General features: G+C 71.4%; 103 protein-coding genes and 2 riboswitches (1 of these 105 running past the window's edge). Of the genes, 47 read left to right on the plus strand and 56 right to left on the minus strand.

Features of this window, described 5'->3' with window-relative positions; all coding sequences use genetic code 11:
• Positions 1–192: 192 nt before the first annotated feature.
• The 3 genes from ACGFNV_RS21580 to ACGFNV_RS21590 are packed head-to-tail and all read left to right on the plus strand — an operon-like array spanning position 193 to position 5,101.
• Complete coding sequence (locus ACGFNV_RS21580) at positions 193–1,230, plus strand: AAA family ATPase (RefSeq protein WP_393624567.1); 1,038 nt, start codon at positions 193–195, stop codon at positions 1,228–1,230.
• Positions 1,230–2,603 (plus strand): DUF58 domain-containing protein, encoded by a 1,374-nt coding sequence (locus ACGFNV_RS21585; RefSeq protein WP_393624568.1) that lies wholly within the window; start codon positions 1,230–1,232, stop codon positions 2,601–2,603. Before ACGFNV_RS21580 ends, ACGFNV_RS21585 begins: the two co-directional genes overlap by 1 nt.
• Positions 2,600–5,101, plus strand: coding sequence for a DUF3488 and DUF4129 domain-containing transglutaminase family protein (locus ACGFNV_RS21590; protein WP_393624569.1), 2,502 nt, complete (start codon positions 2,600–2,602; stop codon positions 5,099–5,101). The genes ACGFNV_RS21585 and ACGFNV_RS21590 overlap by 4 nt, the downstream gene beginning before the upstream one ends.
• Before the next feature lie 214 nt (positions 5,102–5,315).
• Here ACGFNV_RS21590 and ACGFNV_RS21595 read toward each other — a convergent pair whose 3' ends face one another.
• From ACGFNV_RS21595 to ACGFNV_RS21605, 3 genes are all read right to left on the minus strand, one after another.
• Complete coding sequence (locus ACGFNV_RS21595) at positions 5,316–5,705, minus strand: DUF3040 domain-containing protein (protein ID WP_133926912.1); 390 nt, start codon at positions 5,703–5,705, stop codon at positions 5,316–5,318.
• A 277-nt stretch (positions 5,706–5,982) separates the two neighbouring features.
• A complete protein-coding gene (locus ACGFNV_RS21600; RefSeq protein WP_393624570.1) occupies positions 5,983–6,753 on the minus strand; it encodes a methyltransferase in 771 nt (256 codons plus the stop codon).
• A gap of 256 nt (positions 6,754–7,009) precedes the next feature.
• A complete protein-coding gene (locus tag ACGFNV_RS21605) occupies positions 7,010–7,573 on the minus strand; it encodes an SAV_6107 family HEPN domain-containing protein (protein WP_393624571.1) in 564 nt (187 codons plus the stop codon).
• A 171-nt stretch (positions 7,574–7,744) separates the two neighbouring features.
• Between ACGFNV_RS21605 and ACGFNV_RS21610 the strand changes: the two genes are divergently transcribed.
• The 4 genes from ACGFNV_RS21610 (at position 7,745) to ACGFNV_RS21625 (ending at position 13,231) form a co-directional block, all read left to right on the plus strand.
• Complete coding sequence (locus ACGFNV_RS21610) at positions 7,745–8,566, plus strand: ATP-binding cassette domain-containing protein (RefSeq protein ID WP_393624572.1); 822 nt, start codon at positions 7,745–7,747, stop codon at positions 8,564–8,566.
• The gene (locus ACGFNV_RS21615) at positions 8,538–10,622 is read left to right on the plus strand and encodes a YhgE/Pip family protein (RefSeq protein ID WP_393624573.1); all 2,085 of its coding nucleotides are present in this window, start codon (positions 8,538–8,540) and stop codon (positions 10,620–10,622) included. The genes ACGFNV_RS21610 and ACGFNV_RS21615 overlap by 29 nt, the downstream gene beginning before the upstream one ends.
• A gap of 44 nt (positions 10,623–10,666) precedes the next feature.
• Positions 10,667–11,296: a TetR/AcrR family transcriptional regulator gene (locus tag ACGFNV_RS21620; RefSeq protein ID WP_393624574.1), complete on the plus strand. Its 630-nt coding sequence runs from the start codon at positions 10,667–10,669 to the stop codon at positions 11,294–11,296.
• Positions 11,297–11,740: 444 nt separating this feature from the next.
• Positions 11,741–13,231 (plus strand): phytoene desaturase family protein, encoded by a 1,491-nt coding sequence (locus ACGFNV_RS21625; protein WP_393624575.1) that lies wholly within the window; start codon positions 11,741–11,743, stop codon positions 13,229–13,231.
• 66 nt (positions 13,232–13,297) lie between these two features.
• Here the strand turns inward: ACGFNV_RS21625 and ACGFNV_RS21630 are convergent, their stop codons facing one another.
• The 6 genes from ACGFNV_RS21630 to ACGFNV_RS21655 all read right to left on the minus strand — a co-directional run bounded on the left by ACGFNV_RS21630 (position 13,298) and on the right by ACGFNV_RS21655 (position 18,182).
• Positions 13,298–14,257, minus strand: coding sequence for a hypothetical protein (locus ACGFNV_RS21630; RefSeq protein WP_393624576.1), 960 nt, complete (start codon positions 14,255–14,257; stop codon positions 13,298–13,300).
• Positions 14,258–14,313: 56 nt separating this feature from the next.
• On the minus strand, positions 14,314–15,237 hold the full coding sequence (gene metF, locus ACGFNV_RS21635; RefSeq protein WP_393624577.1) for a methylenetetrahydrofolate reductase [NAD(P)H]: 924 nt from the start codon (positions 15,235–15,237) through the stop codon (positions 14,314–14,316).
• A 137-nt stretch (positions 15,238–15,374) separates the two neighbouring features.
• Positions 15,375–16,022, minus strand: coding sequence for a thiamine phosphate synthase (thiE, locus tag ACGFNV_RS21640; protein WP_393624578.1), 648 nt, complete (start codon positions 16,020–16,022; stop codon positions 15,375–15,377).
• 72 nt (positions 16,023–16,094) lie between these two features.
• Positions 16,095–16,460: an Rv2175c family DNA-binding protein gene (locus ACGFNV_RS21645; protein ID WP_393624579.1), complete on the minus strand. Its 366-nt coding sequence runs from the start codon at positions 16,458–16,460 to the stop codon at positions 16,095–16,097.
• A 75-nt stretch (positions 16,461–16,535) separates the two neighbouring features.
• Positions 16,536–17,777 (minus strand): NAD(P)/FAD-dependent oxidoreductase, encoded by a 1,242-nt coding sequence (locus ACGFNV_RS21650; protein ID WP_393624580.1) that lies wholly within the window; start codon positions 17,775–17,777, stop codon positions 16,536–16,538.
• Between the two features lie 54 nt (positions 17,778–17,831).
• The gene (locus tag ACGFNV_RS21655) at positions 17,832–18,182 is read right to left on the minus strand and encodes a hypothetical protein (RefSeq protein ID WP_393624581.1); all 351 of its coding nucleotides are present in this window, start codon (positions 18,180–18,182) and stop codon (positions 17,832–17,834) included.
• A gap of 51 nt (positions 18,183–18,233) precedes the next feature.
• A riboswitch (TPP riboswitch) is annotated at positions 18,234–18,344 on the plus strand.
• On the opposite strand from ACGFNV_RS21655, the gene thiO reads away from it, so the two are divergent.
• The 6 genes from thiO (at position 18,342) to ACGFNV_RS21685 (ending at position 24,043) form a co-directional block, all read left to right on the plus strand.
• A complete protein-coding gene (gene thiO / locus ACGFNV_RS21660; RefSeq protein WP_393624582.1) occupies positions 18,342–19,502 on the plus strand; it encodes a glycine oxidase ThiO in 1,161 nt (386 codons plus the stop codon). (Overlaps the previous riboswitch by 3 nt.)
• A complete protein-coding gene (gene thiS / locus ACGFNV_RS21665) occupies positions 19,499–19,699 on the plus strand; it encodes a sulfur carrier protein ThiS (RefSeq protein ID WP_133926899.1) in 201 nt (66 codons plus the stop codon). Before thiO ends, thiS begins: the two co-directional genes overlap by 4 nt.
• 3 nt (positions 19,700–19,702) lie before the next feature.
• A complete protein-coding gene (locus tag ACGFNV_RS21670) occupies positions 19,703–20,497 on the plus strand; it encodes a thiazole synthase (RefSeq protein ID WP_393624583.1) in 795 nt (264 codons plus the stop codon).
• Positions 20,498–20,607: 110 nt separating this feature from the next.
• Positions 20,608–22,539 (plus strand): Stk1 family PASTA domain-containing Ser/Thr kinase, encoded by a 1,932-nt coding sequence (gene pknB, locus ACGFNV_RS21675; protein WP_393624584.1) that lies wholly within the window; start codon positions 20,608–20,610, stop codon positions 22,537–22,539.
• 56 nt (positions 22,540–22,595) lie between these two features.
• Positions 22,596–23,474 carry a deoxyribonuclease IV gene (locus ACGFNV_RS21680; RefSeq protein WP_393624585.1) on the plus strand — a complete coding sequence of 293 codons (879 nt, stop codon included), beginning with the start codon at positions 22,596–22,598 and terminating at the stop codon, positions 23,472–23,474.
• Between the two features lie 77 nt (positions 23,475–23,551).
• Positions 23,552–24,043: a DUF4396 domain-containing protein gene (locus ACGFNV_RS21685; RefSeq protein WP_393624586.1), complete on the plus strand. Its 492-nt coding sequence runs from the start codon at positions 23,552–23,554 to the stop codon at positions 24,041–24,043.
• Positions 24,044–24,061: 18 nt separating this feature from the next.
• Here ACGFNV_RS21685 and ACGFNV_RS21690 read toward each other — a convergent pair whose 3' ends face one another.
• On the minus strand, positions 24,062–24,694 hold the full coding sequence (locus tag ACGFNV_RS21690; RefSeq protein WP_393624587.1) for a sulfite oxidase-like oxidoreductase: 633 nt from the start codon (positions 24,692–24,694) through the stop codon (positions 24,062–24,064).
• A gap of 180 nt (positions 24,695–24,874) precedes the next feature.
• On the opposite strand from ACGFNV_RS21690, the gene bfr reads away from it, so the two are divergent.
• The gene (bfr, locus tag ACGFNV_RS21695; protein WP_133926893.1) at positions 24,875–25,354 is read left to right on the plus strand and encodes a bacterioferritin; all 480 of its coding nucleotides are present in this window, start codon (positions 24,875–24,877) and stop codon (positions 25,352–25,354) included.
• A gap of 18 nt (positions 25,355–25,372) precedes the next feature.
• On the opposite strand, the gene ACGFNV_RS21700 is transcribed toward bfr, so the two are convergent.
• Positions 25,373–25,618: a bacterioferritin-associated ferredoxin gene (locus ACGFNV_RS21700; RefSeq protein WP_393624588.1), complete on the minus strand. Its 246-nt coding sequence runs from the start codon at positions 25,616–25,618 to the stop codon at positions 25,373–25,375.
• A 134-nt stretch (positions 25,619–25,752) separates the two neighbouring features.
• Positions 25,753–27,105, minus strand: a complete 1,353-nt coding sequence (locus tag ACGFNV_RS21705; protein WP_393624589.1) for a class II 3-deoxy-7-phosphoheptulonate synthase — start codon at positions 27,103–27,105, stop codon at positions 25,753–25,755.
• A gap of 93 nt (positions 27,106–27,198) precedes the next feature.
• Between ACGFNV_RS21705 and ACGFNV_RS21710 the strand changes: the two genes are divergently transcribed.
• Both ACGFNV_RS21710 and ACGFNV_RS21715 read left to right on the plus strand, forming a co-directional pair.
• Positions 27,199–27,264, plus strand: a complete 66-nt coding sequence (locus tag ACGFNV_RS21710) for a trp operon leader peptide (RefSeq protein WP_133927018.1) — start codon at positions 27,199–27,201, stop codon at positions 27,262–27,264.
• A 128-nt stretch (positions 27,265–27,392) separates the two neighbouring features.
• Positions 27,393–29,285 (plus strand): anthranilate synthase family protein, encoded by a 1,893-nt coding sequence (locus ACGFNV_RS21715; RefSeq protein WP_393624590.1) that lies wholly within the window; start codon positions 27,393–27,395, stop codon positions 29,283–29,285.
• 1 nt (position 29,286) lies between these two features.
• Here the strand turns inward: ACGFNV_RS21715 and ACGFNV_RS21720 are convergent, their stop codons facing one another.
• The 4 genes from ACGFNV_RS21720 to ACGFNV_RS21735 form a co-directional block, all read right to left on the minus strand.
• On the minus strand, positions 29,287–30,315 hold the full coding sequence (locus tag ACGFNV_RS21720; protein WP_393624591.1) for a 6-phosphofructokinase: 1,029 nt from the start codon (positions 30,313–30,315) through the stop codon (positions 29,287–29,289).
• 118 nt (positions 30,316–30,433) lie between these two features.
• Positions 30,434–31,111 carry a response regulator gene (locus ACGFNV_RS21725; RefSeq protein ID WP_393624592.1) on the minus strand — a complete coding sequence of 226 codons (678 nt, stop codon included), beginning with the start codon at positions 31,109–31,111 and terminating at the stop codon, positions 30,434–30,436.
• Positions 31,108–32,334: a MacS family sensor histidine kinase gene (macS, locus tag ACGFNV_RS21730; protein WP_393624593.1), complete on the minus strand. Its 1,227-nt coding sequence runs from the start codon at positions 32,332–32,334 to the stop codon at positions 31,108–31,110. Before macS ends, ACGFNV_RS21725 begins: the two co-directional genes overlap by 4 nt.
• A 33-nt stretch (positions 32,335–32,367) precedes the next feature.
• On the minus strand, positions 32,368–33,165 hold the full coding sequence (locus tag ACGFNV_RS21735) for a lysophospholipid acyltransferase family protein (protein ID WP_393624594.1): 798 nt from the start codon (positions 33,163–33,165) through the stop codon (positions 32,368–32,370).
• A 146-nt stretch (positions 33,166–33,311) separates the two neighbouring features.
• On the opposite strand from ACGFNV_RS21735, the gene ACGFNV_RS21740 reads away from it, so the two are divergent.
• Both ACGFNV_RS21740 and ACGFNV_RS21745 read left to right on the plus strand, forming a co-directional pair.
• A complete protein-coding gene (locus tag ACGFNV_RS21740; protein WP_393624595.1) occupies positions 33,312–34,091 on the plus strand; it encodes an alpha/beta hydrolase in 780 nt (259 codons plus the stop codon).
• The gene (locus ACGFNV_RS21745; RefSeq protein ID WP_393624596.1) at positions 34,084–34,710 is read left to right on the plus strand and encodes a hypothetical protein; all 627 of its coding nucleotides are present in this window, start codon (positions 34,084–34,086) and stop codon (positions 34,708–34,710) included. Before ACGFNV_RS21740 ends, ACGFNV_RS21745 begins: the two co-directional genes overlap by 8 nt.
• 6 nt (positions 34,711–34,716) lie before the next feature.
• On the opposite strand, the gene ACGFNV_RS21750 is transcribed toward ACGFNV_RS21745, so the two are convergent.
• From ACGFNV_RS21750 to ACGFNV_RS21775, 6 genes are all read right to left on the minus strand, one after another.
• Positions 34,717–35,463 carry an endonuclease/exonuclease/phosphatase family protein gene (locus ACGFNV_RS21750; RefSeq protein WP_393624597.1) on the minus strand — a complete coding sequence of 249 codons (747 nt, stop codon included), beginning with the start codon at positions 35,461–35,463 and terminating at the stop codon, positions 34,717–34,719.
• 126 nt (positions 35,464–35,589) lie between these two features.
• Entirely contained in the window at positions 35,590–36,543 is a 954-nt protein-coding gene (locus ACGFNV_RS21755; RefSeq protein WP_393624598.1) for an ROK family glucokinase, read from the minus strand.
• A gap of 128 nt (positions 36,544–36,671) precedes the next feature.
• Positions 36,672–37,166 (minus strand): DUF5304 domain-containing protein, encoded by a 495-nt coding sequence (locus ACGFNV_RS21760; RefSeq protein ID WP_393624599.1) that lies wholly within the window; start codon positions 37,164–37,166, stop codon positions 36,672–36,674.
• 57 nt (positions 37,167–37,223) lie between these two features.
• Positions 37,224–38,396, minus strand: a complete 1,173-nt coding sequence (locus ACGFNV_RS21765; RefSeq protein WP_393624600.1) for an ArsA family ATPase — start codon at positions 38,394–38,396, stop codon at positions 37,224–37,226.
• Between the two features lie 159 nt (positions 38,397–38,555).
• Positions 38,556–38,996 carry an SRPBCC family protein gene (locus ACGFNV_RS21770; protein WP_133926878.1) on the minus strand — a complete coding sequence of 147 codons (441 nt, stop codon included), beginning with the start codon at positions 38,994–38,996 and terminating at the stop codon, positions 38,556–38,558.
• Positions 38,997–39,107: 111 nt separating this feature from the next.
• Positions 39,108–39,905, minus strand: a complete 798-nt coding sequence (locus ACGFNV_RS21775) for a metallophosphoesterase (protein WP_393624601.1) — start codon at positions 39,903–39,905, stop codon at positions 39,108–39,110.
• Positions 39,906–40,224: 319 nt separating this feature from the next.
• Here ACGFNV_RS21775 and ACGFNV_RS21780 point away from each other — a divergent pair, with 319 nt between their 5' ends.
• Complete coding sequence (locus ACGFNV_RS21780; protein WP_393624602.1) at positions 40,225–42,021, plus strand: AMP-dependent synthetase/ligase; 1,797 nt, start codon at positions 40,225–40,227, stop codon at positions 42,019–42,021.
• 34 nt (positions 42,022–42,055) lie between these two features.
• Here the strand turns inward: ACGFNV_RS21780 and ACGFNV_RS21785 are convergent, their stop codons facing one another.
• The gene (locus ACGFNV_RS21785; protein WP_393624730.1) at positions 42,056–43,636 is read right to left on the minus strand and encodes a GMC oxidoreductase; all 1,581 of its coding nucleotides are present in this window, start codon (positions 43,634–43,636) and stop codon (positions 42,056–42,058) included.
• A 198-nt stretch (positions 43,637–43,834) separates the two neighbouring features.
• Entirely contained in the window at positions 43,835–44,977 is a 1,143-nt protein-coding gene (locus ACGFNV_RS21790) for a glycosyltransferase family 4 protein (RefSeq protein WP_393624603.1), read from the minus strand.
• Positions 44,978–45,081: 104 nt separating this feature from the next.
• Between ACGFNV_RS21790 and ACGFNV_RS21795 the strand changes: the two genes are divergently transcribed.
• Positions 45,082–46,320 carry a glycosyltransferase 87 family protein gene (locus ACGFNV_RS21795; protein WP_393624604.1) on the plus strand — a complete coding sequence of 413 codons (1,239 nt, stop codon included), beginning with the start codon at positions 45,082–45,084 and terminating at the stop codon, positions 46,318–46,320.
• On the opposite strand, the gene ACGFNV_RS21800 is transcribed toward ACGFNV_RS21795, so the two are convergent.
• A complete protein-coding gene (locus ACGFNV_RS21800; RefSeq protein ID WP_393624605.1) occupies positions 46,281–47,603 on the minus strand; it encodes an MATE family efflux transporter in 1,323 nt (440 codons plus the stop codon). The genes ACGFNV_RS21795 and ACGFNV_RS21800 overlap by 40 nt on opposite strands.
• Positions 47,604–47,687: 84 nt before the next feature.
• Between ACGFNV_RS21800 and ACGFNV_RS21805 the strand changes: the two genes are divergently transcribed.
• The gene (locus tag ACGFNV_RS21805) at positions 47,688–48,218 is read left to right on the plus strand and encodes a PadR family transcriptional regulator (RefSeq protein WP_393624606.1); all 531 of its coding nucleotides are present in this window, start codon (positions 47,688–47,690) and stop codon (positions 48,216–48,218) included.
• Here ACGFNV_RS21805 and ACGFNV_RS21810 read toward each other — a convergent pair.
• From ACGFNV_RS21810 to ACGFNV_RS21830, 5 genes are all read right to left on the minus strand, one after another.
• Positions 48,206–49,396 carry a hypothetical protein gene (locus ACGFNV_RS21810; RefSeq protein ID WP_393624607.1) on the minus strand — a complete coding sequence of 397 codons (1,191 nt, stop codon included), beginning with the start codon at positions 49,394–49,396 and terminating at the stop codon, positions 48,206–48,208. The genes ACGFNV_RS21805 and ACGFNV_RS21810 overlap by 13 nt on opposite strands.
• A gap of 61 nt (positions 49,397–49,457) precedes the next feature.
• Complete coding sequence (locus ACGFNV_RS21815) at positions 49,458–50,471, minus strand: NlpC/P60 family protein (protein ID WP_393624608.1); 1,014 nt, start codon at positions 50,469–50,471, stop codon at positions 49,458–49,460.
• Positions 50,472–50,724: 253 nt separating this feature from the next.
• The gene (locus tag ACGFNV_RS21820) at positions 50,725–51,762 is read right to left on the minus strand and encodes an NlpC/P60 family protein (RefSeq protein ID WP_393624731.1); all 1,038 of its coding nucleotides are present in this window, start codon (positions 51,760–51,762) and stop codon (positions 50,725–50,727) included.
• Positions 51,763–51,986: 224 nt separating this feature from the next.
• On the minus strand, positions 51,987–53,330 hold the full coding sequence (locus ACGFNV_RS21825; protein ID WP_393624609.1) for an NYN domain-containing protein: 1,344 nt from the start codon (positions 53,328–53,330) through the stop codon (positions 51,987–51,989).
• A gap of 37 nt (positions 53,331–53,367) precedes the next feature.
• Entirely contained in the window at positions 53,368–53,607 is a 240-nt protein-coding gene (locus ACGFNV_RS21830; protein ID WP_055541554.1) for a hypothetical protein, read from the minus strand.
• Between the two features lie 188 nt (positions 53,608–53,795).
• Here ACGFNV_RS21830 and ACGFNV_RS21835 point away from each other — a divergent pair, with 188 nt between their 5' ends.
• On the plus strand, positions 53,796–54,548 hold the full coding sequence (locus tag ACGFNV_RS21835) for a rhomboid family intramembrane serine protease (protein ID WP_393624610.1): 753 nt from the start codon (positions 53,796–53,798) through the stop codon (positions 54,546–54,548).
• Positions 54,545–54,826 carry an Lrp/AsnC family transcriptional regulator gene (locus tag ACGFNV_RS21840; RefSeq protein WP_037668979.1) on the plus strand — a complete coding sequence of 94 codons (282 nt, stop codon included), beginning with the start codon at positions 54,545–54,547 and terminating at the stop codon, positions 54,824–54,826. The genes ACGFNV_RS21835 and ACGFNV_RS21840 overlap by 4 nt, the downstream gene beginning before the upstream one ends.
• A gap of 32 nt (positions 54,827–54,858) precedes the next feature.
• On the opposite strand, the gene ACGFNV_RS21845 is transcribed toward ACGFNV_RS21840, so the two are convergent.
• From ACGFNV_RS21845 to ACGFNV_RS21870, 6 genes are all read right to left on the minus strand, one after another.
• A complete protein-coding gene (locus ACGFNV_RS21845; RefSeq protein ID WP_393624611.1) occupies positions 54,859–56,232 on the minus strand; it encodes an aminotransferase class V-fold PLP-dependent enzyme in 1,374 nt (457 codons plus the stop codon).
• A gap of 126 nt (positions 56,233–56,358) precedes the next feature.
• A riboswitch (SAM riboswitch) is annotated at positions 56,359–56,475 on the minus strand.
• Between the two features lie 99 nt (positions 56,476–56,574).
• Complete coding sequence (gene trpD / locus ACGFNV_RS21850; protein WP_393624612.1) at positions 56,575–57,639, minus strand: anthranilate phosphoribosyltransferase; 1,065 nt, start codon at positions 57,637–57,639, stop codon at positions 56,575–56,577.
• Positions 57,640–57,763: 124 nt separating this feature from the next.
• Complete coding sequence (locus tag ACGFNV_RS21855; protein WP_393624613.1) at positions 57,764–59,401, minus strand: cytochrome bc complex cytochrome b subunit; 1,638 nt, start codon at positions 59,399–59,401, stop codon at positions 57,764–57,766.
• The gene (locus ACGFNV_RS21860; protein ID WP_393624614.1) at positions 59,398–60,456 is read right to left on the minus strand and encodes a Rieske 2Fe-2S domain-containing protein; all 1,059 of its coding nucleotides are present in this window, start codon (positions 60,454–60,456) and stop codon (positions 59,398–59,400) included. The genes ACGFNV_RS21855 and ACGFNV_RS21860 overlap by 4 nt, the downstream gene beginning before the upstream one ends.
• Positions 60,453–61,265 (minus strand): c-type cytochrome, encoded by an 813-nt coding sequence (locus ACGFNV_RS21865; protein WP_393624615.1) that lies wholly within the window; start codon positions 61,263–61,265, stop codon positions 60,453–60,455. Before ACGFNV_RS21865 ends, ACGFNV_RS21860 begins: the two co-directional genes overlap by 4 nt.
• A 77-nt stretch (positions 61,266–61,342) precedes the next feature.
• Positions 61,343–61,963 (minus strand): heme-copper oxidase subunit III, encoded by a 621-nt coding sequence (locus ACGFNV_RS21870; RefSeq protein WP_133926864.1) that lies wholly within the window; start codon positions 61,961–61,963, stop codon positions 61,343–61,345.
• A 178-nt stretch (positions 61,964–62,141) separates the two neighbouring features.
• On the opposite strand from ACGFNV_RS21870, the gene ACGFNV_RS21875 reads away from it, so the two are divergent.
• Positions 62,142–62,543, plus strand: coding sequence for a hypothetical protein (locus ACGFNV_RS21875; RefSeq protein WP_393624616.1), 402 nt, complete (start codon positions 62,142–62,144; stop codon positions 62,541–62,543).
• Between the two features lie 68 nt (positions 62,544–62,611).
• On the opposite strand, the gene ACGFNV_RS21880 is transcribed toward ACGFNV_RS21875, so the two are convergent.
• The 4 genes from ACGFNV_RS21880 to coxB form a co-directional block, all read right to left on the minus strand.
• Positions 62,612–63,874 carry an Ig-like domain-containing protein gene (locus tag ACGFNV_RS21880; protein ID WP_393624617.1) on the minus strand — a complete coding sequence of 421 codons (1,263 nt, stop codon included), beginning with the start codon at positions 63,872–63,874 and terminating at the stop codon, positions 62,612–62,614.
• Positions 63,875–64,006: 132 nt separating this feature from the next.
• Positions 64,007–64,405, minus strand: a complete 399-nt coding sequence (locus ACGFNV_RS21885) for a cytochrome c oxidase subunit 4 (protein WP_393624618.1) — start codon at positions 64,403–64,405, stop codon at positions 64,007–64,009.
• The gene (ctaD, locus tag ACGFNV_RS21890) at positions 64,402–66,138 is read right to left on the minus strand and encodes a cytochrome c oxidase subunit I (RefSeq protein ID WP_393624619.1); all 1,737 of its coding nucleotides are present in this window, start codon (positions 66,136–66,138) and stop codon (positions 64,402–64,404) included. The genes ACGFNV_RS21885 and ctaD overlap by 4 nt, the downstream gene beginning before the upstream one ends.
• Positions 66,135–67,094: a cytochrome c oxidase subunit II gene (gene coxB / locus ACGFNV_RS21895; RefSeq protein WP_393624620.1), complete on the minus strand. Its 960-nt coding sequence runs from the start codon at positions 67,092–67,094 to the stop codon at positions 66,135–66,137. Before coxB ends, ctaD begins: the two co-directional genes overlap by 4 nt.
• Before the next feature lie 258 nt (positions 67,095–67,352).
• Here coxB and ACGFNV_RS21900 point away from each other — a divergent pair, with 258 nt between their 5' ends.
• The gene (locus ACGFNV_RS21900; RefSeq protein ID WP_393624621.1) at positions 67,353–68,729 is read left to right on the plus strand and encodes a cysteine desulfurase/sulfurtransferase TusA family protein; all 1,377 of its coding nucleotides are present in this window, start codon (positions 67,353–67,355) and stop codon (positions 68,727–68,729) included.
• On the opposite strand, the gene ACGFNV_RS21905 is transcribed toward ACGFNV_RS21900, so the two are convergent.
• Entirely contained in the window at positions 68,730–69,704 is a 975-nt protein-coding gene (locus ACGFNV_RS21905) for a carbohydrate kinase family protein (RefSeq protein ID WP_393624622.1), read from the minus strand. It lies immediately after the preceding gene.
• 130 nt (positions 69,705–69,834) lie between these two features.
• Here ACGFNV_RS21905 and ACGFNV_RS21910 point away from each other — a divergent pair, with 130 nt between their 5' ends.
• Both ACGFNV_RS21910 and ACGFNV_RS21915 read left to right on the plus strand, forming a co-directional pair.
• A complete protein-coding gene (locus tag ACGFNV_RS21910) occupies positions 69,835–70,044 on the plus strand; it encodes a hypothetical protein (RefSeq protein ID WP_393624623.1) in 210 nt (69 codons plus the stop codon).
• A 126-nt stretch (positions 70,045–70,170) separates the two neighbouring features.
• Positions 70,171–72,354, plus strand: a complete 2,184-nt coding sequence (locus tag ACGFNV_RS21915) for a hypothetical protein (RefSeq protein WP_393624624.1) — start codon at positions 70,171–70,173, stop codon at positions 72,352–72,354.
• Between the two features lie 79 nt (positions 72,355–72,433).
• On the opposite strand, the gene ACGFNV_RS21920 is transcribed toward ACGFNV_RS21915, so the two are convergent.
• Complete coding sequence (locus tag ACGFNV_RS21920) at positions 72,434–72,793, minus strand: iron-sulfur cluster assembly accessory protein (RefSeq protein ID WP_393624625.1); 360 nt, start codon at positions 72,791–72,793, stop codon at positions 72,434–72,436.
• A gap of 241 nt (positions 72,794–73,034) precedes the next feature.
• On the opposite strand from ACGFNV_RS21920, the gene nadA reads away from it, so the two are divergent.
• Positions 73,035–74,219, plus strand: coding sequence for a quinolinate synthase NadA (gene nadA / locus ACGFNV_RS21925; RefSeq protein WP_393624626.1), 1,185 nt, complete (start codon positions 73,035–73,037; stop codon positions 74,217–74,219).
• A 19-nt stretch (positions 74,220–74,238) separates the two neighbouring features.
• On the opposite strand, the gene ACGFNV_RS21930 is transcribed toward nadA, so the two are convergent.
• The 6 genes from ACGFNV_RS21930 to ACGFNV_RS21955 form a co-directional block, all read right to left on the minus strand.
• On the minus strand, positions 74,239–76,458 hold the full coding sequence (locus ACGFNV_RS21930; protein WP_393624627.1) for a serine/threonine-protein kinase: 2,220 nt from the start codon (positions 76,456–76,458) through the stop codon (positions 74,239–74,241).
• A 149-nt stretch (positions 76,459–76,607) separates the two neighbouring features.
• Positions 76,608–79,730, minus strand: coding sequence for an efflux RND transporter permease subunit (locus ACGFNV_RS21935; protein ID WP_393624628.1), 3,123 nt, complete (start codon positions 79,728–79,730; stop codon positions 76,608–76,610).
• A gap of 159 nt (positions 79,731–79,889) precedes the next feature.
• Complete coding sequence (locus ACGFNV_RS21940) at positions 79,890–80,573, minus strand: response regulator (protein WP_393624629.1); 684 nt, start codon at positions 80,571–80,573, stop codon at positions 79,890–79,892.
• Positions 80,570–81,790: a sensor histidine kinase gene (locus ACGFNV_RS21945; protein WP_393624630.1), complete on the minus strand. Its 1,221-nt coding sequence runs from the start codon at positions 81,788–81,790 to the stop codon at positions 80,570–80,572. Before ACGFNV_RS21945 ends, ACGFNV_RS21940 begins: the two co-directional genes overlap by 4 nt.
• A gap of 239 nt (positions 81,791–82,029) precedes the next feature.
• Positions 82,030–82,308 carry a hypothetical protein gene (locus tag ACGFNV_RS21950; RefSeq protein WP_393624631.1) on the minus strand — a complete coding sequence of 93 codons (279 nt, stop codon included), beginning with the start codon at positions 82,306–82,308 and terminating at the stop codon, positions 82,030–82,032.
• 44 nt (positions 82,309–82,352) lie between these two features.
• Complete coding sequence (locus ACGFNV_RS21955; protein ID WP_393624732.1) at positions 82,353–83,123, minus strand: PspA/IM30 family protein; 771 nt, start codon at positions 83,121–83,123, stop codon at positions 82,353–82,355.
• A 335-nt stretch (positions 83,124–83,458) separates the two neighbouring features.
• On the opposite strand from ACGFNV_RS21955, the gene ACGFNV_RS21960 reads away from it, so the two are divergent.
• On the plus strand, positions 83,459–84,055 hold the full coding sequence (locus ACGFNV_RS21960; protein WP_393624632.1) for a DUF3043 domain-containing protein: 597 nt from the start codon (positions 83,459–83,461) through the stop codon (positions 84,053–84,055).
• 80 nt (positions 84,056–84,135) lie between these two features.
• Positions 84,136–84,840 (plus strand): class I SAM-dependent methyltransferase, encoded by a 705-nt coding sequence (locus ACGFNV_RS21965; RefSeq protein ID WP_393624733.1) that lies wholly within the window; start codon positions 84,136–84,138, stop codon positions 84,838–84,840.
• A gap of 87 nt (positions 84,841–84,927) precedes the next feature.
• Here the strand turns inward: ACGFNV_RS21965 and ACGFNV_RS21970 are convergent, their stop codons facing one another.
• A complete protein-coding gene (locus ACGFNV_RS21970; RefSeq protein WP_393624633.1) occupies positions 84,928–85,146 on the minus strand; it encodes a hypothetical protein in 219 nt (72 codons plus the stop codon).
• A gap of 151 nt (positions 85,147–85,297) precedes the next feature.
• Between ACGFNV_RS21970 and ACGFNV_RS21975 the strand changes: the two genes are divergently transcribed.
• Entirely contained in the window at positions 85,298–86,506 is a 1,209-nt protein-coding gene (locus tag ACGFNV_RS21975; RefSeq protein WP_393624634.1) for a bifunctional adenosylcobinamide kinase/adenosylcobinamide-phosphate guanylyltransferase, read from the plus strand.
• Between the two features lie 38 nt (positions 86,507–86,544).
• On the opposite strand, the gene ACGFNV_RS21980 is transcribed toward ACGFNV_RS21975, so the two are convergent.
• On the minus strand, positions 86,545–87,459 hold the full coding sequence (locus ACGFNV_RS21980) for a class I SAM-dependent methyltransferase (protein WP_393624635.1): 915 nt from the start codon (positions 87,457–87,459) through the stop codon (positions 86,545–86,547).
• 144 nt (positions 87,460–87,603) lie between these two features.
• Here ACGFNV_RS21980 and cobT point away from each other — a divergent pair, with 144 nt between their 5' ends.
• The 3 genes from cobT to ACGFNV_RS21995 are packed head-to-tail and all read left to right on the plus strand — an operon-like array spanning position 87,604 to position 91,167.
• Complete coding sequence (gene cobT, locus ACGFNV_RS21985) at positions 87,604–88,725, plus strand: nicotinate-nucleotide--dimethylbenzimidazole phosphoribosyltransferase (protein WP_393624636.1); 1,122 nt, start codon at positions 87,604–87,606, stop codon at positions 88,723–88,725.
• A gap of 55 nt (positions 88,726–88,780) precedes the next feature.
• Positions 88,781–90,430: a phosphatidylglycerol lysyltransferase domain-containing protein gene (locus ACGFNV_RS21990; protein ID WP_393624637.1), complete on the plus strand. Its 1,650-nt coding sequence runs from the start codon at positions 88,781–88,783 to the stop codon at positions 90,428–90,430.
• The gene (locus tag ACGFNV_RS21995; RefSeq protein WP_393624638.1) at positions 90,427–91,167 is read left to right on the plus strand and encodes a hypothetical protein; all 741 of its coding nucleotides are present in this window, start codon (positions 90,427–90,429) and stop codon (positions 91,165–91,167) included. The genes ACGFNV_RS21990 and ACGFNV_RS21995 overlap by 4 nt, the downstream gene beginning before the upstream one ends.
• Here the strand turns inward: ACGFNV_RS21995 and ACGFNV_RS22000 are convergent.
• Positions 91,071–91,832 (minus strand): hypothetical protein, encoded by a 762-nt coding sequence (locus ACGFNV_RS22000; protein ID WP_393624639.1) that lies wholly within the window; start codon positions 91,830–91,832, stop codon positions 91,071–91,073. The two genes, ACGFNV_RS21995 and ACGFNV_RS22000, sit on opposite strands and share 97 nt — an antisense overlap.
• Before the next feature lie 60 nt (positions 91,833–91,892).
• Here ACGFNV_RS22000 and ACGFNV_RS22005 point away from each other — a divergent pair, with 60 nt between their 5' ends.
• The gene (locus tag ACGFNV_RS22005; RefSeq protein ID WP_393624640.1) at positions 91,893–92,687 is read left to right on the plus strand and encodes an adenosylcobinamide-GDP ribazoletransferase; all 795 of its coding nucleotides are present in this window, start codon (positions 91,893–91,895) and stop codon (positions 92,685–92,687) included.
• Between the two features lie 2 nt (positions 92,688–92,689).
• Here ACGFNV_RS22005 and ACGFNV_RS22010 read toward each other — a convergent pair whose 3' ends face one another.
• Positions 92,690–93,514 (minus strand): endo alpha-1,4 polygalactosaminidase, encoded by an 825-nt coding sequence (locus tag ACGFNV_RS22010; protein ID WP_393624641.1) that lies wholly within the window; start codon positions 93,512–93,514, stop codon positions 92,690–92,692.
• Positions 93,515–93,730: 216 nt separating this feature from the next.
• Here ACGFNV_RS22010 and ACGFNV_RS22015 point away from each other — a divergent pair, with 216 nt between their 5' ends.
• The 7 genes from ACGFNV_RS22015 to ACGFNV_RS22045 all read left to right on the plus strand — a co-directional run bounded on the left by ACGFNV_RS22015 (position 93,731) and on the right by ACGFNV_RS22045 (position 104,534).
• Positions 93,731–95,269 carry a leucyl aminopeptidase gene (locus ACGFNV_RS22015; RefSeq protein ID WP_393624642.1) on the plus strand — a complete coding sequence of 513 codons (1,539 nt, stop codon included), beginning with the start codon at positions 93,731–93,733 and terminating at the stop codon, positions 95,267–95,269.
• 372 nt (positions 95,270–95,641) lie between these two features.
• The gene (lpdA, locus tag ACGFNV_RS22020) at positions 95,642–97,030 is read left to right on the plus strand and encodes a dihydrolipoyl dehydrogenase (RefSeq protein ID WP_393624643.1); all 1,389 of its coding nucleotides are present in this window, start codon (positions 95,642–95,644) and stop codon (positions 97,028–97,030) included.
• 75 nt (positions 97,031–97,105) lie between these two features.
• Positions 97,106–98,932 carry a 2-oxoglutarate dehydrogenase, E2 component, dihydrolipoamide succinyltransferase gene (sucB, locus tag ACGFNV_RS22025; protein WP_393624644.1) on the plus strand — a complete coding sequence of 609 codons (1,827 nt, stop codon included), beginning with the start codon at positions 97,106–97,108 and terminating at the stop codon, positions 98,930–98,932.
• 324 nt (positions 98,933–99,256) lie between these two features.
• On the plus strand, positions 99,257–99,880 hold the full coding sequence (locus tag ACGFNV_RS22030) for a GntR family transcriptional regulator (RefSeq protein ID WP_393624645.1): 624 nt from the start codon (positions 99,257–99,259) through the stop codon (positions 99,878–99,880).
• Between the two features lie 299 nt (positions 99,881–100,179).
• On the plus strand, positions 100,180–102,882 hold the full coding sequence (gene aceE / locus ACGFNV_RS22035) for a pyruvate dehydrogenase (acetyl-transferring), homodimeric type (protein WP_393624646.1): 2,703 nt from the start codon (positions 100,180–100,182) through the stop codon (positions 102,880–102,882).
• A gap of 92 nt (positions 102,883–102,974) precedes the next feature.
• Positions 102,975–103,958 (plus strand): helix-turn-helix transcriptional regulator, encoded by a 984-nt coding sequence (locus ACGFNV_RS22040; RefSeq protein ID WP_393624647.1) that lies wholly within the window; start codon positions 102,975–102,977, stop codon positions 103,956–103,958.
• Positions 103,959–104,015: 57 nt separating this feature from the next.
• Positions 104,016–104,534, plus strand: coding sequence for a DUF4240 domain-containing protein (locus ACGFNV_RS22045; protein WP_393624734.1), 519 nt, complete (start codon positions 104,016–104,018; stop codon positions 104,532–104,534).
• 178 nt (positions 104,535–104,712) lie between these two features.
• On the opposite strand, the gene ACGFNV_RS22050 is transcribed toward ACGFNV_RS22045, so the two are convergent.
• Together ACGFNV_RS22050 and ACGFNV_RS22055 are read right to left on the minus strand one after the other, a co-directional pair.
• The gene (locus tag ACGFNV_RS22050; RefSeq protein WP_393624648.1) at positions 104,713–104,955 is read right to left on the minus strand and encodes a hypothetical protein; all 243 of its coding nucleotides are present in this window, start codon (positions 104,953–104,955) and stop codon (positions 104,713–104,715) included.
• A gap of 72 nt (positions 104,956–105,027) precedes the next feature.
• A complete protein-coding gene (locus tag ACGFNV_RS22055; protein WP_393624735.1) occupies positions 105,028–105,786 on the minus strand; it encodes a peptidoglycan recognition protein in 759 nt (252 codons plus the stop codon).
• A 256-nt stretch (positions 105,787–106,042) separates the two neighbouring features.
• Here ACGFNV_RS22055 and ACGFNV_RS22060 point away from each other — a divergent pair, with 256 nt between their 5' ends.
• Complete coding sequence (locus ACGFNV_RS22060) at positions 106,043–107,227, plus strand: MarP family serine protease (RefSeq protein WP_393624649.1); 1,185 nt, start codon at positions 106,043–106,045, stop codon at positions 107,225–107,227.
• 15 nt (positions 107,228–107,242) lie between these two features.
• On the opposite strand, the gene ACGFNV_RS22065 is transcribed toward ACGFNV_RS22060, so the two are convergent.
• Positions 107,243–107,743 carry a GNAT family N-acetyltransferase gene (locus tag ACGFNV_RS22065; protein WP_393624650.1) on the minus strand — a complete coding sequence of 167 codons (501 nt, stop codon included), beginning with the start codon at positions 107,741–107,743 and terminating at the stop codon, positions 107,243–107,245.
• A 75-nt stretch (positions 107,744–107,818) separates the two neighbouring features.
• Here ACGFNV_RS22065 and ACGFNV_RS22070 point away from each other — a divergent pair, with 75 nt between their 5' ends.
• Together ACGFNV_RS22070 and ACGFNV_RS22075 are read left to right on the plus strand one after the other, a co-directional pair.
• The gene (locus ACGFNV_RS22070; RefSeq protein WP_393624651.1) at positions 107,819–108,712 is read left to right on the plus strand and encodes a TIGR01777 family oxidoreductase; all 894 of its coding nucleotides are present in this window, start codon (positions 107,819–107,821) and stop codon (positions 108,710–108,712) included.
• A gap of 161 nt (positions 108,713–108,873) precedes the next feature.
• The gene (locus ACGFNV_RS22075; RefSeq protein WP_393624652.1) at positions 108,874–110,250 is read left to right on the plus strand and encodes an NAD(P)/FAD-dependent oxidoreductase; all 1,377 of its coding nucleotides are present in this window, start codon (positions 108,874–108,876) and stop codon (positions 110,248–110,250) included.
• A gap of 478 nt (positions 110,251–110,728) precedes the next feature.
• Here the strand turns inward: ACGFNV_RS22075 and ACGFNV_RS22080 are convergent, their stop codons facing one another.
• Positions 110,729–112,240: a regulator gene (locus ACGFNV_RS22080; protein WP_393624653.1), complete on the minus strand. Its 1,512-nt coding sequence runs from the start codon at positions 112,238–112,240 to the stop codon at positions 110,729–110,731.
• A gap of 238 nt (positions 112,241–112,478) precedes the next feature.
• Between ACGFNV_RS22080 and lipB the strand changes: the two genes are divergently transcribed.
• Both lipB and lipA read left to right on the plus strand, forming a co-directional pair.
• Positions 112,479–113,297 carry a lipoyl(octanoyl) transferase LipB gene (gene lipB / locus ACGFNV_RS22085; RefSeq protein WP_393624654.1) on the plus strand — a complete coding sequence of 273 codons (819 nt, stop codon included), beginning with the start codon at positions 112,479–112,481 and terminating at the stop codon, positions 113,295–113,297.
• Positions 113,298–113,432: 135 nt separating this feature from the next.
• Positions 113,433–113,588, plus strand: partial view of a lipoyl synthase gene (lipA, locus tag ACGFNV_RS22090; protein WP_393624655.1) — the 5' portion only. 810 nt of this gene lie beyond the right edge of the window; 156 of the gene's 966 nt are visible here — the first part of the coding sequence; the start codon lies at positions 113,433–113,435; its stop codon lies beyond the right edge, outside the window.

Raw genomic sequence — 113,588 nt, forward strand, 5'->3', positions numbered from 1 at the left:
GACCCGCATAAGGCGTTAAGACCGACATATCGCGGGCAGTTGTCCACAGGCGAGTGACACGAATCGGTAACGGCAGCAAGAATGCGGTTGTGGCGCCGCTGAGTCTTTCGCGGGTGGCGTCCGTGATTCGGGGTGGGCCGGTCCGCAGCGCAAGGCATCGGCCCGGAGAAAGTACGGGCCGAGGAGGGCCGGGTGACGACCTATGACGAGCGTGCGAGCCTTACAGATCTGACTGCCACCGTGGAGCGGGTCCGCAGTTCTGTGGAGCAGGTGATCGAGGGCAAGCCCGAGGTCGTACGGCTTTCGCTGACCGTGCTGCTCGCCGAGGGACATCTTCTGATCGAGGATGTCCCCGGCGTGGGCAAGACGATGCTCGCGAAGGCGCTGGCGCGCTCCATCGACTGCTCGGTGCGCCGCATCCAGTTCACGCCCGACCTGCTGCCCTCGGACATCACGGGTGTGTCCATCTGGGACCAGCAGCGTCGGGACTTCGAGTTCAAGCCGGGCGCGATCTTCGCGCAGATCGTGATCGGCGACGAGATCAACCGGGCCTCGCCGAAGACCCAGTCGGCGCTCCTGGAGTCACTGGAGGAGCGCCAGGTCACCATCGACGGGCAGACCTACGAGCTGCCCAGTCCCTTCATGGTCGTGGCCACGCAGAACCCGGTCGAGATGGAGGGCACCTACCCGCTGCCGGAGGCCCAGCGCGACCGCTTCATGGCCCGGGTCTCCATCGGCTACCCGAGCGCGGAGGCCGAGCTGCAGATGCTCGACGTCCACGGCGGGATCAGTCCCCTGGACGACCTCCAGCCGGTGGCGCACGCGCACGAGATCGTGAAGCTGATCGACGCCGTCCGCGGCGTCCACGTCGCCGACGCGGTCCGGCGGTACGCGGTGGACCTGGTCGCGGCCACCCGCACCCATCCGGACCTCAGACTCGGCGCCTCGCCGCGTGCCACGCTGCATCTGCTGCGCGCGGCGAAGGCGTCCGCGGCCCTCAGCGGCCGGGAGTACGCGCTCCCGGACGATGTGCAAGCGCTTGCCGTCGCCGTCCTGGCGCACCGCCTGCTGCCCACCGCGCAGGCCCAGCTCAACCGGCGCACGGCGGAACAGGTCACGCAGGAGATCCTCCAGCAGACTCCCGTCCCCGCGGCCCCCCAGCAGCAGGGCTACGGCGGTCTGGGCACCGGCACGCAGGCCTACGGCCAGCAGCCGCCGCGGAGGCTGTGATGACCTCCGGCAGTACGGGCCAGGCAGGGCCGGGCCGGGGAGACAGCCAGGGAGAAAAGGGCGGGTTCCGAACGGCCCTGGCCGGCCTGACCACCCGAGGACGCTCCTTCCTGGCCGCCGGGATCGCCGCCGCGATATGCGCGTACGTCCTCGGCCAGGCCGACCTGCTCCGCGTCGGCATGCTGCTCGCGGTGCTGCCCCTGGTCTGCGCGGCCGTCCTCTACCGCACCCGCTACCGGGTGGCCGGCAGCCGCCGGCTCTCCCCCGCGCGGGTGCCCGCGGGCAGCGAGGCCCGTGTCCATCTGCGGATGGACAACGTCTCCCGCCTGCCCACCGGCCTGCTCATGCTCCAGGACCGGGTGCCCTACGTCCTCGGCCCGCGCCCCCGCTTCGTCCTCGACCGGGTCGAGGCGGGCGGTCGGCGCGAGGTGTCCTACCGGGTCCGCTCCGACCTGCGCGGCCGCTACCCGCTGGGCCCGCTGCAACTGCGCCTGAACGACCCGTTCGGTCTGTGCGAGCTGACCCGGTCCTTCTCCACGTACGACACCCTGACGGTGATCCCGCGCGTGGAGGCGCTGTCGCCGGTGCGCTTCAGCGGGGAGGCCAAGGGCTACGGCGACGGACGGCAGCGCTCGCTCGCCCTGGCCGGCGAGGACGACGTGATCCCGCGCGGGTACCGCTACGGCGACGACCTGCGCCGGGTGCACTGGCGCTCCACCGCGCGCTATGGCGAGCTGATGGTGCGCCGCGAGGAACAGCCGCAGCGCTCCCGCTGCACGGTGCTGCTCGACACCCGGGGCCTCGCCTTCCAAGGCGCCGGCCCCGACTCGGCCTTCGAGTGGGCGGTCTCGGGCACCGCTTCCGTGCTGGTGCACATGCTGGAGCGGGGCTTCTCCGTGCGTCTGCTCACCGACACCGGCAACTCGGTGCCCGGCGAGGGCGCCGACGGGTTCGCCGGCGCGAACCAGGAGTCGGCGGACGCGGCCGGGCTGATGATGGACACCCTCGCCGTGATCGACCACTCGGACGGCACGGGCCTGTCCCGGGCGTACGACGTGCTGCGCGGCGGCCACGAGGGGCTGCTGGTGGCCTTCTTCGGCGACCTCGACGAGGAACAGGCCACGGTGGCGGCCAAGATGCGCCACCGCAGCGGCGGCGCCCTCGCCTTCGTACTGGACAGCGAGACCTGGGTGCGTGAACCGAATGACGTGCCCGCTCCGATGAACAGGACGGAGGAGCGGCTGCGGATGCTGCGCGAGGCGGGCTGGACCGCCCTGAGCGTGCCCCGGGGCGCTCCGTTGGACGACCTGTGGCGGCGGGCGGACCGCGAGCGCACGGGCGTCGTGACGGCGAGTGGAAAGGCGGGTTCATGAGCGGGCGGGCACGACTGACGCTGTGCGCCTGGGCGGCCACGCTGCTGGCGTCGTGCGCCCTGCTCCCCCTGGTCGACCCGGCCACATGGATCCTCCAGGCCGCCGCCCTGCTCGGCATCCAGTCCGGGGTGGGCGCGCTCACCCGGCGGGTGCCGCTGGCCCGGGCGCTGACGGTGGCGGCGCAGACCGTGGTCACGCTGATGCTGCTGACCCTGACCTTCGCCCACGGGCAGGCGATCGCCGGGATCATCCCCGGCCCCGAGGCCTTCGGGCACTTCGCCGACCTGCTCCAGCGGGGCTCCGACGACGTGGCACGGTACGCGATCCCGGCGCCGCTGTCCGACGGCATCCGGCTGATGCTCATCGGCGGGGTGCTGATCATCGGGCTGATGGTGGACACCCTCGCGGTGACCTTCCGCAGCGCCGCCCCGGCCGGTCTGCCGCTGCTCGCGCTGTACTCCGTCGCCGCGGGGCTGGCGGACGGCGCGGCCGACTGGCTGTGGTTCCTGGCCGCGGCGGCCGGCTATCTGATGCTGCTGCTCGCCGAGGGCCGGGAGCGGCTCTCCCAGTGGGGCCGGGTCTTCGGTGGCACGGCCCGCTCCGGGGGCGGCGAACCCGGCCCGGTGGCGCCGATCCGCACCGGGCGCCGCATCGGCGCGGTCGCGCTGGGCGTCGCCCTCGTGGTGCCGCTGCTGCCGCTGCCCGCGATACAGGGCGGCCTGCTGGACAGCGCCCGGACCGGGGTGGGAGTGGGGACCGGCGGCGGGGGCACGATCTCCGCGGTGAACCCCCTGGTGTCGCTGCGCGACAGTCTGAACGTGGACGAGGACCGCCAGGTGCTCTCCCTGCGGACGAGCACGAGCGACATCTCCGACCTCTATCTGCGGATCGTCTCCCTGGACGACTTCGACGGCACCACCTGGAAGCCGTCCAAGCGGCACATCGTCGCCGTGCCGGACGAGTTGCCCACGCCGCCGGGCCTCGGCCCCGATGTCCGGCGCTCCGCGGTCCGCACCCAGGTCTCGGCCGCCGACTGGTACGCCCAGGACTGGCTGCCGATGCCGTACCCGCCGAGCGGCGTGAAGATCAAGGGCAACTGGCGTTACGAACCCGTCGGCATGACCCTGGTCGGCGACCACGGTCAGAAGACGCGCGGGGCGACGTACGAGGTGACCAGCCTCGATGTGCAGCCGACGGCGGAGCAGCTCGAGGACGCGCCGGCGCCACCGGAGTCCCTGCGGAGCCAGTACACGAAGGTGCCGGACTCGCTGCCCTCGGTGGTGTCCCGGACCGCCCGCGAGGTGACCAAGGGCTCGACGAGCGACTACGAGCGTGCGGTCAAGCTCCAGGACTACTTCGCCGTGACCGGCGGCTTCACCTACGACACCGAGGTGGAGGTCGGCACCGGACCGGACGCGATCGCCCGCTTCCTGCGGGACAAGCAGGGCTTCTGCGTCCACTTCTCCTTCGCGATGGCGTCGATGGCCCGCACTCTGGGCATACCCGCGCGGGTCGCCGTGGGCTTCGCTCCCGGTTCCCCGCAGGCGGACGGTTCGGTGTCGGTGGGCCTGAAGGACGCCCACGCCTGGCCCGAGCTCTATTTCGAGGGCGTGGGCTGGACCCGCTTCGAGCCCACCCCCAACCGCGGTACGACTCCCGCGTACACGCTGCCGGACACTCCGGGCAGCACCCTTCCCGACCTGCCGCAGGCCTCACGTTCCGCGAACGCGGCTCCGTCGACCGCGCCGTCGGCGAGCGCGAGCTGCTCGGCGGAGCAGAAGAAGATCGAGGGATGCAGCGGTGCGCTGCCGCTGGACCCGGGGCAGTCGGACGACGCCGGCCCACCCTGGTACAAGATCCTCTGGTGGACGCTGCTGGGCGTCGCGGCGGTGGTCCTGCCGTTGCTGCCGATGCTGTGGCGGTTCAGAAGGCGCTCGGTGCGGCTGGCCTCGGCCCAGCACACGGCGTCCGCCACCGGGCTCGCCCGGGAGCGCGGCAAGGAGCGTGGGGGCGAGCGGTACGCGGGGGAGGTCTCCGTGGAGGCGCCGCCCGGCGAGGTGGCGTCCAAGCAGGCCAGTGAGGTGGCCGTCGGACATGTCCTGGCGGTGTGGCGTGAACTCACCGACACGGCGTGGGACTACGGCATCGTGCCGGACGACGCCCTGACGCCGCGCAAGGCGGCGGCGCGGATCGTGCGGCTCGGGGAGCTCGACGAGCCGACGGCCGCTTCGGTGCACCGGGTGGCCGGCGCCGTGGAGCAGGTGCTGTTCGCGCCTCAGCCGCGAGCGGAGACCGGCCTGGCCGACGACGTGCGCCGGCTGCGGGCGGCACTGCGCTCCAAGGCCGGCTGGACCACCAGGTTGCGTGCCGTCGTGGCGCCCCGCTCGGCCGTCCGTGCGGTGTGGGACCTCTCCGACCGCTGGACGTCCCTGAAGGCCCGCTCGGCCGCCCGCTGGGCGGAACTGCTGCGCCGCCCGTCAGGCCAGCAGAGCGGCTGACGGCGGAGCAGCGCGGCCGGCGACAGAGACGGTGAGCGGCCCTCGCCCGGAGTGTTCCGGGCGGGGGCCGCTTGTCATGAGGGGGAAGCCGCTGCCATGGGCCAGCATGTCCTGCTTGTCGGTGGGCGCGCATGCTTGAGGGGGTGACCACCCGGTGGTGGTCACCCCCTCACTGCGTCTGTATGCAGGGAGCCATAGGTGAAGCTCGCGGCTGTCAGTGGCCCTGTTCGTCGCGGCGGCGCTGCCAGCGCTGCTCGATACGGTCCATCATGGAGCGCTTCTGGCGGCTCTGCCGGCGGGCGTGCGGTGCCCCGGCGGGCTGTTCGCCCGGCTTGGGGGCCTTGCGCCAGCCGGTCACGGCGAGCACGGCACAACCCAGCATGACCAGGAAGCCGACCACGCTGAGCCACACCTGCTTGGCGACCATTCCGGCCATGAGGAGCGCGATACCTACGAGGAAGCCCGCGACCGCCTGGTAGACCCGTCGCCGGGTGTACGTACGCAGCCCACTTCCCTCGAGCGCTGTCGCGAACTTGGGATCTTCGGCGTACAGCGCTCGCTCCATCTGCTCGAGCATGCGCTGCTCGTGCTCCGAGAGCGGCACGGAGTCCTCCTCATCGTGCAGTCGCCGGGGCGACCCGGGGGGTCCCTTCAGGATAGGCAGGGAATCGCCCCCGTGAAACCCGCCCCTCTACGCCAATTGGCCAACCGAAATCCGTCATGAACATCCCGGCTCGCTGAAGATTCCATTCCCCGGCGGCCGACCCGTCATGCCGGGTGGTCTCCTTCGATCATACGGCGCACGGCGCCCGAACGGGGGGCCTGTGGCGTACTCCATGCGCAGCCGAGGTGCTGATCAGGGGGATGCCACGGGGGGCGGCTCACGCCTCCCTGGCCTCCGGAGTCTCGCCGAGCACATGAAGCTGTGTGGCGACGGAGCGGAAGGCCGGGATTTCGGCCGCCGCCTCCTCCAGCTTCAGCAGCGCCTCCAGCGCTCCGGGCTCGGTGTCGACGAGCACCCCGGGGACGAGGTCGGCGAAGACCCGCACACCGTGCACGGCGCCGACGGTCAGGCCGGCGCCCTCGACCAGCGCGGTGAGCTGGTCGGCGGTGAAGCGGCGGGGCACGGGGTCGCCCTCGCCCCAGCGGCCGTCCGGGTCGCCGAGGGCCTGCCTGGCCTCCTTGAAGTGCCCGGCGAGGGCGCGCGCGAGCACGGCACCGCCGAGACCGGCGGCGAGCAGGCTGAGGACGCCCTCGGAACGCAGGGCGGCCACGGCGTTGCTGATGCCCTCGGCCGGGTCGTCGACGTACTCCAGGACGCCGTGGCACAGCACGACGTCGTATCCGCCGCGCTCGACCACGTCGAAGAGGCCGTGGGCGTCGCCCTGGACGCCCTGCACGCGGTCGGCGACGCCGGCCTCGGCGGCGCGGCGCTCCAGGGCGAACAGCGCGTTGGGACTGGGGTCGACGACGGTGACCCGGTGGCCGAGGCGGGCGACGGGCACAGCGAACTTGCCGCTGCCGCCTCCGGTGTCGAGGACGTCCAGCGACTCCCGGCCCGTGGCCTTGACGCGGCGGTCGAGGGCGTCCTGGAGGACCTCCCAGACGACGGCGGTACGCAGGGAGGCGCGGGGTCGCAGCGGTTCCGACACGGCAGTTGACTCCTCGGCGCGGCACCGCCTCTTGCGCGGCGGAGCGAACGGGCTGCCCGCCCCTGACGGGACACCGACGAGGGGAGGCTTCAGGCGCCCTCCACCCTATTGCCTCCGACCCCGGCCCCGGTCACTCAGGCACCGCAGACCGCCGACCGTCTCGCACGCCGGACGCCGCGTCACGAGCGCGCGAAGACCCGGGTGCGCTCAGGCCGGAGCCACCCGGGTGCGCTGCGCCCGAATCAACCGAGTGCGCTCACCCCGCGTCCGGCATCGCCGCCCCCTCGTGCGGGTGCTCGCCCTCCCCCGGGTCCTGGCGTGGCTGCGGGAGGACCGGCTGGAGGACCAGCATCCGCTCGACCAGGCGCAGGAACATCGCCACGTCACGTATCAGGTCATCGGCGTCCCGTCGGCTCGCCGCGCCCTGGATGCCCGCCTCGGCACGGGCGCGGCGCCGGGCCCCGGAGGCGAACAGCGCGCTCCACTCGGTGAGTTCGGGCGCGATCTCGGGGAGCACTTCCCACGCGCTCCTGATGCGCGCCCGGCGTCGGGACGTGGGTTCGGGGCGCCCGCGGGCGGCCAGCACGGCGGCCGCGGTGCGCAGGGCGGCCAGGTGTGCCGTCGCGTAGCGCTCGTTGGGTGTTTCGAGGACGGCTGCCTCGTCGAGTCCGGCCCGGGCCTGGGCGAGCAGGTCCAGGGCGGCGGGCGGGGCCGAGGACCGGCGGAGCACGGGGTGGACGTCGCTCGCCGGTCCGGTCAGTGAGGGGGCAGGGCCGGTGGCGCGGCGCCGGCGGGCGGCGGCTGCGTTGTAGCTGGCCATGACGAACCTCCTGTCGTCTGGGTGACGGCACGCCTACTACGAGGTGCCGTATGTGCCCATCGTGCGGTATGGCACTGACAATCCGTTCTGACCTGGGCTTTTGCTTCGATCGACAGTTCGGGTTAGTTTTTGCACTGACCAGTCAGTTCAAATACACACCAGGGGATGGCCATGGGGGAATCCCAGGACGGCCTCGCCGTCAGGGCCCGGGACCTGGGGCTCAAAGGGCCCCGCGGCTGGGCGTTCCGCGGGATCGCCGTCGAGGCGGAACCCGGATCGCTGATAGCGGTCGAGGGGCCCTCGGGCTCGGGGCGCACGAGCCTGCTGCTCGCCCTGACCGGGCGGATGAGGCCCACGGAGGGGACCGCGACCGTCGGCGGCTTCGAGCTGCCCAGGCGGATGGCGGCCCTGCGCCGCGCGAGCGCGCTCGCCCACGTCCCCGGCGTCACCGACCTCGACCCGGCGCTGACCGTCGGCGAGCACCTGCGCGAACGGGCCCTGCTGGAGCGGCGCTTCGGCGGCACCGTACGGGGGCTGCTGCGGTCACGCGCCGAGCGCGAGGCGGAGGCCGCGCTGCGCGTCGACACCGCGCTGGCCGCCGCCGGTCTCGACCGGGAGGCGCTGCCGAAGGGGTCCCGGACCGCCGTACGCGACCTGGAACGCATGGAGGCCCTGCGCCTGTCCGTCGCCCTCGCTCTCGTCGGCCGCCCCCGGCTGCTCGGCGTCGACGACACGGACCTCAAGCTCTCCGACGCCGAACGGGCCGAGGTCTGGGCTCTGTTGAAGTCACTGGCGGAGGCCGGGACGACGGTCGTGGCGGTGTGCAGCGAGGCCCCGGACGGCGCGGTCACCGTGTCGACCCGTGAAGCCCCGGTGACGCCCGGCAAGGACGACAAGGACGACAAGGACGACACGGACGACAGCAAGGACGACAAGGACGAGGACGACAAGGAGGAGAACGCCGATGCGGTCGCCGAAACTCGCAGCGCTTGAGCTCCGCCGCTTCGGCCGCGGCAAACTCCCGCGCGCCGCCCTGGTGGCGCTCCTGCTGCTGCCGCTGCTGTACGGCGCCCTGTACCTGTGGTCCTTCTGGGATCCGTACGGCCGGCTGGACCGCATCCCCGTGGCGCTGGTGAACGACGACAGGGGCGCGACGGCCGACGGAAAGAAGATCCGCGCGGGCGACGACATCACCCGGGGCCTGCGCGACAGCGAGACGTTCGACTGGCACGAGGTGAGTGCGGCTCAGGCACGCGCGGGCGTGGAGGACGGCACGTACTACCTGTCGCTGACCATGCCCGCCGACTTCAGTCGGCGCATCGCCTCCAGCTCGGGCGACTCCCCCGAGACGGGCGCGCTCCAGGTGCGGACGAACGACGCCAACAACTACATCGTCGGGCAGATCTCCCGGACGGTCTTCAGCGAGGTGCGCACGGCGGCGTCCACGAAGACGTCGCGGTCGTTCCTGGACAGGATCTTCGTCTCGTTCTCAGACATCCACGGCGAGACGGTGAAGGCGGCGGACGGGGCCGACAAGCTCAAGGGCGGCATCGGGAAGGCCGAAGAGGGCTCCAAGGACCTCGCGGACGGCCTGAAGGACGCCGAGGACGGCAGCGGCAAGCTCTCCAAGGGCCTGAGGAAGCTCAACAAGGGCGCGGGCGACCTGGAGGACGGCTCGAAGAAGGTCGCGGACGGCACCCAGGCCCTCGCCGACAAGGTCAACGGTTTCGCCGGGAAGGTCGGGCCGTTCCTGAAGGACAACGAGAAGGCGATCGGGGACACCGCCCAGTTCGTCGCCGACTCGGCCGGAACGATCCGCGACGGCCTCGACACCCTGGTGAAGCAGGCTCCGGTCGCCGCCGACAACGCCCGCGCGGACTCCGACGACCTGAACGCCGTCTACAAGACGCGCTGCGAGACCCCGGTGCTGCCCGACGCCGCCTGCTCCGACCTCAAGAAGGCGAAGGACGCGGCGGCCGATGTCGCCACCGTCGCCGATGACCTCGACACACTGGTCACCGGCCACGACGAGGACCTCAAGAAGCTCGACACGCACCTCGAGGCGCTCCAGAAGCAGGCCCAGGCGCTCGCCGACGACGCGCCCCACCTCTCCTCCGACCTCGACGACGCCGTCGCCAAGGTCAACGACCTGAACGACGGCGCCCAGAAGGTCTCCGCGGGCGCGAAGAAGCTGCACACGGGTGTGGGCACCGCCAAGACCGGCGCGGTCGACCTGGACGAGGGCGTGGGCAAGCTCAAGACCGGCGCCGACGACCTCAACGGCGGCATGTTCAAGCTGGTCGACGGCTCGGGCAAGCTCGCCGGGGGCCTGCACGACGGGGCCGAGCAGATCCCGGACTACGACAAGCAGGACCGCGACCGGCGCACCTCCGTCATGGCCGACCCCGTGCGGCTCGCCTCCAAGGACCTGCACAAGGCGCCCAACTACGGCACCGGTTTCGCCCCGTACTTCATCCCGCTGTCCCTGTGGGTCGGCGCGATGGTGGCGTACATGCTGATCCCGCCGATGAACCGGCGGGCGCTCGCGACGGGCGCCCCGGCGTGGCGGATCGCCCTGGCGGGCTGGTTGCCGGTGGTGGCGGTCGGGGTGCTCCAGACGACGGCCCTGATGGCGGTGCTGCACTGGGCGGTCGGCCTGGAGATGGTGCGGGCGGCCGGGACGGTGGGCTTCCTGTTCCTGGTGACGGCGTGCTTCGCGGCGCTCGTGCAGTGGCTCAACGCCCGGTTCGGGGCGGCGGGCCGGATCCTGGTCCTCGCCCTGCTGATGCTCCAGCTGACGTCCGCGGGCGGCACCTACCCCGTGCAGACCAGCCCGGGCTTCTTCAACGCACTGCACCCGTTCCTGCCGATGAGTTACGTCGTCGACGCCCTGCGCAGGCTCATCACCGGCGGCGGTCTCGGCCCGGTGTGGAGGGCGTGCGCGGTCCTGGCCGCCTTCACCGCGGGCGCCCTCGCGCTGACCGCGCTGTCGGCGCGCCGCCGTCAGGTGTGGACGCTCGACCGGCTGCACCCGGAGCTGAGCCTGTGACCACGAGGATCTCAGGGGAGACGGTTCCTGTGACAATCAGGGCCATGGAAAGCAGCAGCACCACGTCGGGCGGCAGCTCGCGCCGTGAGGCCACCCGGCAGAAGCTCTACGAGGCGGCCGTCACCCTCATCGCCGAACAGGGCTTCTCCGCCACCACGGTGGACGAGATCGCCGAGCGGGCCGGCGTCGCGAAGGGCACCGTCTACTACAACTTCGCCAGCAAGTCAGTGCTCTTCGAGGAGTTGCTGCGGCACGGTGTGGGCCTCCTCACCGCGTCCCTGCGGGAGGCTGCCGAGCGGACGGCCCGCGAGGGCGGCACCAAGGTGGACGCCCTGGACGCGATGATCCGCGCGGGTCTCGTCTTCATCGACCGCTACCCGGCCTTCACGCAGCTGTACGTGGCCGAGCTGTGGCGCACCAACCGGGCCTGGCAGTCCACCCTCATGGTGGTCAGGCAGGAGGCGGTGGCGGTCGTCGAGGCCGTCCTGCGCGAGGGCATCGAGGGCGGGGAGTTCAGCGACGAGATCGACGTCCCGCTGACCGCGGCCGCGCTGGTCGGCATGGTCCTGGTGGCCGCCCTGGACTGGCAGGCGTTCCAGCCGGAGCGCTCCCTCGACGACGTCCACTCGGCGCTGTCCCGGCTGTTGCAGGGGCGGGTGAGCGGCAGGCACTGAAGCCGGGGCCCGGACATGCGAAAGCGCCGGTCCGCCGTGGCCACGTCCCCCGTGTGCCACCGCCGAACCGGCGCTTCCGCGTGCTCCCCCCGTTTTCCCCGTTCCCCCGTTCCCCCCCGATCCCCCGTTCGGTCGTTCCCCCGCGTTCCCCCCGTGCCTCGCTCCCGCCGAACGTGTCGGCGGAAGGAGCGGTCGAGGGCCGGCACCGTTCCGCCGCCCCGTGTCGGCGGTGCCGGAGCCGTGCCCCTTTCCGTGTCTCCACTCTCTCGTTCCCGCAGGTCGGGCCCCATCCGCGCGCGTACTCATCTCCGTGCCTAGGTACGGATACTCAGACCTGCGCACTCCGGCCCAGGACGCCCGGTCGCCAGGTGGTCACGATCGCGTCCGCCCCGCTACTCCCCCACCCGGGCAGGGCTGTCGGTGGCGGCCGATAAAGTCGCAGGCATGGCACGGATTGCGGTGATCGGCGCCGGGATGGGCGCGATGGCGGCCGCCGCCCGGCTGGCCGTCGCGGGCCACCGGGTGGCGGTGTACGAGCGGACGGAGACGTACGGCGGTGCGGTGCGCCGCTTCGAGCGGGACGGTTTCTCCTTCGACACCGGCCCCGGGCTGCTGCCGCTGCCCGCGGTCTACCGCGACCTGTTCGTCAAGACGGGCAAGGAACCGCTGGAGGCGTGCGTCGAACTGACCCAGGTCGACCCGTCCTCCCACCACGTCTTCGCCGACGGCACGCAGGTGTCCCTGGCGAACGCCTCCCGCGCGGGAGCCGTGTCCGCCCTGGACGAGGCACTCGGGGCGGGCACCGGCCGGCGCTGGGGCGACTTCCTGGTGCGGGCGCGCGAGACCTGGGACCGCACGCGCCGGCCGCTCCTGGAGGAGCCGCTGTGGCCGAACTGGTCGGTGCTGGCCGAGCGCGAGCCCTACCCGTCGGTCCCGCACAAGAAGCTGCTGCGCACTCGCCGCGCAGGCACCCTCGCCGAGATCGGCGCCTGGGAACTGCGCGACCCCCGGCTCACCGCCCTGCTCGAGAGCCACGCGCTGGCGTACGGCCTTGACCCCCGCCTCGCCCCGGCGAGCGCGGCCGTGCTGCCGTACATGGAGCACGCCTTCGGTGTCTGGTACGTCCGCGGAGGCCTCCGGGAGCTGGCACGTGCGGTGTACGAGCGGTGCGTGGCCCGCAAGGTGGAGTTCGTGTTCGGCGCCGAGGTCACACGGGTCCTGGAGAAGGACGGCCGGGCGGCGGGCGTGGAGTTCGCCGACGGGAGCGTGACCGAGGCGGACTTCGTGGTCGCCGGCGTGGCCCCCGGCGCGCTGAGGACGGAGCCGGCCGCACCGCGTGACGGCGACGTTCCGCCGCAGCGCGGGCTGCCGAGTCGTCTGACGGTGCTGCTGGCGCTGCGCGGCGGGCGACCGGAGGGGGTGGCCCACCGGACGGTGGTGCACGCGGAGGACCGGGAAGGCGAGCTGGAGAGCCTGTTCGGCACCCGTCCGGGACTGCCCGCGCACCCGACGGTCACGATCCTGCGGCCCGACGACGCCGGGGCGGCCCCGGACCCCCACCACGAGGCGATCACCCTCACCGCGCCGGTACCCGCCGAGCGGTCGGGGCAGGGCTACGACGATCAGGTCGAGCGCGTGATCGCCACCGCCGAGCGCGCGATACCCGACCTCCGCGCCCGCATCCTCTGGCACGAGGTCCGCACCCCGGCCGACATCGCGGAGACGACCGGAGCGGAGGGCGGCGCGGTCCCGGCGCCCGCGCTGGCCGCGGCCGACGGCCGCCTGCTGCACCCGTCCAACAGCACCGGCCTGGCGGGCCTGTTCACCGTGGGCGGCTGGTCGCACCCCGGCGGGGGTCTCCCCCATGCGGGCATGTCGGGCGCGCTGGTGTCCGGGCTGATCGTGGAGGGGCCGGACTTCCGGGGCTCTCAGTGAGGCCCCGGCAGAGCCCGGCGTGAGGCACCGCCGAAGCAGGCCCGGCGGCTGTGAGCGTCGGCGGCTTCAGAACCGATACTGCTCGCCGAGCCCGTTCCCCTGCTGCTGCCCGTCGCCCTGGTAGTACTGCTGCTCCGGCGGGAGTTCACCGCCGAGCGGGTCGTCGGTGTTGCGCTGCTGCGGGACCCAGACTCCGCCGGGCGGGGTCTCGCCGTAACCGCCGGTTGCGTACTGCTCCTGCTCCTGACCGTAGCCCTGCTGGCCGTACTGCTGCTGGCCGTAGCCGGTGTCGTAGGAGCCGCCGTACGACTGGCCGCCGATGTACGGGTCGGAGTAGGCCGCGTACTGCTGCTGGCCGTTCGAGTCGTAGCCGTACTGCTGGCCGTAGCCGGAGTAGCCGTCGTAGGAGTAGGCCTGGTCGGCCGTGGCGTACTGGTCCTGGGGCTGGCTCGCGGTCGCGAACGACGAGTCCGTGCCGTAGCCGGCGGAGTCGCTGTATATGCCGTACGCATTGGTGTCGTCCGGCATCGGCTGCGGCTCGTAGACGGTGGTGGTCTCGGCGGCCGCGGCGGGGCGGGCGGGCGTGAACACGTCGTCGCGGTCGTAGTCGTCGTCGTAGGCCTTGCCCGGGCCGTACGATCCGCTGTCGGCGCCGTAGGAACCGTCGCCGTCGGAGCCGTAGCCGGCGTCCGCGGCCTCCAGGCCGGAGACCTGGAGGGTCGGTTCCTTGCGCTCCGCCTTGCCGCGACGGCGCTTGGTGCCCTCGGCGCCGGGACGGCTGACGGCCCAGCCGGCCGCGAAGCCGCGGCGGAACGACAGCGTGACGTAGGTCTGGCCGACCGCGAAGGCGGCCGCGCCCAGCCCGATGACGACGACCGACGGGATCAGCACACCGAGCACGACGCCGACGAAGCCGACGAAGGCGAGCAGCCGCCAGCGAAGCCGTGCCTTGTACTGCAGCAGCACCTCACCCAGCAGCCACAGTGCGACGATGCCGAACGCGATGTAGAGGACCGTCCAGCCCATGTACGCCCCTCTCAGAGTGGCCGCTACGCAGTGTGTCGTATGTCGTGCGACCAGGTCTAGGCCTGCGGCGGGTGGTGCAGGCCCAGGTTTTCGTGAATTTCCAGCGTCGCCGTGGAGTTGTTGAGCGTGATGAAGTGCAGTCCGGGCACTCCCTCGGCCAACAGCCGAGCGCAGAACTCCGTGGCGAATTCGATGCCAATGGAGCGTACAGCGGACGGATCGTCTTTTGCTGTGAGGATCCGCTCTTTCAGCGCCGGCGGGAAGGCGGCGTTGGTGAGCGACGGCACCCGCTGCAGCGTCTTCACGCTCGCGATGGGCATGACCTCGGGAATGATCGGGGTGTCGCAGCCGGCCGCCGCCACCCGGTCCCGCAGGCGCAGGTAGTCCTCGGGCTGGAAGAACATCTGAGTGATGGCGTAGTCCGCGCCCGCGCGGCACTTGTCGACGAAGTGGCTGACGTCGGTGTCCCACTCGCTGGAGCGCGGGTGCATCGCGGGGAAGGCCGCGACACCCACGCAGAAGTCACCGGACGTCTTGATCAGTTCGACGAGCTCGGAGGCGTACCTCAGACCCTGCGGGTGGGGCACCCACTCGCCCATGGGGTCGCCCGGCGGGTCGCCGCGCAGCGCCAGCATGTTGCGGATCCCCGCGTCGGCGTACTGGCCGATGATGTTGCGCAGGTCGGCGACGGAGTGGTCGACCGCGGTGAGGTGGGCGATCGGCGTGAGGGTGGTGTCCGAGGCGATGGCCTCGGTCGCCTTGACCGTGCCCGCGCGGGTGGAGCCGCCCGCGCCGTAGGTCACGGAGACGAAGTCGGGCGCCACGGCCTCGACGCGGCGCAGCGCGTTCCACAGGTTCCGCTCGCCCTTCGGGGTCTTGGGGGCGTAGAACTCGAAGGACAACGTCGTCTTTCCGGTCGCGAGCATGTCACGAACGGTGCGCGCGTGGTCCGTCCTGGTGGATGCGGTTCCGAGGGCCATACCGGCAGGTTAGCCAGGGGGCGCCGGTCCCCCAACCGGATGTTGGAAATTTGCCCGGTTTGTCGGCTTGTTGTCCACTCGTTGTCCACCCATCGGACAAACAGCCGGGTGCGAAAACAGCCAGGACGGCCGAAGGCTCACGCCTGCCGGAGCCGCTTGGCGAACTCGCTCGCGGCGGCCCCCGGGTCGTCCGCCTCCGTGAGCGCGCGGACGACGACCACGCGCCGGGCGCCCGCCTCCAGCACCTCGTCGAGGTTGCCCAGGTCGATGCCGCCGATGGCGAACCAGGGGCGGTCGGTGGCCAGGGCGGCCGTGTGGCGGACCAGGTCGAGGCCGGGGGCGGGGCGGCCGGGCTTGGTGGGGGTCGGCCAGCACGGGCCGGTGCAGAAGTAGTCCACGCCCTCCTGGACGGCGGCCGCGGCGGCCTCCGACTCGGCGTGCGTGGAGCGGCCTATCAGCACGTCGGCGCCGAGGACGGCACGGGCGGCGGGCACCGGGAGGTCCCCCTGGCCGAGGTGCAGTACGTCCGCGGTGGCGGCGTGGGCGACGTCCGCGCGGTCGTTGACCGCGAGCAGCTTGCCGTGCCGGGCGCAGGCCTCGGCGAAGACCTCGAGGTGCTCCAGCTCCTCGCCGGCCTCCATGCCCTTGTCGCGCAGCTGCACGATGTCGACACCTCCGGCCAGGACCGCGTCCAGGAACTCCGGCAGGTCGCCCTGGCGCTTCCGGGCGTCCGTGCACAGGTAGAGACGGGCGTCGGCGAGCCGGGCGCGGGCGGTGTCGGGCATGCGTGTGTCCCCCCGTGGTGTGGCGTACGGGCCCGCGGGCCCGTACGCCGGGTGGTTGTTCGGATCAGCAGGTCAGACGGCGAGCGCCTGGGCGCGGCGCTTCACCTCCGTGCCGCGATTCTCGCTCAGTGCCTGCGCGGGGGTGCCGGGCAGGGTCGGGTCGGGGGTGAAGAGCCACTCCAGCATCTCTTCGTCCGTGAAGCCGTCGTCCCGCAGGAGCGTCAGGGTGCCGGAGAGGCCCTTGACGACCTTGTCCTCGTCGATGAAGGCGGCGGGGACGTGCAGTGCGCGGTTCTCGCCACGGCGTACGGCGATGAGCTGGCCGTCCTTGACCAGCTGCCGCACACGTGTCACCTCGACCCCGAGCTTTTCGGCAATGTCGGGGAGGGTGAGCCAGGCGGGGACGAGAGCATCGATCTTTGCGTCAATCTCGGTCACGTCATCAAGACTGCCATCCCGGACTGACAGTGGGTAGCCAGGCACCGCCCTACGGGGCATGAGCCCCCCTCACCGCTACGCCGTCGCGGCCTTCAGCGGGCGCGCCGGGTCCGTGAGCAGCTCGGGGTTCATCGGCGTGCCCGACTCGATCAGCCGCCTGCCCTGGGCCAGGTCCCTCGGGCGGCCCACCGCCAGCAGGGCGACCAGGCGCGTCTCGCGGAGCCAGCAGACCGTCCAGGCCGGTCCTGAGGGGTCGCCGCGCCACAGGGTGGTGTCGGCGGACGGGTGGTGACCGGCGTACTGGACGAAGCGGCCGAACTGCTCGGACCAGAAGTACGGGACCGGGTCGTAGACCGCCGGGGGCTCGCCGGAGGGGCCGCCGACGATGTTCGCGGCGACCGTGCGCGGGCCCTGGAGGGCGTTGTCCCAGTGGTGGACCAGCAGCCGCTCGCCGTAGCGCGCCGACGGGAAGGATGCGCAGTCGCCGACCGCGTACACGTCCGGCGCGGAGGCGCGCAGGCCGTCGTCGGCCACGACCTCGCGGTGCGCGCCGAGCGCGATGCCGGAGCCGGCCAGCCAGGCCGTGGCGGGCCGGGCGCCGATGCCGACGACGACGGCGCCCGCGGGCAGCCGCGTGCCGTCGGCGAGCACCACCGCGCCGGGTTCGACGCGCTCCACGCGCGCCTGCGTGCGCAGCACCGCCCCGCTGTCGGCGTACCAGGCGGCCATCGGCGCGGCGACCTCGGCGGGCAGCGCGCCCGTGAGCGGCCGGTCCGCGGCCTCGACGACGGTCACCGCGCAGCCGGCCTCCCGGGCGGCCGTGGCGAACTCCGCGCCGATCCAGCCCGCGCCGACCACCACGATGTCGTGCTGCCGCGCGAGGACGGGCCGCAGGCGCTCGGCGTCGTCCAGGGTGCGCAGCAGATGCACACCGGGCACCCCCTCCGTGCCCGGCAGCCGGATGGGCTCGGCTCCGCTCGCGAGGACGAGGACGTCGTACGGCACCGGGCCGGTGGTGGTGTCCAGTTCGTGGTCGCCGGGGCGCACGCCGAGCACCTCGCGCCCCAGGTGCAGCTCGATGCCGAGCGCCTCGAAGTCGACGTCGAAGGCGGAACCCTCGGCCTTGCCGAGCAGGACGGCCTTGGACAGCGGCGGCCGGTCGTACGGCTGGTGGGGCTCCGCGCCGATCAGTGTCACCGTGCCGGTGAAGCCCTGCTCCCGCAGGGCGACCGCGGTCTGCACCCCGGCCATGCCCGCCCCGACGACGACCACGCGCCGTCGCCCCGCCGTGCCCCGCTCCTGCGTCTGCTCGCTCACCTGATCACCTTAGACAACTGACCATGCGTCAGTCAGCTGTCGGCCGACCTACTGTCAGCCGTCGGCTTCCCTGACCTGCTCCACCACGCTCGTGCCCCGGCCGGGCTGCGACTCCCACTCCCAGGTCTCCTCCAGGCGCACCCGGCCGTCGGGCAGCTCCACGACGGTGGACACACAGTGCCCCGCCGACGTGGTCCCGTCCTGTTTCAACTGCACGTACCGGAAGTCCAGCTCGTCCCCCACACGCGTACCCACCAGACGCCCGCGCACGACATCTCCGCCGGTGTACTCGGCCCAGATCTCACCGTCCTTCTCGTGGTACGTGAACCGGGTGCGCGTACCCACCTGACCTGGGGCCTGGTCGGCGACGGGGGCGAGGACGAGACCGTCCAGCGAGCGGGGCATGACGTGAGGCTCCCTACAAGTGCGCTGCTCCGAGGGCTAGGGTGGCCACCGTAAAGCACACGCGGGAGCCCGGCGCACCGGGCTGAGAGGGAGGCTGGCGGCCTCCGACCGTACGAACCTGATCCGGGTCATGCCGGCGAAGGGAGGGGCTGGAAGCCCATGTCGCGTACGTCCGACACCTCAGACGTCCTGGTCGTCGGGGGCGGAATCATCGGTCTTGTCACCGCCTGGCGGGCCGCGCAGCGCGGTCTCGCCACGGCCGTCGTGGACCCCGAGCCGGGCGGCGGTGCCGCGCAGGTGGCGGCCGGGATGCTGGCCGCGGTCACCGAACTGCACTACGGCGAGCAGACACTGCTCGGCCTGAACCTGGAGTCGGCCCGCCGCTACCCCGACTTCGCGGCCGAACTCACCGAGCTCACCGGACACGACCTCGGCTATCGCCGCAACGGCACCCTGGCCGTCGCGCTGGACGCCGACGACCGCGCCCACCTGCGCGAACTGCACGCCCTGCAACGGCAGTCGGGGCTCGAGTCGGATTGGCTGTCCGGGCGGGACTGCCGGCGCCTGGAGCCGATGCTCGCGCCGGGGGTGCGCGGCGGGCTGCGGGTGGACGGTGACCACCAGATCGACCCGCGGCGGCTCGCCGGGGCGCTGGTGGCCGCGTGCGAGCGGGCGGGCGTGGTCTTCCACCGCGGCTGGGCCGAGCGGCTCTCCGTCGTACGGGAGCGGGCGTCCGGCGTCGTCACACGCGCGGGTGTCGCCCTGGGCGCGGAGCAGGTGGTGCTCGCCGGCGGCAGTCTCAGCGGGCGGCTCGCGGGCGTCCCGGACGAGGTCCTGCCGCCGGTACGGCCCGTGAAGGGGCAGGTGCTGCGGCTGACCGTGCCGAAGCGGTACGCGCCGTTCCTGAGCCGGACCGTGCGCGCGATGGTGCGCGGCAGCCAGGTCTACCTGGTGCCGCGCGAGAACGGCGAGCTGGTCGTCGGCGCGACCAGTGAGGAGCTCGGCTGGGACACGACGGTGACCGCGGGCGGGGTGTACGAGCTGCTGCGCGACGCCCACGAACTGGTGCCGGGCATCACCGAGCTGCCGTTGACGGAGACCCGCGCGGGGCTGCGTCCCGGCTCGCCCGACAACGCGCCGCTGCTCGGTCCGACCGGGCTGGCGGGACTGTTGCTGGCCACCGGGCACTACCGCAACGGTGTGCTGCTCACGCCGGTCACCGGCGACGCCCTGGCGCATGCCCTGGTCACCGGTGAACTCCCGGATGAGGCCCGCCCGTTCACCCCGAAGCGTTTCGCTCTCCTGGAGCAGCCCGTATGAACATCTCCGTCAACGGGGAGCCCCGCGAGTTCGCTCCCGGAACGGCTCTCGACACCGTCGTGATGACGCTGACCCCGGCACCTTCCGGGGTCGCCGCCGCCCTGAACGAAACCGTCGTCCCGCGCGCGCGGTGGTCGTCGACGCCCCTCTCCGAGGGCGACCGCGTCGAAGTCCTCACCGCGGTCCAAGGAGGCTGACCCATGGCCGACGACCCCTTTGTCCTCGGTGACACGTCCTTCTCGTCCCGGCTGATCATGGGAACCGGCGGGGCGCCCAGTCTCGACGTGCTGGAGCGGGCGCTGGTCGCCTCCGGCACCGAGCTGACGACGGTCGCGATGCGGCGGGTGAACCCCTCGGTGCACGGTTCGGTTCTCTCGGTCCTCGAGAAGCTCGGGATCCGGGTGCTGCCGAACACGGCGGGGTGCTTCACCGCCGGGGAGGCCGTGCTGACCGCCCGCCTCGCGCGCGAGGCGCTCGGCACCGACCTGGTCAAGCTGGAGGTCATCGCCGACGAGCGGACGTTGCTGCCCGACCCGATCGAGCTGCTGGACGCGGCGGAGACACTGGTCGACGACGGGTTCACGGTGCTGCCGTACACGAACGACGATCCGGTGCTGGCGCGGAAGCTCGAGGACGTGGGCTGCGCGGCGATCATGCCGCTCGGCTCGCCGATCGGTTCCGGGCTCGGGATCCGCAACCCGCACAACTTCCAGTTGATCGTGGAGCACGCGCGGGTGCCGGTGATCCTGGACGCGGGCGCCGGTACCGCGTCGGACGCGGCGTTGGCGATGGAGCTGGGCTGTGCGGGCGTGATGCTGGCGTCGGCGGTGACCCGGGCACAGGAGCCGGAGCTGATGGCATCGGCGATGAAACACGCCGTGGAGGCGGGGAGGCTGGCCCGGTTGGCGGGCCGGATCCCTCGCCGGCACTTCGCGGAGGCGTCGTCCCCGACGGAGGGGCTGGCGGCGCTGGACCCCGAGCGTCCTGCTTTCTAGGCCGTCTGGTTCGCCAGTGTGACGTGTGAAGCGTCACAGGTCGGCTGCAGTCATGGCGCGAAACGGGTGGAGCCGTAGGGGTGTCAGTTGTGGCTCGTACACTCGCCTGCGTGGATACGACCCTTCAGGACCCTCTCGTCGGGCAGGTGCTCGACGGCCGTTATCGCGTCGACGCGCGGATCGCGGTCGGTGGGATGGCCACGGTCTACCGGGCCCTGGACACCCGCCTCGACCGCGTCCTGGCGTTGAAGGTGATGCACCCGACCCTCGCGGCCGACGGTACGTTCGTCGAGCGGTTCATCCGGGAGGCGAAGTCGGTGGCCCGGCTCGCCCACCCCAACGTCGTGCAGGTCTTCGACCAGGGCACCGACGGGTCGTACGTCTATCTCGCCATGGAGTACGTCGCCGGCTGCACCCTGCGCGACGTGCTGCGCGAGCGCGGGGCGCTGCAGCCGCGGGCCGCGTTGGACATCCTGGAGCCGGTGCTGGCCGCGCTCGGCGCCGCGCACCGCGCCGGGTTCGTGCACCGGGACATGAAGCCGGAGAACGTGCTGATCGGGGACGACGGCCGGGTCAAGGTCGCCGACTTCGGTCTCGTACGGTCCGTGGACACGGTCACCAGCACCACCGGCGCCGTCCTCGGCACCGTCTCGTACCTCGCGCCCGAGCAGATCGAGAACCAGGGCGCCGCCGACCCCCGCGTCGACGTGTACGCGTGCGGTGTCGTCTTCTACGAGATGCTGACCGGCGAGAAGCCGCACGACGCGGACTCCGCCGCCGTGGTGCTCTACAAGCACCTCCACGAGGACGTCCCGCCGCCGTCGGCGACGGTGCCGGGCCTGCCGTACGAGCTGGACGAGCTGGTCGCCTCCGCGACCGCCCGCAATCCGGACATGCGCCCGTACGACGCCGTGGCGCTCCTCGCGCAGACCCGTCAGGCGCGAGAGGCGCTGAGCGCGGACCAGCTGGACGCGCTGCCGCCGCATGCACTCGCCGCGGGCCACGACAACGCGGACGACCGTACGAGCGTGATCCCGCGCTCGCTGACGGTGCCGCGGCTGCTGCCGGTCAACGAGCACGCCGAGCCCGAGGTGCACCGCACCAGCCGGCTGGAGACCCCGCCGCCGCCTCCACCGGCACCCCGGCGAGGGCTGCCGCGGCGCGGTGTCGTTTCGATCGTCGCCGCCCTGCTGCTGGTCCTCGGCGTCGGCGCGGGCGTCTGGTACATCAACTCCGGGCAGTTCACCAAGGTCCCGGCGCTGCTGACGAAGACCGAGGCGCAGGCGGAGGACCGGCTGGAGGAGGCCGGGCTGAACGTCGGCAAGGTCACCCACTCCTACAGCGACACCGTCAAGCGCGGCACGATCATCAGCACCGACCCGGCGCCCGGCACCCGCATCCGTGACAACGACTCCGTGGCGCTCACCGTCTCCGACGGCCCGGAGACGGTGAACGTGCCCGACGTGAAGGGCGCCCGTCTGGCCAAGGCGAAGGCCTTGCTGAAGTCGGACGGGCTGGAGCCCGGCATGGTCACGGAGGCGTTCAGCGAGGACGTCGACAAGGGCCTCGTGATCCGCACGAACCCCGCCTCCGGCACCGAGCGGCGAGCGGGCTCGGCGATCGCGATCGTCGTCAGCAAGGGCGCGCCCGTCGACGTCCCGGACGTCACCGGTGAGGACGTGGCGGACGCCAGGGCGGAGCTGGAGGAGGCCGGCCTGAAGGTGAAGATCTCGTCCGAGACGGTCACGTCGGACGAGTTCGACAAGGGCCAGGTCGCCGCGCAGTCCCCGGACGTCGACACCCGGGTCGCCGAGGGCGACACGGTGACGCTGACGGTGTCCAAGGGCCCGCAGATGATCGAGGTCCCGGACGTGGTCGGCGACAGCGTCGACGACGCCAAGCAGCAGCTGGAGTCCGCCGGCTTCCAGGTCAAGGAGGACCGCGGGCTGCTCGGGCTGTTCGGTGACACCGTCAAGAAGCAGTCCGTGGACGGCGGCGACACCGCGCCCAAGGGGTCGACGATCACGATCACCATCCGGTGAGGGCTGTCACGCGGATGGTGGACGGGGCGGGCCGTGCGGCATGACACCCTGAACGGGTGACATCTCAGCAGCACAGCCCCTCCCGCAACCCCGTCGGCGGCCATGTCCCCGTGGCCGGCGGACTGCACTCGGTGGGGCTGACCTACGCCCACGACCTCAAGGCGGAGACCGTGCAGGTCTTCGTCGCCAACCCGCGCGGCTGGGCCACGCCCACCGGTGATCCCCGGCAGGACGAGGCGTTCCGGGAGACCTGCGCGGCGGAGTCGATCCCGGCGTACGTGCACGCCCCCTACCTGATCAACTTCGGCTCGCACACCGAGGCGACCGTGGAGAAGTCCGTGGAGTCGCTGCGGCACTCGCTGCGTCGCGGGCGGGAGATCGGCGCGCTCGGCGTGGTCGTGCACACCGGGAGCGCGACCGGGGGCCGGGAGCGCTCGGTGGCGCTGAAGCAGGTCAGGGAGTACCTGTTGCCGCTGCTCGACGAGCTGACCCACGACGACGACCCGTTCCTGCTGCTGGAGTCCACCGCCGGGCAGGGCTCCTCGCTCTGCTCGCGGACCTGGGACTTCGGGCCGTACTTCGAGGCGCTGGACGCGCACCCCAGGCTGGGCGTCTGCCTGGACACCTGCCACATCTTCGCGGCCGGCCACGACCTGACCGGGCCGGACGGCATGCACCGGACGCTCGACCTGCTGGTGGAGACCGTCGGCGAGGGACGGCTGAAACTGATCCACGCCAACGACTCCAAGGACGTGGTGGGCGCCCACAAGGACCGCCACGAGAACATCGGATCGGGGCACATAGGCGAGGATCCGTTCCGTGCGCTGATGACGCACCCGGCCACCGAGGGCGTGCCGCTGATCATCGAGACGCCCGGCGGCAAGGAGGGACACGCGGCGGACGTGGAGCGGCTGAAGAAACTCAGGGACGGATAGCACGTTAGGGAATACCCCCTAGGGGTATCTGGTTGGTGCCTGACACGCGGGAACCGACACCTGACTCTGGGGGCACGATGGAACACGAAGCGCACGCGGCACACGTTCACCATCACGGGGCGGAGGCCGCCGCCGGCACCTGGGCCACGGCCGTCCAGGCGACCCTGCACTGCCTCACCGGCTGCGCCATCGGCGAGGTGCTCGGCATGATCATCGGCACCGCGTTCGGCTGGGGCAACGTGCCCACCCTGATCCTGGCGATCGTCCTGGCGTTCTTCTTCGGTTACACGCTCACCCTGCGCGGCATCCTGAAGGCGGGCGTCGACCTGCGGGCGGCCGTCCGGGTGGCACTGGCCGCGGACACGCTGTCGATCGCCGTGATGGAACTGGTCGACAACGGCGTGATCGTGCTGTGGCCCGGCGCCATGGACGCGGGACTGGGCGACGCCCTGTTCTGGGGGACGCTGGCGATCTCCCTGGCCATCGCCTTCGTGGTCACCACCCCGGTCAACAAGTGGATGATCGGCCGCGGCAAGGGCCACGCGGTGGTGCACCAGTACCACCACTGACAGCGAGGACGCCGGGGCTCAGAGCTCGGGGCCGTCCCCGGGCTCCTCCTGGTAGGAGTAGCGCTGTTCCTTCCAGGGGTCGCCGACGTTGTGGTAGCCCCGCTCCTCCCAGAAGCCCCGGCGGTCGGCGGTCATGTACTCGACGCCGCGGACCCACTTGGGGCCCTTCCAGGCGTAGAGATGGGGAACGACCAGGCGGAGCGGGAAGCCGTGCTCGGCGGTGAGCAGTTCGCCGTCCTTGTGCGTGGCGAAGATGGTGCGCTCGGAGGCGAAGTCCGACAGGCGGAGGTTGGAGCTGAATCCGTACTCCGCCCACACCATCACATGGGTGACATCGGGGGCGGGTGGGGCGGTCTCCAGGATCGTGCGGGCGGGAATGCCGCCCCACTCGGCGCCGAGCATGCTGAACTTCGTGACGCAGTGCAGATCGGCCACGACGGTGGTGTACGGCAGGGCCGTGAACTCCTCGTGGTTCCAGCAGTGCTTCTCACCGTCGGCGGTGGCACCGAAGACCCTGAACTCCCAGCGCTCCGGCCGGAACTTGGGCACCGGCCCGTAGTGCGTGACCGGCCAGCCCCGCTGCAGTCGCTGCCCCGGCGGAAGCTCGGACCGTGCCGCTTCTCCAGATTCGCGCTCCACCGGATGACCCATGTCTCCATCCTGACAGACCCCGGACGGTGCACATGACCGGCCATGTCCGGAAACGGGCAACAGCTGATAAGCCAGGACTTACTTACTGAGTACGCACTTACTGGACGATCTTCCACGCCGGTGGAATCATGCGCCCCGAAGCCTCCCCCAGCTGTTTCCCACGTGGAAGGAGCCCATGCGATGCAGGGCGACCCCGAGGTCATCGAGTTCCTCAACGAGCAGCTCACCGCCGAGCTCACCGCGATCAACCAGTACTTCCTGCACGCGAAGATGCAGGAGAACTTCGGCTGGACGAAGCTCGCGAAGTACACGCGGCACGAGTCGTTCGACGAGATGAAGCACGCCGAGGTGCTCACCGACCGGATCCTGTTCCTCGAGGGGCTGCCGAACTACCAGCGGCTGTTCCATGTGCGCGTCGGACAGACGGTCCGGGAGATGTTCGAGGCCGACCGGCAGATCGAGGTGGAGGCGATCGACCGGCTCCGGCGGGGCATCAGGGTGATGCGCGAGAAGGGCGACGTCACCTCGGCGAACATCTTCGAGTCGATCCTCGCGGACGAGGAGCACCACATCGACTACCTCGACACCCAGCTGGAACTGCTGGAGAAGCTCGGCGAGGCGCTGTACATCGCCCAGCTGATCGAACAGCCGGAGAGCTGACGCAGAGCTGCGGAGAGGCTAGGCCGCCTCTTCCAGACCGGGCTCCGGGCCGGAGATCTCCGCGAGCACCGACGCGCCCTGGTCGGCCGGCCCCCGGCGCGAGCACGCGCCTCGGCCGAGCATCGCCTGGATGCGGCGGACGCAGGAGCCGCAGTCCGTCCCGGCCTTGCAGGCGGACGCGATCTGGCGGGGCGTGCAGGCGCCGTCGTCCACGTGCTTCTGGACCTGCGCTTCAGTCACTCCGAAGCAGCTGCAGACGTACACGCGGACTCACCTCCCGCCGAGATCGATAAGGCTAACCTAACCTTACCCGGCGCTCGGAGACCACAAAAGTGGAGTGGGGCGCGGATCGGGTGTGATCCGCGCCCCACTCCAGGTGCCTGTGACAGGCGGTCCCGTCACTGGTCCCGGTACATCTCCGCCACGAGGAAGGCCAGGTCGAGCGACTGGCTGCGGTTGAGCCGCGGGTCGCAGGCCGTCTCGTAGCGCTGGTGCAGGTCGTCGACGAAGATCTCGTCGCCGCCGCCCACGCACTCGGTGACGTCGTCGCCGGTGAGCTCCACGTGGATGCCGCCCGGGTGGGTGCCCAGCGACTTGTGGACCTCGAAGAAGCCCTTGACCTCGTCGAGGACGTCGTCGAAGCGGCGGGTCTTGTGGCCGGAGGCCGCCTCGAAGGTGTTGCCGTGCATCGGGTCGGTCACCCAGGCCACGGTGGCGCCCGAGGCGGTGACCTTCTCGACCAGCTCGGGGAGCTTGTCGCGGACCTTGTCGGCGCCCATGCGGACGATGAAGGTCAGCCGGCCCGGCTCACGGTCCGGGTCGAGACGGTCGATGTACTGCAGCGCGTCCTCGGCCGTCGTCGTCGGGCCCAGCTTGATGCCGATCGGGTTGCGGATCTTCGACGCGAACTCGATGTGCGCGTGGTCCAGCTGCCGGGTGCGCTCACCGACCCACACCATGTGCCCGGAGACGTCGTACAGCTGACCGGTGCGGGAGTCGACGCGGGTGAGCGCCGACTCGTAGTCCAGCAGCAGCGCCTCGTGCGAGGAGTAGAACTCGACGGTCTTGAACTCCTCCGGGTCGGTCCCGCAGGCGTGCATGAAGTTCAGCGCGTTGTCGATCTCGCGGGCGAGCTGCTCGTAGCGCTGGCCGGACGGGGACGACTTCACGAAGTCCTGGTTCCAGGCGTGCACCTGGCGCAGGTCGGCGTAACCGCCGGTGGTGAAGGCGCGCACCAGGTTCAGCGTGGACGCCGAGGCGTGGTACATCCGCTTCAGGCGCTCGGGGTCCGGGACGCGGGCGGCCTCGGTGAAGTCGAAGCCGTTGACGGAGTCGCCCCGGTAGGTCGGGAGCGTCACGCCGTCACGGGTCTCGGTCGGCTTGGAACGCGGCTTGGAGTACTGACCGGCGATACGGCCGACCTTCACGACGGGCACCGACGCGGCGTACGTCAGCACGGCGCCCATCTGGAGGAGCGTCTTCAGCTTGTTGCGGATGTGGTCGGCCGACACCCCGTCGAAGGCCTCGGCGCAGTCGCCGCCCTGGAGGAGGAACGCCTCTCCCTTGGCGACGGCCGCCATCCGGGCGCGCAGCTGGTCGCACTCGCCCGCGAACACGAGCGGCGGATACGACTCGAGTTCCGCGATCACCGCGCGCAGAGCCTCTTGGTCGGGGTACTCGGGCTGCTGCGCCGCGGGCAGGTCTCGCCAGGTGTTGCCAGCACTCGGGCTGGTCTTAGCGTTCGCTGTCACGACCTCAACATTACGGGGTCGTGTCGGGCCTTCTGTGCCATGCCCACTAAATGAGACACGGGGTCCATCCGGTGGTGGGGTAGGGTGCACCGCATGTTCGCGCTTTCGATCCAGCAGACCCAGAACTGGTGGTGGACCGCTTTTCCGGCGGCCCACTGACTGCGCGTACGCAAGACTTCGCGAAGGCCGCCCGAGGGGCGGCCTTCGGCGTTTTCCGGGGTCCGTTCCTCCCAGTGACATCCCAGCCGAGCTCCCGGTTGAGCTCCCTGCGAGAAGGAACCGGACCCATGCATCTGCTCGACCTGATCGACGATCCCCGCCCGTTCGCCCTGCTGCGCCGCCGCACCCCGGGCCACGACGAGAACCTCGTGGAGGTGTTCCTCGGCCCGGTCGGAACCCGCGACCGCCTCGCCGACCTGCCCGAGGAGGGCCTCGCGCTCGTGCCCTTCCGCCAGATCCGGGAGCGCGGCTTCGACGTCCGCGACGACGGGACCCCGCTCGCGGTACTGACGCCCGAGGAGACGCACACGCTGACGCTGGAGGAGGCCCTCGCCCAGCTCCCCGCCCACGACGTCCGCGTCCACGCGGGTGGCTTCGACGTCGACGACGACGCGTACGCGCGGATCGTCGGACGCGTCCTGCGCGACGAGATCGGGCGCGGCGAGGGCGCGAACTTCGTCATCCGGCGGACGTACGAGGGGGACGTCCCGGGATTCGGACGGGCCGACGCGCTGGCGCTGTTCCGGCGGCTCCTCGAGAGCGAGCGTGGCGCGTACTGGACGTTCGTGGTGCACACCGGGGACCGCACGCTGGTGGGGGCCAGCCCCGAGGTGCATGTGCGGATGTCCGGCGGCACGGTCGTGATGAACCCGATCAGCGGGACGTACCGGTATCCGGCCGAGGGGCCGAGTCCGGAGCACCTGCTCGCGTTCCTCGCCGACGGCAAGGAGATCGAGGAGCTGTCGATGGTCGTCGACGAGGAGCTCAAGATGATGTGCACGGTCGGCGACATGGGCGGGGTGGTGGTCGGGCCGCGGCTGAAGGAGATGGCCCATCTCGCGCACACCGAGTACGAGCTGCGCGGGAAGTCCTCGCTGGACGTGCGCGAGGTCCTCAAGGAGACGATGTTCGCCGCGACCGTCACCGGTTCGCCCGTGCAGAACGCCTGCCGGGTCATCGAACGGTACGAGCCCCTCGGGCGGGACGGCGTCGGCCGCGGCTACTACGCCGGTGCGCTGGCCCTGCTCGGCCGGGACGCCGGCGGGGCGCAGACCCTCGACTCCCCCATCCTCATCCGCACCGCCGACATCGCCGCGTCCGGACGGCTGCGGGTGCCGGTCGGCGCGACGCTGGTGCGGGGTTCGGACCCGGTGAGCGAGGTCGCGGAGACGCACGCGAAGGCCGCGGGGGTGCTGGCGGCGCTGGGCGTACGCCCCGGACGGCCGCGCGAGGAGTCGGCGCGCCCCCGGCTCGCCGACGACCCCCGGGTGCGGGAGGCGCTGGACGGGCGGCGATCGTCCCTGGCCCCCTTCTGGCTGCGGATGCAGGAGCCGACGCGGGAGCTGTCCGGTCACGCGCTGGTCGTCGACGGCGAGGACACCTTCACGGCGATGCTCGCGCACGTACTCCGGTCGAGCGGCCTGGAGGTGACCGTCCGGCGGTACGACGAGCCGGGGCTGCGGGAAGCGGTGCTCGCGCACGCCGGGCCGGTGGTGCTCGGCCCGGGCCCGGGTGACCCGTCGGACACGGCCGACCCGAAGATGCGGTTCCTGCGGTCCCTGACCGCCGAGGTGATCCGGGGACACCGGCACGGCGTCCTCGGTGTCTGCCTCGGGCACGAGCTGATCGCGGCCGAGCTGGGGCTGGCGATCGTACGCAAGGAGGTCCCGTACCAGGGGGCGCAGACGGAGATCGACCTGTTCGGGCGGACCGAGACCGTCGGCTTCTACAACAGCTTCGTGGCGCGCTGCGACGACGGGACGGCCGCCGAACTCGCCGCGCACGACGTGGCGGTGAGCCGCAGCGGGACCGGCGAGGTGCACGCGCTACGGGGCCGAGGGTTCGCCGGGGTGCAGTTCCACCCCGAGTCGGTGCTGACGTTGAACGGGGCCGCCGTCGTCCGTGAGCTGGTGGCCGGGCTGCGCGACACCAGCACGTCCGAGCGGCGGCCCGTGGTGTAGCTCAGCCGAAGAAGACGCCGACCTCCTGGTACAGCTTCGGGTCGACCGTCTTCAGCTTGGCCGTGGCGTCCGCGATCGGGACGCGGACGATGTCCGTTCCGCGCAGCGCGACCATCTTGCCGTAGTCGCGCTCGTGGACGGCGTCGATGGCGTGCAGGCCGAAGCGCGTGGCGAGCCAGCGGTCGAAGGCGCTCGGGGTGCCGCCGCGCTGGATGTGTCCGAGGACGGTGGTGCGGGCCTCCTTCCCCGTGCGCTTCTCGATCTGCTTGGCCAGCCACTCGCCCACGCCGGACAGCCGCACGTGCCCGAAGGAGTCCAGCGACTCGTCCTTGAGGACCATCTCGCCGTCCTTCGGCATGGCGCCCTCGGCGACGACCACGATCGGGGCGTACGACGCCTTGAAGCGGGAGGTGATCCAGGCACACACCTGGTCCACGTCGAAGCGCTGCTCGGGGATGAGGATGACGTTGGCGCCGCCGGCCAGGCCGGAGTGGAGGGCGATCCAGCCGGCGTGCCGGCCCATCACCTCGCAGACCAGGACCCGCATATGGGACTCGGCCGTGGTGTGCAGCCGGTCGATGGCCTCGGTGGCGATGCCGACGGCGGTGTCGAAGCCGAAGGTGTAGTCGGTGGCGGAGAGGTCGTTGTCGATGGTCTTCGGTACGCCGACCACGGGCACGCCGTACTCGTCGGTGAGGCGGGCGGCGACGCCGAGGGTGTCCTCGCCGCCGATGGCGATGAGCGCGTCGACCTCCAGCTTGGCGAGGTTCTCCTTGATGCGGCGGATGCCGTTCTCCAACTTCAGCGGATTGGTGCGCGAGGAGCCGAGGATGGTGCCGCCGCGGGGCAGGATGCCGCGCACCGCCGGGATGTCGAGGCGCACGGTGTCGCCTTCGAGGGGTCCCCGCCAGCCGTCCCGGAAGCCGACGAAGTCATGGCCGTACTCCTGCACGCCCTTGCGGACGACGCCCCGGATGACGGCGTTGAGCCCGGGGCAGTCGCCGCCTCCGGTCAGTACTCCGACCCGCATGGAAATGTCCCTTCGCCGAAGTTTCTGGTGAAGGCCACGCTAATGGTGATCCAGGTCACACAGGGATGGGCGCGAAGGGCATTCCGGTGAACTGTGACGGGAGTTGACCCAGTGGGCGCTATTCGTCGTCGAGTCCGCGCTCTATGGCGTACCGGACGAGTTCGACCCTGTTGTGCAACTGGAGCTTGCCGAGGGTGTTCTGGACGTGGTTCTGGACCGTGCGGTGGGAGATGACCAGGCGTTCGGCGATCTGCTTGTAGCTCAGGCCCTTGGCGACCAGCCGCAGCACCTCCGTCTCGCGCTCGGTCAGCCGCGGCGCCTTCGGCTCGTCGGTGTCCTGCGCGGGCGCGGGCTCGGAGGCCAGGCGCCGGTACTCGCCGAGGACCAGACCGGCCAGGCCGGGCGTGAACACCGGGTCGCCGACCGCCGTGCGGCGCACCGCGTCCAACAGTTCCTCCGTGGACGCCGACTTCAGCAGGTAGCCGGTCGCGCCGGACTTCACCGCCTCCAGGACGTCGGCGTGCTCACCGCTCGCCGACAGCACCAGCACGCGCAGCGCCGGGTTGGCCGCGACGACCTCCTTGCAGACCTGGACACCGGGCTTGGCGGGCAGGTTCAGGTCGAGGACGAGGACGTCGGGCGCGGCGGCCTTCGCGCGGCGCACCGCCTGCTCGCCGTCGCCGGCGGTGGCGACCACCTCGAAGCCGGACTCGTCCAGGTCGCGGGCGACGGCGTCGCGCCACATGGGGTGGTCGTCGACCACCATGACCTTGATCGTGCCCTGCTGTTCACTCATCGCTTGTCCGCCTTGTCCCGCGAGACCTTCGGTACCGTCAGCTCGACTTCCGTGCCCTGCCCCGGAGTCGAGATCAACTCGGCGCTGCCGCCGAGGTCGCGCAGCCGTCCCCGGATCGACAGGGCCACACCCAGCCGCCCCTCGCCCTCGGCCTGCGCGAGCCGCCCCTCCGGGATGCCGGGACCGTCGTCCCGTACGGAGACGATCACCGCGTCGGGCTCGTCCTCGACCAGGATCCACGCCCGGGCCTCGTCCCCGGCGTGCCGGCGTACGTTGTCCAGCGCGGCCCCGACAGCGGCGGCCAGCTCCTTCGCGGCGGCCGGGGGCAACAGGACCGGGGCGCCGGGCTCGGCGAGGTTGACCCGGGCGGAGGCGTAGGGCGCGAGCAGCGCGCGCAGATCGGCCGGCCCGCCGGAGCCGCCCGTGTCCTCCGCATCCTCCACGGCTCGTACGAGCGCCCCCTGGGCCGCGTCCTCCGACACCCGGGAGACCGGCACGAGTCCGCCGGAGACCAGGGTGCGCAGGGCCACCTCCTGCTCGCCGGCCATGCGTCCCAGCTCGGCCGCCTCACCGCCGATGACCGCGCCGCGCCGCTGCACCATGGCGAGCACCTGCAGCACACTGTCGTGGATGTCCCGGGCGAGCCGCTCGCGCTCCCGGGTCGCGGCCTCGATCTCCAGGGCGCGGGCGAGGGTGCGCTCGGAGGCCCGGGCGACCTCGACGACGTAGCCGATGGCGATGGAGGCGACCCAGACGAGGATCACGTTGTGGACGGTGTCGCGGGCCGGGGTGCCGCGCTGCACCAGGTTGACCACGGCGACCGCGGAGGACGCGAGCGCCGCCCAGCGCCAGCCGCCCTTGATGGCGAAGGCCAGCACGGAACCGGCGGTCCATATCGACGGCAGCGTCGGACCGCCCGACTGGATCCGCTCGTGGGCGTCGGCGACGGACGTCAGCAGGATGCCGGAGAGGGCGACGGTGAGGTCGGCGGCGAGGAAGCGCTTGGTGCAGCTGGCGGCGTTGGCGACCTTGGGCAGGGTGGCCAGGGTCCAGACGAACAGGACGCAGTAGTAGCCGACGGCGACCCAGGGGCGGACGAACCCGTCGTAGGCGGTGGCGAAGAACCCGACCGCGTACAGCATGGTGAGCACCCGGTACCCGGCGAGCGCACGCCACAACGGCTGCTCGACCGACATGCGCATGACGCGTTCGCGCTTGGCCATCTCCCCCGCCCCCCGCTCCCCCGGACCCGCGGACTACTGGTCCGTCCGGTCCTTCTCGGCCTGTGCGGCCTGCTCGGCCTGCTCGGCCTTCTCCTTCTGGTCCTTCTCCGCCTGCGCGAGGGCGGCCTTCGCCGCCTTGTCCGCTTCCTTCTCGGCCTTCGCCGCCTCCGCGATCTGCCGCTTGGCGGCGGTCGCGTACATGTCGACGTACTCCTGGCCGGAGAGCTTCATGATCTCGTACATGACCTCGTCGGTCAGCGCGCGCAGCACGAAGCGGTCGTGGTCCATGCCCTCGTAGCGGCTGAAGTCCAGCGGCCTGCCGATGCGGATGCCGGGCCGCATGACCTTCGGGACGACCTTCCCGGGCGGCTGGATCTTCTCCGTGTCGATCATGGCGACCGGGATCACGGGCGCGCCGGTGGCGAGCGCCACGCGCGCGAGGCCGCCCGGCTTGCCCCGGTACAGGCGGCCGTCGGGCGAGCGCGTGCCCTCCGGGTAGATCCCGAACAGCTCACCGCGCTCCAGGACGCCTATGCCGCTCTTGATCGCCGCCTCGCCCGCGCCGCGCGCGCCGGAGCGGTCGACGGGGAGCTGTCCGACGCCCTTGAAGAAGGCGGCCGTCAGCCGTCCCTTCACTCCGGGCGTGGTGAAGTACTCGGCCTTCGCGATGAAGGTGACCTTGCGGTCGAGGACCGCCGGCAGGAAGAACGAGTCGGAGAAGGAGAGGTGATTGCTCGCCAGGATCGCGGGCCCCTCGGCGGGAACGTTCTCCAGGCCCTCCACCCAGGGCCTGAAGACGAGCTTCAGCGACCCCCCGACGGAAACCTTCATCGCGCCGTACAACAACCGAGTGCCTCCTGTATGTGTAGTTCAGACCTTAACCCGGAGCGCCGTCAAAGAGCCCGACGGCCCTGGTCGGTGTCAGTGCGGTCGCGTACGGTGAAGCCACGTCCGCTCTCATGAACAGGAGACCGAAGGTGCCGGTCCTTCCTGGAGCCGAGCCGTACCGCCATGACGGCGGGGAGGTGGGGGTCCTCCTCTGTCACGGCTTCACCGGTTCCCCGCAGTCGCTGCGCCCCTGGGCGGAGCATCTCGCCGCGCGCGAACTGACCGTCTCGCTGCCGCTGCTGCCGGGGCACGGGACCCGCTGGGAGGACATGCAGCTCACCGGCTGGCAGGACTGGTACGCGGAGGTCGACCGCGAACTGCGCGCCCTGCTGCGAACCTGTTCCCAGGTGTTCGTGGCCGGGCTGTCGATGGGCGGCGCGCTGGCGCTGCGGCTCGCGGCGCGGCACGGTGAGGCCGTCAGCGGTGTCATGGTCGTCAACCCGGCGAACAAGGTGCACGGTCTGTCCGCGTACGCCCTTCCGGTGGCCCGCCACGTCGTGCGGACGACCAGGGGCATCACCAGTGACATCGCGAAGGAGGGCGGAGTGGAGATCGGGTACGACAGGGTGCCGCTGCACGCCGCGCACTCCCTGCGGGCCTTCTTCCGTCAGGTCGACGGCGAGCTGCCGCAGGTCACCCAGCCGCTGCTGCTCCTGCGCAGCGCGGCGGACCATGTCGTGCCAGCCGCCGACTCGGCCCGGATCCTGAGCCGGGTGTCGTCGACGGACGTACGGGAGGTCGTGCTGGAACAGAGCTACCACGTCGCGACGTTGGACCATGACGCGGACCGGATCTTCGAGGAGAGCCACGCGTTCATCGCCCGGCTCGCACCCAGTGTCGGCAAAGAAGGGACGACGGCAGGTGGCTGAGCACGACGCCGACCGCGAGGATCGCGAGGACGAGCACCACAACGACGGCGAGCAGCAGCCGGAGGAGCAGCACGTACCCTTCGACGAGGATGCCGCCTGGGCGGCGATCGTCGCGGGGTACGGGGAGGAGCCGGCGGACCCGCCCGGCACCAAGCCGTTCAAGTCCGTCGAGGACCTGGCGCTGCTGGAGGCCGAGCCGAACGACGACGAGCCCGGGGAGCAGCGGGCCGCGAAGGAACCGAGCGGGTCGAAGGACCCGAAGGACAAGCCCGCCAAGCCGCTGGGCAGCTCGATCGCCTTCGCACCCGGCGTCGGCCCCCGTGACTACTCCGCGCCGGAGCCGAGCGAGAACGACTTCGACGAGGACGACGAGGGCCACTTCGTACCGCCCGAGCCGCCGCCGCTGCCCGCCGCCGACACCACCGCCAAGTTCGCCTGGCTGGGCGTGATCGGCGGGCCGGTCCTGCTCCTGCTCGCGGTGCTGCTGAGCTGGGACATGACGTGGTGGCTGGCGACCGTGTGCATCGGCGGCTTCCTCGGCGGCTTCACCACGCTGGTGGCGCGGATGAGAACGGACGACGAGGACGGCGACGACCCGGGCCGCGGCGCGGTGGTCTGAGACTTCTTACGACGTGGGGATCCTGAGGGCGGCCAGGACCGGAAGGTGGTCGGTGGCCGCCTCCAGATCGGCCTCGGTGATTCCCGGGAGGCCCAGCGGCACCCCGCAGCCCAGGACGTCGACGCCCTTCGTCGCGAAGATCGCGTCGATGCGGTTGTGGGGTGAGCTGCGCGTCCAGGTGTGTTCGCCGCCCCAGGGTGCGGTGGCCCAGGCGTCCTGGAGGCCGGTGGCGATACGGCGGAAGGCGCGCCCGCCGGGACCTTCGTTGATGTCGCCGCCCGCGACGGCGTGCTCCACACCCATGCCGGCGAGCCGGTCGAGGAGGAGGCCGCCCTGGTCGTGGCGCTCGGCCTCGTCCAGGCTGAGGTGACAGCTCAGGACACCGAGCCGGGCGCCGCCGAACCGGACGACGGCGGTGGCGAAGCCGCGGCGGTGCAGGCCGGGGGTGAGGGGCAGGAGCACGTCCTCGGTGCGTTCCACGGTGGCCCGCAGGGAGGAGAGGATCGCCGGTCCGGCCGCCGTGGCCCCGCCGGTGAGGATCACCTGACCGGAGGCGGCGGCGAGCCGGGCGAGTTTCTTGCGCCAGCGGAAGAAGCGGGGGGCTTCCTGGATCAGGACCAGGTCGGGGGCGCAGGCGGCGATCACGCGGGCGAGGGCGTCGGTGTCGTCGCGCATCGAGCGGATGTTGTAACTGAGGACGCGGATGACGGCGGAACCGTCGGGCTCCGTGCGGGAGTTGGGGAGCAGCTCCATGGCGATCAATGTACGCCCAAGAGCTCGGGGCGCGAGGTTCATACGCGACTGCCGGTTGTGTGTGGCTTGTCGCGCAGTTCCCCGCGCCCCTTGGTGGCGCAGTGGCCGTAGGCCGAAAGGTGGACGTCACATGATCGGGTCGGGCTCTCTCGCCAGGTCCGCCGCGCCGACCAGGCCCGCCTTGTTGCCGAGCTGGGCGGCGATCACATCCGCCACGGGGCGCCAGTTGCCGCCCACGAGCCAGCGCTTGTACGACTTGCGGATGGGGTCGAGGACCAGGTCGCCCTCGTCGGAGAGGCCGCCGCCGACGATGAAGGCGGAGGGGTCGAAGAGGGAGGCGAGGTCGGCGAGGCCGGCGCCGGCCCAGCGGGCGAGCTCGCGGTAGGAGTCGACCGCGACCGGGTCGCCCTGGCGGGCGGCCATGGAGATGTGCTTGCCCTCGATACCGTCGGGAGTGCCGTCGCCGAGACCGAGCAGCACCTCGGCGCGCTCGGGGGTGGCGTTGGCGCGCTGCTTCGCGTAGCGGACCAGGGCGCGGCCGGACGCGTACTGCTCCCAGCAGCCCTGGGAGCCGCAGCCGCACAGCAGGCCGTCCGGGACCATACGGATGTGACCGAACTCGGCGGCCACGCCGAAGTGTCCGCGGCGCAGCTTGTTGCCGATGATGATGCCTCCGCCGAGGCCGGTGCCGAGCGTGATGCAGATGACGTTGCGGTGGCCCTTGCCCGCGCCGAACTTGTACTCCCCCCAGGCGGCGGCGTTGGCGTCGTTCTCCACGACGACGGGGAGACCCACGCGGGCCTCGACCTTCTCCTTCAGCGGTTCCTGGCGCCAGTCGATGTTGGGGGCGAAGTAGACCGTGGAGCGCTGGCGGTTGACGTAGCCGGCGGCACCTATGCCCACGCCGACGATCTCGTGCCCGGCACGCGCGCCCTCCACCGCGGAGGCGATGGCGTCCACGATGCCCTCGGGCGTGCCCGGGGTCGGCACCTTGAAGGTCGAGAGGATGTTGCCTTCCTCGTCGACCACGCCGGCCGCGATCTTCGTGCCGCCGATGTCGACGCCGATGGTGAGTCCCATGAATCCCTCAGTTTCGGTCGAGCCCCGCTACGGCCAACCGTACCCGAGGCCCTGCCGTCGGATTCCCGTCGTCCGCCGGGCGGACGGGCCAGGCCCGGCGGGGTCATGGGTCCCCGCGCGAGAGACCGTCAGTCCAAGTCGATGCGCTGGCCCGGGCCGGTGCCCTCGCCGTCGTCGCGGGGGTCGTCGGCGGCCTTGTCGGGGCGGAGCGGGTCGCCGGCTCGGGCGGTCCAGCGTTGTTCCTGGGCCTGGACGGCGGAGCGGTAGGCGGCGAGGAGTTCGTTGCCGGCCGCGGCGAGGTGGTCGAAGACGTCGGGGTTGCGCTCCATGACGGGTTCCACGGCGGCCTTGGCCTGCTCCACGACCTGACGGACCACCTGCTGCGCGGCCGGTCCCGCGACCGCGCCGAGGAGCGGGGACTGCAGGCCGGACAACTTGTCGGCGACCGATTCGAAGAGCTTGCGCAGCTCCTCGGCGGCCGACCCGGGGGGCGGGCCGTACTGGGCGCGGCGACGGGCCTTCTCCTCCGCCAGGTCCTCGGCGCACGCGGTGGCCCAGGCGTCGGAGTCGGTCGCGCGAGTGCCCTCGTCGACCGCGTCCTGCTCGGGGCGCTCTTCGCTCATGACGCACTCCTGACTACGGTTCGTCTCTCCGACGTTACCCGAACGGGGGTACGTGGTTCACCGCGCCCGTGGCCACAGTTCCGGATCCGGTGCGAACCGGACGCGCAGCTCGCCCTCGCGCAGGGCGGCGCCGTCGACGGTGCAGCGGCGCAGGGCCGACGGCAGCGGGACGATACGGCGGAACTGGCCGGTGGTGACGACGAGCTCGTCACCGCGGCGGACGAGGTCGAGCTCCTCGCGGGTGGCGCCGGGGAGCGGGACGCGCCAGATGAGGACGCCGTCCTCGGCGAGCCGGTCGGTGACGGGCCACTCGACCGGGGAGGTGCCCGGGTTGACGCCGGGGACGGTGAGCGCGGTGAGGTCGTCGGCGCCGCGGGGGTCGCGGCCGAGGTGGGCGACGGCACGGACGTCCTCGTACTCCTCCTCCCACTGCGCCAGGACCTTGCGCTGCTGGGCGACGAGTGCGGCGAGCCAGGTGCCGGTCCCGTCCTCGGGCAGGACGCGGTTGGCGACGAGGGTCTCGGTGCGCAGGCCGCGCAGGGCGAGGCCGAGGGTGGCGGTGCGTACGGCGTCGGCGCCGGCCGGTCCCGGTTCGGCGACCAGCCGTACGAGGGTGCTGCGGTCGGTGACGACGGCTTCCACCGCGGCGAGTTCCAGGTCCCAGCGGGCCGCCGTCTCGTACAGCCACTCCGAGGGCATGGGGACCCCGGCGAGGCGTCCCAGGACCGGGCGCAGGGCGCGGGCCGCCTGCCGCTCGGAGGGGAGCAGGCGGCGCAGGTAGCGGCGGAGCTCCTCCGGGAGGGAGAGGAGGGTGAGGGCGTGGGGCGTCGGCGGCAGGTCCACGACCAGGAGGTCGTGGGCGTCCGAGAGCGCGGCGTCCCTGATGGCCCGCAGGAGAGCGAGTTCCTCCGCGCCGGGGAGGGGGGTGACCTCCTCGGGGTCCAGGCGGGAGGCACCGAGCAGGTCGAGCACGGAGGTCGCACGGTCCTGGAACGCGGCGAGGTCCTCGCGGAACGCGGCGGCGGCGTCGGGCCGCCAGGCCGTGAGGCGTTCCGCGACCGGGGTCGGCCCGGCCCCTGTCGCCACCCCGAGGGCCGCGCCCAGTGTGTCGGTGCGGTCGGCACTCAGGACCAGCGTGCGAGTGCCCTCACCGGCGGCCCGCAGAGCAGTCGCCGCGGCCACGGTCGTACGACCACTGCCGCCCGGGCCGGTGATCAGGATGGTGCGCATGAGGGTGAACGGTAGTGGACGCCGGGGTTGTCGCCGGTTGCCAGGTGCCCCGGCGTCGGTGCCGGGCCGGTCGCGCAACCCGGCGCCTACGGGTTGCCGCCGCGCCCACCCATCGCCCCAGCGGCACGACTGCCCGCGGCTGGACTCGCCGAAGACGGCCTACCGGCCCGACTCCACCCGCTTCTTCAAGCCCGCCAGTGCCCGGTCGATGATGACCTTCTCCGCCTTGCGCTTGATCATGCCGAGCATGGGGATCTTGACGTCGACGGTCAGCTGGTAGGTGACCTCCGTCGCCCCCGCACCCGCCGGCTTCAGGAGGTACGTGCCGTCCAGCGACCGCAGCATCTGGGACTTGACCAGCGTCCAGGAGACCTCGTTCTCGCCGGTCCACGTGTACGCCAGCGTCTGGTCGTCCTTGATCGCCCCCGCGTCCATGACGAGCCGGACCTGCTCGGCACGCCCCTGTCCGTCGGTCTTGAGGACCTCCGCCTCCTTCACCTCGCCCGTCCAGTCCGGGTAGCGGGCGAAGTCGGAGATCACCTCCATCACATCGGCCGGTGCCGCCTCGATCGTGATGCTCGAGCTGGTGTATTCCGCCATCGCCGTGGCTCCTCCAGATGCGGGCCGCCAGTAGATCCTCGTGCGCACGTGTGTGCAGCGTGAAGGCTACCGCGCACAGCCCGCCCCGCCGTCACCGCTACCTGCGCCGTCTCACCATTCCAGCGCCCACGGCCGCCCCGAGCCCGCGAAGTGCCCCACGTTCACGCACTCGGTCGCCCCGATCCGCATCCGCCGTACCAGCGGCTGGTGGACATGACCGAACAGCGCGTACCGGGGCCGGGTCCGACGGATCGCGTCCAGCAGCGCGCGGCTGCCCCGTTCGAAGCGGCGCGCCACCGTGTCGTAGACGAGTTCCGGCACCTCCGGCGGGATGTGCGTGCACAGCACGTCCACCTCGCCGACCGCCTCGATCTTCGCCGCGTACTCCTCGTCACTGATCTCGTAGGGCGTGCGCATGGGGGTACGGAGGCCTCCACCGACGAAGCCGAAGGTGCGGCCGCCTATCTCCACCCGTTCGCCGTCCAGCACCGTCACGCCCGGTCCGGCGTACTCCCGCCACAGGGGCGGCATGTCCACATTGCCGTAGGTCGCGTACGTCGGGGTGGGGAACGCGGCGAACATCTCGGCGTACTGCTTGCGTACCGCCCGCTCGATCACCGTGGCCCGGTCGTCGCCGACGCCGGCCCACAGCCGTGCCCCGAGGTCCCGTGCCTCCGCGAAGCGGCGGGCTGTGCGCAGTTCCACGATGCGGTCGGCGTTCTCGACTCCGAACAGGTCGGGGAAGATCCCGCGGGAGTGGTCGGCGTAGTCCAGGAACAGCACCAGGTCGCCGAGACAGATCAGCGCGTCGGCGCCGTCGCCGGCTTTGGCCAGGTCACGGGCGTTTCCATGGACGTCACTGACCACGTGGACGCGGGTTCTGCGGCGGGCGGGGGGTGTGAGGGCCATGGCGATCAAGGGTAGGTGGAGCGATGCACTTGTGAACAGTGGCGGCGCTACCTGCGGTTACTGGCTAGTCAGTAAGTGCGTCGACTACTGTGCGGGCAAGAAACACCAATCTGTGTGACGCAGCGAACATCTCGCCGGGACCCCCTGTCAAAGAAGCCATACCGGCGGGTAACGTCCGGGCAGTCCAGTCGTGCTCAGGATTTCAACCAGTGGTCCCATCGGTCCCTGGGAGCCCCCGAGCACCTGCCCGAGCCAGCCTTGGACCGACCGTCGCAGCACACAACGTCGTGGCGCCGGCGCCCTATGAGGAGCAGCAGTCTTGCGCGAGTTCAGCCTTCCGGCTTTGTACGAGGTCCCTGCGGACGGCAACCTGACCGACATCGTCCGCAGAAACGCCGCGCAGCATCCCGACGTCGCCGTGATCGCCCGCAAGGTGGGTGGCGCCTGGCAGGACGTGTCGGCCGCCACGTTCCTGGCCGAGGTGCACGCCGCCGCCAAGGGCCTCATCGCCTCCGGCGTACAGCCCGGTGACCGGGTCGCCCTGATGTCCCGTACCCGCTACGAGTGGACGCTCCTCGACTTCGCGATCTGGAGCGCGGGCGCGGTCACCGTGCCGGTGTACGAGACCAGCTCGGCGGAGCAGGTGCAGTGGATCCTCTCCGACTCGGGCGCCACGGCGGCGATCGTCGAACTCGACAACCACACGGCCGCCGTCGAGTCGGTACGGGACACGCTGCCCGCCCTCAAGCACGTCTGGCAGATCGAGGCCGGGGGCGTGGAGGAACTGGTGCGGCTGGGCCGGGACGTGTCCGACGCGACCGTCGAGGAGCGCGGCTCGTTCGCCAAGGCCGACGACCCGGCGACCATCGTCTACACCTCCGGCACGACCGGCCGGCCCAAGGGCTGCGTCCTCACGCACCGCAACTTCTTCGCCGAGTGCGGGAACGTGGTGGAGCGGCTGCGCCCCCTGTTCCGTACGGGCGACTGCTCGGTGCTGCTCTTCCTGCCGCTGGCCCACGTCTTCGGGCGGCTCGTGCAGGTCGCGCCGATGCTGGCGCCGATCAAGCTGGGCAACGTCCCGGACATCAAGAACCTCACCGACGAGTTGGCCGCGTTCCGCCCGACGCTGATCCTGGGCGTGCCGCGGGTCTTCGAGAAGGTCTACAACTCGGCGCGCGCCAAGGCGCAGGCGGACGGCAAGGGCGCGATCTTCGACAAGGCCGCGGACACGGCGATCGCGTACAGCAAGGCACTGGACAGCCCCTCGGGCCCCTCCATCGGCCTCAAGGTCAAGTACAAGGTCTTCGACCGGCTCGTCTACAGCAAGCTGCGCGCGGTCCTGGGCGGCCGTGGCGAGGCGGCCATCTCCGGCGGCGCCCCGCTGGGCGAGCGGCTGGGCCACTTCTTCCGCGGCATCGGCTTCACGGTCCTGGAGGGCTACGGTCTGACCGAGTCGTGCGCCGCGACCGCGTTCAACCCCTGGGACCGGCAGAAGATCGGCACGGTCGGCCAGCCGCTGCCCGGCTCGGTGGTCCGCATCGCCGACGACGGCGAGGTGCTGCTGCACGGCGAGCACCTGTTCAAGGGCTACTGGAACAACGAGGCCGCGACCGCGGAGGCGCTGGCCGACGGCTGGTTCCACACCGGGGACATCGGGACCCTCGACGAGGACGGCTACCTCAAGATCACCGGACGCAAGAAGGAGATCATCGTCACCGCGGGCGGCAAGAACGTCGCCCCGGCCGTGATCGAGGACCGCATCCGCGCGCACGCGCTGGTCGCGGAGTGCATGGTGGTGGGCGACGGGCGGCCGTTCGTGGGCGCGCTGGTCACCATCGACGAGGAGTTCCTGGGCCGCTGGGCCGCCGACCACGGCAAGCCCGCGGGTTCCACCGCGGCGTCGCTGCGTGAGGACGCGGACCTGCTGGCCGCGATCCAGACGGCTGTCGACGACGGCAACGCCGCGGTGTCGAAGGCGGAATCGGTGCGGAAGTTCCGCATTCTGTCCTCCCAGTTCACGGAGGAGACGGGCCACCTCACGCCGTCGCTGAAGCTCAAGCGCAACGTGGTGGCGAAGGACTACGCGGCCGAGATCGAGGCGATCTACCAGAAGTAGCCCACCCCGGCCCACGACGGAGCGTGGCGACGGCTCATGGCGCGGTGTCCTCCACGAGGACCCGCGCCATCGTCCGTTCGGCGAGCGCGGTGATCGTCACGAACGGGTTCACGCCGATCGACCCGGGCACGAGCGAGCCGTCGGTGACGTACAGCCGCGAATAGCCCTTCACCCGGCCGTAGCTGTCGGTCGCCCTGCCCAGCACACAGCCGCCCAGCGGGTGGTACGTGAAGTCGTCGGCGAAGACCTTGTTGGACGAGCCGAAGAGGTCGTACCGGTAGATGGTGGAGTTGGCCGCGTTGATCCGGTCGAACAGTTTCTTCGCCATGGCCACGGAGACGGCGCTCTGGGCGGCGCTCCAGCCCAGCGCCAGGGAGCCGTTGGTGTACGAGAACGACGCCCGCTCCGGGTTCTTGGTGATCGCCAGATAGAGGCTGACCCAGTGCTCCAGCCCCATCGGCAGCGGGGCGATCTCGGCGAAGACGGGGTTGGCGGTGTTGGCCCAGTCGTCGATGCCCATCACCGGCATGGTCGACTGGTTGGCCCCGACGGTGTCCCACAGGTGGTTGGCCCGCCCGAGCATCACGTTGCCGTTGGTCCCCCACCCCGCGCCGACACTCGCGTCCAGCGCGGGCAGGGTGCCCGTCTCCCGGGCGCGGACGAGGAGTTCGGAGGTGCCGACGCTGCCGCCGCCGAGGAAGAGGTAGGTGCAGCCGTACTGCCGGGTCTCGACGACCTTCCCGGTCACGTCGATCCGGTCGGCGGTCAGCACGTACGTGCCGTCGGCGGCCCGGCTGATCCCCCTGACCCGCTCCAGGGTGTGGATGGTGACGTTGCCGGTGCCGAGCGCGGAGGCGAGGTAGGTCTTGTCGAGGCTGCGCTTGCCCTGGTTGTTGCCGTAGATGACCTCGCCGGCGAGCGCGGACTTCGTGGCCGTGCCGGCGGCCTCGCGCTGCATGTAGCCGAAGTCGTAGACGTTGGGCACGAAGGTGGTCTTCAGGCCGGCCTTCTCGGCGTGCTTGCGGGAGACCCGGGCGAAGCGGTACCACTCCGTGGACTCGAACCAGGCCGGGTCGACGGTGTTGACGCCGAGCATGGAACGGGCGCGCGGGAAGTACGTGTTGTACATCTCGTCGGCGTCGACGGTGGGGAACTGCTCCGCGAAGTACGACCGGAGCGGGGTGACGGCCATGCCGCCGTTGACCAGGGAGCCGCCGCCGACGCCTCGGCCGACGTACACCGACATGTGGTCGAAGTGGACGCGGTCGAGGACGCCGGGGTAGGAGCCGATGTTCCGGTTGACGAGGTCCAGCCACAGGAAGGTGGCGAGCGGGGCTTCGGTGCGGGTGCGGAACCACATGGAGCGCTCGTCGGGGGCGCTGGTGGAGCAGAAGAGCTTGCCGTCGGCGCCGGGGGTGTTCCAGAGGCGGCCCATCTCCAGGACGAGGGTGCGGATGCCGGCCTGGCCGAGGCGGAGGGCGGCTACGGCGCCGCCGTAGCCGGAGCCTATGACGATCGCGTCCGCGTATTCCGTGGTGGCGGGTTCGGTGGCTTGGGCGGAGGTGAGGTGGACGCGGGTGAAGCCGAGGGCTGCCGCCGTTTGCAGGGCTGCCATACCGAGGATCTGACGTCTTGTCAGCTGACGCTGCATCAGGTTTGCTGTCATTTTCGCAGCATGGGCGGATTTTTCGGTTCCGGCTAGGGGCTCCGCCGGCTTTTGGGGTGCCATCCGGGGTGGGGGGTTCTCCATCGGGCGGCTGCGGGTTCGTTGTGGCTTGTCGCGCAGTTCCCCGCGCCCTTCAGGCCTGCTGCACTACAACAAAGCCTTCAAGTGGTCCGCCAGCAGGTCCCAGCGCCACTTCTCCTCCACCCACTGACGGCCCCGCTCCCCCATCCTGTGGCGCAGTTCGGGGTCGCCGAGGAGGGTGATGATGCGGTCGGCGGCGTCCGCGGGGTCGCCGCCCCGCACCACCCAGCCCGTCTCGCCGTCCAGTACGGCGTCCGGTGCGCCTCCGGAGTCTCCGGCGACAACCGGCAGGCCGGTCGCGGACGCCTCCAGATAGACGATGCCGAGGCCCTCCACGTCGAGGCCGCCGCGGCGGGTGCGGCAGGGCATGGCGAAGACGTCGCCGGCGCCGTAGTGGGCGGGGAGCTCGGACCAGGGGACGGGGCCGGTGAAGCGTACGGAGTCGGCGACGCCGGTGTCGTGGGCGAGCTTGCGCAGGTCGCCCTCGTAGGGGCCGCCGCCGACGATCAGCAGCACGGTGTCGGGCTCGGCGGCCAGGATCCGGGGCATGGCCTGGATCAGGGTGTCCTGCCCCTTGCGCCGGACCAGCCGGGAGACGCACACGACGACCGGCCGGTCGGTGAGGCCGAGCCGGGCCCGTACCTCGGCGCCGCCCGAGCCGGGGTGGAAGGTCTTCTCGTCCACGCCGGGCGGCAGCTGCACCATCCGGTGCGCGGCCCGGGGGGTCAGCGCGGTCGCGATCCGCGAGCGCGTGTACTCGCCCAGGTAGGTGATCGTGTCGGTCGAGTCCCCGATCCGGCGCAGCAGCTGCCGGGCGGCGGGCAGCTGGGCCCAGCCCGCCTCGTGCCCGTGGGTGGTGGCCACCAGCCGGGTCGCGCCCGCCTTGCGCAGCGCCGGTGCCATCAGGCCGAGCGGCGCCGCCGCCCCGAACCAGACCGACGCGCACCCGTGCTCCCGCAGCAGGCCGACGGCGCGCCGGGTCGCGCCCGGCGTCGGCAGCAGCATCGTCGTACGGTCGCGTACGACCGTGAAGGGCTGCTCGGCGTCGAAGGCGGCCGTCGCCTCGACGCCCTCCCGGCTCCGCTTCCACGTCGACGCGTAGACGACGAGCTGCTCGGGGTCGAGGCGCAGCGCCATGTTGTGCAGGAACGCCTGGATGCCGCCGGGCCGGGGCGGGAAGTCGTTGGTCACGATCAGGGTCTTGTGCATCGCCGCAGACCTTATCGAACCCGCCCCTCGTCGTTTATGGCACGCTCACAGCGGGGCAGGACATCATGTTCCCCTCAAGAGATGACCGAACGGCAGGGGATCACGTGAAGACGACGGGCGCGAGGCGGTCACTTCCGTGGCTGCTGGGGACCTGGGGCGTGACCAGGCTGTTGCTGCTGCTCTTCGTCTTCAAGGTGTACCTCTTCCCGGGCCCGGACGTCACCAGCGACGTCTCGGTCATCTACCACGGCTGGTACGACGTCCTGAGCAGCGGAACGTTCCCCCAGAAGGACGTCACCTGGCAGTACCCGCCCGCCGCGGCGCTCGCGATCCTCTCCCCCGGTCTGCTGCCGTTCCTCGACTACGCGTCCGCGTTCTTCGTCCTCGCCTTCGTCGCCGACCTGGTCGCGCTGTGCCTGCTGCTGTACGCGGGCCTGCGCCCGGCGAAGTCGCTGCGCGGTGCCTGGGTGTGGGTGGTGGGCGTGCCCCTGCTCGGCCCGACGGTGTACGCGCGCTACGACGTGATGGTGACCGCGGTGGCGGTGGCAGCGCTGCTCGCGGGGGCCCGGCATCCGCGGCTGATGGGCGCGCTGACGGGCTTCGGGGCCATGCTGAAGGTGTGGCCGGCGATGCTGCTGCTCGGGGCGGTGCGGCGGCGGGCGTGGGGTGCGGCGGTGGTGTCCGCCGCCGCGGTGGCGGGACTGTTCGCGCTGGCGATGCCGGGCGCGTTCGCCTTCCTCACGTTCCAGCGCGAGCGCGGCACCGAAGTGGAGTCGCTGGGCTCGCTGGTGTTCCACATCGCCCGGCACTTCGGCTGGGAGGGCCAGGTGCTGCTGAACTACGGCTCGGTGGAATTCCTCGGGCCGTACGTGGACTGGGTGAGCACGGGGGCGCTGTTCCTCACCGGGGCCGCGTTCGGCTGGCTGGTGCTGTGGCGGCTGCTGGCGAAACGGTTCATGACGCACACCCTGTCGGACGCGGCCTTCGTGGCGGTGCTGATGTTCACCGTGACCAGCCGGGTGATCAGCCCCCAGTACATGGTGTGGCTGGTGGGTCTGGCCGCCGTGTGCCTGTGCTTCCGGACGACCCGGATGGGCCTGCCCGCCCTGCTGGTCCTGGCGGCCTGCTTCGTGACGGTGCTGGAGTTCCCGGTCTACTTCGCCAACGTCGTCGCGAGCGACGGCCTCGGCATCACCCTGCTCGTCGTCCGCAACGGTCTGCTGGTCGTCGCCTCGGTGATGGGTGCCGTACGCCTGTGGCGGGCGACGGTGCCACCGATCCCGGGCCCACCGCCCCTGCCGCCTCAGACCGCTCGCACCCAGGAAACCCCCGTCTCCTCCTGACGCCGGGCCCGACGGAAGAGCAGGCCCACCGACGCGCACTGCAGCCCCATCGCGAGCGCCAGAGCCAGGCACACCCCGGGCAGGCCGAGCCCGGACAGCGCGAGGGCGAGCGGCAGCTGGACCGTCGTGCCGAGCAGCGTCACCCGCAGCAGCGCCGGCGCCCCGCCGCCGCCCTCGAAGACCCCACCGAGCGCGATGAAGCAGGCCATCAGCAGCAGATAGGGCCCGACGCAGCGCAGGAACACCACACCCGCGTGGGCCACGGCGGGCCCCGCGCCGAAGGCGGCCATGATCCAGGGTGCGGTGGCAGCGAGCAGGACGGCCGCCGGGAGGCCGACGGCCCCCGAGACGAGCACGGCCTGCCCTCCGATCGCCCGGCGCTCGTCCCTGCCCTCCCCCAGCGTGTGGGCGGTGTGGATGGAGGCGGCCTGGCGCACCGCGTAGAAGGCCATGGTCGCCACGTACATGACCTTGTAGGCGATGGCGTACGCGGCCACCGCCGCCACCCCGAGCCGCGCGACGACGGCGACCAGCGCCAGTGCCCCGGCCTGCCGCACGGTGAAGTCGGCGGACATCGGCAGCCCGGTCGTCAGCGTCCGGCGCAGGGCGGCCCCCGCCCCGTGCGTGGGGCGGACGCCCGACGCGGCCCTGAGCAGTGCGTTGCGGCGCAGGGCGAGCAGGCCCGCCGCCAGGGCCACGCACCGGCACAGCACGGTGGAGGCGGCCGCGCCCTGGACACCGTAGCGGTGGATGAGGAGCGGGTCGCAGACCAGGATCAGACCGTTGGCGAGAAGGGCGAGGCGCAGCGGGGTCCTGGTGTCGCCGGCGCCCTTGAGCATGCCGTCGACGAGGTTCTGCGCGAAGAAGACGGCCAGGCCCGGCATCGAGATCGCGAAGTAGCCGACGGCGAGCGGCAGCGCGGCGCTCCGGTCACCGCCGAGGACCAGTCGGGCCAGCGGCTCGCGCAGCAGGAACCCGGCCACGACGACCACGGGCGTGACCACCGCGCACAGCGCCCAGCCGCCCCGCACGGAGGCCCGCACCGCTGCCGGGTCCCGCGCGCCCCTGGCGTGAGCGACCAGCACGGTGGTCCCGGAGGCGAAGACCAGGGCGACCCCCAGCAGCACGTTCTCGGTGTTGGTCGCCACCGCCACGGCGGCCACGGCCGGTCCGCCGAGCCGTGACACCCAGACGGTGTTGATGATCCCGGCGGCCACGGAGGCGAGCAGGGAGAAGTAGACGGGGTGGGCGAGTGCGACGAGCTGTCTCCGGTGGGCGTTCACAGGGCCTCCTGTCGTAACGATACCTCTAATCGAGGTAGCTCGATAAGAGGTATCATCGTGTCACGACCATCACAAGGGGGTCCGATGCTGGAGCTGTCGATCCTCGGCTTCCTCGCCGAACAACCGCTGCACGGTTACGAGTTGAAGGAACGGATCAAGGCACTCAGCGGCCATGTCCGGCCGGTCAGCGACGGCGCCCTCTATCCGGCGATCACCCGTCTCGTCACGGCCGGCAAGCTCGACCAGCACACCGAGCCGGGCACCGCCGCCGCCCCGCGCCGGGTCCTGTCCCTGACCGCGCGGGGCCGTGAGGACCTCCTGGAGCGGCTGCGTCACCCCAAGCAGGCCGAGGTGACCGACCAGGTGCGTTTCAACACCGTCCTGGCGTTCCTGCGGCACCTGCCGGACCGCCACCAACAGGCCGCGGTGCTGCGGCGCCGGCTGGAGTTCCTGGAGACCCCGTCGAGCTTCTTCTACCGGGACGGTGAGCCCGTACGGGCCGAACAGGCCGACGACCTGTTCCGGCAGGGCATGCTGCGGGTGGCCCGGGCGACGGGCGAGGCGGAGCGGGAGTGGCTCAGGGAAGCCATCGCGCGGTTGGATCAGCCGAGTTGAGCCTTCAGATACGTCCGCCACCGCGCGGTGAAGTCCGCCAGGGTCGTCCCGAGCACGTCCTTCAGCGCGCCCTCGACCGCCCCGGTCCGCTCCTTGTGTGTGCCCACCGCCAGGTAGAACTCGCGCAGGCGGACCTCGCCCCAGTGGTCGGCGATCATCCGGCAGGCCATCCAGCCGCCCTCGTACGCCTGGGCGAGCCGGGTGGCGTCGCCGCTGAAGCCGAAGTCGCGGTCGGTCGGCAGTGCGGTCGGCGGGTCCCCGGCGGCCAGGGCGCGCCCCAGCTCGGGTGCGGCCTGGGCCGGGGTGCGCCCGCTGCCCAGGTAGCCGATCCAGTCGGCGTACCCCTCGGACAGCCACAGCGGGGTGGCGGCGTTGGTGCGGGCGCGGGTGGCGACATGGGTGGCCTCGTGGGTGAGCACGACCTGCTTGCCGAGCGGGCCGAGCATGCTGTATGCGTCGGGGTTGACGATGACCCGGTCCGCGGGCGCCCTGGCCGGGGCGCCGGTCTCGCCGGTGGTGACCGCGGCGATGCCCCGGTAGGAGGAGGCGGGCGAGCCGAGCAGTCTCGCCATCCCGTCCAGGGAGTTCGGTACGAGCACCACGATGTGCCGCGCCCAGTCCGTGCCCCAGGCCTGCGACACCGCGGGTACGGCGCGGTCCGCGAGGTCGGCGAAGGAGCGCAGCCGCTCGGTGGACTGGCCGACGCCCATCACGATGCTGTGTTCGCCCCGGACGACCGCCACCGTGCCCTGGTCCCACAACTGGGCGCCGGTCTTCCGCGCGGGCCGGTCGGACGCCACCCGCCACGGCCCGTCCCCGGCACGGGTCAGGCGCAGCGCGCGGCCGACGGTGACCGGGGCCGTGTCGTAGCCCCGGACGCGGTAGCGCAGTTCGGCGTCGGCGGTCGCGGTGCCGCCGTCGGCGTGCACGGCGGTGACCCGGTACGACCAGTCCGCGAACGGCACCGCGCGCAGCCGCGCGTACTCGGTGGCGGTGCCGGTGGCGCGGAAGGCGCCCTCGTCGTGGGCGAGGACCGCGGTGGCCCGCCGGTCCAGGACCCGCTGCACCTCGGCCCGCGTGCTGTCGGTGACGGGCCCGCCGCCGCACGCCACCAGGGAGACGAGCAGCAGACAGAGCACCACCACGGAGGAACCCGACGCCCGCCTTCGACCAGCCACCTTGCCGATCGTACGGGGGCGGCGCGTCCTTGGTCAGACCCCCGCGGTCGGGCCCCCGCCGTCAGACCCTCGTGACCGTCGCGCCCGGCATCATGCCCACCGGGTCGTAGCGCACGGGCGCGCCCGGGTAGGGGGCGTGGATGACCTGGCCGTTGCCGGCGTACATGCCGACGTGACTGGCGTCGGAGCGGTAGGTGACCAGGTCGCCGGGCTGCGCCTGGGAGAGCGGGACCTGGCGGCCGGCGTACCGCTGGGCCTGCGAGGTGCGTGGCAGGGCGACGCCGGCCTGCGCGTAGGACCACTGCATCAGGCCCGAACAGTCGAAGCCGGAGGGGCCGTTGGCGCCCCAGACGTACGGCCTGCCGAGCGCGGAGCGGGCGGCGGCGACCGCGGCGGCGGCGCGTCCGGAGGTCGGCAGGGCGCCCCCGAGGTCGGGCAGGTCGTCGCGGCCCGAGCGGGAGCTCCGGTCGTAGCCGGCGCGCTCGTCGTCGGGCAGGGAGTTGAGCAACTGCCGGGCCTCGGCGAGCTTCTTCTCGACCGTCCGCTTGTGGGAGGCGACCGCCTTGCGGCTCTTCTCCAGCTCGCCGAGCTTCTTGGTGGCCTCCGCGCGCTCCTGGGCGAGTTGGCGCATCACGTCCTGGAGGTCCTTGAGTTCGCCGGCCTGGTGGCTGCTGATCCGGTCGATGGCGGCGGCCTTGGCGAGATAGTCGTCCGGGTCGTCGGAGAACAGCAGGGCGAGCGTCGGATCGAGTCCGCCGGAGCGGTACTGCGCACCGGCCAGCGAACCCAGCTGTTCCCGCATGGAATTGAGGCGTTCCTGCTGCCGGGCGATCCGGTCCTGGGCGTCACCGACCTGCCCCCGCAGGACGTCGGCGCGCTCGTCGGCCTTGTTGTAGGCCTCGGTGGCCTTCTCGGCCTCCTCGTAGAGGCGGTCCACCCGGGAGCGGGTGTCGTCGTGCGGTGCGGCCACCGCCGGTACGGTGCCCAGGGCCGCGGCCGCGGCGGACAGCACACCCAGGGCGGCGGCGGCCCCCCGGTCGAACCCGGACGGTACAAGGCGGCGATGGGACCCCACGAAAGCCGCGCTCCTTCCACTGGCGGACACTGGCAGACCCGGCAGAACACCGGGAGACACCGGCGAACGCCGGCGGACCAGGAAACGCGCCAGACAGTAGCCGCGCCAGGGGGTGCCGACCAACGACCTCCGTGGGCACACAACGTGACGCCCCGCCGCTGACGCAGGTCACCGGCGGGGCGTGGGGTCATTCGGAGTCATCGCAATTCGCCCGTTCGGGCGGTGCGCCGACTTGATCTTGGGGCGTCCCGGGTCAGACCCTGACGCCGAACATGAAGGGTCCGCCGATGGTGCTCATCGACTCGTAGCGCACGACCGTACCGGTGCGCGGGGCGTGGATGATCTGGCCGTTGCCCGCGTAGAGGCCCACGTGGTGCAGGTCGTTGAAGAAGAAGACGAGGTCGCCGACCTGGAGCTGGCTCTCCGAGTAGATGCGGGTGCCGATCTGGGCCTGCGCCTCGGAGGTGCGCGGGATCTGCACGCCGGCCGCGGCGTACGCCCGGGAGGTGAGGCCGGAGCAGTCGTAGGAGCTGAGGCCGGTGGCGCCGTAGACGTACGGCTTGCCGAGCTGGCTCTGGGCCCAGGCGTAGGCCGCGCCGGCCCGGCCGGAGGCGGCGGTGGAGGAGCCGAGGACGTCACGCTCGCTGGCGCGGCTGGAGCGCTCCTGCTCGGCGGCGAGCGCCGCCTTCTCCTTGGCCGTCAGGGTGTTCAGGAGCTTCTGCGCCTCGGCGAGCTTGCCCTGGACTTCCTTCTTCTTCTTGCCCAGCTCGGTGCGGGTGGAGGCGAGGTCCTTGAGCTTGGCGGAGGCCTCGGAGCGCTCCTGCGCGAGCTCGCGCTGCTTCTCCTGGATCTTCTTCAGCGCCTCGACCTGCTGGGCGCTGAGCTGGTCCATGGTGGACGCCTTGTCCAGGTAGTCGTCCGGGTTCGACGACAGGAACAGCTGGACGGAGGAGTCGATGGTGCCCGTGCGGTACTGCGCGGCGGCCGCCAGACCGATGCTGTCGCGCATCGCGTTGAGCTCGTCCTGGCCGCGGGCGACGTTGTCCTGGATCGTGGAGATCTCCTTCTGGAGCTTCTCCTGCTTCTCCTTGGCGCCGTTGTACTTCTCGGTCGCCTGCTCGGCATCCTCGTAGAGCTTGTCGACCTTCGCCTTGACCTCGTCCTTGCTCGGCTTCTCGCTCGGCGCGGCGTTGGCGGCCTGCGAACTCAGGGCTACGGCAGCAGCGGCGGCGGTCGTGAGCACGGTCACGCGCGCTCGGCTCGGCTGCTTGGGTCGACGGTGGGACGCCACGGAGGTGAACTCCTTCTTCTGAGTGATCACCCGCTCGGAGGTTCGATGGCAGACCCTAGTGACCTACTCGTGATCAGTTCAAATCCTGATGCTCAAATTATCAGCTACGCAATGCATTCTTTGCCTGGAACTCACCTGCCGTGATGCGCGGTTGACGCTACGTTGCGTGACAGTTCCGTCAATTCGGTCATTCGGCGAGGAGGTTGACCTAAGGGACAGCGACTTCAGGACAGCCGCTTCAGGAGCATCGCCGACGCCACCGGCCGCGCCCCGGCCCGCGCCACCCCGTCGGCCACCTCACGGTCGGTGGAGGCGACGATGACCGGCCGGCCCGGGGGCTCGGCGCGGACCAGCTGACGGATCAACTCGTCCGCGGTGACCCCCGGCTTGGAGAAGAGCACCCGCACGCCTCTGGGTGGCGCGAGCAGCACCGGAGCGGCCAGTTCGGCCCCGTCGAAGACACAGGTGACCTCGGCGCCGGTCTGGGCGGCGAGCTGCGAGAGCTGCCCGAGCAGCCTGAGACGCTGCTTCTCCAGCGGCATCTGCGGATAGCCGGTCTTGGTCACGTTGTAGCCGTCGACGACAAGATGCGCCTGCGGCAGCGCGAGCAACTGGTCGAGGATCGCGGGATCATTTTCGGACAAAGCCCGGGCAGCGATGTCCTTCGGAGTCATTCGTCCCGGTTCGACCGCGTCCACGGTCTCGGCGGGCCGCACGGACACCGGCGGCAGGGCCAGCTCCCGCCGCAGCCCCTGGGCCGCGTCCAGCACGGTGTCGAGCAACAGCCGTACGCGCATGTCCTCGACGCTGCGCCCCTCACGCGCCGCTCTGCGGGTGGCCTCCAGGGCGGCCTCCGCCTCCCCGAGCCGCGCCTTGAGCCGCCTGCTCTCGCTCTCGGCGGCGGACACCTGGGCGTGCCCGTCCGCACGGACGGCCTCGATCTCGCCGTGGGCCTTGCGCAGGGCCGCCTCGCCGCGCTTGACGTCACTGAGGGCCGCGCGCAGCTTGCGGTGAAGCGATTCCGCTTCCTTCTTCGCCGCCTCCAGCTCGACGCGCAGCCCCTCGGTCTCCGCGCGGGTCTGCTCACGGGCGTGCGCGAGCTGCTCGCGCAGCCGCTCCAGCTCGGCCCGGCTCTCCTCGTCGGCGCGCTCGGCGTCCGCCCGCAGGGCCTCCTCACCGGCCGCGGCGACCAGCTTCACCCAGCCCGGGGGCCGCAGTACGTAGGCCGCGGCCGCCACGTCGAGCGGGTCCGCGGCCGGGGGCGGCGAGCCGGAGTCCAGAGCGCCGGCGAGCTCCGGCTGGGCCTCTCTGAGCTTCTCCCCGATGCGCTGTCGGAACAGCGGGTCGGTCTCCAGCGCGGCCGCCATCGCGTTGCCCGCGAACTTGGCCCGCCGGTTGGGTGCGAAGCGGGCGTACTGCCGCAGCTGCGCGGGCAGTTCGGCGACGGTCAGGCCGCCGAAGCCGTCCGAGACGATCTGTACGACCCTGCGCCGTACGCCGTCGGGCAGCGGACGGTCGAGCACCTCGGCGGCGCCGTCGCCCGGCCCCCCGCCCGTGGTCTCCGCCATCCGTCACACCCCAATGCCTGTGCGGGGCCGCTCCCAGTCAGGAGCCGGCGCCCGGCCTGTCCACGAGTTCCACCTGGTCCACGGCGTTGCACCAGCGGCACCGCACCGACTCGATGGTCTCACTGACCACCTCGCGCTCCTCGACCTTCGGCTCGCCCGCGAGGTCGAGGTGGACGTACTCGACGACCTTCGACGAGCGCGTCACGTCGAACCGGGTGAGGTTGCCGCAGAGGGTGCAGCGCCACCGCGTGGTGGCGGTCGGCAGGGGAACCGTCATCGTGACTTGTCCGCTTCCTTCTAGTGTCGTCGTTCTAGTGTCGTCGTTCTCGCGGTGTCGGGTCGCGCCCAAGGCTCCCCGGTCCGTGTGGCTCGTAACCCTACGGCCTGGCGGGTACTCGCCGCTCGGGCGTCCACGGCGGCGAGGCGGTCTGTGCCCGCGCGTCCGTTACGTCATGCTCTGTGGTCATGATCAGCAACAGGAGCGTCACGCTCGGCAGCACGACCAAGGCGATCAGGGCGGTTCGTCGGACATCCACGCCGGTGACGTACGCGCTGATCGTCGTGTGCTGCGCGGTCTTCCTGGTCGGCCCGGCCTCGGGGCTCAACCCGGCGTACGGCTCCGGCGAGGAGCTGCTCCTGGCGCAGCGGGCCTATTTCCGGCGCTGGGGTGTGATCCCCGCAGAACTGTTCGAGGGTTCCCCCCGAGCGGCCCTGACCCCCGCCACGGCCCTCTTCGTCCACGGCAGCTGGGTGCACCTGCTGGGCAACATGCTCTTCCTCTACGTCTTCGGCGCGATGACCGAGGAACGGATGGGCCGCGTCCACTTCACCCTGTTCTACGTCGGCTGCGGCTCCCTCGCCCTGCTGGGGTACGCGGTCGCCAACCCCGGCTCCGAGCAGTCGCTGGTGGGCGCGTCCGGGGCGATCTCCGCCGTCCTCGGTGCGTTCCTGTACCTCTTTCCCCGGGCGCGGGTGACCAGTCTCCTGCCGTTCCTGTTCTTCCTGCCCCTGCGCCTCCCCGCGTGGGTCGTGCTGCCGTTCTGGGTGGCCGTGCAGTGGCTGGCGGCGGCGCGGGCCGGTCAGGGGCCCGGGGTGGCGTACCTGGCGCACCTGGTGGGCTTCGGGCTGGGCTTCCTCTACGCGTGGGCGTCCTTCAGGTCGACGACTAGAGTGAGGGCCGCCCCAGCTCCGGCCCCCGAGGGAGAGAACCAGCCGTGATCACCGCGATCGTGCTCATCAAGACCAGCGTGGACCGGATTCCGGAGATCGCGGAGTCGATCGCCGCGCTGGAGTCCGTCAGCGAGGTCTTCTCCGTCACCGGCACGTATGACTTGATCGCCATGGTCCGGGTGCGGGCGCATGAGGATCTGGCGGATGTCATTCCCGGGCGGATCAGCAAGATTCCCGGGGTGGAGGCCACGGACACGCATGTGGCGTTTCGGACGTACTCGCAGCATGATCTTGAGGCGGCTTTCGCCATCGGGCTGGACTCCTGACCCCCTGAACACCGCCAACTGGCGAACGCCCGTCACACCGCCGGGACGCAGCGGCCCTCCTCCGTGCGGTACTGCCACTTGGCACCGTTGCTCACCAGTTCCCGGACCGCGCTCACGAAGCGGTCCACGTGTTCGTCCGGGGTTCCCGCGCCGAAGCTGACGCGGATGGCGTTGAGGGACTTCTCGCCGGGGGCCGCCTCGGGGGCGCCGCACTCGCCCTGGGTCTGGGGGTCGCTGCCCAGGAGGGTGCGGACGAGGGGGTGGGCGCAGAAGAGGCCGTCGCGGACGCCGATGCCGTACTCGGCGGAGAGGGCGGCGGCGAAGTGGGAGCTGTTCCAGCCGTCGACGACGAAGGAGATCACGCCGACGCGGGGGGCGTCGTCGCCGAAGAGGGACAGGATCCGGACCTCGGGGACCTCGGCGAGGCCCGTGCGGACCTTCTCGATCAGGTACTGCTCGCGGGCGACCAGGGTGTCGAAGCCGGCCTCGGTCAGCGCCTTGCAGGCCGAGGCGATGGAGTAGGCGCCGATGACGTTGGGTGATCCCGCCTCGTGCCGTGCGGCGCTGTCGTGCCACTCGACGTCCACTCCCCCGTCCTCGCGCCGGGTCACCTTGCGGCTGGCGCCGCCGCCCGCGAGGTAGGGGTCGGCCTCGCGCAGCCAGTCGGCGCGGCCGGCGAGGACGCCGGAGCCGAACGGGGCGTACAGCTTGTGGCCGGAGAACGCGACCCAGTCGACGTCGAGGTCCTTCAGTGACACCGGGTGGTGGGGGGCCAGCTGGGCGGCGTCCAGGACGATACGGGCGCCGTGCGCGTGGGCGGCGGCGGCCAGCTCCTGTACGGGCCACAGCTCGCCGGTGACGTTGGAGGCGCCGGTGACACAGACGAGGGCCGGGCCGTGGGGGGCACGGTCGGCGAGGGCGCGCTCCAGGGTCGCCACCGCCTGCCGCGGGGTGCGCGGGGCGTCGAGGTAGGTGACCCGGGCGTGCTGCCAGGGCAGCAGCGAGGCGTGGTGCTCGGTCTCGAAGACGAAGACCTGGCAGTCGGCGGGGAGGGCCTGAGCCAGCAGGTTGAGGGAGTCCGTCGTCGAGCGGGTGAAGATCAGCTGGTCGTCGGCTCGGCAGTCGAGGAACTCGGCGACCGTCCTGCGGGCGTTCTCGAAGAGGTCCGTCGACAGCTGGGAGAGGTAGCCGGCACCCCGGTGGACGCTGCCGTAGTACGGGGCGTAGGCCGCCACGTCGTCCCAGACCCGCTGGAGGGCGGGGGCGCTGGCGGCGTAGTCGAGCGCTGCGTAGGTGACTTCGCCGCCCGTGACGAGCGGGACGGTGACATCCCGGCCCAGAACGGGCAGCGGGGCACAAAGGGGCTGGGTGGAGACAGCGGTGGAGGCAGCACTGAGGACAGACATGACGGAACTCCCGTGAGAGGAAGGAGGAGAGTGAAGACGGGTGTGCGGAGGCGGGGCTCGACGCCCTAGCGCATTCGCTTGCTCACGGAAGGCTCCCTCGATGACCAGGATCCCTGGTGTATGAGGGATCCGCGCTTGCCGTAGACCTCACTGCCTACGGCCTGGTCCTCACCCGGGGCACCCCGCCACGGACGGAGGGTTGCCGGACAGTCGGCCGGGGCCTCATGACTGTCACTCATGACCTGGACAGGAACGTACGTGAAGTGATCGCGGTCCCGCAACCCGTGTCCGGATCGCGGGACCGCACGTCGGTTTCCAGCGACCTGATCCGCCGGACAGGCCCTAGGCGTTGCTCGCGGCCACCCAGCGCTCGAGCGAACGCTTCGCCGCTCCCGAGTCGATCGACTCGGCGGCCTTGGCCATGCCGGCGCCGATCTGCTCGGCCAGCGTTCCGGGGCCCGGGTCGAGCGCCACGAGCGCCGCCGCCGAGTTCAGCAGGACGGCGTCGCGGACCGGGCCCCTCTCGCCCTCCAGCAGCCGTCTGGCGACCTCCGCGTTGTACGACGGGTCGGCGCCGCGCAGCGCCTCCACCGGCACGAGCTCGATGCCGACGTCGCGCGGGTCGAAGGTCTCCTCGGTCACCTTGCCGTCGCGCACGACCCACACCCGGGAGGTGGCGGTCGTGGTCAGCTCGTCGAAGCCGTCGTCACCCCGGAAGACGAGGGAGGAGTTGCCGCGCTCGGCGAGGACGCCGGCGATGAGCGGGGCCAGACGCGGGTCGGCGACGCCCACCGCCTGGGCCTTCACCTTCGCGGGGTTGGTGAGCGGACCGAGGGCGTTGAAGGTCGTCCGGATGCCCAACTGTCCACGGGCGGCGGCCACATGACGCAGCGCCGGGTGGAACTTGATGGCGAAGCAGAAGGTGATCCCGGCCTCCTCGGCCACCTCGGCCACCCGCTTCGGGGTCAGTTCGAGGTTGACGCCGAGCTTCTCCAGGACGTCCGAGGCGCCGGACGCGGAGGACGCGGCCCGGTTGCCGTGCTTGACGACCTTGGCACCCGTGCCGGCGATGACGATCGAGGACATCGTGGAGATGTTCACCGTCTTCGCGCCGTCGCCGCCCGTGCCCACGATGTCGACGGTGCGCCCCGGCACCTCGATGACGTTGGCGTGCTCGTACATCGTCCGGACGAGCCCGTTGATCTCCTGGACGGTCTCGCCCTTGGCGCGCAGTGCCACCGCGAACCCGGCGATCTGCGCGTCGGTCGCCTCGCCGCGCATGATCAGGTCCATCGCCCAGGCGGTGTCGTCCGCGGTGAGGTCGTGGCCGTCCAGCAGGCCGTTCAGCAGCTTGGGCCAGGAACGGCCCGCCGCGGTGTCGCCTCCAGCGGGGGTCACAGCGCTCATGGGGCCGCTCCGGGGTGTCGTAGAAGAGTGTGAGCCCACCCTATCCAGCCGGAAGGCACGGCGAAGGGCCCCGTCCGAAGACCGGACGGGGCCCTTCGCTGGTGGCGTGGCGACGCCGCGACGATCAGTGGTGGCCGTGGCCGCTCGTGATCTCCCTGTACTCCTCGGCGGTGGGCTTGGGGATCTGGGACTCCTCGCCGTAGTACGCCTCGCTCAGCTTGGCGCGCAGCTTCTCGGAGCCCTTCACCTTGCGCTCGACGCCGTTCTCGTCGACCGTCGGGCCGATCTCGACCGGCTTGTACTGCTCGTGCGCCGTGAGGGTGTGCAGGGCCTCCTGGCTCAGCGGCTCGTGGACCTCGATGAACTCACCGTGCGGCAGGCGCTTGATCGTGCCGGTCTCGCGACCGTGCAGGATCTTGTCCTTGTCGCGGCGCTGGAGACCCATGCAGATCCGCTTGGTGACGACGAAGGCCAGGACCGGTCCGGCGAAGAAGCCGATCCGGACGAACCAGGTGACCGCGTTGATCGACAGATGGAAGTGGGTGGCGAAGATGTCGTTGCCACCACCGATCAGCATGATCATGTAGCCGGTGACCCAGGCGACACCGAAGGCCGTACGGGTCGGGGCGTTGCGCGGCCGGTCCAGGATGTGGTGCTCGCGCTTGTCCCCGGTGATCCAGGACTCGATGAACGGGTACAGCGCGATCACGCCGAGGAACAGACCGAAGAGCACCAGCGGGATGAACACACCCAGGACGAGCGTGTGACCCCAGAGGTTGATCTCCCAGCCCGGCATGGCACGGATGAGACCCTCGGCGAAGCCCATGTACCAGTCGGGCTGGGCGCCCGTGGACACCTGGTCCGGCCGGTAGGGGCCCATCGCCCAGATCGGGTTGATGGACGCGATGCCGGCGAGGGCCGCGATGGCGCCGAAGACCAGGAAGAAGAAGCCTCCGGCCTTGGCCATGTAGACCGGCAGCAGCGGCATGCCGACGACGTTCTTGTTGGTGCGTCCGGGGCCCGCGAACTGCGTGTGCTTGTGGTAGAAGACCAGGATCAGGTGGCCGACCACGAGACCGAGCATGATGCCCGGCAGCAGCAGGATGTGGATCGAGTAGAACCGGGCCACGAAGTCGTGACCGGGGAACTCGCCGCCGAACAGGAACATCGAGATGTACGTGCCGACGATCGGCACGGACAGGATCGCGCCCTGGGTGAAGCGGACACCGGTGCCGGAGAGCAGGTCGTCCGGGAGCGAGTAGCCGGTGAAACCGGTGAACATGCCCAGGACGAACAGCAGGAAGCCGAACAGCCAGTTGACCTCGCGCGGCTTGCGGAACGCGCCGGTGAAGAAGACGCGCATCATGTGCACGAACATGCCGGCGAGGAAGATGACCGCCGCCCAGTGGTGGATCTGCCGGATGAGCAGACCACCGCGGACGTCGAAGGAGATGTGCAGCGTGGAGCTGAACGCCTCCGACATCAGCTGGCCCTGCAGCGGGACGTAGCTGCCGTGGTACTCCACCTCGTTCATCGACGGGTGGAAGAACAGCGTCAGGTACACACCCGTGAGGATGATGATGATGAAGCTGTAGAGGCAGATCTCACCGAGCATGAAGGACCAGTGGTCCGGGAAGATCTTGCGCATGTTGGCCTTGGCCAGGGAGTAGATCCCGAGCCGGCCGTCGGCCCAGTCGGCGACGCGCTCGCCGGCCGGGGCCTTCCCGCGTGCGCGGGACTGCGTGTTCTCGTTCGTGCTCATCCGCGCTCCCAGAAAGCAGGACCGACGGGCTCTTCGAAGTCGCCGAGCGCCTCGAGGTAGCCCTCGTCGTTCACGCCGATGCGCAGCTGCGGCAGGGCGTGCCCGGCGGGGCCGAAGATCACTCGGGCACCGTCGGAGAGGTCGAAGGTGGACTGGTGGCAGGGGCACAGCACGTGGTGCGTCTGCTGCTCGTACAGGGAGATCGGGCAACCGACGTGGGTGCAGATCTTCGAGTACGCGACGATGCCCTCGTGCGACCACTCGAGCTCGCGCTTGTCCTTGATGTTGTCCGGCTGGAGCCGGACGATCATCAGGGCCGACTTGGCGATCTCGTTCTGGAAGTCCTCGTCGTGCTCCTCCAGGCCCTCGGGCTTGGCGAAGGTGAGCGAACCGACGGCGACGTCCGAGGGACGCAGCGGCTCGTCCGTGTTCATGTTGACGAGCAGCTTGCCCTTGGCCCACAGCGTGTGGCGCAGCTTGTCCTCGGGCAGCGGGCCCAGGTCGCGCAGCAGCACGACGCCGGAGAGCGGAACCAGCGTCAGCGCGCCGAACAGGGTGGTGCGGATCAGCTTGCGACGGCCGATCGCCGACTCCTTGGCGCCGTCCCGGAAGTCCGAGAAGACCTTCTCGCGGACCTCGGGGGACGCCTCGATCGCGTGCCGGTCGTCGGCGATCTCCACGTCGGACATCAGGGTGCGGGCCCAGTGGACCGCGCCCGCGCCGATGCAGAACAGCGCCGCGCCGAGCGTCAGGCCCAGCGCGAAGTTCAGCGCGCTGATGTGCCCGAGCGGGAAGACGAAGATCGACTTGTCGGCCGGGATCGCGACGTACGAGGCGATGAAGCCGATGGTGGCCAGCATCGACACCGTGAACAGGAAGGCGACGGCACGCTCGGACCGCTTCGCGGCCCGCTCGTCGATGTCCTGGACGCGGTGCTCGTGGGGCGGCAGGCCCGGGTCGGCGAACGGGTGCTTCTCGTCCACCACCCCTACGCCGCCGTGGGCGTTGTCCTGCTCAGCGGGCAGGTTCTCTTCTGGAATGTCTTGGCTACTCATGACTTCTTGGCCTTTGCGGTCCGAGCGGCGACCCACACGGCGATGGCGATGAGCCCGCCGAGACCGAAGATCCAGCCGAACAGACCCTCGCTGACCGGCCCGAGGCCGCCCAGCTCGAGACCGCCGGGGCTCTCCGTCTCATCGCCGTTGACCGCGTTCAGGTACGCGATGATGTCCTTCTTGTTCTGCTCCGACAGCGTGGTGTCGGGGAAGGAGGGCATGTTCTGCGGGCCGGTCTGCATGGCCTCGTAGATGTGCTTCGGGTCCACGCCTTCGAGGGTCGGCGCGAACTTGCCCTTGGTCAGGGCGCCGCCCTTGCCGGTGAAATTGTGGCACTGCGCGCAGTTGGTGCGGAAGAGCTCGCCGCCCTTGGCGATGTCCGCGCCCTCGGGGCCGTACTCGGCCTTGGTGGGGACGGCCGGGCCGGCGCCCAGCGACGAGATGTACGCGGCCAGCTGGTCGATCTGCGCCTGCGTGTAGACGACCTTCTTCTTCGGCACCTGGGCGCCCTGGGAGGTCGCCGCCGGCATACGGCCGGTGCCGACCTGGAAGTCGACCGCCGCGGCGCCCACGCCGACCAGGCTCGGACCGTCGGACGAACCCTGACCGCCGGTGCCGTGGCAACTGGCGCAGCCGACGGCATAGAGCTTCTTGCCCTCGTCGATGGCTAGGGACTGGGCAGTGTCATCGGCCTTCGCCTTGCTCGCGGGCGCGAACGCGGCGTACAGCCCCCCAGTGCATGCCAGCGCCAGGAGTAGGACGACGAGCGCCGCCAGCGGATGGCGTCGTCGTGCGGAGAGCTTTTTCACGGATTACCCCGGTGTCAGGATCTTCTGCGTCGATGCTTCGGGAATGTGCGGGTGAGCGCGCTTGGGAACGGGCCCGGCTACTTGATCAGGTAGATCGTGGCGAAGAGGCCGATCCAGACGACATCGACGAAGTGCCAGTAGTAGGACACGACGATCGCGGCGGTCGCCTGCTCGTGGGTGAACCTCTTGGCCGCGTACGTACGCCCGAGGACCAGCAGGAAGGCGATGAGACCGCCCGTCACGTGCAGTCCGTGGAAGCCGGTGGTCAGGTAGAAGACCGAGCCGTACGGGTCCGAGGAGAGCGAGAGCCCGTCCTTCTTCACCAGCTCGGTGTACTCGTAGATCTGACCGCCGATGAAGATCGCGCCCATGATGAACGTGACGATGAACCAGCCCCGGAGCTTCTTCACGTCACCGCGCTCGGCGGCGAACACGCCGAGCTGGCAGGTGAGGGAGGAGAGCACCAGGATCGTGGTGTTCGTCGCCGAGAACGGAAGGTTCAGGGCCTCGGCCATTTCCTTCCAGTGATCGGGTCCCGTGACCGATCGCAGGGTGAAGTACATCGCGAAGAGGGCCGCGAAGAACATCAGCTCGGAACTCAACCAGATGATGGTTCCGACGCTGGTGAGGTTCGGCCGGTTGACCGACGGGTGCGCGTGCCCGGTTTCTACTGTCGTTGCTGTCGCCACGACCGACATTATGTCGGTCGCTTATCCAGCCCTCACCCCGGGGGGTCCCGTTCGGAGTGTCCGTACCGTGTGCAGTGCCCGTATGGCCCATCGAAGTGCTGTTCGCGCAGGTGTTGACGCGGTGTCCCAGGGGGTAGCATCCGCCGCATCGGTCCTGTCCGTACGACGCTGACGTCTCGGAGGAACAATGCAGCCGACCGCCACGGTGCTGGTCTACAGCGACGACTCCAACACCCGCGAACAGGTGCGGCTGGCGACGGGCCGCAGGCCCGCTCCGGACGTGCCCCTGGTGGAGTTCGTGGAGTGCGCCACGCCCGCCGCCGTGGTCCGGGAGCTGGACCGGGGCGGGATCGACATCTGCGTCCTGGACGGCGAGGCCGTGCCCATGGGGGGCATGGGCCTGTGCCGGCAGATCAAGGACGAGATCTTCAACTGCCCGCCGGTGCTGCTGCTGATCGCGCGCCCGCAGGACGCCTGGCTGGCCACCTGGAGCCGTGCGGACTCGGCGGTGACGCTCCCGGTGGACCCGGTGGAGTTCGCGGCGGCCCTGGCCGCCCTGATGCGCCGGAAGAAGCTCGCGAGCGCCTGAGGCGGGCTCCGGGCTCTGCGGCAGCTCTCCTGGGGCTGCCCCCGCCTCTCTCGCTCTCTCCCGGGTACTCAGACGCTCTGGGGCCGCAGCCGGGCCCGGTCCGCCGGGCTGGGCGCGTTCGGCGTGCCGGCCACCAGGGCGCTGCCGGTGCGCCAGCTGTCCCAGGCCAGGTTCCAGTCGCCGAAGCCGTTGCCGAACGGCTCCATCGTGTGACCCGCGCTGTTGACCACCTGGACGATGTCGCCCTCGCGGATGTTGTCGAAGAACCACTCGGCGTTCTCGGTGCTCATGCCGGTGCAGCCGTGGCTGACGTTCGCCGAGCCCTGGGAGCCCACGGACCAGGGGGCGGCGTGGACGTACTCGCCGCTCCAGGTGACCCGGGTCGCGAAGTAGACGGGCAGGTCGTACGAGTCGGACGACCCCTCGGCGATGCCCACGGTGCTGCTGCGCATCCGTACGAAGCGTTCCTTGCCGAGGACGACCTTGACGCCGTTGCGGGTGTCGAAGCCGGGCTTGCCGGTGGTGACCGGGATCTGCTTGATCTCCGCGTCGTTCTTGTAGACCGTCATGGAGTGCGCCGCGGCGTCCGTGACGGCGATGACCCGGTCACCGGTGGTGATCTTCAGGGACTTGGCCTTGCCGCCCCACAGCCGGTCGCCGACCTTTATGCCCTCCAGGTTGCTGCGCACCTGGATCGTGGCGTTGGTGGGCCAGTACTCCTGGGGGCGGTAGTGGAGCTTCTTGTCGTCCACCCAGTGCCAGGAGCCCTGTACCGCGGGCGTCGAGGTGACCTTCAGGGCGCGTTCGACGACGGCGCGCTGGGCGGCGTCCTTGACGGGCTTGTTCAGCTCGGCCGTGATGGGCTGTCCGACGCCGTACGTGCCGGCCTTGGGGCCGAAGGTGACGTCCAGGGTCTTCTTGGTGGTCGGCTTGCCGGTGTGGAAGGTCAGGACGCGGCGGCCGGGGGCGCCGTCCTCGTCCTCCGTGCTCACCCGCACCGTGTAGTGGGCGTTGGCGGCGAGGGGTTCGGTGCTGTGCCAACGGGCGCCGTCGGCGGAGAGTTCTCCCGCCACGTAGCGACCCGTGGCGTCTATGGCCGTGACATCCGTGATGCGCCCGTCGGAGTCCTCGGAGGTGACCTCCAGGGGTTTGTCCGGGTCGGCCTTCTTCCCGTCCCCTGAGGGGGCGTTGAAGGCGATCTGGTCCGACGCGTCGTACGGCGCGGCCGCCAGCGGGTTGCCGTCGCTGCTGCATCCGGGGACCGCGGTGGTGAGGGCGACCACGAGCAGGGCGCAGCCGGCGGCGATGCGGGGACGAGGTGTGTGGCTCATGGTTCGACGCTAGGAACGTTCGTCAAGAGCGGCGCGCCGGGTAACCCGTACGAGGGATCGTTCTTGCGGCAAACGCAGGAGCCCGGACTCTCCTGTGCGGAGGGTCCGGGCTCCCGAGGCGCTCGGCGCGTGTTACTGGGTGCGGTTCTCACCGCGGTAGTACTCGAAGACCCAGCCCCAGAGGCCGATCAGGATCAGCGGGGCGGAGAAGTAGAGCAGCCACCAACCGACCGCGACACCGAGGAAGGCGAAGGCACCGCCGATGCCCAGCGACAGCGGCTGCCAGCTGTGCGGGCTGAAGAAGCCCAGCTCGCCGGCGTCGTCCGCGACGTCCGCCTCCTTGTTGTCCTGGGCGCCCGTGTCGACCCGCTTGGCCGTGAAGCCGAGGTAGAAGCCGATCATGATGGACAGACCGAACGCCAGGAACAGGGCCGTCGTACCGGCGGGCTCCTTCGACCACACGCCATAGACGATCGCCATGACGAGGATGAAGACGCTCAGCCAGATGAACATCTTGCCCTGGATCTTCACTTGCCGGCCTCCTTGCCGCCCGCGATGGCGCTCGCACCCTGGTCGCTGTGCTCCAGCTGCTCGAGCGCGGCGATCTCGGGGTGGTGCAGGTCGAACGCCGGGGATTCGCTGCGGATCCGCGGCAGGGTGAGGAAGTTGTGCCGCGGGGGCGGGCAGGCGGTCGCCCACTCGAGCGAACGGCCGTAGCCCCACGGGTCGTCGACGCCGACCGGCTTGCCGTACTTGGCGGTCTTCCAGACGTTGTAGAAGAACGGCAGGATCGACAGGCCCAGCACGAAGGAGCTGATCGTCGAGATCGTGTTCAGGGCGGTGAAGCCGTCGGCCGCGAGGTAGTCCGCGTAACGACGCGGCATGCCCTCGGCACCCAGCCAGTGCTGGACCAGGAAGGTGCCGTGGAAGCCGACGAACAACGTCCAGAAGGTGATCTTGCCGAGACGCTCGTCGAGCATCTTGCCGGTCATCTTCGGCCACCAGAAGTGGAAGCCGGCGAACATCGCGAAGACGACCGTTCCGAACACGACGTAGTGGAAGTGGGCCACCACGAAGTACGAGTCGGAGACGTGGAAGTCCATCGGCGGCGAGGCCAGGATGACACCGGTCAGACCACCGAAGGTGAAGGTGATCAGGAATCCGACGGCCCAGAGCATCGGTGTCTCGAAGGACAGCGAGCCCTTCCACATCGTTCCGATCCAGTTGAAGAACTTCACGCCGGTCGGTACGGCGATGAGGAACGTCATGAAGGAGAAGAACGGCAGGAGCACTCCGCCAGTGACGTACATGTGGTGCGCCCACACCGTCACGGAGAGACCGGCGATCGTGATCGTCGCGGCGATCAGGCCCATGTAACCGAACATCGGCTTGCGGCTGAAGACCGGGATGATCTCACTGATGATGCCGAAGAACGGTAGGGCGATGATGTACACCTCTGGATGGCCGAAGAACCAGAAGAGGTGTTGCCACAGCAAGGCTCCGCCGTTGGCCGCGTCGAAGACGTGGGCGCCGAACTTGCGGTCCGCCTCCAGGGCGAACAGCGCGGCCGCGAGGACCGGGAAGGCCAGCAGGACCAGGACGGCGGTCAGCAGCACGTTCCACACGAAGATCGGCATGCGGAACATCGTCATGCCCGGTGCGCGCATGCAGATGATCGTGGTGATGAAGTTGACCGAGCCGAGGATGGTGCCGAAGCCGGAGAAGGCGAGGCCCATGATCCACAGGTCGGCGCCGATGCCCGGGCTGCGAACCGCGTCCGACAGCGGGGAGTAGGCGAACCAGCCGAAGTCGGCCGCACCGGACGGGGTCAGGAATCCACCGACCGCGATCAGCGAGCCGAACAGGTACAGCCAGTAGGCGAACATGTTCAGCCGCGGGAACGCCACGTCGGGCGCGCCGATCTGCAGCGGCATGATCCAGTTGGTGAAGCCGGCGAACAGCGGCGTCGCGAACATCAGCAGCATGATCGTGCCGTGCATCGTGAACGCCTGGTTGAACTGCTCGTTCGACATGATCTGCAGACCCGGACGGGCCAGCTCGGCGCGCATGAACAGCGCCATCACGCCACCGATGATGAAGAACGCGAACGACGTGACGAGGTACAGCGTGCCGATCGTCTTGTGGTCCGTGGTCGTCAGCCACTTGATGACGACTTCACCGCGGCGTTGGCGCCGGACCGGCAGCTCGTCCTGGTAGTGGGACCCTGCTGCCGCGGCACCCTGGGGTTCGTTGAGGATGCTCACAGGTTGTTCGTCTCCCGGTTCTTCTCGTGGCTCGTCTGCTCGATGCCCGCGGGAACGTAACCGGTCTGCCCCTTCTTGGCGAGGTCCTTGAGGTGCTGCTCGTAGCGCTCGGGGGAGACGACCTTCACGTTGAACAGCATCCGGGAGTGGTCGACGCCGCACAGCTCGGCGCACTTGCCCAGGAAGGTGCCCTGCTTGTTCGGGGTCACCTGGAAGGCATTGGTGTGGCCCGGGATGACGTCCTGCTTCATCAGGAACGGCACCACCCAGAAGGAGTGGATGACGTCACGCGAGGTGAGGACGAAGCGGACCGTCTTGCCCTCGGGGAGCCAGAGGGTCGGGCCCGGGTTGTTGGTCTGCGGGTTCCGCTCACCGGGGGTTCCGCAGGTGTAGACGCCGCCCGCGTCGGCCGGGAAGTCCTTCTTGAACCGGTCCGGAATCGCGGCCAGGTTCTCGTCGGTCTTCGCGTCACCGGTGGAACCGTCGACGTTCTCGATGTAGTTGAAGCACCAGCTCCACTGGAAGCCGACGACGTTGACCGTGACGTCGGGCTTCTTGTCGAGGCTCAGGAGCTTCGACTCGTCGCGGGCGGTGAAGTAGAACAGCACCGAGACGATGATGATCGGAACGACCGTGTAGAGCGCCTCGATCGGCATGTTGTACCGGGTCTGCGGAGGGACCTCCACCTTGGTGCGGCTGCGCCGGTGGAAGATCGCACTCCACAGGATCAGGCCCCACACCAGCACGCCGACGGCGAGCGCGGCAGCCCAGGATCCCTGCCACAGGGAGAGGATCCGCGGAGCCTCTTCCGTGGTGGGGGTGGGCATACCAAGGCGGGGGAAGTCCTCCCATGTGCAACCGGTGGCGGTCGCCAGGACCAGGCCCGCGGTCATTGCCTGCAGCAGCTTCCGCCGCATCGGGCGCCGCGGCGAGCGGTCGGAGCCGTTGGGACTCACGTAGCGCCTTCCCGAGAGTCTCGCCCGCGCGGATTGGCTGCGGCCTTCTCGCTGGTCGGTCGCCGCCCTGCGTCGGGCAGGGGTTTGGATGTTTATGCGGACCAAACCCTACTGGACGCGTTCCGGGGGTTCGCGGGGAGGGGTGCCTAGTGAGCGGAGTGGTTCGCTTGTTTGGCGGCCGCGGCTTCTTTGTGGCTCGTCGCGCAGTTCCCGGCGCCCCTTGACGCGTTGCGGTGACCGGCGGTCTAGCGTTGCCGTGTGGGCTACTTCGACGCTGCTTCCAGTGCTCCTCTCCATCCCGTTGCCCGGCAGGCTCTTCAGGCCTCACTCGACGAAGGGTGGGCCGACCCTGCCCGCCTGTACCGGGAGGGGCGCAGGGCCCGGATGCTGCTTGACGCGGCGCGGGAAGCGGCCGCCGATGCGGTGGGATGCCGGGCGGACGAGCTGGTGTTCACCCCGTCCGGTACGCGGGCCGTGCACAGCGGGATCGCCGGGGCGTTGGCGGGCCGTCGACGGAGCGGACGCCACCTGATCGTGTCATCCGTCGAACACTCCTCAGTGCTCCATTCGGCGGAGTCCTTCGAGGCGGACGGCGGGGCCGTGACGCGGGTGCCGGTGTCGCGGACGGGGGCGGTCGCGGTCGAGTCGTACGAGGAGGCCCTGCGGCCCGACACCGCGCTGGCCTGTCTCCAGTCCGCCAACCACGAGGTGGGGACGGAGCAGCCGGTGGCGGAGGTGGCCGCCGTGTGCCGGGAGGCGGGCGTGCCGTTGCTGGTGGACGCGGCGCAGTCGTTGACGTGGGGCCGAGTGGAGGGCGATTGGTCGGTCTTGACGGGGAGCGCCCACAAATGGGGCGGGCCGTCAGGAGTTGGGCTGCTTGTTGTGCGCAAGGGTGTTCGGTTCGCGGCGCAAGGGCCCGTGGACGAGCGGGAGTCGGGGCGGGCCGCCGGGTTCGAGAACATCCCGGCGATCGTGGCCGCGGCGGCCTCGCTGCGGGCGGTGCGCGCGGAGGCGGCCGCCGAGGCGGTGCGGCTGCGGGAGCTGACGGACCGGATCCGGGCGCGGGTGCCGGAGTTGGTCGCGGACGTGGAGGTGGTGGGCGACCCCGTACGGCGGCTGCCCGGGATCGTCACCTTCTCCTGCCTCTACGTCGACGGGGAGACCCTGCTGCACGAGTTGGACCGGGCCGGCTTCTCCGTCTCCTCCGGGTCGTCGTGCACGAGCAGCACGCTGACGCCGAGCCATGTCCTGAAGGCGATGGGGGTGCTGAGCGAGGGGAACGTACGGGTGTCGCTGCCGCCGGGGACGCCCGCGGAGGACGTCGAGCGGTTCCTCCCGGCCCTCGCGGACGCGGTGACGACGGTGCGGGAGAAGCTCGGCGCGCCGGCACCGGCCGCGGTCGTGCGGGAGGACTCCCTCGTCGTGGACGCGCTGGGCAAGCGCTGCCCGATCCCGGTGATCGAACTCGCCAAGGTCATCGGGGACGTGCCGGTCGGCGGCACGGTCCGTGTCCTCTCGGACGACGAGGCGGCACGGCTCGACATCCCGGCCTGGTGCGAGATGCGGGGGCAGCGGTACGTGGGTGAGGAACCGGCGGACCAGGGTTCGGCCTACGTGGTCCGCCGGGTGTCCTGATCAGTTCAGGTGCTTCTTGACCTCGGCGGCGGCCTCGTCGCCGTAGGCCTTGGCGAAGCGGTCCATGAAGTGGCCGCGGCGCAGCTGGTACTCCTGGGTGCCGACCGTCTCGATGACGAGAGTCGCCAGCATGCAGCCGACCTGGGCGGCGCGCTCCAGGGAGACGTCCCAGGCCAGGCCGGAGAGGAAGCCGGCACGGAAGGCGTCGCCGACGCCGGTGGGGTCGGCCTTGCGCTCCTCGTCGGGGACACCGACCTCGATCGGGTCCTGGCCGGCCTGCTCGATACGCACGCCGCGCGAGCCGAGGGTGGTCACCCGGTGGCCGACCCGGGAGAGGATCTCCGCGTCGGTCCAGCCCGTCTTGGACTCGATGAGGCCCTTCTCGTACTCGTTGGAGAAGAGGTACGTCGCCCCGTCCAGCAGTATCCGGATCTCCTCGCCGTTCATCCGGGCGATCTGCTGGGAGAAGTCGGCGGCGAACGGGATGGAGCGGGAGCGGCACTCCTCGGTGTGACGGAGCATGGCCTCCGGGTCGTCCGCGCCGATGAGGACCAGGTCGAGGCCGCCGACGCGGTCCGCGACCGTCTTCAGCTCGATGAGGCGGGCCTCGCTCATCGCGCCCGTGTAGAACGAGCCGATCTGGTTGTGGTCGGAGTCGGTGGTGCAGACGAAGCGCGCGGTGTGCAGCGTCTCGGAGATACGGACCGAGTCGGTGTCGACGCCGTGCCGGTCCAGCCAGGCGCGGTACTCGTCGAAATCGGCACCCGCGGCGCCCACCAGGATGGGCCCCGTGCCCAGCTGGCCCATGCCGAAGGCGATGTTCGCGCCCACGCCGCCCCGACGTACGTCGAGCTGGTCGACCAGGAACGACAGCGAGACCGTGTGCAGCTGATCCGCAACGAACTGGTCGGCGAAGCGGCCGGGGAAGGTCATGAGGTGGTCGGTGGCGATGGAGCCGGTGACTGCGATGCGCACGGCGTGGACTCTCCTGGGGGGAGACGGATTGACAGTTCACGCTACCGGGTCGGCGCCGGGCTCTGAAGCAGGCAAAACTACCCGATAGTAGATCTTTCTTCGCAGGCTTTCGCGTGCATACGGTGCCGTCATGACGAACCTTACGGTCCATGCCCCCGCTCCGGTCGACTTCGAGGTCGATCTGGCCTCGTTGCGCGGTGACTGCGCCAGGATGGCTCCGCACTGGGCGGCCCCCGACCGGATCGCTTCCGCTCCGGTCTCCCCCTCGCTCATCCACGGCGTGACCGTGCCGTCGTCGTCGGCACGGCTGCTGGACGCGATGTCCGACTACGGGGACTGAGCCGACCCCCGCTCCGAGGGCACGGGCGCGCTCAGGGGAACCGTGCGCTCCCCCGCTGCGTCCCATCGCTGTCCCCCGTAAAGAGGATGCGGGATACGACAGCAGTGCAGCCGAAGGAGCGATGCGGTGAACACCGAGCGACCCGAGAACGACGACTCCACGGGCGCCTCCGGCGACGTTCCGGAGGAAGCCCGCGAGGAGAAGGGCGCAGTCGGCTCGGGACAGGTCGAGGCCGGGACCGGGGCAGAGGGCGAGGCCGGCGCCGAGCCCGCGACCACGGTCGAGGCGGAGACCGAGGACGAGGCGGAGACCAAGGCCGGGGCCGAGGACAGGGACGGCGCCGGGACCGGGGTGGACGCCGGTGCCGGGACCGGCGAGGCTTCGGCGGCCGAGGAAGCCGGTGCGGCCGCCGGGGCCGAGGCAACCGACATCACGCCGGACGCCGAGATCGCGCCTGAGGCGCGGGAGGCTCCCGCCACGCCTGACGCGGACGCCACGCCTGATGCCGAGAAGGCCCCTGCCGCCGTGGACGCCGAGAACACCTCCGGCATCCCGGACGCGGCAGGCCTGGCCGCTAGCGCCGACGAGTCCCCCGCCGCTCCCGGCACCGCCACCGAGCCGGACCGGACCGGAGCCGACGCCGGGCCCGACCGAGCGCCCGCCAACGAGCTCGACCAGGCCCGCGCCACCGCACAGCCCGAGCACGCACGCGCCTCCAGTGAGCCCGACCGGGCCCGCTCCGCTGCCGAGCCCGACCAGGCGCACGCCGCTGGTGAACACCCGACCGTGTCGGACGGTGACGAGCCCGGGCCGGCTGACCTCGGCCGGGACGGGGGCGCCTCCGAGCATTCCGGCCGGCGGCGGTCGCCGTTGATCATCGCGTCTGTCGCTGCGGCGGTGTTGCTCGTCGGGGGCGGTGGCGCGTATCTCGCGGCGAACGCGTCCGGGGGGTCCGGGGGGCGGGCGGAGTCGGGGGCGTCCGGTGGGGACGGGGCTCCGCCCGCGCTCGCGCTGGACGGGTACTCCGAGACGAGTCCGAGCGGGGGCGGCAACGGGATCGCGCCGGGTGAGCCGAACCCGTACGGGCAGACGTACAAGGTGGACGGCGAGCTCCCGGACGGCCCGGGCTCGGCGCCCGTGTACTGGGCGAAGGGCCAGGTCGGAAAGGCCGAGGTGGCCTCTCTCGCCGAGGCGCTCGGGGTCGACGGGACGCCGGTCGCCGAGGGCGGTGTGTGGAAGGTCGGTCCGGCGAAGGCCGGCGAGGGGCCGACCCTGCAGGTGGACCGGCAGGCACCGGGTGCCTGGACGTTCACCCGGTACACGCCGGGCACGGACGACTGCAAGGGCGGCGCCGCCCTGTGCAGGAAGGATCCGATGGCACCGGCCGTCGACCCGGTGAGCGTGGAGACCGCCAAGAAGGCGGCCGCGCCGATCCTCAAGGCACTGGGCCAGGACGACGCGAAGGTGGACGCGAGCCAGGTCATGGGCGCCCAGCGGGTGGTGAACGCCGACCCCGAGGTCGACGGCCTGCCCACCTACGGCTGGACGACCGGGCTGACCGTCGGCGCGCAGGGCGAGGTCGTCGGCGGCAGCGGCCAGCTGGACGCGCCGGTGAAGGGAGCCACGTATCCGGTGCTGAGCGCGCAGAAGACGCTCGACCTGATGAAGACGGCACCCGGGGGCGACCACCGGATGGGCATCGGCGGCTGCGCCAGTGCCGTACCGCTGAAGGACCGGCTGGAGGCCCCGTGCGGGAAGTCGGCCGACGCTCCCGCGACGGAGCCCGCCACGATCACGGACGCCGTGTTCGGGCTGGCCTCGCACACCGCGCGGGGACAGCAGACGCTGGTGCCCTCATGGCTGTTCGAGGTGCGCGCGCCGGGGTCCGAGGACGTCTACACGATGACGTATCCGGCGGTCGACCCGAAGTACCTGACCTCGACCCTCCCGAGCGAGCCGTCGGCGCAGCCCAGCCCGCGGCCGAGCAGCCCCGGCGACGAGGCGACGGGAGCGCCGCGTGACGTCAAGGTGGACGGTTACACCGCCGAGGGCAAGGAGCTGACCGTGAGCTTCACCGGCGGGGTGTGCGCCGATTACAGGACGACGGCGAAGGAGAGCGGGGACAAGGTCACCGTCACCGTGACCGAGACGCCGTACAAGAACAAGGTCTGCATCATGATCGCCAAGGTCTTCCACCAGACCGTGCAGCTGGACGAGCCGCTCGGCGACCGCAAGGTGGTCGGCACCCAGGGCAAGGCGGTCCCGCTGGAGAAGCCCGGGGCGCGGCTGCCGGAGACATCGGCGCGATAGTCCCCGGTACGCGCACGAAGGCGGCGGCCCCTCCCAGGAGGGGCCGCCGCCTTCGTTCGGGTTCGGCCGACGCGGTCGGCTAGCTGAAGGAGTCGCCGCAGGCGCAGGAGCCCGTCGCGTTCGGGTTGTCGATCGTGAAGCCCTGCTTCTCGATGGTGTCCACGAAGTCGATGGAGGCGCCACCGAGGTACGGGGCGCTCATCCGGTCGGTGACGACCTTGACGCCACCGAAGTCCTTGACCACGTCACCGTCGAGGGAACGCTCGTCGAAGAACAGCTGGTAACGCAGGCCGGAGCAGCCGCCGGGCTGAACGGCGACGCGCAGCGCCAGATCGTCACGGCCTTCCTGGTCGAGCAGGGCCTTGACCTTCGCCGCGGCGGCGTCGGACAGGATGATGCCGTCGTCGGTGACGGTGCTGGTCTCGTCCGATACGGACATCTACATCTCTCCCGGGTTGTACGGAGACTGCTTGCCGACGGTTGCAACCGACGGGGCCGCGGATTCATTCCGGGCCGAGGACTTGTTTCCCCTTTTCCCTTTCATGCTCGCACACGCGCGGGGGAGCAAAAAGGCGGCACCGGGATTCATGTCACATCGACGCAATGGCCATCGTCAAAGTGACGTGAAGCGGTTATGATAGATAACGTCAATTCGACGAAAAGTAGAAAGGGTGCGTGTCGTGACCACCGCCCCCACCCAGGAGCTCGACGTACAGCCGACGCCCCTCGCCCTGCTCCTCCTCGGCCGTGAGGCCGACCCGAAGAGCGAGCGGGGTGTGGAGTGCCCCGGCGACCTCCCCTCCCCGTCCGACCCGGACCTGGTCGAGCGCGCCCGCGCGGCCAAGGAGAAGCTCGGGGACAAGGTCTTCGTGCTCGGCCACCACTACCAGCGCGACGAGGTCATCCAGTTCGCGGATGTGACGGGTGACTCCTTCAAGCTGGCCCGGGACGCGGCCGCACGGCCTGAGGCCGAGTACATCGTCTTCTGCGGTGTGCACTTCATGGCGGAGTCCGCGGACATCCTGACCGGCGACGACCAGAAGGTCGTCCTGCCCGACCTGGCCGCCGGCTGCTCCATGGCCGACATGGCGACGGCCGAGCAGGTCGCCGAGTGCTGGGACGTGCTGACCGAGGCCGGCATAGCCGAGCAGGTCGTGCCCGTCTCGTACATGAACTCGTCCGCGGACATCAAGGCGTTCACGGGCAAGCACGGCGGCACCATCTGCACGTCGTCGAACGCCGAGCGGGCCCTGGAGTGGGCCTTCGAGCAGGGCGAGAAGGTCCTGTTCCTGCCCGACCAGCACCTCGGCCGCAACACCGCGGTGCGCGACATGGGCATGTCCCTGGAGGACTGCGTCGTCTACAACCCGCACAAGCCGAACGGCGGGCTGACGGCGGACGAACTGCGCGCCGCGAAGATGATCCTGTGGCGGGGTCACTGCTCGGTGCACGGCCGCTTCAGCCTGGAGTCGGTGCACGACGTGCGCGAGCGCATCCCTGGCGTGAACGTGCTGGTCCACCCGGAGTGCAAGCACGAGGTGGTCGCCGCCGCGGACTACGTCGGTTCGACCGAGTACATCATCAAGGCGCTGGAGGCGGCCCCGGCCGGTTCCAAGTGGGCCATCGGCACGGAGCTGAACCTGGTCCGCCGTCTGGCGAACCGTTTCGCTCCCGAGGGCAAGGAGATCGTCTTCCTCGACAAGACGGTCTGCTTCTGCTCCACGATGAACCGCATCGACCTGCCCCACCTGGTCTGGACCCTGGAGTCCCTGGCCGAGGGCAACCTCGTCAACCGCATCGAGGTCGACAAGGAGACCGAGGCGTTCGCGAAGCTGGCGCTGGAGCGGATGCTGGCGCTGCCGTAGCCCCGGCTTCCCCCCTCCCTCACCCCGAGGCGGTCCTGCGCTCGGGGTGGGCGGGGTCGAGGCCGAAGACCGTGCCGTCCGGGGCCAGCACCACCAGGGCGCCCTCGTCGAGGAAGACCTTCGACGCGAAGGGAACGCCGACGACCTGTCCGGCCCGCGGGGAGGACTCCCACAGCAGGGTGCCCTCGCGGGCGTCGAGGGCGGCGACGCGCCCGCTGGCGCTGGCCACATACACGGTGCGCCCCTGCTGATCGGCAGTCGGCGTGCCGGGCTGCTGCAGGGTCGTCGAGGTCTCCCACAGCAGCTTGCCCGTCTCAGGCGAGACGGCGGTCATCCGACCGCTGGAGGAGGCGAACAGCAGCACGCCTTGGGCCAGGGCCGCCTCACCGCGCGGGCCGCCCGACAGCTTCTTCTTCCGTACGGTCCCGGTGTCCGGGTCGACCAGCAGGACGTTCACGTACTCCGTCTCCGCGACGCTCGAGGAGTCCCGGTCGGCGTACTCCGCGAGGACCAGATCACCGTCCAAGGCGCCGAGGATGTCACCGTTGACGTCCGGAATCTCCACACGCCGCGTCGAACCGTCGGCCGGGTCGACGGCGACGAGCACGTTGTCGGTGGAGTTCTCCCTCGTGTCGGCGCATGCGGCGTACGGGCGGCCGTCGACCTCGTGGAACTCACAGCCGTAGCCGGAGGGGAGGGTCGCGGTCCAGCGTGCCGCACCGTCGCGCGGCGACCGGGCGGTGACGCGGTCACCGTGCGGGATCAGCAGCAGCCCGCCGACAAGGGCCCCTTCGGAGCTGTCCGACTCCAGCGTGCGCGACCACAGCCGCTCACCGCTGTCGGCGTCGAGGGCGACGACAGCCACCTCGTCCCGCTCGTCGCCCGTGATTCCCTGGCGGTAGAGCAGGACATCGTCGAGCAACCCGAGGATCGTGCTGCCGTAGACCTCCGGCGCCACCCCGGAGGGCTGCGAGTCCGACCGCCAGGCGATCCTGCCCGTCCGGCCGTCCACGCGGACCGGCAAGGTGCCGCTCCCCCCGCAGTAGAGGGAGCCCTCGCCCATGGAGCAGGACAGCTCACCGTAGCCCGCCCTGCCGGGGCCGTCCTCCAACGGCTTCCTGACGCCGCTCGCGGCGGCCCCGTACAACGTCGTCTGCCAGGGTCGCCAGCCGTCCGGCAGCGTCCCCCACCGGGAGGACACGGACCGGGACGAACCCGATGCGTCGCCGGAGTCGGAATGTCCTGGTCCGAACAGCAGATAGGTCATCAGGCCCAGGGCGAGCGCGCCGACCGTGCCGGTCGCGGTCAGCAGGCGGATACGGCGGCGGCCGGAGCGGGCCGTGTGCACAGGGCCAGCGGCCCTCGGGCCGGGTTCCGTCGAGTCCGGTGGGTCCTTGCGCAACGTCACCGTGGGAGGCTCGCCCGGGCCCGGTTCGGGCAGGGCGGCCGCGAACTCCCCCGCCAGCTCGTCGAGTCCGGGCCGCTCAGCGGTCTTCTTGGCCAGGCAGCGCTCCAGGATCTCCCGCAACGGCTCGTCCACCCCGTCCAGCCGGGGTTCGTTGTGGACCACCCGGTAGGCCGTCAGATAGGGGCTGTCCGCGTCGAAGGGGCCCCGTCCGGTCGTGGCGTACACCAGCAGCGCGCCGAGCGAGAAGACGTCCGAGGCCGGGCCGACCGTACGGGCGTCGGTGAGTTGCTCCGGCGACATGAAGGGCGGGGTGCCGATCATCTGGCCGGTCTCGGTCAGGGTGTGGTTCTCCGCCGCGCGGGAGATGCCGAAGTCGATGACGCGGGGGCCGTCCTCGGCCATCAGCACGTTCGCCGGTTTCAGGTCCCGGTGCACCACGCCGACCCGGTGGATGTCCCGCAGCGCCTCCACCAATCCCAGGGCGAGGCGCCGCAGTTCGGGTCCGCGCAGCGGGCCCTGGTCGCGCAGCCGCTCGGCGAGGGAGCGCCCGGGCACGTACTGCGTGGCCATCCAGGGCCGCACGGCCTCCGGGTCGGCGTCGACCACCGGGGCGGTGAAGGCGCCGCTCACCTTGCGGACGGCCTCGATCTCCTGCCGGAAACGGGCGCGGAAGACGGCGTCCTGTGCGTACTGGGCGTGCACCATCTTGACGGCGACGTCACGTCCCGACCGCGATCTGCCCCGGTAGACGACGCCCATGCCGCCGGCTCCCAGCCGGTCGACCAGCTTGTACCCGCCGAGCGACCTCGGGTCGTCCCTGTGCAGCGGCACGGCCCGAACCCCCTTCCCCCGTGAAGCAGTTCGAGGGCCAAGGATACGTAACACACGGCGGCGGCCGGTTCCCGGACCTGTCGAGGTCCGGGAACCGGCCGCCGTGGCTCACAGGGCGCCGGGAACCGGCCGCCGTGGCTGACGGGCCGTCACACGCGCGCGTGCTCCGGCTCGTCCGAGGCCGATGGCGCGTCGGCGGTCCCGCCCGCCTGCTTCGCCCGCTTCGCCGACCGCTTCTTCGCGCGGCGCTCCTTGCGGAGCTCCAGCATCGCGTAGAGCGTCGGTACGAGGAGCAGGGTCAGCAGGGTCGAGGTGATCAGGCCGCCGATCACGACCACCGCCAGCGGCTGGGCGATGAAGCCGCCCTCGCCGGTGACGCCCAGCGCCATCGGGAGGAGGGCGAAGATCGTCGCCAGGGCCGTCATCAGGATCGGGCGGAGCCGGTGCCGGCCGCCCTCGACGACCGCCTCCACGACGCCGTAGCCCTGCTTGCGGTACTGGTTGATGAGGTCGATCAGCACGATGGCGTTGGTGACCACGATGCCGATCAGCATCAGCATGCCGATCATGGCCGGTACGCCCATCGGGGTGCCCGTGGCGACCAGCAGGCCGATCGCGCCGGTCGCCGCGAACGGGATGGAGACCAGCAGGATCAGCGGCTGGGCCAGCGAGCGGAAGGTCGCGACCAGGAGCATGAAGACGATCGCGATCGCCGCGAGCATCGCCAGGCCGAGGTTCGCGAACGCGTCGTCCTGGTCCTGGGAGACCCCGCCGATCTCGGCCGTCGCGCCCGCCGGGAGCTTCAGGGCGTTGATCTTGGCCTGGAGGTCCGTGCTCACCGCGCCCGTGTTGTCGCCGGTCGGCTTCGCGCTGATGGTCGCCGCGCGCTGACCGTCGATCCGGGTCATCGACACCGGCCCGTCCACCAGCTTCACCGTCGCGATGTCACCCAGCTTCACCGGGCCCAGGGGCAGGTCCTTCAGCTGCTGGAGCGTCTTCGCCGGCTTGGCCGAGGTGATGACGACGTCCCGCTCGGTGTCGTCGAGGATCGCCTTGGCGGTGGTGGTGCCCCGTACCGCCTGGGTCACCGCGGCGCCCAGCGTCTGGTCGTTGAAGCCGGCCGCGGCCGCCTTGTCGTTGGCCTTGACCGAGATGCGCGGCACGCTCTGGGACAGGTCGCTGGTCACGTCGGTGACGTGGTCGAGCCCGGCCACGGCGTCCCGGACCTCCTGCGCCGCCTCGCGCAGCACACCGGCGTCGGCCGCCTTCACGACGACGCTGAGGTCCTGGTTGCCGAAGCCGTCACCGACGCCGACCGTGGTCGTGCCGATGCCCTTCAGCCTGCCGAGGCCCTCCTCGATGCTGTCCTGCACGTCCGCGGAGGACGCGGAGTCCTCCAGCATCACCTGGTACGAGGCCTGGTTGGAGTCCGTGCCGCCGCCGAAGGCGGCCAGGAAGCCGGAGGAGCCGATCGTGACCTGGTAGTCCTTGACGCCCTTGGTCTCGCCGAGCAGGGCCTCGACCTTCTTGGCCTGCGCGTCCGTCGCCGACAGGCTGGTGCCGGGCTTCAACTCCTGCTTGACGGTGAGGACCTGCTGCTCGCCCTGGTCGAAGAAGTTCGTCTTCAGCAGCGGCGCCATGCCGAAGGTGCCGACAAGGACCACCACGGCGATCGCCACACTGGTCAGACGGCGACGGGTCGCGAAGCGCAGGACGGGGACGTAGACGCGCTGGAGGCGGCTCTTCGCCTCCTTCTCCTCCGCCGCGCGGCGTGCTTCCTCCGCGTCCTCGGGGGTGCTCTTCGGGGCGCGCAGGAACCAGTACGACAGGACGGGGACGACCGTCAGCGACACCAGCAGGGACGCCAGCAGCGCCGCCGTGACGGTGAGGCTGAAGGAGCCGAACAGCTCGCCCACCATGCCGCCGACCAGGCCGATCGGCAGGAAGACGGCGACCGTGGTGAGGGTGGAGGAGGTGACCGCGCCGGCGACCTCGCGGACCGCGGTGAGGATCGCCGACTCGCGCTCCTCGCCGTAGCCGAGGTGGCGCTTGATGTTCTCCAGGACGACGATCGAGTCGTCGACGACCCGGCCGATCGCGATCGTCAACGCGCCCAGCGTCAGCATGTTCAGGGACAGGTCGCGCGTCCACAGGACGATCAGGGCGAGGACGACCGAGAGCGGGATGGACACCGCGGTGACCAGCGTGGAGCGGACCGACGCCAGGAAGACCAGGATGACGAGGACCGCGAAGAGCAGGCCGAGTGCGCCCTCCGTCGTCAGGCCCTCGATGGACTTCTTGACGGCCGGGCCCTGGTCGCTGACCACGGTGACGGAGGCGCCGGCGCCGAGGTCCTCGCGCAGGTCGGGCAGCTTGTCCTCGACCGCGTCCGAGATGGCGACCGCGCTGCCGTCGTGGTCCATGGTGACCGCCACGGCGAGGCTCGGCCTGCCGTCGGTGCGGGTGATCGAGTCGGCCGGGGCCTCCCGCTGCTCGACCTCGGCCACGTCACCGAGACGCACCGGCTTCTTCTTGCCGGTGATCATCAGGTCCTGGATCTGCCGCAGGGAGGTGAAGCCGCCGCCGACCTGGACGGTGCGGTTGGCGCCGTCCTCGTCGAAGGAGCCCGCCGGGACGGTCGCGCCGCCCGCCTGCAGGGCCTGCGAGAGGTCCTGCGTGGTCAGGCCCGCCTTCGCCAGCTTCGCCTCGTCGGGCGTGACGGTGACCCGCAGGTCCCGTACGCCGTCGACGGTGACCTGGCCGACGCCGTCGATGTCCTTCAGGCTCGGCACGACGGTCCGGTCGAGCTGGTCGGCGAGGGCCTGCTGGTCCTTGTCCGAGGTGACGGCGAGGACCACGGTGGGGATGTCGTCCGTCGAACCGGCGACGACCTGCGGGTCCACGTCGTCCGGGAGCTGGACGCGGGCCCGGTTGACGGCCTGCTGCACGTCGGAGACGAGCTGCTTGGTGTCGTTGCCGTACTCGAAGGACGCCATGATCACGGCGTTGCCCTCGCTGGCCGTGGAGGTGACGCCGGAGATGCCGTCGACGGCCTCGAGCATGTCCTCGATGGGCTCGACGACCTGCTTCTCGACGACGTCCGGCGAGGCGCCCTGGTAGGGGGCGATCACGGAGACCACGGGCAGTTCGATGGTGGGCAGGAGTTGCTGTTTGAGCTGGGGTATCGCGATCGCCCCGAAGGCGAGCGCGATGATCGACATCAGGCCGATCAGGGCCCGTTGTGCGAGGCTGAATTTTGACAGCCAGGACATGGGTCAGGGTCTCTCTTCTGTGAGCGGCAGAAGCGGCAGCGGGCGCACAGATGAGCACCCGCTTCTACACCCTGAGCCATCGGGGAAGGCCGATCCCTAGCCCCCAGGTCCATTTCCTTACGCGGCGCATACTCCGGCCGCAGTACGGGCGGGTAGAGGTCACTCCACCCTTGGGCGTACCAGGCCGGACTCGTACGCGATCACCACGAGCTGGGCCCGGTCCCGGGCGCCCAGCTTGGCCATGGCCCGGTTGACGTGCGTCTTCACCGTCAGCGGGCTGACCTCCAGGCGTTCGGCGATCTCGTCGTTGGAGTGGCCGCCGGCGACCTGGACGAGCACCTCGCGCTCCCGCACGGTGAGTGCGCCGAGTCGTTCGGCGCGGGCCGGGTCGCGCTCGTCGTCCGCCGCGTCGCCCTGGGCGAGGAAGCGGGCGATCAGGCCCTTGGTGGCGGCCGGGGACAGCAGGGCCTCGCCGCCCGCCGCGACCCGGATGGCGCTGAGGAGCTCGTCGGGTTCGGAGCCCTTGCCGAGGAAGCCGGAGGCGCCCGCGCGCAGCGACTGCACGACGTAGTCGTCGACCTCGAAGGTCGTCAGGATGACCACGCGGACCTGGGCCAGGGCGGGGTCGGCGCTGATCAGGCGGGTGGCGGCGAGCCCGTCCGTGCCGGGCATCCGGATGTCCATCAGGACGACGTCGGCGTTCTGTTCCTTCGCGAGCCGGACCGCCTCCTCGCCGTCGGACGCCTCGCCGACCACCTCCATGTCGGGCTCGGAGTCGACGAGCACCCGAAAGGCACTGCGGAGCAGCGTCTGGTCGTCGGCGAGCAGGACACGGATCGTCATACGGGATCCTTCGCGGCGGAGGTGGTCTTGACGGGCAGGATCGCATGCACACGGAAGCCGCCGCCGTAGCGGGGACCGGTGGTGAGCGTGCCGCGCAGGGCGGTGACGCGCTCACGCATGCCGAGCAGGCCGTGGCCGCCGCCGTCCTCGGGGCCCTCGTCCGTGCCGGGGCGGCCGTCGTCGAGGACGGTGACCTCGATGTTCGGTCCCACGCGCACGACGCTCACCTCGGCCTTGGCCTCGGAGCCCGCGTGCTTCTGCACGTTGGTGAGGGCCTCCTGGATGACGCGGTACGCGGCCAGGTCGACGGCGGCCGGCAGGGTGGTGTCGTGATCGGCGCGGGCCACCTCCACCTGGAGGCCGGCGTTGCGGAAGGTGCCGGCGAGTTCGTCGAGGCGGTCGAGGCCGGGGGCCGGCTCGGTCGGCGCCTCCGGGTCGCCGGACTGACGCAGCAGACCGACCGTGGCGCGCAACTCGTTGAGCGCGGAGCGGCTGGCCTCCCGTACGTGGGCGAGGGCCTCCTTGGCCTGGTCGGGCCGCTTGTCCATGACGTGCGCGGCGACGCCCGCCTGGACGTTGACCAGGGCGATGTGGTGGGCGACGACGTCGTGCAGGTCCCGGGCGATGCGCAGGCGTTCCTCGGCGACGCGGCGGCGGGCCTCCTCCTCACGAGTGCGTTCCGCGCGTTCGGCGCGCTCCCTGATGGCGTGGATGAAGGCACGGCGGCTGCGGACGGCGTCGCCAGCGGTGGCGCCGATGCCGGTCCAGGCGAAGATTCCGAGGTTCTCCTGGGCGTACCAGGGCAGGGGCCCGGCGAGCATGGCGGCGCCGGTGAGGACGGTCATGGTGAGCAGCCCGACGCGCCAGGTGGTGGGGCGGTCGGTGGTGGAGGCGACGGTGTAGAGGGCGATGACCGCGGACATCGCGACGGGGGCCCGGGGATCGCCGGTGACGGACTCGATGACGGAGAGGGTGCCGGTGAGGGCGAGGACCGTCATGGGGGCGCGACGGCGGAAGATCAGCACGACGGCGGCGAGGGTCATCAGGAGCAGGCTGAACAGGTCCGGCGTGCGCATGCCCCAGGTGACGCCGTCCTCCCCGTGCGGGTCCACGAACGAGCCGGCCACCATGCACGCGAGGACGGCTGCCGCCAGGGCCGCGTCCAGGGCGAGGGGGTGGGCCTTGGCCTGGCACCGGGCGCGTTCGAGTGTGCTCACGGTTGATTACGGTACGGGGCACTTGTCATCGCCGGAACCGGTGTGTGCTGGTGCGGTGGGTTGCGCCTCGGCTGGGGGCTGCCGCCCCCAGGCCCCCGCTTCGGCCTGAACGGCCTCGTCCTCAAGCGCCGGACGGGCTGGAGTGCCGTGACCGGCGCTGAAGAAGTACTGGGGCCGACGCTGAAGAATGTGCCGTGACCGGCGCTGAAGAGAGCGATGTCCCGGGCCGCGGTGGCCCGTCACCCCGGGATCAGGCCGTCGTCCCTGAGGAGTTCCCGGACCTCCTCCAAGGTGGCGTCCGGGGACGGGAGGATGAGGTCCGAGGGCTCCAGGGAGTCGTCGGGGAGGGGTTCGCCCAGGTCGCGGACCTTGGTGAGCAGGGCCTGGAGGGTGCGGCGGAAGCCGGGGCCGTCGCCGTTCTCCATCTCGGCCAGGAGTTCGTCGTCCAGCTTGTTCAACTCGGCGAGGTGGCCGTCGGCCAGCACCACCTGCCCCTCCCCCATGATCCGTACGATCATGTCGCCTCCTCGGCGTGGGCCCGTGCTGCTTGTCTACAGCTCGACTACTGCTTGTCGAAGCGCGGGGTGTCCTGCGGCTGCTGCTGGGGCTGCGACTGGCCGTTGCCGCCCTCGATGGCCTGCTGCCCCGCGGACGAGCCTCCGGCAAGCTCCGCCTTCATGCGCTGCAACTCCAGCTCTACATCCGTACCACCGGAGAGCCGGTCCAGCTCGGCCTGGAGGTCGTCCTTCGCCATGCCGGAGGGGTCGTCCAGGGCACCGGAGGCGAGGAGCTCGTCGAGCGCGCCGGCGCGGGCCTGGAGCTGGGCGGTCTTGTCCTCGGCGCGCTGGATGGCCAGGCCGACGTCGCCCATCTCCTCGGAGATGCCGGTGAAGGCCTCGCCGATACGGGTCTGGGCCTGGGCAGCGGTGTAGGTCGCCTTGATCGTCTCCTTCTTCGTACGGAAGGCGTCGACCTTGGCCTGGAGGCGCTGGGCCGCGAGGGTGAGCTTCTCCTCCTCGCCCTGGAGCGTCGAGTGCTGCGTCTCGAGGTCCGTCACCTGCTGCTGGAGCGCGGCGCGCCGGGAGAGCGCCTCGCGAGCCAGGTCCTCGCGGCCCAGCGCGAGCGCCTTGCGGCCCTGGTCCTCCAGCTTGGACGACTGCGACTGCAACTGGTTCAGCTGGAGTTCCAGGCGCTTGCGGGAGGTCGCCACGTCGGCGACGCCACGGCGGACCTTCTGCAGGAGCTCCAACTGCTTCTGATACGAGTAATCGAGGGTCTCGCGCGGGTCCTCGGCCCGGTCAAGGGCCTTGTTCGCCTTCGCGCGGAAGATCATCCCCATACGCTTCATGACACCGCTCATGGGCTTCGCGCGCCCCCTTCTGACGTCCAGCTCCAGCTCTGCGACAAGACCCACAGTACGGGCCCTGCATCCATTGACGCACTGTTCGGGGACGGATGCGCTCATCCCCAAGGACGAGTACGTACGCACCCGCTCCGGCACAGGGAGTAGGTGGTCCCCGGGGTCTCCCGCCGTATCCTGCCCTTCGCCGGGGGTGTCCACGAGGTGTGCGCAACGTCCCCTCTGTCCCCCTACAGGACGACTGGTGTTGCCGGATCGTTCCCCGCCGGGCTGGGGTCCATGCCCCCGACCCCGTACCCTTGGGTTTTGTGTTCCGTAGCCGTGCCAAGGAAGAGAAGGCCCCGAGCGACAGCGCTCCGGTGACCCTCTCCAAGCAGACCCGTGACCCGCAGGCCAAGAAGGGCAGGCCCACGCCCAAGCGCAATGAGGCCCAGTCCCAGCGCCGCAGCGTCGCCAACACGTCCCTGACGCGCAAGGACGCCGCCAAGCGGCAGCGCGAGGAGCGTCGTGCCGCGATGGAGAGGCAGCGCCAGGCGCTGGCCGGCGGCGACGAGCGGTTCCTGCCCGCCCGGGACAAGGGCCCGGTCCGCAAGTTCGCCCGCGACTTCATCGACTCTCGGTTCAACGTGGCGGAGTTCTTCCTGCCCATGGCCGTGGTCATCCTCGTGCTGAGCATGGTGCGGGTGGGCGCGCTGCAGAGCATCGCGCTGCTGCTGTGGCTGGTCGTGATCGTGCTGATCGTGCTCGACTCGTTCGCCACGGGCTTCCGGCTGCGCAAGCGGCTCACCGAGCGCTTCCCCGACCAGAACCGGCGTGGCGCGGTCGCCTACGCCCTGATGCGCTCGCTCCAGATGCGTCGGCTCCGGCTGCCCAAGCCGCAGGTCAAGCGCGGAGAGCGGCCCTGAGCACTGCGTCTTTCTCCGGGGGCGCGGCCAAGGCCTGGCTCGGCAAGCTGGGCGCGCTGCGTGACGTCGTACGACAGGAGCTGGTCTCCCGCCAGCTCGAAGAGCAGATAGTGGGCCGGTATCCGGTCGGGCAGCGGCTGCGGGTGCTCGACGTGGGGATGGGCCAGGGCACGCAGGCGCTGCGGCTGGCCCGGGCCGGGCACCAGGTGACCGGTCTCGAACAGGACGCGGAGATGATCGCCGCGGCCCGCGAGGCCCTCTCCGGTGAGCCGGAGGGCATCCGGGAGCGGATGCGGATCATCGCGGGCGACGGCCGCGACACCGGCGTGCACTTCCTGCCGGGCAGCTTCGACGTGGTGCTGTGCCACGGCGTCCTCATGTACGTCGAGGAGCCGGACGCGCTGCTGGCCGGGCTGGCCCGGATGCTCGCCCCGGGCGGGCTGCTGTCCCTGCTCGTGCGCAACGGCGACGCGCTGGCGATGCGGCCGGGCCTGTCCGGCGACTGGACCGGCACCCTGGGCGCCTTCGACACGGTGTCCTACACCAACCGGCTCGGGCTGGACGTACGCGCGGACCGGCTCGCCACGCTGACCGCGACGCTGGCCGGGATCGGGGCGCCGCTCCAGGCCTGGTACGGCGTGCGGATCTTCACCGACACGGCGGCGGACGACGCGGAGCTCCCGGCGGACCTGGACGCGCTGCTGGCCGCGGAGGAGCGGGCGGGACGGACGGATCCGTACCGAGGGGTCGCGGCGTTGCTGCATCTGTGCGGGGTGCGGGGCTGAGGCCCCTGAGCACGGACATGAAGGACATGAAGGAGGGGCGGCCCGGTGCGGGCCGCCCCTCCTTGTCGTACGGGTGGTTCGGGTCGGTTACGACGCCGGCTCTTCGGCGTGCAGGCTCATCGGGCCGTAGATCTCCGTGACGTCCTCGAACAGCCGCACCTGGTCCGTGCCGCCTTCGACCAGGGCCTTCCACTGCTCCCCGATCCACGACTCGGCGTCTCCCTGTGTCGTGAACTCCTCGGGCTGCACCGCGGGCTGGACCTCCGTCCCGTCGGCCTTCTCGAACCGCCACGTCCATGCCGCCATGTACGCCTCCCAGATGTGAACAGGTGCAGGGAAGAGCGTATGCGCTCCGCCGGGTGCGCCGTGAAATTCCGGCCCACGTGTGTGACAGCCCCGCGCCCCTTGGGGGGGTGTCCGGTGCGCGTGTTGTGTCGTGGACGGCGAGAATCGGTTCGTGGAAGTGACTCTGCTTGGTACAGGTGCCCCCGCCGGCCTCCCCCGGCCCGACTGTCCCTGTGCCGCCTGTGCGGTCGCCGTAGGGGTGGACGCCCGGACGGCGACAGCGGTGCTCGTGGACGGGGCGCTGTTGCTGGATCTGACGCCCGGTGCGGCGTTCGCGGCGGCGCGGGCGGGGCATTCGCTCGGGGGTGTACGGCAGGTGCTGCTGTCGCATCCGCACGACGGGCCGCCGGTCGAGGTGCCGGCCGGGCTGCCGCAGCCCGCGCGGGTGCCGGACGGGCGGGAGTTGACGCTGCTGACGGGGCATCGGGTGCGGGCGGTGGCGATGGACGCGCCGGGCACGGGGTACGCGGTGACCGGGCCGGACGGGCAGCGGTTGCTGTATCTGCCGCCCGGGGGCGCGCCGGCCGGGCTGGAGGAGGGCGGTGACGCCGCCGCCGGGTACGACATGGTGCTCCTGGACGTCGTGGGGCGGCCGGACGCGTTGGCGAAGCTGCGGGCGGTGGGCGCGGTCGGGCCGACCACGGATGTGATCGCCGTTCACCTCGACCACGACGTGCCGCCCGGCGCGGAGTTGCGGCGGCGGCTCGCGGCGGCGGGGGCGCGGGCGGTGGCGGACGGGTCCACGCTGGTGGTGGGGGCGTACGAGGAGGTGCCGGACGTACCGCGGCGGACGCTGGTGCTGGGCGGGGCGCGGTCGGGGAAGTCGGTGGAGGCCGAGCGGCGGCTGGAGTCGTTTCCCGAGGTGCTGTACGTCGCCACGGGGGGTTCGCGGGGCGGGGACACCGAGTGGGCGGCCCGGGTCGCCGTGCACCGGGAGCGCAGGCCGGGGTCGTGGCGGACGGTGGAGACGTGCGACCTGGTGCCTCTGCTGGCGGAGGAGGGCGCGCCGCTGCTGATCGACTGTCTGTCCCTGTGGCTGACGGACGCGATGGACTCCGTGGGGGCGTGGGACGACGCGGTGTGGGCGGGCGGGGGTGAGCGGGCGTTGCGGGCGCGGGTCACGGAGTTGACGGCGGCGGTGCGGGCGGCTCGGCGGACCGTGGTCGCCGTGTCGAACGAGGTCGGTTCGGGGATCGTGCCGGCGACCGCGTCCGGGCGGCGGTACCGGGATGAGCTGGGGCGGTTGAACGCGGCGTTCGCGAGTGAGTGCGAGCAGGTTCTGCTGGTGGTGGCGGGGCAGGCGTGGGTGCTGCGGGGTTAGGGCCAAGGACCCCTTAGGGGTGGGCCTGGGTGACGCGTTCAGCCCTTGCGGGCGATCACCCAGTAGGCGTTGGAGAAGGCGGTGTGGCGGAGTACCGGGGCCAGGGCGCGGTCCAGGAGGGTGGCCGTGGCGGTGAAGGGGGCCGTCGCGGGGGCGGGGAGGGCGCGGGAGAGGGCGTGGGTGGTCGCCCTGGCCAGGTCGGTGGGGGTGTGGGGGGTGTGGCGGTCCAGGGTGACGATCGTGCAGCCCTCGTACTCCAGCTCGACGAGGAGGTTGGCCGGGGGGATCAGGTGGAGGTGGGTGGGCTGGGTGTGGGGGTGCCACCATCTGCCCAGCAGGGACGCGAACACGCTTTGGGGGTTGGTGAGTTCCAACAGGAGGTGGCCGCCGGGGCGGAGGGCGGCGAGGCCGGCGTGGAGTTCCGCGCGGGGGTCGGGCGTGTGCTCCAGGTGGTGAAGCATGCTGACGACGTCGTAGCGACCGCGCAGGCGGGCGGCGATGTCCGGGGCGGTGAGGTGACCGATGTACGCCTCCTCCACACGCTCGGCCGCCCAGGCCCGTTCCACGCGGCGGGTGGGGTCGAGGCCGTCGAAGGACGTGTAGGGGAAGACCCTCTTCGCCGCGACGGGGAAGCGGGCGGTGCCCGTGCCCACGTCCAGCCAGCTCTCCGGCTCGGGGAACGGCAGTATGGCGCGGGCGACGGCCCGCAGGTGCCGGAAGGTGGGGGCGCCGGGCGGGGCCGCGGCGGCGCGGCGGTGGTACTCGCGGCCTTCGGGGGTGAGGCGGGGGTTCTGGAAGGCGTGGCCGCAGTCGACGCACTCGTCGATGGGGAAGGTGTCCCGTTTGCGGGGGCGCAGACGCGTCGCGCCGCACCAGGGGCAGTCCGGTCGGCGCGGCTCGTGGAAGTGTTCGACGGGCAGGGCCAGTTGGGTGGGTCTGGGCTTGGCGGGCACGGGCGGCTCCCTACGGAGGGGCGTTACGACAATCCGCTGCAAAACGGAACGTATGGGATCAGACCCTCGGGTGCAATGACGGCACGGGGGTGTGGTGGCCATGTGGCGCGGCCCTGTTCGACCGGTGCCGGTACTGTTCGGCGAATGAGCTCGCTTAATCTCGACGACTTCTCCGATCTGATCGAACGCCCCGACGGCGGGGTCCGCCGTGACGCCGAGGCGCGCCGAGAACGTCAGATCGTGCCGCCCGGATCGCTGGGGCGCCTCGACGAACTGGGTGAGTGGCTGGCGGCGGCGCAGGGCGCCGTGCCGGTGCGGCCGGTGGAGCGGCCTCGGGTGGTGTTGTTCGCCGGTGATCACGGCATCGCCGAGCTGGGTGTCTCCGCGCGGCCCGCGGGCAGCGCCGGGGAGCTGGTGCGGGAGGTCCTGGAGGGCGGCCGGCCCGTGTCCGTGCTGGCGCGGCGGCTCGGGGTGCCGGTGCGGGTGGTGGACATGGCGCTGGACTGCGACCCGCAGACGCTGCCGGAGGACGTCGTACGGCATCGGGTGCGGCGCGGCAGTGGCCGTATCGACATCGAGGACGCGCTGACCCTGGAGGAGGCCGAGGCGGCCTTCCGGGCCGGGGTCGCGGTCGCCGACGAGGAGGCCGACTCCGGTACGGATCTGGTCGTGCTCGGCGATGTGAGCGTGGGCGGGACCACGGTGGCGGGTGTGCTGGTCGCCGCGTTGTGCGGGACCGACGCCTCCGTGGTGACCGGGCGGGGCGGTCTCGCGATCGACGACCTGGCGTGGATGCGCAAGTGCGCGGCGATCCGCGACGCGTTGCGGCGGGCCCGGCCGGTGCTCGGGGACCAGTTGCAGCTGCTGGCGACCGCGGGCGGCGCCGATGTCGCCGCGATGACGGGGTTCCTGCTGCAGAGCGCCGTACGGAAGATGCCGGTGGTCCTCGACGGTGTCGTGGCCGCCGCCTGTGCGCTGGTCGGGCAGCGGATCGCGTTCCGGGCGCCGGACTGGTGGCTCGCGGCCCACAACAGCGGCGAGCCGGGACAGAGCAAGGCACTGGACCGGATGGCGCTCGAGCCGCTGCTGGACCAGGGCGTGAAGGTGGGCGAGGGCGCGGGCGCCCTGCTGGCCCTGCCCCTGGTGCTGGCCGCGTCCGCGCTGGCGGCGGAACTGCCGGAGAGGCCCGAGGCTTCCGAGGCGGCGGAGCCCGAGAAGCCGGAGACGGAGAAGCCGGAGACGGAGAAGCCGGAGACGGAGGAGTAGTCCGGCCGGTTCGGCACCGCCGGACGAGGCCGTCGGGACCATATGATCCCAACTCATGGGATATGCCCGATTCGCCGTCTGGTATCTGCGTCTCGTCGCGTTCGTCAACTTCCTCAGTGCGCTGTGGGTGTCCCTGGGGCAGGACGTGCGACGGCACAACCAGCAGGACTTGTTCACGCCGTATCTGCTGACCGCCGGCTTCGCCTCCGGGGTCTTCACGGTGTTCCTGGCGGTCACCATGCGGCGTCGCAAGCGCGCCGCATGGATCCTGAACCTCGGGCTCAGTGGGGCGTTCCTCGCGCTGTTCACGTTCGCCATGGCGTTCCCCGAGATCCGGCGGCACCCGCAGAACTGGGTCTCACTGGGCCTGACCGCCGCCTTCGTGGCCGCGCTGGTGCTCGGACGGCGGGAGTTCTACGCCAAGGGCGACCGGGCCAACCCGAAGCTCGCGGCCGTCGTGGGCGTGGGCGGACTGCTCGCGTCGTCGCTGCTCGCGGCGCTGCTGGTGACGGCGACCAACCAGGCGCGGGCCGCGTCCACCTTCGCCGAACGCTGGCGCTACGGCACGCTCCGGCTGGTCTCCATCTCCGACTTCCGCTCCCCCGGCATCACCACGCCGAACTGGGTCGACGTGGCCGTCAACGTGCTCAGTACGGCCCTCGTCCTCACCGTCCTGTACGCCGCCTTCCGCTCCCGGCGGGCCGTCGACCCGCTCACCGAGGACGATGAGCGGCGGCTGCGGGACCTGTTGGAGCGGCACGGGGAGCGGGACTCGCTCGGATACTTCGCGCTGCGCCGGGAGAAGAGCGTCGTCTGGTCCCCCACCGGCAAGGCGGCCGTCGCCTACCGGGTCGTCGGCGGGGTGTCGCTGGCCTCCGGGGACCCGCTCGGGGACCCGGAGGCGTGGCCCGGGGCGATCGAGCCGTGGCTCGCCGAGGCCCGTGCGCACGGCTGGATCCCGGCGGTGATGGGAGCGAGCGAGGAGGCCGGGACCGTGTACGCCCGGCACGGCCTCGACGCGCTGGAGCTCGGCGACGAGGCTGTCGTGGAGGTCGCCGACTTCACCCTGGAGGGGCGGGCCATGCGGACCGTACGGCAGGCGTACAACCGGGTGCGGCGGGCCGGGTACACCGTGCGCGTACGGCGGCACGAGGACGTTCCGGCCGACGAGATGGCCGCTCTGGTGCGGCGCGCGGACGGCTGGCGCGACGGGGCCACCGAGCGGGGGTTCAGCATGGCGCTGGGGCGGCTCGGGGATCCCGGGGACGGGCGGTGCGTGATGCTCGAGTGCGCGGACGCCCACGGCGAGGTGAAGGCGCTGTTGTCCTTCGTGCCGTGGGGGCCGAAGGGGCTGTCGCTGGACCTGATGCGGCGCGACCGGGACGCCGAGAACGGCCTGACGGAGTTCATGGTCATCGAGCTGTTGCGGCGCGCCGGGGAGATCGGGATCACCCAGGTGTCGCTGAACTTCGCGATGTTCCGCTCGGTGTTCGAACGGGGCGCCCGCCTGGGTGCAGGGCCGGTGCTGCGGCTGTGGCGGTCGCTGCTCAGCTTCTTCTCGCGGTGGTGGCAGATCGAGTCGCTGTACCGCGCCAACGCGAAGTACCGGCCCATCTGGGAGCCGCGCTTCCTGCTCTTCGAGAAGAGCGCGGACCTGCCCCGCATCGGTCTCGCGTCGGCCCGCGCGGAGGGGTTCCTGCGATGAGCACCCTCGCCGGCTGGGCGCGTGCGGAGTGGGGGGCGCTGTACGCGACCGCGCGCGAGCCGCTGCCGGCGCGGCGCGGGCGGGCGGTGGCGATGACGCTGGGGGCGGTGTGTCTGGCGGCGGCCCTGCACATCGTGCACCACCAGTCCTGGGGTTACCGGTTCGTTCAGGACATCGGTGCCGTACGGGCCGAGGACCCCCTGTGGCTGGCCCTCCTGCGCACCCCGCTCTCGCTCTTCGTGCCGGCGCTGGACCTGCCCGTGTGGGGCGCGCTCGTGCAGGTCCTGCTGGTGTTCGGGATCGCGGAGCTCTGCCTGGGCCGGTGGCGGACCCTCCTCGTCGCGTACGTCGCCACTGTCGCCGGCACCCTCTACGCCCGCGTCGGCATCGCCCTCGGCCCCGGCGGCCCGCTGGGCCTGCCCGCCTCGGACGCGCACCTCGTGGACACCGGCCCGTCGGCGGCCGTGGTGGGCCTGGCCGTGTTCCTCGGCCTGCGCTACGGCGCGTACGTCACCGCGGGGGCGGTCGTCCTGGCGATGGTCGTCGAGGTGATGCTGAAGGGGAACCTGGCCGGCAAGGAGCACCTGGCGGCGATCGCGGGGGTGCTGGTGCTGTGGGCGGCCTCGGCCTGGCGCGTGGGTCAGCGGCCGTCGGGGAGCTGTGCCGGGTCGGGTTTGCCGCCGAGCCAGTCCTCGAACGCCCGGCGGGGGCGGGACCAGCGGCGGTCGTGCCGGTAGGCGCGCAGCCCGGCCTTGGCCCGGGCGCGGGGGCGGTTGCGGTAGAAGCGGCGGGCCCATTTGGAGCCGGGGCGGGCCAGGCGGATGGCGCCGACCAGGGCGATGAAGGGGATGATCACACCGAAGACGGCGAGGCGGGCCTTGCCCTTGAAGAGGCAGATGAGGGCGAAGAGGAAGTTGACCCCGATGGTGCCGAGGGCCGTGCCGCGGTTCTCGGCTTCGGTCCCGGAGAGGTCGTTGACCCCGAAGGGGGCGAAGCCCAGCAGGAGCAGGCCCACCAGGGCCGCCGTGACCACCACGACCTCGACGCTCTTGCGGCCCTCCTCGGTCCAGTAGACGTCGTCGAGGTGCAGGATCAGCGCGAACTCGTCGAGGACCAGCCCGGCGCCGACGCCGAACAGGACCCCGCACAGGGCGGAGCCGAAGCCGAACCGGCTGCTGGCGACCGCGCCGAAGCCGCCGATCAGGGTGAGCAGGATCCCCGGGACCACGTGGTGGATGTGCACCCCGCCCGTCGACTCGACGTTGCGGAACGGCCCCTTGCCCGCCCGGATGAGGCGGGTGATGACCCGGGTGATCACGAAGGTCAGGATCAAGGAGGTGAGGGCGAGAAGGAGCGGCAGTTTGCCCGGTTCGACGATGTTTCGCTGCAACCAATCTCCCATATGCGCACTTTATCCCCGCCCCCCTCGGTCGCTCTTCCGACCGCCCGGTAACCTGCGCCGGTGCCCGACTCCTCCACCGCCCCCTGGCCGGACGGCCTCCGGTTCGCCTTCGGCACCCTGACCGTGCTGCCGGTCGAGGTGACCCGCTGGGACCGCGAGGCGGCGCGCGGCGGCATGCTGTGCGCCCCGCTGGCCGGGCTGGTGATCGGCGTGTGCGCCGCCGCGCTGGGGCTGCTGTCGCTCTTCCTGGGCGCCGGGCCCCTCCTCGCCGCCGTCGCCTCCACCGCCGTACCCGCCGTGCTCACCCGTGGCCTGCACCTCGACGGGCTCGCCGACACCGCGGACGGGCTCGGCAGCGGCAAGCCCGCCGAGGACGCGCTGCGGATCATGAAGCAGTCGGACATCGGACCGTTCGGCGTGATCACCCTCGTGTTCGTCCTGTTCGCCCAGGTGGCAGCGCTGGCCCAGGCGTACGGCGACTCCTGGGCCCGGGGCGCGGTGGCCGCCGTCGTCTCGGCGTCCGCGGCCCGCCTCGCGCTGACGCTGGCCGCGCGCGCCGGGGTGCCGGCCGCCCGGCCGGAGGGGCTGGGGGCCGCCGTCGCCGGGGTGGTTCCGGTGGGCGGCGCGGCGGTCGTCGCCCTGGCCGTCACCGGATTCGCCGCGGCCGTGGGCGCCCTCCTCGGGCCGTACGGCCTCGTCCGTGCCGCCCTGGCGGTGGTCGTCGCCGCCGTCGTCGCCGAACTCCTGCTGCGGCACTGCACGCGTCGCTTCGGCGGGATCACCGGCGATGTGTTCGGGGGCCTCGCGGAGACGGCGGCGACGACGGCGCTCGTGGTGCTGTCACTCGGCGTCTGACGTCAGCACGCCTGTCGCCAGGCCCCCAGTTCGTACTTCTTGAGCATGGAACTCAGCTTCAGGCGGCGGGACTCGGCGCAGAAGCGGTCCGTGGGGAGTTCGTACTCGACGTGGAAGACCGCCTTGCCTGCCTTGATGAACGGCTCCATGGTGGCGCACTCGTCGTACTGGGCGCACTGTTCGTTGACCGCGAAGTCGAAGTCGCCCACCAGCTCGGGGATCTGGTCGAGGTCGTTCTTCAGACCGACGGACATCCCCCGCTCGTGGGCCAGGCGTGCGACGAGGCGGTTGTAGCGGAGCTGGTCGGCCGCCTCGAGGGGGAAGCCGGTGGTGTTGTCGTAGCCGTCCATGTTGTCCGGCTCGACCGCGTCGAAGCCCTTCTCGCGGCACATGTCGAGGCGGGCCGCCATCAACGGTTCCAGGACGTCGGTGCGGCGGATGTCGAGCCAGCGCTCGCCCTTCCAGCCGTTGCCCTTGCCCACCACGGCTTTCGGGAACTTCCCCGCGTCCGGACGCCAGTCCTCCCAGGCGCCGGTGGAGAGGTAGCAGATGACCTTGCGGCCCTTGGCGTGCAGGGCGGCGACCGTGGCCCCGGACTGGTCGAAGCCGTCGATGTCGTAGACCGGCACGTCGACGGAGGTGTCGAGGCGGCCGCTGAGCTGCCACTGCCAGGCCACGCCGGGCTCGGGCCGCCAACGCCCGCCGCTGCCGGAGGTGTCGCCGGGTTCGTCGTCCGGAGCGGAGGTGCAGCCCGCGAGCAGCAGAAGTGCGACGAGCAGGATCGGACGTTTCACCGGGCGGTCTCCAGGCTGTGGGGCGACGTACATCAAGGATGATCTCCGACAGGTGACCACCCACAGGAATGAGCGAACGCACGCACGCGCGTAGGCTCGTCCCGGGTCCTCCGCACCGGTTCGCCGCGCCGGTGAGCACCCCCGACGGAAACCGCACCCTCGGTCCCGATCTAGGGTCGGCGGTCGGGGCCGGTCGACCCACACAGTTCGGCCAACGGAACTTCACACCGGAAGCGAGAATTCACCACCGTGACTGCTCTCACTCTCAGCACCGCCGCGGCGCCCGGCCTGCGCGCCGACGCGATCGTCGTCGGAGTCGCCAAGGGCACCGCACCCAAGTCCGCGAGCCTCGTCGTCGCACCCGGCGCCGAGGCCGTGGACAAGGGGTACGACGGCCGCCTCGCCGCCGTCCTGGAAACCCTCGGCGCCTCCGGGGCCGAGGGCGAGGTGACGAAGCTGCCCGCACCGGCCGGCTTCAAGACGCCGCTCGTGGTGGCGGTGGGGCTGGGCGCGGAGCCCGAGAAGGACTCCTCGTACGACACCGAGGCGCTGCGCAGGGCGGCCGGCGTGGCCGCCCGGGGTCTCGCCGGGTCCAAGAAGGCCGCCTTCGCCCTGCCGCTGGCGGACGCGGCTGCGGTCGGCGCGGTCGCCGAGGGCGCGCTGCTCGGCGCGTACTCCTTCGACACGTACAAGGACAACGGCAAGGACCCCAAGGCGAAGAACGGCAAGGCGCCGCTCGCCGAGGTCGCCCTGCTCGGTGCCAAGCCCCGCGACAAGGAGCACAAGGCCGCGGTCGTGCACGCGACCACGGTCACCGAGGAGCTCAACCGCGCCCGCGACCTGATCAACACCCCGCCGAACGACCTCACCCCCGAGGCGTTCGCCGCGATCGCGCAGGCCGCGGCCAAGGAGCACGGCATCAAGGTGCAGGTGCTCGACGAGAAGGCGCTCGTCAAGGGCGGCTACGGCGGCATCCTCGGCGTCGGCGGCGGCTCGGCGGCCACGCCCCGCCTGGTGAAGCTGTCGTACACGCACTCCAAGGCGAAGAAGCACCTCGCCTACGTCGGCAAGGGCATCACCTACGACTCGGGCGGCATCTCCCTCAAGCCCGCCGGGCACAACGAGACGATGAAGTGCGACATGAGCGGCGCCGCCGCCGTGTTCGCCGCGGTCGTCGCCGCCGCCCGCCTCGGCCTGGAGGTCAACGTCACCGGCTGGCTGGCGCTGGCCGAGAACATGCCGTCGGGCTCCGCCGTGCGCCCCGGTGACGTGCTGCGGATGTTCAGCGGCAAGACGGTGGAGGTGCTCAACACCGACGCCGAGGGCCGGCTCGTGCTGGCCGACGCGCTGTGGGCCGCGTCCGCGGAGAAGCCGGACGCGATCGTGGACGTCGCGACCCTGACCGGGGCGATGGTGCTCGCGCTGGGCAGCCGGACGTTCGGGATCATGGCGAACGACGACGCGTTCCGCTCCGCGGTGCACGAGGCGGCGGAGGAGGTCGGGGAGCCGGCGTGGCCGATGCCGTTGCCGGAGCACCTGCGCAAGGGGATGGACTCCCCCACGGCCGACATCGCGAACATGGGTGAGCGGATGGGCGGCGGGCTGGTGGCCGGTCTCTTCCTGCGGGAGTTCGTGGGCGAGGGGATCACGTGGGCACACCTGGACATCGCGGGGCCCGCGTTCAATGAGGGCGGGCCCTTCGGGTACACGCCGAAGGGTGGTACGGGGTCGGCCGTGCGGACGCTGGTCCGGCTCGCCGAGCTGACGTCCGCGGGCGACCTGGGCTGAGTTCCCTGGGGGAGCGGGGTTCTGTGCGCCATATCACTCGGGCCGATCCGCGGTACGGCGGGTGCGGCTCGTGTGGGGCTGGTCGCGCAGTTCCCCGCGCCCCTGGAGGGCGCCTCGGCTGATCGCGCCCGCGCGGCGGAGCCGCATATCGGCACAGCCCCGCGCCCCCGAGTGGGAGCAGTCCCCTCCTCACAAGTGAGCGTGGGGTGTCTCACACCCCGGCCCCGCGTCTCGGACGCCCTCGACAAGTGCGAAGATGGGGCTCGGCAGGACAGGGCCCCCACCACAGGGCCGAAGAAAGAGCGGCCGGACACCAGCCGCCGCCCGGTCACTGGAGACCGGCGTACGGCGCACATGCATGGAGGACGTGACGTGGCGAACGACGCCAGCACCGTTTTCGACCTAGTGATCCTCGGCGGTGGTAGTGGCGGTTACGCCGCGGCCCTGCGCGGGGCGCAGCTGGGCCTGGACGTCGCCCTGATCGAGAAGGACAAGGTCGGCGGCACCTGCCTGCACCGGGGTTGCATCCCCACCAAGGCCCTGCTGCACGCGGGCGAGATCGCCGACCAGGCCCGCGAGAGCGCGCAGTTCGGTGTGAAGGCCACCTTCGAGGGCATCGACATCGCCGGGGTCCACAAGTACAAGGACGGGGTCATCTCCGGCCTGTACAAGGGTCTCCAGGGACTCGTCGCCTCCCGCAAGGTGACGTACATCGAGGGTGAGGGCCGACTGTCCTCCCCGACCTCCGTCGACGTGAACGGCCAGCGCGTCCAGGGCCGTCACGTCCTGCTGGCGACCGGCTCCGTGCCGAAGTCGCTGCCGGGCCTGGAGATCGACGGCGACCGGATCATCTCCTCGGACCACGCCCTCGTCCTGGACCGCGTGCCGAAGTCCGCGATCATCCTGGGCGGCGGCGTCATCGGCGTCGAGTTCGCCTCCGCGTGGAAGTCCTTCGGCTCCGACGTCACGGTCATCGAGGGCCTGAAGCACCTCGTCCCGGTCGAGGACGAGAACTCCTCCAAGCTTCTTGAGCGCGCGTTCCGCAAGCGCGGCATCAAGTTCAACCTGGGCACCTTCTTCTCGAAGGCCGAGTACACCGCCGACGGCGTCAAGGTCACCCTGGCCGACGGCAAGGAGTTCGAGGCCGAGGTCCTGCTCGTCGCGGTCGGCCGCGGCCCCGTCTCCGCCGGTCTCGGCTACGAGGAGCAGGGCGTCGCCATGGACCGCGGCTACGTCCTGGTCGACGAGTACATGCGCACCAACGTCCCGACCATCTCCGCCGTCGGCGACCTGGTCCCGACGCTGCAGCTCGCGCACGTCGGCTTCGCCGAGGGCATCCTGGTGGCGGAGCGCCTGGCCGGCCTGAAGACCGTCCCGATCGACTACGACGGCGTCCCGCGGGTGACGTACTGCCACCCCGAGGTCGCCTCCGTGGGTATCACCGAGGCCAAGGCCAAGGAGATCTACGGCGCGGACAAGGTCGTCGCTCTGAAGTACAACCTGGCGGGCAACGGCAAGAGCAAGATCCTGAACACCTCGGGCGAGATCAAGCTCGTCCAGGTCAAGGACGGTGCCGTGGTCGGCGTCCACATGGTCGGTGACCGCATGGGCGAGCAGGTCGGCGAGGCCCAGCTGATCTACAACTGGGAGGCGCTGCCGGCCGAGGTCGCCCAGCTCGTCCACGCCCACCCGACGCAGAACGAGGCGCTCGGCGAGGCCCACCTGGCCCTGGCGGGCAAGCCGCTGCACTCGCACGACTGACCCCTCGGTCGACGAAGCGACTCCGCTCACAGCGACGACACAGACTTCCGCAATTCGTAAGGAGCAACCGAAACCATGGCGGTTTCCGTAACCCTTCCGGCGCTCGGCGAGAGCGTCACCGAGGGCACCGTCACCCGCTGGCTGAAGGCCGAGGGTGAGCGCGTAGAGGCCGACGAGCCGCTGCTCGAGGTCTCCACCGACAAGGTCGACACCGAGATCCCCGCGCCCGCCGCGGGCATCCTGGCGTCCATCAAGGTCGCCGAGGACGAGACCGTCGAGGTGGGCGCCGAGCTGGCGATCATCGACGACGGCACCGGCGCCCCGGCCGCTGCTCCGGCTCCGGCCGCCGAGGAGGTCGCCCCGCCGGCTCCCGAGCCGGCCCCGGCCGCCCAGCCCTCCACCGAGCAGGCCGCTCCGGCCCCGGCTCCCACCGCCGACGCCGCCGCCGGTGCCGGCAGCGCCGAGGGCACGGACGTGGTCCTGCCCGCGCTCGGCGAGTCCGTCACCGAGGGCACCGTCACCCGCTGGCTGAAGTCGGTCGGCGACTCCGTCGAGGCCGACGAGCCGCTGCTCGAGGTCTCCACGGACAAGGTCGACACCGAGATCCCGGCGCCCACCTCCGGTGTGCTGCTCGAGATCACCGTCGGTGAGGACGAGACCGCCGAGGTCGGCGCCAAGCTGGCCGTCATCGGCGCCCCGGGTGCGGCTCCGGCCGCTGCCCCGGCCCCGGCCGCCCCGGCTCCGGCGCCCGCCGCCGAGGCCCCCGCCGCTCCTGCCCCGGCCCCCGCCGCTCCGGCTCCGGCCGCCCCTGCGGCTCCGGCGCCCGCTCCGGCCGCCCCGGCCCCGCAGGCGCCCACCACCCCGGCCCCGCAGCAGCAGACCACCCCGGCTCCCGAGCCGGTCCCGTCCGCTCCGGCTCCGGCGCCCGCCCCGGTCGCCCCGGCGGCTCCGGCTCCCGCCGCCCCGGCCGGTGACGACGGCGCCTACGTGACCCCGCTGGTGCGCAAGCTCGCCGCCGAGAACGGCGTCGACCTGGGCACCGTCAAGGGCACCGGCGTCGGCGGCCGTATCCGCAAGCAGGACGTCATCGCCGCCGCCGAGGCCGCGAAGGCCGCCGCTCCGGCTCCGGCCGCTGCCGCTGCCCCGGCCGCCAAGAAGGCGCCCGCCCTGGAGGCCTCCCCCCTCCGTGGCCAGACCGTCAAGATGCCGCGCATCCGCAAGGTCATCGGCGACAACATGGTCAAGGCGCTGCACGAGCAGGCCCAGCTGTCGTCGGTCGTCGAGGTCGACGTCACCCGCCTGATGAAGCTCCGTGCCAAGGCGAAGGACTCCTTCGCGGCGCGCGAGGGCGTCAAGCTCTCCCCGATGCCGTTCTTCGTCAAGGCGGCGGCCCAGGCGCTGAAGGCCCACCCGGTCATCAACGCCAAGATCAACGAGGCCGAGGGCACGATCACCTACTTCGACACCGAGAGCGTCGGTATCGCGGTGGACTCCGAGAAGGGCCTGATGACCCCGGTCATCAAGCACGCGGGCGACCTCAACATCGCCGGTATCGCCAAGGCCACCGCCGAGCTCGCGGGCAAGGTCCGGGCCAACAAGATCACCCCGGACGAGCTGTCCGGCGCGACCTTCACCATCTCCAACACCGGTTCGCGCGGTGCGCTCTTCGACACGATCATCGTGCCGCCGGGCCAGGTCGCGATCCTCGGCATCGGTGCCACGGTCAAGCGTCCGGCCGTCATCGAGACCGAGGAGGGCACGGTCATCGGCGTCCGCGACATGACCTACCTGACCCTCTCCTACGACCACCGCCTGGTCGACGGCGCCGACGCGGCCCGCTACCTGACGGCGGTCAAGGCGATCCTGGAGGCCGGCGAGTTCGAGGTAGAGCTGGGCCTCTGATTCGCTGATCAGGCAGTACGGCGCCCCGTCCGGATCTTTCCGGGCGGGGCGCCGCTTTGCAGCGGGGCCGACTGCAACCCCCCAGGGGCCCGGGGCTGTATCGATATGCGGCTCCGCCGCGTGGGCGCGACCAGCCACACACAGTCCGCGCCCGCCGAACAACGGACCGGCCCGAGCTCCGCCGCGCCGCAAAACACCGTGTGCGCCTCGTCTCACCTGGGCAAAAGCACCCTCACGCCCCCTCCCCGCGGAGCGAACCGGCCGTATTGTCTAAACGTCGAACGCCCCCGGGGCCGAGGGGCGGCCCCTCCCTAAGGAGCCCTCATGACCGCGCCCGTCGTCCACTCGCTGCGCGAACAGATCCGCGAGCACATCGTGGAAGGGATCGTCAGCGGGCGCTGGAAGCCGGGCGAGCGGATCGTGGAGCGCCGTATCGCGACCGAGCTGGAGGTCAGCCAGACCCCCGTGCGCGAGGCCCTGCGCGAGCTGGAGTCGCTGCGACTCATCGAGTCCGCCCCCAACAAGGGCGTCCGGGTCCGCAATCTGACCGCCGCCGACCTGGAGGAGAGCTACCCGGTCCGGGCCGGCCTGGAGGCCATCGCGGCGGAGCTGGCCGCGGAGAGGCTCGCGGGCGACTGCTCGGCCCTGGAACCGCACGTCGCCGCCCTGTACGACGCCGACCGGAACTCCGACGGCACCGGCCAGGTCCGGCACACCGTCGGCTTCCACCGGGAACTCGTGCGCGCCGCCGGCAACTCCGTGCTGCTGCACACCTGGGAGGGCCTCGGCATCGAGGTGTTCACGGCGCTGTCCATCCGCTGGCTGGGGACCGTGCAGCAGTCGTACGCCGAGGAGCACGAGGAACTCGTGGCGGCGTTCCGGCGCCGGGATCCGCGGATCGCGGACATCGTGAAGGCCCACGTACTGGGCTGCGCACCCCGTGCCTGAGTCGGTCGACGCCTTGAGCGCCCCCTCGCTCAAACGTCTCCCCACCTGCGAAAACCATGCGAAAACACGGCACGGGGTGCCTGTAACCGAGGCACCCCGTGCCGATTTTCTCGTGATCAAGAGGTTTTGCCCCTCAACCCTTTGATCGATCATCGATCAATGGTTACAGTCGCCGACGGGCCGCGTAACGGCGTCGTGAACCGACACCGAACCCAGGCCCTCCGCCCTGTCCTGCCAAAGACAAAGGGCACCCCCGAACCCTGATGAGGGAACCCCCTTCGACTGAGGAAGGCGGCGACATGACCGACCCCAACGCCATCCAGCCGAGCGCGCTCGACCAGCTCCCCGACCGGGACCCGGAGGAGACCGCCGAATGGCAGGCCTCCCTGGACGCCGTCGCCAAGGCGGCCGGGCCGCACCGTGCCGCGTATCTGATGCGCCGTACGCTGGAACGCGCCGAGGGCGCCGGCATCGCGCTGCCGAAGCTCCTCGAGACGGACTACGTCAACACCATCCCCACCTCCGCCGAGCCCGCCGTGGACGGCGACGAGGCGATGGAGTCCCGGATCACCGCCTGGAACCGCTGGAACGCGGCCGCCATGGTGACCCGGGGCAGCAAACACGGCGTCGGCGGCCACATCGCCACCTTCGCCTCCGCGGCCTGGCTCTACGAGACCGGCTTCAACCACTTCTTCCGGGGCAAGGAGGCCGACGGCTCGGGCGACCAGCTCTACATCCAGGGCCACGCCTCCCCCGGCATCTACGCCCGCGCCTTCCTCGACGGCCGCCTGAACGAGACCCACCTCGACAACTTCCGCCAGGAGGCGGGCGGCGACGGCCTGCCCTCCTACCCGCACCCGCGGCGCCTGCCCTGGCTGTGGGAGTTCCCGACGGTGTCGATGGGCCTCGGCCCGCTGTCCGCGATCTACCAGGCGCGCTTCAACCGGTATCTGACCGCGCGCGGCATCAAGGACGTCTCGGACTCCCACGTCTGGGCCTTCCTCGGCGACGGCGAGATGGACGAGCCGGAGTCGACGGCCGCACTCGCGCTCGCCTCCCGCGAGGGCCTGGACAACCTGACCTTCGTCATCAACTGCAACCTGCAGCGCCTCGACGGTCCGGTCCGCGCCAACTTCAAGATCGTGCAGGAGCTGGAGGCCCAGTTCCGCGGCGCCGGCTGGAACGTCGTCAAGAGCCTGTGGGGCTCCGCCTGGGACGAGCTGTTCCAGCTCGACACGACCGGCGCGCTCGTACGCCGGCTGCGTGAGGTGCCGGACGCGCAGGTGCAGACGTACCAGACGCGCGACGCGGCCTACATCCGCGAGGACTTCTTCGGCAAGGACCCGGCGCTCGTCGAGATGGCGAAGCTGCTGAGCGACGACAAGATCCTCGAGTGCTTCCACCTCTCCCGCGGTGGCCACGAGTCCCGCAAGGTCTACGCGGCCTACAAGGCGGCCCTGGAGCACAAGGGCGCGCCGACCGTGATCCTGGCCCAGACCGTCAAGGGCTTCACCCTCGGCGAGGGCTTCGCGTCGAAGAACGCCAACCACCAGATGAAGAAGCTGACGGTGGACGAGTTCAAGAAGATGCGTGACCTGCTGGAGCTGCCGATCTCCGACAGCCAGTTCGTCGACGGGGTCGTCCCCTACGGCCACCCCGGCGCCGACTCCCCCGAGGTCCGCTACCTCCAGGAGCGCCGCGCGGCCCTCGGCGGCCCGGCCCCGGCCCGCCGTGTCCACCCGGTGGCGCCCCTCCCCGCCCCCGCGGAGAAGGCGTTCGCGTCCTTCGACAAGGGCTCGGGCTCGCAGAACGTCGCCACGACCATGGCCTTCGTCCGTCTGATCAAGGACCTGGTCCGCGACAAGGAGACGGGTAAGCGCTGGGTGCCGATCGTCCCCGACGAGGCGCGCACCTTCGGCATGGAGAGCCTCTTCCCCTCTCTCGGCATCTACTCGCCGAAGGGGCAGACGTACGAGCCGGTCGACCGTGACCAGCTGATGTACTACAAGGAGGCCACGAACGGCCAGATCCTCAACGAGGGGATCACCGAGGCCGGTTCGATGGCCGACTTCATCGCCGCGTCCACCGCGTACGCGACGCACGGCGAGGCGATGATCCCGTTCTACATCTTCTACTCGATGTTCGGCTGGCAGCGCACGGCCGACCAGATGTGGCAGCTCGGCGACCAGCTCGGCCGCGGCTTCCTCGTCGGCGCGACGGCGGGCCGCACCACGCTGACCGGTGAGGGCCTCCAGCACGCGGACGGCCACTCCCCCGTGATCGCCGCGACCAACCCGGCCGCGCTGACGTACGACCCGGCGTTCGCCTACGAGGTCGCGACGATCGTCAAGGACGGCCTGCGCCGCATGTACGGCGAGGCGGCCCCGGGCGAGGACCAGAACGTCTTCTACTACCTCACCGTCTACAACGAGCCGCTGCCGCAGCCGGCCAAGCCCGCCGCCCCCGGCATCGACGAGGGCATCGTCAAGGGCCTGTACCGCTTCAACACGGCGGAGTCGGCGGGTCTGTCCCCGGCGGCCAACGCGCCGCGGATCCAGCTGCTCGGCTCCGGTACGGCGATCCACTGGGCGCTCAAGGCGCAGCAGCTGCTGGCCGAGGAGTGGGGTGTGGCCACGGACGTCTGGTCGGCCACGTCGTGGACGGAGCTCCGCCGTGACGCGCTGGAGGCCGACGCGGCCCTCCTGCGCGGCGAGGAGCGCGTCCCGTACGTCCGGCGGGTCCTGGACGGCGCCGAGGGCCCGGTGCTCGCGGTGTCCGACTACATGCGCCAGGTGCCCGACCAGATCGCGCAGTGGGTCGAGCAGGACTACTCCTCCCTCGGTGCCGACGGTTTCGGTCTTTCCGACACCCGCGAGGCCGCCCGCCGCCACTTCGGCGTCGACGCGGAGTCCATCGTCGTGGCGGCCCTGGCCCAGCTGGCCCGTCGCGGCGAGGTGAAGGCGACGGCCGTCAAGGAAGCGCGGGAGAAGTACGGCCTGTAAGTCCTCTGAGGGCAGACGGGCGGTGAAGCGGTGAAGGGGTACGGCGGCAGCCGTGCCCCTTCGTTGTCAGTGGCCCCCGGCATCATGAACCCATGCGTGCCGCCCGGCTCATCAAGATGGTGCTTCTGCTGCAGTCCCGGCCCTCCATGACGGCCGCCGCGCTCGCGCGGGAGCTGGAGGTGTCGGAGCGGACCGTGACGCGGGACGCGCAGGCGCTGTCGGAGGCGGGGGTGCCGGTGTACGCCGATCGGGGGAGGGCCGGGGGGTACCGGCTGGTCGGCGGGTACCGGACGCGGCTGACCGGGCTGGCGCGCGGGGAGGCCGAGGCGCTGTTCCTTTCGGGGGTGCCGGGGGCGCTGCGGGAGATGGGGCTGGAGGACGCGGCCTCGGCGGCCCGGCTGAAGGTGTCCGCCGCGCTGATGCCCTCCCTGCGGGACGCCCCGCGGACGGCGGCGCAGCGGTTCCATCTGGATGCGCCGGGCTGGTTCCAGGACCCGGAGGTGCCCGCGCTGCTGCCCGTCGTCGCGGACGCGGTGTGGGACGACCGGCGGATCCGGGCCCGCTACCGGCGCGGGGAGGCCGAGGCCACCCGGGAGCTGGAGCCGTACGGACTCGTGCTCAAGGCGGGCGTCTGGTACCTGTGCGCGCGGGCGGTCGACGCCGGGGCCTTCCGGACGTACCGCGTCGGCCGGTTCGTCGCCGTCGAGGCGTCGGAGGGTCCTGACGGGCGGTTCGAGCGGGACGAGGCCTTCGATCTGCCGGGGTTCTGGGGTGAGCAGGCCGAGCGGTTCGCGCGTTCGATTCTGCGGGCCGAGGTCGTCGTACGGCTCTCGGCGGCCGGGGTGCGCGGGCTGCCGCACGCCGTCGACGCGGTGGCCGCGCGGGACGCCCTGGCCGCGGCGGAGGAGGCCGACGGGGAGGGGTGGGTGACGGTGACGCTGCGGGTGGAGTCGGAGGAGGTCGCCCATACGCAGCTCACGGCACTGGGGCCGGAGGCCGAGGTGCTGTCCCCCGCGACGCTTCGCCGGCGGTTCGCCGAGGACGCGCTGCGGCTCGGGCGGCTGTATCGCGTGTGACTTTCCCGTGTACTCCGGGGTGCGCACCACCCCCGGAGGTCCGATGCTGGACCCGTGATGGACGAGACGGAGTTCTGGGAGCTGGTGGACGCGAGCCGGGAGGCCGCCGAGGGCGACCCGGAGGAGCAGGCCGACCTTCTCGTGGAGCGGCTGCTCCAGCTGGACCCCGAGTCGGTCCTCGACTTCGCCCGTCACTTCGAGGCCCGCTACAACCGGGCGTACACCTGGGACCTGTGGGGCGCCGCCTGGGTGCTGCTCGACGGGGCCAGCGACGACGCCTTCGACTTCTTCCGCTGCTGGCTGATCGGCCAGGGCCGTGAGGTGTACGAGGGTGCCGTGCACGACCCCGACTCGCTCGCCGATCTGCTGGACGACTTCGACGAGGACGTCGACGGTGACGGCGAGGAGCTGGGCTACGCGGCGGACGAGGCGTACGAGCAGCTCACCGGCACCGTGGCGCCCGATCTGGGCATTCCGCCCGCGGCCTCGGAGCCCGAGGGCACGCCGGTCGACTTCGAGAACGAGCGGGCCCTCGCCGAGCGGTACCCCAAGCTGTGGGACCGCTTCCGGGAGTGAGTCGCGCGGCTCCTCAGGGGTCCTTGCACTATGAGCGTCCGATGAGGTCGCGTGGTCTGGTGCCGTGCATCGCAAGGCGCCGGAAGGTCCTCGTAGCGGAGCTACTAGGGCCTTTCGGCAACGCGGCGAGGCGCGGTGCCAGGCCGCGCGACCCGGGCGGGCATAGTGCAAGGACCCCTCAGGCCGCGGCGCGCCTGCGGACGGTGTCCGAGGGGAGGTAGGCCTGCGCCGGGTCGGCCCGCACCGCGTGGTGCATCGGCGCCGCGTTGGCCTGGTCGAGGGCGAACGCGATGACCGCGGCCGGGCCCAGCACGACCGTCGCGACCGCGCAGACGACGGCCCAGGGCCCGCGGGCGGTCCGGGTCCAGCCGCCGGCCGCCTTCTCCGTCGCGATCGTGGTGTGCGTACGGCTGCTGCTCATGATCCCCACCTCCGGTCGGCTTGTGTTGTCCATGACCGTAGGGCGCGGGGATCTGAGGGGCCTGCGTGCCGCCTATGGCGTTCCTGTGGACGTCCTGCCCTGGAGGCGGGCCGCACGCTCCCTGATCTCCGGGAGGCGGGCGCTGAGGGCCGCGCCCGGGCAGCTCGTCATGTAGCCGTCCTTGTGGCCGGCCAGGGTGGGCAGGGTGACGGCGCGGCCCGCGGCGTAGCGGCTGCCGCTGTTGCTGGAGGTCAGACGGACGGTCGTCCGTGGGTCGATATCGGCCAGGCCTAGCTTCCACGCGGCCAGCGCGGCGATCGCGTCGGTCATCTCCCGGGGGACGGGGACACCGGCCGTGAAGGTGCCGATCGCGGCGATGCCGACGGTGCGGTGGTTGAAGCCCTGGGTGTGGGCGCCGGTGACGGGGCGGTCGACACCGCCCGCGCGGCCCTCGTAGATCGTGCCGCAGCGGTCGACGAGGAAGTTGTAGCCGATGTCGTCCCAGTCGCGGGCGCCGGTCTGGCCCGTGTAGAAGCCGCGGATGATGCGCGGGACGTCGGCGCAGTCGTAGCCGTTGGGCGAGTCGGTGTGGTGGACGAAGACGGCGACGACCTCGTCGTCGTAGCGCGGCGGCGGCTGCGGGCGGGCGGCGTCGCCCAGCCAGGACGTGCGGGGCACCACCGGCGGCTTCACGGCCCGGTGGTGGACGGTGGCGGGGCGGGCCGTGCGGGGCCGGTGGGCCACGGCGGCCGTCACCGTGCTGTCGACGCCGTTCGCGCACAGCACCAGCGCGGCGACGGCGGCGAGGCCGGGCAGACAGCCCAGGAGCACGAGGGCCGGGCCCGGTATCCGTACCGGGCTCCGCCTCCGTGCCCCGCGCGCTCTTCGGAGGACACGCATGGTCCCACTGTCGGTCCGATCCGCTCCGCCCGCGATGTGTGGTGTGCCACCCGGTGGAACCAACGTCCTGGTCCGCGACGTTTTCCGGGGTACACGCACGCGTGGCGGGTTCCGGCCGTCACGCGCGCGTGGCTGATCACTGGGCCTCTCCCCCACGTATGAAGGGGTCCAAGAGAAAGGCGGCTCCGTGGACCTGCTCGACATCCTGCTGTTGCTGGTGATCCTGGCGTACGCGGGCTCCGGCTACCGGCGCGGACTGGTGGCGGGCTGCGTCTCGCTCGCCGGGTTCGTGGGCGGCGCGGCGGTCGGCGTGTGGATCCTCCCCTGGATGATGGACCTGGTGACACCGGGCACGACGGCGGCGACGGTGACGGCGGTGCTCACCGTGCTGGTCCCGGCGGCGGTCGGGCACGAGCTCGCGGGGCGGCTGGCGCTGCGGCTGCGGCGCGAGCTGGACCGGGGGCCGCTGCGGGTGGCCGACGGGGTGGGCGGGGCCGCGGCGAACGCGGTGGCCGTGCTGATCGTGGCCTGGGTGGCCGCGAGCGTGCTGGGCGCGTCCTCGTCGCCGCTGGTGACGTCCGCGATCCGCGACTCGAAGCTGCTCGGGGCGGTGCAGGAGGCGATGCCGGAGACCACTCCGGCGTGGTTCTCCGACGCCACGTCCGCGCTCGCCCAGGCGGGCTTCCCGCAGGTCTTCAACCCGTTCGAGAACGAGTCGACGGCCGAGGTCGCCAAGCCCACCGGCGACAGCGTCACGGCGAGCGCCACGAACGCCGCCAAGCTGAGCACCGTGAAGATCGAGGGCGTCTCGGGCACCCAGGGCCGCGAGGGCAGCGGCTTCGTGTACGCCGCCCAGCACGTGATGACCAACGCCCACGTGGTGGCCGGCATCGACGACCCGACCGTGCGCATCGGGGGCGTCGGGCGGTCGTACGAGGCCCGGGTGGTGCTCTTCGACCCGAACAAGGACGTGGCCGTGCTGTACGTCCCCGAGCTGCGCGCCCCCGTGCTGCGGTTCGAGGACGAGGCCAAGCGCGGTGACAAGGCGGTGGTCGCGGGCTATCCGCAGGACGGCGACCTGAACCTCCAGGCCGCCACGGTCGCGGTCCGGGTGAAGGCGACCGGCCAGAACATCTACAACGACGCGACGGTCACCCGCGAGATCTACTCGATCCGCTCCACCGTCCGCCCCGGCAACTCCGGCGGCCCGCTGCTGACCACCGACGGCCGGGTCTACGGCGTCGTCTTCGCCCGCTCGACGTCCGACGACGAGACGGGCTACGTCCTGACGGTGAACGAGGTGGCCTCCGACGCCGAGCGCGCGGCGAACGCGACGGCGCCGGTCGACACGGGCGACCTGATCACGTCGTGAGGGAGCCTGGTCGCCTCACACCAGCGAGCGGCCCATGAACACGTCGTCGACGTACTCGCCGGCCAGGAGGAACTCCTCCGGCAGGACCCCCTCCACCACGAAGCCCTCGGCCTCGTAGAGCCTGCGCGCGGGGGTGTTGTGGCCGAGGACGCGCAGCGTGAGGCGGCGGGCGCCGCGCCGGCGGGACTCCTCGACGGCCGCGCGGATGAGCGCCCGTCCGACACCGCGCCCGCGGGCCTCCTCGGCGACGGCCAGGCCCTGGATCTGCCGGACGTGCGCGTTGCAGGCGAGCCCCGTCGGGAAGGCCAGCCGGACGTAGCCGACGACGCGGCCGTCGAGTACGGCGACCAGGTGGTCCTCGGGGTCATGGCGTTCGTCGAAGAAGGGCGAGTACGGCGGCTGCGGCTGGGGCGAGACGGCGTGCAGCGGGGACCAGGTGGCGCGGTCCAGTGAGGCCAGCGCGTCCTCGTCCGCGAGGCCGGCGACGCGTATGCGGGGTTCCTCGGGTTCGGGCATGGAGGTCACCCTAAGCACAACCACCGGGGTGCCCCTACGGGATTTCGCGGGGCTCGCCCAGGCAGGATGGCCCTCATGGAACTCAGGAGAATCGCGGTGGCGGGCGCGTCCGGTCTCATCGGCAGCGCACTGGTGCGGTCACTGACCGCGGACGGGCACGAGGTGGTGCGCCTCGTCCGCGGTGCGCCCCGGGGCCCGGACGAGGTCCGGTGGGATCCCGAGCGCGGGTCGGTGGACGCGGCCGGGCTCACCGGGTGTGACGCCGTGGTCAATCTGGCGGGGGCCGGCGTGGGCGACCGGCGCTGGACCGAGGCGTACAAGAAGCGGGTCCGCGACAGCCGGGTGCTCGGCACGGCGGCGCTCGCGGGTGCGGTCGCCTCGCTGGACGAGCCGCCGCGGGTGTTCGTGAACGGCAGCGCGATGGGCTTCTACGGGGAGACCGGGGACCGGGAGGTCGACGAGAGCGCGCCCCCCGGGGAGGGTTTCCTGCCCTCGCTGTGCGTGGAGTGGGAGGGTGCCGCGGCGCCCGCGCGTGAGGCGGGTGCCCGTACGGTGTTCACACGGACCGGGCTGGTGGTGGCGCGTGGTGGCGGGGCCTGGGGGAAGCTGTTCCCGCTCTTCCAGGCGGGACTCGGCGGGCGGCTGGGTGACGGGCGGCAGTACTGGTCGTACATCTCACTGCACGACGAGGTCGCGGCGATCCGTCATCTCCTGGACCGGGACGACCTGTCGGGGCCGTTCAACCTGACCGCTCCGCGGCCGCTGACCAACCGTGAGATCACGGAGGCGATGGGGCGGGTGCTGCACCGGCCGACGCTGTTCGCGGTGCCGGCGCCGGTGCTGCGGGGCGTGCTCGGGGAGATGGCCGGGGACGTGCTCGGCAGTCAGCGGGTGCTGCCCACGCGGCTGCTGGGGTCCGGGTTCACTTTCGCGTTTCCGGGGATCGAGGATGCCATCCGGGCGGCGTGACAGCCCCTGCGACCATATGCGACCGCCGTGCGACCGTGCCCTGTCGATGCGCGACTGCATCTGACCGATCACGGCCCTAACCTCGATCCGAACTCGGGTATCCCGGACGGCTGTTGGGGGCATCACGTCCCCACCTGCCGCGCAACCTCGAGGAGGGGCACGTGCTTGAGCCCGCGTACCAGGCAGACGTCGTCATCGTGGGAGCCGGGGTGGCCGGACTCTCGGCGGCGCATCGGCTGAACAGCGCAGGTGTGACAACCGCCGTCCTGGAGGCCGCCCCTTACGTGGGCGGCCGGATGGCGACCGAGAAGGTCGACGGCTTCCGCCTCGACCGCGTGGGCCAGCTGTTGTCCACGTCGTATCCCGAACTACGCCTGGCCGGGGGGCTGGACGCGCTCGTGCTGCGTCCCTTCGCGCCAGGAGTCCTCCTTCACAGCGACGGACGCCGGCACCGCGCGGGTGCGCAGGTGCCCGGGCGGGGTGCCAGGGGCGCACTGCATGCGGTGCGCGCCCTCGCAAGCGCCCCCCGTTCGGCGCAGCGGCCCCGGCCGACCTCGCTGACCAAGGCGGCCCGTCCGGCGCCTCCGTGGGGCACCGCCGTCGACCAGGCCCGGCTCGGTGCGGCGCTCGGCCGGATCGCGGCCGTGCCCGTGGAACGGCTGCTGTCCCGCCCGGAGTCCTCCGCGCGGGAGGCGCTGGCCGCGCGTGGCCTGCCCGCCCGTACGGTCGACGGCTTCCTGCGTCCGCTGCTCGCGAGCCTGCTGTGCGACCCGGATCTGACGACATCGAGCCGGTGCGCCGACCTGGCCCTGCGCGCCTTCGCCTCGGGGCGGCTGTGCGTGCCGGAGGGCGGGGCAGAGGTGCTGCCGGAGCTGCTCGCGCGGACGCTGCCGCATGGCACCGTGCACACCGGGGTGCGGGTCACCTCGGTCGCCACGACCGCGGTGACGACCGCCGAGCACGGCGAGTTCCGCTGCCGTGCCGTGCTCGTGGCCACGGACGCGCGCACCGCCGCGACGCTGCTGCCGGGCCTGCGCGTGCCGGACTTCCACCCCGTGACGGTCGTCCACCACACGACGGACGAACCGCCGCAGACGGGCGCGTCGCTGCTCCTCGACGCGGACCGCGGCGGCCCCGTGGCGCACACCACGGTGGTCAGCCGGGTCGACCCCACCCGGGCACCCGCCGGCCGGGCCCTGGTCTCGTCGACGGTCCTGGGCGTGCCGCCGACCGAGATCGACACCGCCGTCCGACGGCACCTCTCCCGGCTGTACGGCACCTCCACCACCCGCTGGGAGACCCTCGCCGTGCACCACACCCCCGAGGCCGTCCCGGCGATGCGCCCACCGCACGACCACCGGCGTCCGGTACGCCTCCTGGCGGGCCTGTACGTCTGCGGCGACCACCGCGACACCAGCACCGTCCAAGGCGCACTGCACTCGGCCCACCGCGCCGCCGCGGCGATCCTGGCGGACCTGGGAGCGGCGGGTTCGATGCACGTGGCCGAGCCCCCGAGGAGTGTCCCCAGGGCAGCATGAACACAACCCGGCCCCGACCGGTTCAACACCGCCGGTCCCCGCCGCGGTGGCTGGGCGCCGCCGCGGCGGAGAGGTGCTTCGCGGCGGCCGGGGGTCGCGGCGCCCAACCACCCGACGCCCCCGGCGAGTTCGGCACCGCCGGCCCCCGACGCCGTGGCTGGACGCCGCCGCGGCGGAAAGGGAGCTTGCGACGGCCCGGGGTTGCGACGCCCAACGGCGCACCGGTTGCTACGGCAAGGAGCGGCACACGGGCGGCGCGGCGAGCCCACACCACCCACCCGACGAGCTCCCGGCACGTTCGGCACCGCCGGACCCCGCCGCCGTATCGGAGAGGAGTCACGGGCGACGCGGCGCGAGCCGGCGCCGCCCGCCCGGCGCCTCCGGCGAGTTCGGCACGCCGTCCCCGCCGCCGTGGCCGGCCGCCGCGGTGGCGGAGACGGGTGGGGCAGCGGGGAACCTCACCCGGTGCGGGAGTCGATCACCCCAGCGCCGCCACCTTGTCCCGGTATCCCCGTACCGGTGCCGCGTCCTTGTAGGGCTCCAGCCTGCGTTCGAAGTCGCGGACGTACTCGATCGCGCGGACCGAGCGCATCTCGGCGGCCTGGCCGGCGGCCTCCGCGCCGAGTTGGCAGGCCTGGTCGAGTTCGCCGAGGCCGAGGCGGGCGGAGGCGAGGACGACACGGCAGAAGAGGCGGCTGCGGGCGTAGCCGGGGGCGCGCAGCTGGAGGGAGCGTTCGGCGTGCTGGGCGGCCGCGCGGAACTGCTGGAGGTCGCGGTGGCAGTGCCCGAACTCGTCGGCGAGCTGCGCCTCGTCGAAGCAGCGCCCCCAGTACGGCACCTCGTCGCCGGGCCGGGCCACCTCCAGGGCGCGCTCGGCCCGTACGAGTGAGGCGGTGCAGGCCCGCACCTCGCCGAGCACCCCGTGCCCACGTGCCTCCGCCGCGTGCAGCAGCGCCTGGACGACGGGCGGGGCGTTGGTGCCGACGCCCTGCTGGGCCACGCGCGCGAGCTGCACCGCCTCGCGCCCGTGTCCGAGGTAGACGGCCTGGCGGCTCATGGTGACCAGGACGTAGGAGCCGTACGCCCGGTCCGCGGCGGCCTGGGCGAGCCGCAGGGACTGGACGAAGTAGCGCTGGGCGAGGCCGTGCGCGGCGATGTCGAACGACGTCCAGCCGGCGAGCCGGGTGAGGTCGGCGGCGGCCGCGAACAGGCGGCGGCCCGTCTGTTCGCCGTAGGTGCCGCGCAGCATCGGCTCGCACTCGTGCTCCAGGTAGCGCACGAGGGCCTGGCGGGCGTGGCCGCCGCCGTAGGCGTTGTCGAGGGTGCGGAACAGCTCGCCGACCGAGCGCAGCGCCGCGATGTCACCACCGGTGACCTTCTGGCCGGGGCCGCGCTCGGCCTGCCCGCGCTGTCGCGGCATGGCGGGCGCCCCCTGTTCGGGCACCGCCGGGAGCCTGGGCGCGAGACGCCCCTGGGCGGGCACCCTGGGGGCTGTCGACTCGGGCGCGGCCAAGGGCTTGGCGGAGGCCGCCTCGCCGCGGGCCACCCGTTCGTCGGCCCGCCCGATCAGCCAGTCGCGGCTGGGGACGACGAGCCCGGCCGGGGTGAACGCGATCTTGCGCAGCTCGGCGTGGCTGCCGGAGTCCTTGCGCCACAGCCCGCTGACGATGTCGACGGCCTCCTCGGGGGTGGCGGCGAACTCCAGTCCCGCGTAGACGGGCGCGCACGCGTCCAGGCCGAGGTCCTGGGCGGTGAGACGGCGGCCGAGGCGGCGGGTGAAGACCTCGGCGATGAGGGCGGGGGTGGTGCCCCGGGGCTGTTGTCCGCGCAGCCACCGGGTGACGGACGTCTTGTCGTATCTCAGGTCCAGCCCGTGTTCGAGACCGAGCTGGTCGACGCGACGGGCCAGACCCGCGTTGGAGAACCCGGCTTCTGCGATGAGCGCGGCGAGCTGGCGGTTGGGGGTGCGCTGCGCGGGTCGTTCCGTCATGGTGCGGTGCGGTCTCCTGCCTTCCGGGCTCTGAAGTGCCCGGATTGCCTGTGAGCAGCCCTTATGGCCTCGTGAACGGCGCGAATGTAGCTGAGCGTAAGCAGTCGATCGCACACTTCGACGTTCATTCATCCGATCGTGTGAGGATTGCCCCCGACGCTGACGCGCGAGGGCCGGACGTACAGTGGCTTGGGCGCGCTACGTGCCTGACACACCCGTCGCGAGGGAGGGGCTTGCCGTGAGTGAGGTGCGGTTCGTCCGTATGGGGTTCGGATCGGAGCTCGTCGAGTACCAGGAGGCGTGGGACGAACAGCGCCGGGTGCACGCGGCGCGGTTCGCCGACGAGATCCCCGACACCGTCCTGCTCCTGGAGCACCCCCCGGTCTACACGGCCGGCCGTCGCACCACCGACAGCGAGCGCCCTCTGGACGGCACCCCGGTCGTCGACGTGGACCGCGGCGGCAAGATCACCTGGCACGGCCCGGGCCAGCTGGTCGGCTACCCCATCCAGAAGCTCCCGCGCCCGGTGGACGTCGTGGCGCACCTGCGCCGCCTCGAGGACGCGATGATCCGCGTCTGCGCGGAGTTCGGCGTGGAGACCAGCCGGGTGGAGGGCCGGGCCGGCGTCTGGGTCCTCGGCGACCCGGTGGAACAGCGCCCCGCCCTCGGCGGCCTGTCCCTCGACTTCGACCCCCGGCTGACCGACGACGAGTTCGACCCCCGCCTCAACGGCCCCGAGTACGCCCCCTCCAACGCGGGCCAGCGCCGCGAGGACCGCAAGATCTGCGCCATGGGCATCCGGGTCGCCAAGGGCGTCACCATGCACGGCTTCGCCCTGAACGTGAACCCGGACACATCCAACTTCGACAAGATCATCCCCTGCGGCATCCGCGACGCGGGCGTCACCTCCCTCTCCCACGAACTGGGCCGCGAGGTCACCATCGAAGAGGTGCTGCCGATCGTCGAGCGCCACCTGGCCGACGTCCTGGGCAACGCGGACCTGCAACCGCGGGTGATCGAGAAGACACCGGCGACCGTCAGCCCGTCCGGCGTTTGAGGACGAGGCCCGTTCAGGGCCGAAGCGGGGGCCTGGGGGCGGCAGCCCCCAGCAGGGCCAGCACCGACGCCGGGCATTCAAATCAACGGGCGTACCCTTGACCACGCCGAAGAATCAATCGCTAGGGAGCCGGTCGTGTCCGCAGTCGCACCCGACGGACGCAAGATGCTGCGCCTGGAGGTCCGCAACAGCCAGACCCCCATCGAGCGCAAGCCCGAGTGGATCAAGACCCGGGCGAAAATGGGTCCCGAGTACACCGCCATGCAGAAGCTCGTGAAGAGCGAGGGGCTG

This window comes from Streptomyces sp. NPDC048751 (assembly GCF_043198595.1).
Taxonomy (GTDB): Bacteria; Actinomycetota; Actinomycetes; order Streptomycetales; family Streptomycetaceae; genus Streptomyces.

Coding starts and splice junctions, on each gene's coding strand:
- ACGFNV_RS21585 (WP_393624568.1), top strand. CDS start 1,230: ATGACCTCCGGCAGTACGGGCCAGGCAGGGCCGGGCCGGGGAGACAGC.
- ACGFNV_RS21590 (WP_393624569.1), top strand. CDS start 2,600: ATGAGCGGGCGGGCACGACTGACGCTGTGCGCCTGGGCGGCCACGCTG.
- ACGFNV_RS21605 (WP_393624571.1), bottom strand. CDS start 7,573: ATGGCCAGCTACAACGCAGCCGCCGCCCGCCGGCGCCGCGCCACCGGC.
- ACGFNV_RS21610 (WP_393624572.1), top strand. CDS start 7,745: ATGGGGGAATCCCAGGACGGCCTCGCCGTCAGGGCCCGGGACCTGGGG.
- ACGFNV_RS21615 (WP_393624573.1), top strand. CDS start 8,538: ATGCGGTCGCCGAAACTCGCAGCGCTTGAGCTCCGCCGCTTCGGCCGC.
- ACGFNV_RS21620 (WP_393624574.1), top strand. CDS start 10,667: ATGGAAAGCAGCAGCACCACGTCGGGCGGCAGCTCGCGCCGTGAGGCC.
- ACGFNV_RS21625 (WP_393624575.1), top strand. CDS start 11,741: ATGGCACGGATTGCGGTGATCGGCGCCGGGATGGGCGCGATGGCGGCC.
- ACGFNV_RS21630 (WP_393624576.1), bottom strand. CDS start 14,257: ATGGGCTGGACGGTCCTCTACATCGCGTTCGGCATCGTCGCACTGTGG.
- metF (WP_393624577.1), bottom strand. CDS start 15,237: ATGGCCCTCGGAACCGCATCCACCAGGACGGACCACGCGCGCACCGTT.
- thiE (WP_393624578.1), bottom strand. CDS start 16,022: ATGCCCGACACCGCCCGCGCCCGGCTCGCCGACGCCCGTCTCTACCTG.
- ACGFNV_RS21655 (WP_393624581.1), bottom strand. CDS start 18,182: ATGCCCCGCTCGCTGGACGGTCTCGTCCTCGCCCCCGTCGCCGACCAG.
- thiO (WP_393624582.1), top strand. CDS start 18,342: ATGTCGCGTACGTCCGACACCTCAGACGTCCTGGTCGTCGGGGGCGGA.
- thiS (WP_133926899.1), top strand. CDS start 19,499: ATGAACATCTCCGTCAACGGGGAGCCCCGCGAGTTCGCTCCCGGAACG.
- ACGFNV_RS21670 (WP_393624583.1), top strand. CDS start 19,703: ATGGCCGACGACCCCTTTGTCCTCGGTGACACGTCCTTCTCGTCCCGG.
- ACGFNV_RS21685 (WP_393624586.1), top strand. CDS start 23,552: ATGGAACACGAAGCGCACGCGGCACACGTTCACCATCACGGGGCGGAG.
- ACGFNV_RS21690 (WP_393624587.1), bottom strand. CDS start 24,694: ATGGGTCATCCGGTGGAGCGCGAATCTGGAGAAGCGGCACGGTCCGAG.
- bfr (WP_133926893.1), top strand. CDS start 24,875: ATGCAGGGCGACCCCGAGGTCATCGAGTTCCTCAACGAGCAGCTCACC.
- ACGFNV_RS21715 (WP_393624590.1), top strand. CDS start 27,393: ATGCATCTGCTCGACCTGATCGACGATCCCCGCCCGTTCGCCCTGCTG.
- ACGFNV_RS21720 (WP_393624591.1), bottom strand. CDS start 30,315: ATGCGGGTCGGAGTACTGACCGGAGGCGGCGACTGCCCCGGGCTCAAC.
- ACGFNV_RS21725 (WP_393624592.1), bottom strand. CDS start 31,111: ATGAGTGAACAGCAGGGCACGATCAAGGTCATGGTGGTCGACGACCAC.
- macS (WP_393624593.1), bottom strand. CDS start 32,334: ATGGCCAAGCGCGAACGCGTCATGCGCATGTCGGTCGAGCAGCCGTTG.
- ACGFNV_RS21735 (WP_393624594.1), bottom strand. CDS start 33,165: ATGAAGGTTTCCGTCGGGGGGTCGCTGAAGCTCGTCTTCAGGCCCTGG.
- ACGFNV_RS21750 (WP_393624597.1), bottom strand. CDS start 35,463: ATGGAGCTGCTCCCCAACTCCCGCACGGAGCCCGACGGTTCCGCCGTC.
- ACGFNV_RS21755 (WP_393624598.1), bottom strand. CDS start 36,543: ATGGGACTCACCATCGGCGTCGACATCGGCGGCACGAAGATCGCGGCC.
- ACGFNV_RS21760 (WP_393624599.1), bottom strand. CDS start 37,166: ATGAGCGAAGAGCGCCCCGAGCAGGACGCGGTCGACGAGGGCACTCGC.
- ACGFNV_RS21765 (WP_393624600.1), bottom strand. CDS start 38,396: ATGCGCACCATCCTGATCACCGGCCCGGGCGGCAGTGGTCGTACGACC.
- ACGFNV_RS21770 (WP_133926878.1), bottom strand. CDS start 38,996: ATGGCGGAATACACCAGCTCGAGCATCACGATCGAGGCGGCACCGGCC.
- ACGFNV_RS21775 (WP_393624601.1), bottom strand. CDS start 39,905: ATGGCCCTCACACCCCCCGCCCGCCGCAGAACCCGCGTCCACGTGGTC.
- ACGFNV_RS21785 (WP_393624730.1), bottom strand. CDS start 43,636: ATGGCAGCCCTGCAAACGGCGGCAGCCCTCGGCTTCACCCGCGTCCAC.
- ACGFNV_RS21790 (WP_393624603.1), bottom strand. CDS start 44,977: ATGCACAAGACCCTGATCGTGACCAACGACTTCCCGCCCCGGCCCGGC.
- ACGFNV_RS21805 (WP_393624606.1), top strand. CDS start 47,688: ATGCTGGAGCTGTCGATCCTCGGCTTCCTCGCCGAACAACCGCTGCAC.
- ACGFNV_RS21825 (WP_393624609.1), bottom strand. CDS start 53,330: ATGGCGGAGACCACGGGCGGGGGGCCGGGCGACGGCGCCGCCGAGGTG.
- ACGFNV_RS21830 (WP_055541554.1), bottom strand. CDS start 53,607: ATGACGGTTCCCCTGCCGACCGCCACCACGCGGTGGCGCTGCACCCTC.
- ACGFNV_RS21835 (WP_393624610.1), top strand. CDS start 53,796: ATGATCAGCAACAGGAGCGTCACGCTCGGCAGCACGACCAAGGCGATC.
- ACGFNV_RS21845 (WP_393624611.1), bottom strand. CDS start 56,232: ATGTCTGTCCTCAGTGCTGCCTCCACCGCTGTCTCCACCCAGCCCCTT.
- trpD (WP_393624612.1), bottom strand. CDS start 57,639: ATGAGCGCTGTGACCCCCGCTGGAGGCGACACCGCGGCGGGCCGTTCC.
- ACGFNV_RS21855 (WP_393624613.1), bottom strand. CDS start 59,401: ATGAGCACGAACGAGAACACGCAGTCCCGCGCACGCGGGAAGGCCCCG.
- ACGFNV_RS21860 (WP_393624614.1), bottom strand. CDS start 60,456: ATGAGTAGCCAAGACATTCCAGAAGAGAACCTGCCCGCTGAGCAGGAC.
- ACGFNV_RS21870 (WP_133926864.1), bottom strand. CDS start 61,963: ATGTCGGTCGTGGCGACAGCAACGACAGTAGAAACCGGGCACGCGCAC.
- ACGFNV_RS21875 (WP_393624616.1), top strand. CDS start 62,142: ATGCAGCCGACCGCCACGGTGCTGGTCTACAGCGACGACTCCAACACC.
- ACGFNV_RS21880 (WP_393624617.1), bottom strand. CDS start 63,874: ATGAGCCACACACCTCGTCCCCGCATCGCCGCCGGCTGCGCCCTGCTC.
- ACGFNV_RS21910 (WP_393624623.1), top strand. CDS start 69,835: ATGACGAACCTTACGGTCCATGCCCCCGCTCCGGTCGACTTCGAGGTC.
- ACGFNV_RS21920 (WP_393624625.1), bottom strand. CDS start 72,793: ATGTCCGTATCGGACGAGACCAGCACCGTCACCGACGACGGCATCATC.
- ACGFNV_RS21935 (WP_393624628.1), bottom strand. CDS start 79,730: ATGTCCTGGCTGTCAAAATTCAGCCTCGCACAACGGGCCCTGATCGGC.
- ACGFNV_RS21940 (WP_393624629.1), bottom strand. CDS start 80,573: ATGACGATCCGTGTCCTGCTCGCCGACGACCAGACGCTGCTCCGCAGT.
- ACGFNV_RS21950 (WP_393624631.1), bottom strand. CDS start 82,308: ATGATCGTACGGATCATGGGGGAGGGGCAGGTGGTGCTGGCCGACGGC.
- ACGFNV_RS21955 (WP_393624732.1), bottom strand. CDS start 83,123: ATGATCTTCCGCGCGAAGGCGAACAAGGCCCTTGACCGGGCCGAGGAC.
- ACGFNV_RS21970 (WP_393624633.1), bottom strand. CDS start 85,146: ATGGCGGCATGGACGTGGCGGTTCGAGAAGGCCGACGGGACGGAGGTC.
- cobT (WP_393624636.1), top strand. CDS start 87,604: ATGAGCTCGCTTAATCTCGACGACTTCTCCGATCTGATCGAACGCCCC.
- ACGFNV_RS21990 (WP_393624637.1), top strand. CDS start 88,781: ATGGGATATGCCCGATTCGCCGTCTGGTATCTGCGTCTCGTCGCGTTC.
- ACGFNV_RS21995 (WP_393624638.1), top strand. CDS start 90,427: ATGAGCACCCTCGCCGGCTGGGCGCGTGCGGAGTGGGGGGCGCTGTAC.
- ACGFNV_RS22000 (WP_393624639.1), bottom strand. CDS start 91,832: ATGGGAGATTGGTTGCAGCGAAACATCGTCGAACCGGGCAAACTGCCG.
- ACGFNV_RS22010 (WP_393624641.1), bottom strand. CDS start 93,514: ATGTACGTCGCCCCACAGCCTGGAGACCGCCCGGTGAAACGTCCGATC.
- sucB (WP_393624644.1), top strand. CDS start 97,106: ATGGCGGTTTCCGTAACCCTTCCGGCGCTCGGCGAGAGCGTCACCGAG.
- ACGFNV_RS22030 (WP_393624645.1), top strand. CDS start 99,257: ATGACCGCGCCCGTCGTCCACTCGCTGCGCGAACAGATCCGCGAGCAC.
- aceE (WP_393624646.1), top strand. CDS start 100,180: ATGACCGACCCCAACGCCATCCAGCCGAGCGCGCTCGACCAGCTCCCC.
- ACGFNV_RS22040 (WP_393624647.1), top strand. CDS start 102,975: ATGCGTGCCGCCCGGCTCATCAAGATGGTGCTTCTGCTGCAGTCCCGG.
- ACGFNV_RS22045 (WP_393624734.1), top strand. CDS start 104,016: ATGGACGAGACGGAGTTCTGGGAGCTGGTGGACGCGAGCCGGGAGGCC.
- ACGFNV_RS22050 (WP_393624648.1), bottom strand. CDS start 104,955: ATGAGCAGCAGCCGTACGCACACCACGATCGCGACGGAGAAGGCGGCC.
- ACGFNV_RS22065 (WP_393624650.1), bottom strand. CDS start 107,743: ATGCCCGAACCCGAGGAACCCCGCATACGCGTCGCCGGCCTCGCGGAC.
- ACGFNV_RS22070 (WP_393624651.1), top strand. CDS start 107,819: ATGGAACTCAGGAGAATCGCGGTGGCGGGCGCGTCCGGTCTCATCGGC.
- ACGFNV_RS22080 (WP_393624653.1), bottom strand. CDS start 112,240: ATGACGGAACGACCCGCGCAGCGCACCCCCAACCGCCAGCTCGCCGCG.